This is a genomic window from Streptomyces violens (assembly GCF_000717745.1).
Classification (GTDB): domain Bacteria; phylum Actinomycetota; class Actinomycetes; order Streptomycetales; family Streptomycetaceae; genus Streptomyces; species Streptomyces violens.
Map to the genome: position 1 here is coordinate 226942 of NZ_JOBH01000003.1, position 115343 is coordinate 342284.

Here is a 115343-nt window from a genome sequence, read left to right on the forward strand (position 1 = left end):
AGTGCAGCACCTCGCCCTTCGTGGTCCCGGTGGCCGGGTAGAGCACCTTGTCCAGGCGGGTGACCGTCAGCCGGCGTCCCTCGATCTCGGTGATCGGCATACCCTGAGAGTCGCACGAATCGTGACATAACGGTCGAACGCCAAGGGGCGCACGCATGAGATCCATCTGGAACGGGTCGATCTCCTTCGGCCTGGTCAGCATCCCGGTGAAGATGTACAGCGCGACGGACAGCGCCGCGGCGGTCTCCTTCGTCCAGATTCACGAGAAGGACGGCGGCCGCATCCGCTACCGCAAGGTGTGCGAGCTGGACGGCGAGGAGGTGTCCCAGGACGAGATCGGCAAGGGGTACCAGGCCGCCTCCGACATGATCGTCCCGCTCACCGACGCCGACCTCGCCCAGCTGCCGCTGCCCACCGCCAAGACGCTGACCATCCTCGCGTTCGTCGACGCCTCCGACATCGACCCGCTGCAGATGGACAAGGCGTACTACCTCGGCGCGAACGGCCCGTCCGCCGCCAAGCCGTACGTCCTGCTGCGGGACGCGCTGGTGCACCACCAGAAGGTGGCCATCGGGAAGGTCGCGCTGCGCAACCGCGAGACGCTGGCCATGCTGCGGGTGCACGACGACGCGATCGTGATGCACGCGCTGCTCTGGCCGGACCAGATCCGCTCCCCGGCCGGCCTCGCGCCCAAGGAGAACGTCCAGATCCGGGACAACGAACTTACCCTCGCCGAGACCCTGATGGACTCGCTCGGCGAGCTGGACCAGGGCGAGCTGCACGACGACTACCGGGACGCGGTCGAGGAGCTGGTCACCGCGAAGCTGGAGGGCGGCGAGCCGGCCGTGCCCTCGGAGGGCCCCCGGCGCGGCGGCAAGGTCATCGACCTGATGGCGGCGCTGGAGGACAGCGTCCGGGCGGCGCAGCAGGAGCGCGGCGGGGACGAGGAGGAGGGGGCCGGCGCGTCCGTCACCCGGCTGCGGGGGAAGGCCCCGGCGAAGGCATCGGGGACGGCGGGGAAGAAGGCCGCGGCCGAGAAGGCCGCTCCCGCGAAGAAGGGTGCCGCGAAGAAGACCGCTTCCGCGAAGAAGAGCGACGCGAAGAAGACCGCTCCTGCTGAGAAGGGCGCTTCTGCTGAGAAGGGCGCCGCGAAGAAGACCGCGACGGCGAAGAAGACCCCGGCGAAGAAGACCGCGTCACGCCGGAAGGCCGGCTGAGCGCCGGCTCGTGCCAGTACGGGTGGACACCGAGGTGGTGGGGCGGGGTCCGGGCCCCGATGGTGCGCCGTGCGGCGCGTCGGTCGATGCGCTGCCCATGGCGCTTCACGTACCCGCGAGGACCGCCCGTACGGTCTTGCCGCCGCCGCGGTCCGCGGTGATGTCGAACTGCCGGGACAGCAGTCCCACGATGGCCATGCCCCGGCCGCCGACCGCCTCTTCACTGAGCGGCTGGACGGTGGGGGTGCGCGGGCTGTCGTCGTGCACCTCGATGGTGACGCCGCTCGCCGCGGCACTGAGGCGGAGCCGGCAGCGGCTGTTGCCGTGCCGCACCGCGTTCGTGACCAGCTCGGACACGATGAGTACCGCTTCGTCCACCCGGCCGGACACTCCGTCCGGCATCTCCGGATGGCCGAGGAAGCCGCTGGTCAACCTCCTGGCCCAGCGGGCCGACGCGACCTCCCGCGGCAGCGCGTACTCGACGCGCGCCGCGCGGTTCCTGTTCGCGTGCATGGGTCTCACTCCCTCCCTTGACGGTGGCGGAGGGCGTACGGTCAGCGCGTCGACCCCTCCACCGTGGCCGGTGCGATCCACACGGCCTGCCGACGGGAGCGGTCATTCCCGCTCACCCACGCCCCAACCGTCGAGTACCCGTTTGCCGACCCGCTGTGACGGAGTGAACACCCGCACCTCAGGGGGCGACCGGCGCTCACGGGCGTACGCGCTCCCGGAGCGGGCACCCGGAGGGCCACCGGCGCACGCCCCACGGCGGACGGATCCGGCCGATCATGGCGGCCCCGCGGCGCCGCGCGGCGGTCCCGTGCGGCCCGGTACGGCCCGCTGCCCGTCCCCCGGTGCCACCCACCGGGGCCCGGTTCGTCGGCGCCGGGAACGATGGTTTACTATTCAAAAGAAGTGAGGGACGGCGACGCACCGCCGCTGACCTCGCACTCCGGCGCCCCCGCGGTATCCGCGGCCGCGCCCCCCACACCAGCCCCGGCCGGCTTCCCCCGTCTGGCCGGGGCTTCCCCTTCTTTTCCGGTTTTCCGGACGCGGTGCGCCGAACGGCCTACGCGGCGTCCCCCCAACGCCCTGCGCACCCGACCGGTACCGACCTACGCTGCCCGTATGAGTGCACACTTTGACGTCGTCGTCCTCGGCGCGGGCCCCGGTGGCTACGTCGCCGCGATCCGCGCGGCCCAGCTCGGCCGCAGCGTGGCGATCATCGAGGAGAAGTACTGGGGCGGGGTCTGCCTGAACGTGGGCTGCATCCCGTCCAAGGCCCTGCTGCGCAACGCGGAGCTCGCACACCTCTTCACGCAGGAGGCCAAGACCTTCGGCATCCAGGCGAGCGGTGAGGTGACGTTCGACTACGGCGCGGCCTTCACCCGCAGCCGCAAGGTCGCGGACGGGCGCGTCAAGGGCGTGCACTACCTCATGAAGAAGAACAAGATCACGCAGTACGAGGGCCGCGGCACCTTCACCGACCCGAACACCCTCCAGGTCGCGCTCTCCGACGGCGGCTCGGAGACGGTCACCTTCACGAACTGCATCATCGCCGCGGGCGCCACCACCAAGCTGCTCCCGGGCACCTCCCTGAGCGAGCGGGTGGTGACGTACGAGGAGCAGATCCTCAGCGACGAGCTGCCCCGTTCCATCATCATCGCGGGCGCCGGCGCGATCGGCGTGGAGTTCGCATACGTCCTGCGCAACTACGGCGTGGACGTCACGATCGTGGAGTTCCTGGACCGGCTGGTGCCGCTGGAGGACGCCGAGGTCTCCGCCGAACTGGCCAAGCGGTACAAGCGACTGGGCATCAACCTGCTCACCTCCACCCGCGTCGAGGCCATCGACGACGACGCCAGTGGCAGCGTGAAGGTGCACGTCAGCACGGGCGGGCAGCGGCAGACGCTGGAGGCGGAGAAGGTCCTGCAGGCGATCGGCTTCCAGCCGCGCGTCGAGGGCTACGGCCTGGAGAACACCGGCGTACGGCTCACCGAGCGCGGCGCCATCGACGTCGACGGCCGCTGCCGTACGAGCGTCCCGCACATCTTCGCGATCGGCGATGTCACCGCGAAGCTGATGCTCGCGCACGCCGCCGAGTCCATGGGCATCGTCGCCGCCGAGACGATCGCGGACGCGGAGACCATGGAGCTGGATTACGTGATGATCCCGCGCGCGACGTACTGCCAGCCGCAGATCGCCAGCTTCGGGTGGACCGAGGCGCAGGCCCGTGAGCAGGGCTTCGACGTCCAGGTCGCGAAGTTCCTATTCACCGCGAACGGCAAGGCGCACGGCCTCGGCGACAGCGTCGGCTTCGTGAAGATCCTCAGCGACGGCAGGTACGGAGAACTCCTCGGTGCCCACCTCATCGGCCCCGAAGCCACCGAGCTGCTACCGGAGTTGACGCTGGCTCAGCAGTGGGACCTGACCGTCCACGAGGTGGCCCGCAACGTCCATGCCCACCCGACGCTGGGCGAGGCGGTGAAGGAGGCCGTGCACGGGCTCGCGGGACACATGATCAACATGTGAGAAGCCGGGTCATACCCCCTGGTCGCGGCACTCCGTGCCCCGTCGTGACCGAGCCGAAAACGAGCGGCGGCGCGACGGGGTCCGGCGACACTGAGGCATGTCCAGTGTGTCCCGGGGCAGCCGCCCGCACCGGCTGCCCGACCATCCGCTCAGCGTCCGCCTCGGCCCGCTCGCGAGCACGCTGCGGGACGTGTTCGGCTGCCTCGGGGTCATCGTGGCCGCGGTGCTCGTCTCGCTGCTGTGTGTCCTGCTCTCCCAGACGTTCCCGCAACTGGCGGAGATCTCCCCTTGAGGGGGTGGCGGGCCCGTCCTTCGGTAGCGCGTGGCGCTCTACACCCGTAGATCTCCACACTTCTGACACCCCTTCACACCACAAGGGTCACACCGTGGTGATGCCGGAGTGGCAGCATGCCTGCGGCCGACAGACCGTCGGCAGCCTCGGCCCGCACCCCCCACACTTCCGCGGGCCGGCCCACGCGCATGGGGGAGAGGACACCACTCGTGGACATATCCCGTTCCAGCACCGCTCGGCGCAGAATCGTCACGGCACTCACCGGCACCGCGCTGCTCGGCCTGGCCGTCCAGGTACCGGCCACCGCGGCCCCCGAGCCCGCCCCTCCGCACCGCACCACCGCCACCGCGCAGCACACCACCGCGTACGACGACACGTACTACAAGGATGCGCTCGGCAAGACCGGCCCCGAGCTCAAGTCCGCGCTGCACACGATCATCAGCTCCGGCGTCAGCAAGCTCAGCTACAGCCAGGTCTGGGACGCCCTGAAGGCCACCGACCAGGACCCGAAGAACTCCGCGAACGTCATCCTGCTCTACACCGGCCGCTCGCAGAGCAAGGATGACAACGGCGGCGACCCCGACCAGTGGAACCGCGAGCACGTCTGGGCCAAGTCGCACGGCGACTTCGGCACCTCGACGGGGCCCGGCACCGACATCCACCACCTCCGCCCGACCGATGTCTCGGTCAACAGCACCCGCGGCAACAAGGACTTCGACAACGGCGGCAGCGAGGTCGGCGAGGCGCCCGGCAACTACACCGACGACGACTCCTACGAGCCCCGCGACGCGGTCAAGGGCGATGTGGCCCGCATGATCCTCTACATGGCCGTCCGCTACGACGGGGACGACGGCTTCGCCGACCTGGAGCCCAACGACAAGGTCGACAACGGCTCGGCGCCCGCCATCGGCCGACTCAGCGTCCTGAAGACCTGGAGCGAGCAGGACCCGCCGGACGACTTCGAGAAGAACCGCAACCAGGTCATCTTCGACAAGTACCAGCACAACCGGAACCCGTTCATCGACCACCCGGAGTGGGTCGACGCGATCTGGTAGACCGTCCGCACGGTCAGAGCCCGACACGGGCTCTCAGGGATGGTGGCCGCCTGCCGCGGCCACCATCCGGCCGCCCAGCTTCCGCAGGTACGCGATCAGCTCGGGCGGCTCCTGGACCTCGAACTCCACGTCGAGCAGGGCCAGTCGGAAGGCGAGCCAGTCCAGCGCGTCGCCACCGGTCAGCAGGCGGCAGCGGTCGGCGGACAGCGGCTCCAGCACCCCGCCGCCCGGGGGCACGCGCCGCGCGGCGTCCTCGGCCGAGGTGTGCAGCACGACCACCGCGCGGTGCCGGGCGCGGTGGCCGGTGACCGACTCGGCGACGTAGGAGGCCGCGTCCTCGGTGGGCAGCGCGCGTTCGGCGGACCGCGCCCCGGTGGCCAGCGGCTCGCGCACCCGGTCGGCGCGGAACGTCCGCCAGTCCGCGCGGTCCAGGTCGTACGCGACCAGGTACCAGCGCTGGTCGGCGCTCACCAGTCGGTACGGCTCGGTGTGCCGCCGTCCGGGGGCGCCGTCGCGCGCCGCGTACGTGAAGCGCAGCCGCTCCCGGCGGCGGCACGCGGCGGCCAGTACGCCCAGGACGGCGGGGTCCGTGGTGGGCGCGGTGCCGCCGGCGGTGAGCAGCCCGTAGAGCGGGTCGGTGGCCTCCTGGAGGGCGGCGACGCGGCGGCGCAGCCGGCCGGGCAGTACCTGCTCCAGCTTGGCCAGGGCGCGCACCGAGGTCTCCGCCACGCCGGTCACCGCGCCGCCCGCCGCCGCGTGCAGTCCGATGGCGATGGCCACCGCCTCGTCGTCCTCCAGAAGCAGCGGCGGCATGGCCGTACCGGCGGCGAGCCGGTAGCCCCCGACGGTGCCGATCGTGGCGTCAACCGGGTATCCCAGGTCGCGCAGCCGGCCGACGTCCCGGCGGACGGTCCGCTCGGACACGCCGAGCCGGCCGGCCAGCTCGGGACCGGTGTGCTCGCGCCCGGTCTGCAGCAGGGAGAGCAGTTTCAGCAGCCGGGCCGGGGTGTCGCTCATGCGCGCTCACGCCCTCCAGGGTGGCAGCGAAGCAGGACACGAACTGTCCTGCTTCCTTTCTACCGTGCGAGGCATGGCGACAGACAGCATCCGCATCACCGGGGCCCGCGAGCACAACCTGAAGGACGTGACGCTGGAGACCCCCCGCGGCCGGCTCACCGTCTTCACCGGGGTCTCCGGCTCCGGCAAGTCCTCGGTGGTCTTCGGCACGATCGCCGTGGAGTCGCAGCGGCAGCTCGGCGAGACCTTCGGCTGGTACGTGCGCAACCGCCTGCCGAAACACGAGCGCCCGAAGGCGGACACCATCGAGCGGCTCTCCCCGGCGGTCGTGGTGGACCAGCGTCCGGTCGGCGGCAACGCCCGCTCCACGGTCGGCACGATGACCGACATCCACCCGATGCTGCGGGTGCTGTACTCGCGGTGCGGCACGCCGAGCGCGGGGGAGGCATCCGCGTACTCGTTCAACGATCCGGCGGGGATGTGCCCGGAGTGCGACGGGCTCGGCAAGGTGGTGCGCCTCGACCTCGAACGGGCCCTGGATCGCACGAAGTCGTTGAACGAGGGGGCGATCCGGCTGCCGATGGTCGGTGTGGGCAGCGCCTGGTGGCAGATGTTCGCCGAGACGGGCCTGTTCGACCCGGACAAGCCGCTGGCCGAGTACACCGAAGCGGAGCGCGAGCTGCTGCTGTACGACGACACCGGGCGCAAGGTGCGGCGGGCCCGCGCCCGTAACGACAATTCGTACGAGGGGCTGGTCGTCGGCTTCCAGCGGCAGTACGTCAATCGCGATGTCTCGGGGCTGAGCGAGCGGCTGCGGGACGCCGTGCGCCGCTTCGTGCGCGAGGACGTGTGCCCCGAGTGCGGGGGCGCGCGGCTGGCCGCGGCCGCCCGCAAGACCCAGGTGGCGGGGCTGACCCTCGCCGAGATGACGGCCCTGGAGGCGGACGAGCTGATCGCCGTACTGAAGGGCATCGACGACCCGGTGGGCGGGCCGGTCGCCGCGCGCGCCGTGGCCTCCCTGGAGCGCGTCGTCGGCATCGGCCTCGGCTACCTGAGCCTGGACCGGGAGACCGCCACCCTCTCCGGCGGCGAGGGCCAGCGCCTGAAGACCGTGCGCCACCTCGGCTCCAGCCTGACCGGCATGACGTACATCTTCGACGAGCCGAGCATCGGGCTGCACCCGAGGGACGTCGCGCGGCTCAACACCCTCCTGCTGCGGCTGCGGGACGACGGCAACACGGTCCTGGTGGTCGAGCACGACCCGGACGTCGTCGCCGTCGCCGACCACGTCGTCGACATGGGCCCCGGAGCGGGCACGCACGGCGGCCGGGTGGTGTACGAGGGCACGGTCGAGGGGCTCCGGAAGGCGGACACCCCGACCGGCCGCGCGCTGCGCCGTACGGCCCGCTTCAAGGCCGCGGTCCGGGAGCCCGCAGGACTGCTGCCCCTGGAGGGCGTGACGCTGCACAACCTGAAGAACGTCTCGGTCGCCGTGCCCACGGGGGTGCTGACGGCCGTCACAGGGGTGGCGGGCTCGGGCAAGAGCACGCTGGCCACCGAGGCGCTCCCGACGCGGTACCCGGAGGCGATCGTGGTCGGCCAGGGCGCCATCGGGGCCTCGTCGCGCTCCACCCCGGCCACGTACCTGGGCCTCATGGACCCGCTGCGCAGGCTCTTCGCCCGTACGCACGGCGTCGCGCCCGGCCTGTTCAGCTTCAACTCCTCGGGCGCGTGCGGGACCTGCGGCGGCCGCGGCGAGATCCGTACCGACCTGGCGTTCATGGACCCGGTCACCCGGACCTGCGAGACGTGCCGCGGGCGCCGCTTCCACGAGGACGTACTGGCGCTGACCGTGCGGGGCAGGTCGGTCGCCGACGTGCTGGACATGACGGCCGAGCAGGCCCGGGATTTTCTGGCCGGGGAGCCGGCGATGCGTGCCCCGCTGGCCGCCATGAACGACGTGGGCCTCGGGTATCTGCCGCTCGGCCGGGCGGTGTCCTCGCTCTCGGGCGGCGAGCGGCAGCGCCTCAAGCTCGCCACGCACCTGGACCGCACCGGCGGTCTGTACGTCCTGGACGAGCCGACGACCGGGCTGCACATGGCCGATGTGGACGGGCTGCTGGCGCTGCTGGACCGGCTGGTCGACGCGGGGAACACCGTGCTGGTCATCGAGCACAACATGGACGTCGTCCGGCACGCGGACTGGGTGATCGACCTCGGCCCGGAGGGCGGCAGGCGTGGCGGCGAGGTCCTGTTCAGCGGCGTGCCGCGGGGTCTCCTGGGCCGTCCGGACTCGCCCACGGGGCAGCGTCTGCGGCGCGGGTGACCGTGACGCGGTGATCGCTGTACGGATAACGGGCGGTCAAATTCTCGTTGCTGATCTGTCGGAAACGGTCAGGAAGTGGCACGCTCTCACCGGCCCAACTGCTGCTTCACAACAGGAGGGTCTGGTTCCGCGTGTATGCGCGCGGTCCGTGCTCCGCCTCGTACCACCCGCACCACTCCGTACGACTCGTATGAGCGGGCGGCCGCGACCCATGGCCGTCCACCCCCCTCGACGGGCCGCCACCCCGCGGCCCCGTACCAAGGAGACCGAGTGAGAGGCTCTGCCCCCAGACGTAAGTCCGCCCTCCGCGCCGCTGCCCTGGTCGCTTCGGCGGCCACGGTCGTGCTCGGCCTGCAGAGCGCCCCGGCCGGCGCTCAGAGCGACCGGGAGACCGGCGCCGTCGCCCTGTCGCCGGGCCAGCGTGCCGCGGCCGTACAGGACGCCCAGTCCGGCGCCGCCGGCACCGCCCGCGCCATCGGCCTCGGCGGCAAGGAGAAGCTGGTCGCCCGGGACGTCATCAAGGACGCCGACGGCACGGTGCACACCCGCTACGAGCGGACCTACGACGGCCTGCCGGTCCTCGGCGGCGACCTCGTCGTGCACGAGAAGAAGAACGGCGACCGCAAGGTCACCAAGGCCGTGAAGGCACGAATAGCCGTGCCGACCACCACGGCCGAACTGCCCGCGGCCAGCGCCGAGAAGAGCGCGCTGAAGACCTCGGCGGCAGAGAAGAACACGAAGACCGACGCACCGCAGGCACCGCGCAAGGTGATCTGGGCGGCCACCGGCAAGCCCGTCCTCGCCTACGAGACCGTCGTCAAGGGCGTCCAGAAGGACGGCACCCCCAGCGAACTGCACGTCGTCACCGACGCGGCCACCGGCAAGCAGCTCTTCGCCGACGAGCGCATCGAGACCGGCACCGGCACCGGTGACTACAACGGCACGGTCACCCTCGGTACCACGTCCACCGGCTCCGGCTACGACCTCAAGGACGGCGCCCGCGGCGGCCACCGCACCTACGACCTGAACCAGGGCACCTCCGGCACCGGCACCCTCTTCCACGACGCCGACGACGTCTGGGGCGGCGGCCGCCAGTCCGCCGCCGTCGACGCCCACTACGGCGCCGCCACCACCTGGGACTTCTACAAGAACGTGCTGGGCCGCAGCGGCATCAAGGGCGACGGCGTGGGCGCGTACAGCCGGGTCCACTACGGCAACGCGTACGTCAACGCCTTCTGGTCCGACAGCTGCTTCTGCATGACCTACGGGGACGGCGAGGGCAACGCCAACCCGCTCACCTCCCTGGACGTGGCGGCACACGAAATGAGCCACGGCGTCACCTCCAACACCGCGAACCTGCGCTACAGCGGCGAGTCCGGCGGCCTGAACGAGGCCACCTCCGACATCTTCGGCACCTCCGTCGAGTGGTACGCCAACAACACCAAGGACCCGGGCGACTACCTCATCGGCGAGAAGATCGACATCAACGGTGACGGCACCCCGCTGCGCTACATGGACAAGCCCAGCAAGGACGGCGCCTCGCGCGACTACTGGTCCAAGGACCTGGGCCGGATCGACGTCCACTACTCCTCGGGCCCGGCCAACCACTGGTACTACCTGCTCTCCGAGGGCAGCGGCGCCAAGACCATCAACGGCGTGAACTACAACAGCCCGACCTACGACGGCAAGGCCGTCAGCGGCATCGGCCGCGCCAAGGTCGAGAAGATCTGGTACCGGGCGCTCACCACGTACATGACGTCCACGACCAACTACGCGGCCGCCCGCACCGCCACCCTCTCGGCGACGAGCGACCTCTACGGTGCCTCGAGCGCCGAGTACCAGGCCGTGAACGCCGCCTGGGCCGCGATCAACGTGCGCTGAACCGGAACCCGGTACGGCCGCATTTCGATCACTCGTCCGAGTGACTCCTCCGGTATCCCGCTTTTCGGTCCGCCGGCTGGGTAGTTCCCCGACGCACGCCGGGGGGCGCGGGCATCCGCAAGGGTGCCCGCCTTGCCCGCCCCCCGGCACCGTCGAGAAAGGCCGGGGACCGTGACACAGCCCTTCCAACTGCCGGATTTCTACACGCCGTATCCGGCGCGCCTGAACCCACACGTCGAGGCGGCCCGCACGCACAGCAGGCAATGGGCGCGCGAGATGAACATGCTCGAAGGGTCCGGGATCTGGGAGCAGCGGGACCTCGACGCGCACGATTACGCACTGCTCTGCGCATACACCCACCCCGACTGCTCCGCCGACGACCTCGCCCTGGTCACCGACTGGTACGTCTGGGTCTTCTTCTTCGACGACCACTTCCTGGAGATCTTCAAGCGCTCCGGCGACCGCGAGGGCGGCAAGGCGTACCTCGACCGGCTGCCCGCCTTCATGCCGATGGACCTCGCGGAGGGGATGCCCGAGCCGACCAACCCGGTCGAGGCCGGCCTCGCCGACCTGTGGGCCCGCACGGTCCCCGCGATGTCCCGGGGGTGGCGCGAGCGCTTCTCGGAGAGCACGGTCAACCTGCTCAATGAGTCCCTCTGGGAGCTGTCGAACATCAACGCCCACCGGGTGTCGAACCCAGTGGAGTACATCGAGATGCGCCGCAAGGTCGGCGGCGCGCCCTGGTCGGCCGGGCTGATCGAGTACGCGGCCAGAGCCGAGGTCCCCGACCGGGTCGCGGCCTCCCGGCCGCTCCGGGTGCTGCGCGACGCCTTCTCCGACGCCGTGCATCTGCGCAACGACATCTTCTCCTACCAGCGCGAGGTCGAGGACGAGGGCGAGCTGAGCAACGGCATCCTCGTCCTGGAGCGGTTCCTGGACTGCTCGACCCAGGAGGCCGCCGACGCGGTCAACGACCTGCTGACCTCACGCCTTCAGCAGTTCGAGCACACCACTCTCACCGAACTGGAGCCGCTCTTCGCCGAGTTCGCGCTCGCGCCGGACGAGCAGGCCCGGGTCCTCGCGTACGTCAAGGGCCTGCAGGACTGGCAGTCCGGCGGCCAGGAATGGCACATGGTCTCCAGCCGGTACATGAACGGCGCGGGGGAGGGCACGGCCCCCGAGGCCCCGCGGCGCTTCTTCTCCCTGCCGCTGGGCGCCCTGGGCCTGGCCGCGCTGGACGTCACGCCGACGGCGCCGACCACGGCGCGCGCCGAGGCAGCGCGCGCCCGCACCTTCACACACGTACCGTTCCAGAAGGTCGGCCCCTCCCGGCTGCCGGACTTCAGACAGCCGCTGCCCGGGCAGCTCTGCCCGCACCTGGACACCTCCCGGAAGAACCTCGTCGAGTGGGCACACCGGATGGGCATCCTGGAGGAGCAGCCCGGCATCCCCGGCTCCCAGGTGTGGACCGAGGAGAAGCTCCGCGACTACGATCTGCCGCTCTGCTCGGCGGGCCTGGACCCCGACGCCACCCTGGAGGAGCTCGACCTCAGCTCCGCGTGGCTCGCCTGGGGGACGTACGGCGACGACTACTACCCGGTGGTCTTCGGGCGCCGCGGCGATCTGGCCGGGGCCAAGGCGATGGACGAGCGGCTGGCGGCCTGCATGCCGCTGGACTGCTCCCCGCCCCCGCCGGCCACCCACGCGCTGGAGCGCGGCCTCGCCGACCTGTGGCAGCGCACGGCGGGCCCGATGAGCGCGGAGAACCGCCGCCGCTTCCACGACGCGGTGCGGGTGATGACCAGGAGCTGGCTCTGGGAGCTGGACAACATGGTGCAGAACCGCATCCCCGACCCGGTCGACTACATCGAGATGCGGCGGCACACCTTCGGCTCCGACATGACGATGAGCCTCTCCCGGATCAGCCACGGCAACACCGTGCCCGACGAGATCTACGACAGCGGGCCGTGGCGGGCCCTGGAGAACGCCGTTATCGACTACGCCTGCCTGCTCAACGACGTCTTCTCATACCAGAAGGAGATCGAGTACGAGGGCGAGGTGCACAACGCGATCCTCGTCGTGCAGAATTTCTTCGACGTCGACTACCCAACAGGGCTGCGCATCGTCGACGACCTCATGAACAGCAGGCTCGACCAGTTCGAGCACATCGTGGCGCACGAACTGCCGGTCCTCTACGACGACTTCGGCCTGGACGCCGAGGCCAGGAAGGGGCTGGCCACCTACATCGCCGAGCTGGGCGACTGGATGTCCGGCATCCTCAAGTGGCACCACGAGTGCCGGCGCTACAAGGAGGCGGACCTCGTCCGGCACCACACGCCGGAGCGGCCCGGCGGCTCCGACGCCGCCGGCGGTTGGCGCCCGCCGGTCCCCACCGGCCTCGGCACCTCCGCGTTCCGGGTCCCGCGGCCCGAGCCCGTCGGCTGACGCGCGCGGACGGCCTCGGCTGACGCGCGCGGACGGCCCGCCGGCACCACGCCGGCGGGCCGTCGTGGCTCTCAGGGCAGGATCTTCTCCACTGCCGCCTGCCCCTCGGCGGCCAGTTTGCGGCGTGCCCACTCCAGATTCTTGGGCGTCAGGTCACGCCCGGTGGCCATCACCAGGTCCTCGGGGGTGGCGTCGGCCGACGGACCGCTGTGCAGGCTGCGGTCCGGAGTGGTGAGATCCTCGGGCTCGGGCCGCGATTGCTTGTCCATGCCGCCTCCTCGCGCCTCACGGTGTTTCTCCATCTTTGCCGCAGTTGGGCAGGTGTGCACTCCGAGGCGGATATTGTGACGCTGCGCGCCCATTGCTCACCGTGCGTAACGGTGGAAGGGGGAGGGAGGTGGCGGGGCGGCGCACTCGTTCCGACGGGACGGTGGCGCCGGTATTGCCCGCCCGTGGTGGCGCCGGTCAGCCGCGCAGCAGACGGTCGTGGCGCGCCAGCAGGAAGTGCCTGAACTCCACGACGGGAGAGGGCGCTTGGCGGCCCTTCATCCAGATGAGGGCGATGTCGCGGACTACGCCCGGGCCGTCCGCCTCCAGCTCGACGACGCCGGGCCGCGGCACCGCAGGGGCGGGCAGCAGCGCCACGCCAAGGCCCGCCGCGACCAGCCCGCGCAGGGTCTCCACCTCCTCGCCCTCGAAGGCGATCCGCGGGGTGAACCCGGCCTGGACGCACAGCCGGTCGGTGATCTGCCGCAGGCCGTACCCGGAGGGAAGCGATACGAAGGCGTCGTCGCGGACCTCCGCGAGCCGGGCCCGCTTGCGGCCTGCCAGCGGGTGCCCGGCGGGCACGACGATGCGCAGCCGCTGCCGGTGGACCCGGCGGGCGGTCACATCGCTCTCCTCGGGCGGCGGCGAGATGAGGGTGAGGTCCAGCTCGCCGGTGCGCAGCCGGGACAGCAGCGCCGCGCCGTAGTCCTGCATCAGCTGGAAGCGGATCCGCGGGTATTCCTCGCTGAACTCGCGCAGCAGGTCGGGGACGGTGGACGGGCCGAGGGTGTGCGGGAAGCCGAAGGCGATCCGGCCGCTGTGCGGATCGGCGTCCTCCCGTACGGCCCGGCCGCCGCGCTCCGCGTGCACCAGGGAGCGCTCGGCGTGCGCGAGGAGCGTACGCCCCGACGAGGTGAGCCGGACGCGCCGGCCGTGCCGGGTCAGCAGCTGTACGCCTAGATCCGCCTCCAGGCGGGCGATGGTGCGGCTCAACGTCGGCTGCGGAATGCCGAGTTCGGCGGCGGCGCGAGTGACGTGCTGGGTGCGGGCCACGGCGGCGAACTGGGCCAGCCGCGGGGAGAGCAGCAGGGCGGCCGATTCGCCGGTCAGCTCGACCAGGGGGACGGCTGCCTCGTCGTCCGTGTCCCCCGCCGGATCCGGACCTTCGGACACCCCGTCACCTCCGCTGCCACCTTCGCTGATGCGTTTCTGCATCAGTATCGCTGTTTTTGACCATTGGACGCATAGGTCGCGTGCTTTCTAGCTTCACCGGCATGGCGAATACACGTACGGGGGCCGATGCCCCCACTCCCGTCCCGGCCCCGCTCGACGGCCGTAAGCTCACCCCCGGAACTCGCGCCTACCGCCGCGCCATCACCGCGCTCTTCGCGGCCGGCGTGGCCGTCTTCCTGCTGCTGTACGTCACCCAGGGCCTGCTGCCGGAGATCTCCGACGAGCTGCGGATCACCCCCGCCGAGGCGAGCCTGACGGTGTCGGCGACCACCGCCGCGATCGCGATCGCCCTGCTGCCGTTGAGTGCCCTGTCGGAGAAGTACGGACGTACCCGCGTCATGACGGCCTCGGTCTTCAGCGCGTCCGTGATCGGCCTGGCGCTGCCGTTCGTGACGGACACCGGCGCGTTCGTGGCGCTGCGCGCCCTTCAGGGCGTGGCGCTCGCCGGGCTCCCCGCGACGGCCATGGCCTATCTGGCCGAGGAGGTCTCGCCGAAGGCGGTGTCCTCGGCGATCGGGCTGTATCTGGCGGGCAACAGCATCGGCGGTATGAGCTCGCGCTTCGTGGCGGGCCTGGTCGCCCAGTGGAGCAGCTGGCGGGTCTCGCTCGGGGTGCTCGGAGTGATCGCCCTGCTGTGCGCGGTGGTCTTCCGGCTGACCGTCCCGAAGGCTGCCAACTTTCGTTCGGCTCCGGTCAATCCGGGTGCGGTGGCGCGTACGGTCCGCGGCCATCTGGCCAATCCGCTGCTGCTGCGGCTGTACTTCCTCGGCGCACTGTTCATGGTGGTCTTCGGTGCGGTCTTCACAGTGCTGGGGTACCGGCTCTCGGCGCCGCCGTTCGGCCTGCCCGAGGGCGTGATCGGCGCGTTCTTCCTGATCTATCTCGTCGGGACGGTGACCTCGACGTACATCGGCCGGCTCGCCGAGCGCTTCGGGCGGCGTACGGCCCTGTACGGGGGCATGGTGCTGGCCTCGGCGGGTGTCCTGGTGACGATCGCGGACAGCGTCGTGGCGATCGTCGCGGGTCTGGTCCTGGTCACCGCCGGCTTCTTCACCGGGCATGTGATCGCCTCCAGCTCGGTGAGCAGCAACGCGGCCACCGGGCGTGCCCAGGCGTCCGCGGTGTATCTGACGATCTATTACATCGGCAACAGCATCGGCGGCACGCTTGCCGCCTCGGCGTACCACGGTGCGGGGTGGACGGGCGTGGTCGTGGTGTGCCTGGCGTCGATGGGGTCGGCGGCGCTGATCGCCGTACGCAAGATCTGAACGCATCACGATTCGTGATCGGTGCCAGAGCGGATTGCGTCTTGGACGGGTCCGGGCCCGGTGCTGGACTTGATCCATCACATTCACCCCCGACTTCTGGGAGTACCGCCATGCCTCTCATCCACGTGCAGCAGACCCCCGGCAAGACCGCCGAGCAGAAGGCCGAGCTGGTCCGCGACCTCACCGACGCGTACGTGAAGGCCACCGGCAGCAAGCCGGAGAGCGTGTGGGTGACCGTCCAGGAGATCCCCACCGACAGCTGGTCGATCGGCGGCGACACCCTCGCCGCCCGCGCCGCCAAGCGCTGACCCGGCGGCGGGCCGGCGAGCCGCAGCATGGCTCCCGGCCCGCCCCCCAAGGCCTCCACAGCAGACAGGAGATGAAGAGCCGCCGTGAGCGATGTGCTTGACCCCGACGTCCCCGCGCCCGACGCCGCAGCCGATGCCGCAGGTCCGCTGGACCTGGTGGTGGTGGGCTGCGGAGCGGGCGGTCTGGCCACCGCCGTCAGCTTCGCCGAGAACGCCCCGGGCAGCCGGGTCCTGGTCCTGGAGCGCTCCAGCCGCTACAACCGAGGCGGGAACACCACCTGGACCGGTTCGTTCTTCCGGCTCACCGCCGAGGGCAGGCCCGCGGACGACTTCGAGAGCCGGATGCACGAGCTGAGCGAGGGGCAGTCGGACCCGTCGTACATCGCGGCGCTGTGCGACCAGGCCGAGCCCACCGTGCGCTGGCTCGCCGACCGGCACGGGGTGGAGTTCGAGACCCGTCCCACCTACTTCGTCACCGCACGCGGGCCGCGGCTGATGCCGGCCGGCGGCGGTGCCGCGCTGGTGGACAAGCTCGCCAAGTCGCTGGAGCGGCTCGGCGGTTCGATCGCGTACGGGGTACGGGCCACCGCGCTGAGCACCGACTCCTTCGGCGCCGTCAACGGCGTGCACGTCGAGGAGGGCGGCAAGCCGCGGCATCTCGCTGCCCGCCGGGTCGTCCTGGCCTCCGGCGGCTTCCAGGGCAACCGGAAACTGCTGGAGCGGTACGTCGGGCCCACCGGCGGCGAGCTGCGGCCCATCGCGCCCGGCGGCAAGAACAACAAGGGCGAGGGCATCGAGATGGCTGTGGCGGTGGGGGCTGCCCGCAGCGGGCAGTACGACCGCTTCCACGGCGAACCCGTGGACCCGCGCAGCCACCAGGCCGAGGCGCTGGTCATGGCCTATCCGTACGGGATCCTGGTCAACGCCGACGGGCGGCGATTCCTGGATGAGGGGTCGGACACCCCCGACAACACCTTCGAGGAGGTCGCCTACCGGATCTGGCGGGAGGCGCGGCAGTCCGCGTATCTGATCTGCGACGCGAAGCTCCTGGAGATCGAGGGGCACGAGCGGTCGCTGCTGACCGACAAGGACCCCATCACCGCGCCGAGCATCGACGAGCTGGCCCGCAAACTGGACATCGCGCCCGATGAACTGAACTGGACCGTGGACCGGTTCAACGACGCGTGCCGCCCGACGCCGTACGACCCGACACGGCTGGACGGCAAGCACACCGTCGGTCTGGTGCCGCCGAAGTCCAACTGGGCCAGGGAGCTGGACACCGCCCCGTACATGGCCTGGCCGGTGCACTGCGCCATCACCTTCACCTTCGGTGGGGTGCGCACCGACGCCCGCTCGCGGGTGCTGACCGAGGGCGGCGAGCCCATCGAGGGCCTGTACGCCATCGGGGAGACCGCCGGTCTCTATTACAGCCGCTACCCGGGGGCCACCTCGGTGCTGCGCGCGCTCACGTTCGGCCGGCTGGCCGGGGCGGACATCGCCCGGGTCCCGGCCGCCACCGGGTGAGGACAGCCCTCAACCCGCCTTTGGAACAAGGAAGTTGTCAGTTGTCATGAAGACCGCATCGGCACGCACGCCCTACGCGCTGTTGCTCGCAGTCCTGTGCTCGCTGAACGCCGGCGGCCTGTTCGCCTCCGACATCAATCTGCCGGGTGTGCCGGCCACCGCGCACGCTTTTGGTACCCCGGTCGCGTCCGTGCAGTGGACCTTCAGCGCGTTCATGATCGGCATCGCGGTCTCGCAGGCGGTCTACGGGCCGATCTCGGACGCGTACGGGCGCAAGCGCGTCATCGTCACCGGGCTCGGCCTGTTCGTGCTGGCGTCTCTGGTGTGCGCGGTGGCGCCCACCGTCGAGGTGTTCGGCGCGGGCCGGCTGCTCCAGGCGCTCGGGGCCGGCTCGGGCATGGTGCTCGGCCGGGCCGTGATCAGCGACCTGTACGAGGAGAAGGACGCGGCCCGGATGTTCGCCACGGTCATGCCGATCGTGGGCGTATCGCCGTCCGTCGCCCCGCTCGTCGGCGGCTATCTGACCACGTACGTCTCGTGGCGCGCGCCGTTCGTGGTGACCGCGCTGATCGGTCTCGCGACGCTGGTCGTGATGGTCACCGCGATCCCCGAGAGCCTGCCGCCGGAGCGGCGCAGCAAGCACCTGGGTGCCACCCTCAAGGGCTACCCCAAGCTGCTCACCCGGCCGCTGTTCTGGGCGTACACGATCAACCTGGCGGTGGCGTACGGCGGTTACTTCGGCTATCTGGCCGCGTCCCCGCTGGTCTTCGAGAAGATGGGCCTGGCCACGGAGACCACCAGCTACTGCTACATCACGGTCTCGATCGCGTATGTGGCGGGCAACCTCACCTCGCGGGCCCTGGTCCGCAGGCGGCCGGTCAACCAGCTGCTGTGGGTGGGCCACGGCTTCTTCTTCGTCGGCGCGCTGATGATGCTGGGCCTGGGGCTGAGCGGGGCCGGGGCGCCCTGGGGGCTCCTGGTCCTGGTCTTCATGCCGGTGATGACGTACGGCAACGGATTCCTGCTGCCGCTGTCGATGAGCGCGGGCGTGACGAACTTCCGCTCGACGGCCGGTTCGGCCTCCGGGCTGATGGGTGCGCTCCAGCTGCTGGGCGCCTCGCTGGGGATCTTCCTCTCCAGCCGGCTGCCGGCCGGTGACCTCTTTGCCCTGGGGTGGTTCGTCACCGGTGCCTCGGCGGTGGGCATTGTGGCCTTCGCGCTCTTCTTGTCGCTGGCGGCCCGGCAGTCGGCGGCAGCGGAATCCGCAGCTGTTCCGGAGCCGGTCGCGGAGAACCGTAGCGGCGATTTGCAGACGGCTACCGCAGAGTAAATAAATGTTTGCCCGGCCCGGTGGCAGGGGTCGCCGCGAGGTGTGCAAGGATTGCCGTCGCGGCGATCCCGCGACCGGAATATCGCAAGGTCCACAGAAAGGGGTCGCCCGCAGGAAAAGGGGGATCCTGTGGAGCTGCGTCAGATTCAGTACTTTGTTGCGGTGGCCGAGGAGCTGCATTTCGGCAGAGCGGCCGAGCGGCTGCACATCGGCCAGCCCGCGGTGAGCCAGCAGGTGCGCCGACTGGAGCGCGAACTGCGCACCCAGCTCTTCGACCGCTCCGGCCGCACCGTCACGCTCACCCCGGCCGGTCAGGCCCTGCTGCCCGAGGGCCGCGAGCTCCTCAAGGCGCAGGACGCCTTCGCCGCCAAGGCCCGGCGGCTGGCCGCACAGAGCGCGGCCACCCTGCGGGTGGGCATCAGCTCCGCGCTCGGCGGCCGCCTTGACGACTTCCTCGACGCGGTGCCCGCGGACGCCACCGGGACTCGCTTCGAATTCCAGACCCTCGACGCCCATACCCGGCTCGAAGAGGTGCGGGCCGGGCGCCTGGACGCCGCCTTCGTGCGCGGTCTCGACGCTGCGCCCGGCCTGCGGCTTCTCACTCTCTGGCAGGACCCTCTGGTGGTCGCGCTGCCCTCCGCGCATCCGCTGGCGGAGCGCGGCCGGCTCGACCTCGCGGACCTGGCGGGGCTGCCGCTGCGCATCGCGCCCCGCGACAAGAACCCGGTGCTGTACGACGGCGTTGTCGCCGCCTGCCGCAAGGCGGGTTTCGAAGTGACCGTCGGCCCGCCCTCCACGGGGCTGCAGGACACCCTCGCCGACATCGGCGCGGGCGCGCCGGGCTGGACGCTGATGTACCCGACGGCGGCGGGCGCCGTCTCCTCCCGTCGGATCGCGCTCCTGCCGATCGACGGCGCTCCCCTCACCATCCGGATGTCCCTCGCGCTGCGCGAAAACGCGGATCCGCGGCAGCGGGAATTGCTCATGGCGACCTGCGCGGAGGTGCGCCGGAAGATTGCCAGGGAGGGAACGGGAGATGCCGAAGAATGAAAGGTGAACTTCCCGATCGGCTTGGGCAATTCTTTGCCCGGGCATGGGGATCGCTTCGCATAGATGCGCTAGATTCTGTGGCATCGAACTTCTCGTACCGCCTTGCCGATGTTTTGTGCCGGCTGAACGGGCGTATGTGAACTCGGAAGTTCGTCAACGGGGTGATGCGGGATTTGTTGCATGGGGATCCCGCGGAGATAAAAACGCATCAATACTTATTCGATCCGCCGCCGCGCCATCGCGGCCGGATCTCCGCGTGGAGCGTCACCCCGCCAATTTCGTGCGCCGGCTATGGAGGGGTAATGGTCATCAATCTTGATGTGACGCTGCGTGACGGGGGCTACCGCAACAACTTCGACTTCCCGCTCGACTACGCGCTGCACCACGCCAGAGAGAGCGTCGCGGCCGGCATGGAGTGGGTCGAGATCGGCTACCGCAACGGCTCGTTCACACCCAAGCCCGGCATCGGCCGGACCGGCGTGGGCGCGGACGACTACATACGCGCGGTCGCCGAGGTGGTCTCACCCGAGCGCCTGTGCATGATCCTGCACCCGAAGAACATCACCGAGGACGACCTGCCGCGCATGTACGAAGCGGGCATCCGCCTCGTACGGTTCTGCCTGCCCTCCGGCACGCCCGAACCCGGGCTCGCCCTGCTGTCCAAGGCCGCAGACCTGGGCTTCACCACCACCGTCAACATCACCCGCGTCAGCCAGCTGGACCGGCGCCGGCTGGTCGAACTCGCGGCGATGTCCGGCGACGCCGGCGCCGACGTGGTCTACCTGGCCGACTCCAACGGCAGCATGCTGCCGCACGAGGTGTCCCAACTGGTCACCCTCGTAGGCTCGGTGACGGATGCGGCCATCGGCCTGCACGCCCACAACAACCTCGGTCTCGCCCTGGCCAACGCGATCGCCGCGGTGGACGCGGGCGCCACCTGGATCGACTCCTCCGTGCTCGGCATGGGCAAGGGCCCGGGCAACCTCGTCACCGAGCAGTGGCTGGCCTACCTCGGCCGGCACGGCCGGGGCGACGGGTACGACCTCGGCCGCGTCCTCAGCCTCGCGCACCGCATGGAGGGCGAGTTCGAGGAGGCCCGGCCGTCCCTGCCGCTGCCCGACCTGGTCCTGGGCCACTTCGACCTGTCCGTCGAGGAGCGCGCCAAACTTCCCGTGGACCGGATCGGCGACGCCTTCTCGGCGGCCCGCGAGCTGACCGCGGCGGGCGCACGGTGATCTCGCGTACCCCGCACCCGGAGCCGGCGCGCGACGCCGCGCCGGCTCCGGCCACCGCCGTCCTGGGCGATCCCGCCGCGCCGCGCCATGCGGTCGTGCTCGCCCCCGTCATGGCCCGCTGGGACCAGGGCGCGTTCTTCCGGCAGGCCGCCGAGCCGCTGCTCGCCACCGGGCACCGGGTGACGATCCACGACACCCTGTCCCTGCTGCGCGCCGGCGACGACCTCAAGGCGCTCGCGAACCGCTGGGCCCACCACCTCGAACAGGACGCCGCACCTGACGTGTTGGCAGGAAACGCCCTGGGCGGCGCGATCGTCCAGACCCTGCTCGACCGGGAGTGGACCCACCGCGCCAAGGTCCTGCTGCTCTCCGGCCCCACGGTGGCCGACGAGGAGCTGAACGCCGAGCTGGAGCGGATCGCCGCCGCGGTCGGCGCCGAGGGCCTGGCCGCGGCGCTGCGCCTGCTGGAGGAGGCCGTCCGCGGGCCCGGCGCCGTGCCGCGGCCGGACAGCGGGCCCGAAGAGCCGTGGCCCGGCGATGAGTCGGCCGGACGGCGGCTCGCCACCGGCCTGCGGCTGCTGCGCGACGCCGGCGCGCGGGAGCCCGTCCGGAGCTTCCCCGGACCGCTGCTGCACGTGTACGGCGAACAGTCCCTGCTCGTCCGGCGCAGGCATCTGGCCACCGGGCCGCTGCCCACGCACCGCCTCGCGGGCATCCCCGGAGCCGGGATGCGCCCGCACGCCGACCAGCCCGGTCTCACCAACGAGGCCGTCGCCCGCTTCCTGGGAGCTGAAGAGACATGAACCGCAAGACCGTCGCAGTCCTGCCAGGCGACGGAATCGGGCCGGAGGTCCTCGACGCCGCGCTGCCGGTGATCGAGGCCCTCGGCCTGCCCATCGACCTGGAATTCGGTGCCATCGGCTGGGAGTGCTGGCGCACCGAGGGCACGCCCGTACCCGACCGCACCTGGGACCTGATCGGCCGCAGCGATGCCGTACTGCTCGGCGCCACCACCAGCAAGCCGCGCCGCGAGGCACTGGCCGAGCTGGACCCCGCGCTGCGCGCCGGCGACTCGCGGTACATCTCGCCCATCATCCAGCTCCGCCAGCGCCTGGACCTGTACGCCAACCTCCGCCCCGTGGAGAACTACCTCGGCGGCGGCACGCCGTACCGCTTCTGCGTGGTCCGCGAGAACACCGAGGGGCTGTACGCGGGCCTGGACTGGAACCACGTACCGGACGAGATGTGGCCGCTGGTCGCCGAGCACCCCAACGCCCGGCGCAGCGGCAGGGCCGGCTCGACCGCGAGCATCCGGCTGCAGACCGCGCACGGCCTGGACCGCATCCTGCGGTTCGCCTTCGAGACCGCCCGCGGCCACGGCTACGAGCGGGTCACCCTCGCCGACAAGCCCAACGTCCTGCGGGCCTCCAGCGCGTACGTCCTGGAGCGCCTTGAGGCGATCGGCGCCGACTATCCGGAGATCCCGTACGAGGTCCTGAACGTGGACGCGGTCGCGCTGTGGATGGCGCGCCGCCCGGAGCGCTTCGGCGTGATCGTCGCCGAGAACATGTTCGGCGACATCCTCTCCGACCTCGGCGGCGGCGTGATGGGCGGCCTGGGCCTGTCGCCCAGCGCCAACATCGGCGAGCACGGCAACTACTTCGAGCCGGTGCACGGCAGCGCCCCGGCGATGGCCGGACGGCAGCGCGCCAACCCCACCGCCGCGTTCCTCACCATCGGCCTGATGCTGGAGCACCTCGGCTTCCGGGACGCGGCGGGCAGCATCCAGGACGCCGTACGGCACGTCACCCGCCGCCGCGACCGGGTCACGTACGACCTGGGCGGCTCGGCCACCACCGCCGAGGCCGCCGCGGCGGTCCTCGACGCCTGCCGCGACGTGCCGCACACCCCCACCGCCGCCGTCGTCACCATCGGCGACGAGCTGCTGCGCGGCGACCTGGAGGACTCCAACGCGGGCAACGCCTCCCGGATGCTGGGCGAGCGCGGCATCCCGGTCCGCGTACGCCACACCATCGGCGACGACGAGGCCACCATCGCCGACGCCATCCGGCCCTCGCTCGGCCGCGACGACGTCGTCGTGGTCATGGGCGGACTCGGCCCCACCTCCGACGACGTGACCCGCAGCGCCGTCGCCCGCGCGCTCGGCCGCCCGCTGGTCCACCGCGAGGAGGCCTGGCAGGGGGTGGTGGAACGCCTCACCCGCTTCGGCGTCGCCGTCCACGAGGACAACCGCCGCCAGGCGCTGTTCGCCGAGGGCGCCGAGCTGCTGCCGAACGCCAACGGCACCGCCTGGGGCTGCCGGGCCGACGCCCAGGGCAGCACCGTGATCATGCTGCCCGGCCCGCCGCGGGAATGTCTGCCGATGCTGGCGGACGTGCTGCGCGACGGGCTGCGGCACATTCCCGAGCCGCCCGCGACGACCACCGTCTTCCGCCGCACCCTCGGCATCATCGAGGCGGACGCGGCGGCGCTGGTCGACGAGCTGGTACGGGAGAGCGGGGTGCCGGTGAAGCCCGCATACCGCTGGCACTACCCGTACGTCGACATCCGGCTCGGCTGCCCGCCCGAGGCCGCGGACGAGCTGGCCAAGCGCCTGGACGCGGCGCTGGCCGGATACACCGTCACCGACCAGGACCGCACAGCCGTACAGGAGCTGGCCCTGCTGCTGGACGAGCGGGGGCTCGTGCTGGACCTCGACGACCGGCTGACCGACGGGGCCTTCGCCACCGAGCTGGCCCGCGAACGCGACACCAGCGAGGGCTCGGCCGCGCTGCACGTCGCCCTGTCGGGCGCCTGGGACGGCGGGGACCGTACGACCTACACCGGCACCATCGCCCTGACCTGCACGGTCCGGGACGCGTCCGGCGAGCACACCGCACGGCTGACCGTGCCCAACCGCGGTGCCGAAGTGACCACGTACGTCACCCAGTTCGCCGCCTGGTCCGCCGCCCGCCACCTCACAGGGCGTCACCTCACGGAGGAATCCGCATGACCACCGCCACCGCCACCGCCACCCAGGCCCTGCGCGAGCGGCTGTCCCGCCTGGACACCGCCGCGCTCTCCGACGCCATGGACAGCCTGCGCACCCCGCCGTGCGTGCTGCCCGGCATCCGGCCGCGCACCCCCGGCACCGTCGCCTGCGGACCCGCCTTCACCGTCCGCTACCGGTCCATCGACGACACCTCCACCTTCCACAACGCCGCCAACTACATCGACGACGTACCGACCGGCTCGGTCGTCGTCGTGGACAACGGCGGCAGCCTCGAATGCACCAACTGGGGCTCCCTGCTCACCGCCGTCGCCCTGCACCGTGGCATCTCCGGCACGGTCGTACACGGCTCGGTGCGGGACGTGAAGGAGAGCCGCGCCGCCGGATACCCGCTGTTCAGCGCGGGTGTGACGATGGTCAGCGCCAAAAACCGAGCGGTCCTGGACCGCACCGGCACCGAGGTCGACATCGCCGGTACGCGCGTCGCACCCGGCGACTGGATCGTCGCCGACGACAACGGCGCGCTGCGCATACCGGCCGCCCTGATCGAAGAGGTCGTCCGCCGCGCCGAGGCCGTGGAGCGTACGGAGTCCCGTATCCGCGAGGCCGCGCTCGGCGGCAGCCGGCTGGACGAGGCGCGGGCCCGCTTCGGGTACGCGCGCCCGTGGGAGGACGGGGACGCGCGTGGTTGACGTCACCGGGGCTCGCTTCATCGACGTCCACTACCACGTCGGCCCGGACGCCTACGTGCGTCGCCACACCGCCGCGAGCGCCGGTGCGGTCTACGCCGAGCACGGCGGCTGGGTCGTCCTGAAGAACCACCTCGGCTCGACCGCCGCCCAGGCGTGGGAGGCCCGTCAGCAGGGCCTGCCGGTCTCCGGCTCGATCGTGCTCAACGACCTGGCCGGCGGGTTCGACCCGAGGGCCGTGGAGCAGGCCGTCATCCAGCACGGCGAGGACAGCGGCCTGCGGCTGATCGTCCACCTGCCCACGGTCACCGGGCGCACCCACCGCAGCCGGCTGGCCCGTACGCCCTCCCATCCGCTGCTGGGTGACGGACAGCGCCCGCTGACCGTCACCGACGACAGCCGGAAGCTCCGCCCGGAGGTGCGCGAACTGCTGCGCGCCGCCCGGGACCTGCCCGTCGTCATCTCCACCGGCCACGCGGACGGCCACGAGGTGCGACTGCTGGTCGAGGAGGCCGTACGGCTGGACCTGCGGCTGATGCTCAACCAGCCCGCCAACCCGATGACCGGCCTGACCTGCAAGGACCTGGTCGAGGTAGCCGTGGCCGAGCAGGTCTGGACCGAACAGACCGCACTCACCTACCTCCTCGAATACCAGGACTGGGACGACTTCGCCGATGTCCTCTCCCTCCTCCCGAGGACGGTCTACAGCTCCGACCTCGGCCAGCCGACCCAGATGGACATCGCACCCTGGCTGACGGCCAGTCAGGCGTGGTTCGGCCGGGCCGGGCTGACCCCGGAACGGATCGACGAGGTCACGCGCGCCACGCCGCTGGAGATGCTGAGGCTGTGACCACGCCGTCGGCCCTGCTGCTCTCCCTGCCCCTCGTGCGCACCGCATGCTGGGCGGGGGAGCCAGGTCCTGCGGTATTGCCAGCCGCCCGGTACGGGGCGACCCTGAATCCCGTGCAGCGACGGGTGCAGCGGGGAGGGAGCGACAGCCATGACACGGATGCTTGTCCGGGACAGCCTGGTCATCACCGCCGCCGACGAGAGCCACGCAAACATCCTGGCTGCAGGAGAGATTGAGCTCGTTCAGGAGTCCCGTTGGCCAAAGGTGACCAGGGATTTCCTGGCGGGTGACGCACCGAATACGGGGAACGCGCCGCACACGGCGACATGATGCCCGGCCGGCGAGTAGCTCCCTGACTCGGCTGCGGAGATCGGTGGCTCCGGGGGCGGGAAGGGCGGTGTAGCGGCGCGCATACTCGGGCCAGAGCGTTCCCAGGATGAGCCATGAGGACGACGTCGATGACGAGCCGTGATGAGCGCTCCGGTGCGTAAGTTGATGAACCGCGGGGCGAGGTTGGCGAATCGCACGCAGGTGAGACGACGTTCGCGGCGATGTTGACCGGGAGCGTCGCCTTAAAGGCGGTGACAGGGGCGAACAAGAGGCCGAAGGCCTTGTCGGTCTTGATGGCCAGCTCGCCCCGGTCCCAGATCGCCGCACCGTAGGCATGCTGCGAGTCCGCCGTTACGAGGGCGGACAGCAGAGGGAACAGCGCCATGGTCGCGGGCAGGCAATCCGCATCGACGCCCCCTTCGTCATCCGGCCGAGAGTACGCGGGCTGAGTCCGAATGGGCGGCGGCGCATCAAGCGCACAACCGACAGCACCCCTACGAGTTCCAACTCGTATGTGCATTGGCGCGGCAGGGGTTGATGGGACGCGAAGGTAGTCAGGTGGCCTTACGCTGACTGGTGGCGTTGAGAGGCGATGAATCGACGCGTCGGTGATGCGGCGGTGAACACGGGGTGGGCGATGAGCGGCGGTGCTGGCGCGGTGCAGGGCAGGTACCTGTACGAGCGGCTATCAGACAAGGACTTCCAGCGACTGTGCGGAGCTCTGCTCGCCCGTCAGTACTCGGGGGTTCGTTGCTATCCGGTGGGCCACTCCGACGGTGGCCGCGATATCACCCATGAGAGCGCTGAGGGTCTGGTGGTTTACCAGGTCAAGTGGACCAGCAAGCCCGAGCAGGACCCGGTGGCCTGGCTGAAGGCCGCGATCGCCGGGGAGGCGGACAGCATCCGTCGCCTGGTGGCGAAAGGTGCGAGCGAGTACTGCTTGGTCACGTCGGTGGCGGGTACAGCGGTGCCTGAAAAGGGCATGATGGACCGACTCGACGTCGAACTGCGTGCGTATGAGGAAGTCTTCGGCATACCCATGCGGGTGTGGTGGCGCTCCGACGTGGACGCGCGGGTGGATACCGCACCCGCCGAACTCAAGTGGTCCTACCTCGACATGCTGGCCGGGCACGACTTGGCGCGCTACTTTACCGAGGCATCTGGCGGCGCCGCTGAGGAGAAGGCGTTGCGTTCCCTCGTGCGGAAGGTCGTAGCCGCGCAGTGGGAGGAGGATGCCAAGACCAAGTTCAAGCAGATCGATCTGACCGACCACAATCTTGACGACTTGTTCGTCGACGTGGATGCCGTCCGTCTGGCGCCTTGTGGGACAGGGCCGCGGGACGAGGATCCAGGCCAGGGGCAGCTTGTCGATGAGCGCCCGTTCATCGAGGCACCGTCTCCGCGTCACCTTTTCGACGAGCGTTCTGAGGAACTGGGAGGTGCCGCCGCATATCTGCTCGCCGCACACGTGCCATTTACGCTCGTACGAGGGGCGCCGGGCCAGGGCAAGTCCACGCTCGGCCAGTACGTGTGCCAGCGGCACCGCGACGCGTATGTGCGGGGCGCGGCAGCGCCGGAACATGTCCCCGGGCAACGCCTGCCTCTGCGTGTCGACCTGCGGGACTACTCGGCCTGGCTCGTCGGATATGACCCGTTGGGTCGCGGCGAGCGGGTCCTCCAGCCGAGCCCGCGCACGTGCGGCGGACTCGAGGAGTTCCTCGCATACCTGCTGACCGCGTACAGCGGCGGGCTGCCCGCCGACGCCGCCACGGTGTACAGCCTCCTGGATCGCTTTCCCGTCATCCTCGTCCTCGATGGACTGGACGAGGTCGCGAGCAAGAAAACACGGCAGCGCGTCGTGGAAGAAATCGACGGCTTCGCCGCCCGCCTGCGCACCGCCCGCGATGCGCAGCTGGTCGTCACCACCCGTCCCAACGCCGGCGACCTCGCCGAGCCGTCGCTGCGGCTCTTCGAGGTGATCTCGCTGTCCCGGCTCAGCCGTGAGCTGCAGGACGAGTACTTCGGCAAGTGGGTACATGCGCGCGCCCTCCCGGACCGAGAACGCACCGCCCTCAGGCAGACCTTCCAGCTGCGCTCCACAGAGCCGCACATCGCTCAACTTTCCGACAACCCCATGCAGTTGTCGATCTTGTTGTATCTGATGCGGAAGCGTACGGACTCAGTCCCCAGGGACATGACGGGTCTGTACACCTCCTACCTGGAGATCTTCCTCGACCGGGAGGCCGAGAAGTCGGCGACGGTGGCGAAACACCGGGACGACCTGAAGGAGGTGACCGCCTATTTGGGCTGGCACTTGCAAGCGCGCGCCGAAGCCGACGCCGAGAACGGGCGGATGACCGCCAAGGATCTCCAGAAGGCCATCTGGGGCTACCTGTTCGAAGTGGAGAAGGATCAGTCACTGTTCAAGGAGCTCTTCACCGGAGCCACCGACCGTGTCTGGGCGCTGACGGCGAAGACGCAGGGCACCTTCGAGTTCGACGTGCAACCAATGCGCGAGTACTTCGCGGCCCGCTTCCTGCGCGAGTTCGCCGGTGCCGATCGGCGGAGCTTCGACAGCGGTGAGGTGCTGCGGGAGCTGGTACGGCGCGCCTACTGGCTGAACACCTGCCGGTTCTACGCGGGGTTCGCCAACCCCAACGAACTCGCGGGCATGCTGGAGGACCTGGAGGCGGAGTTTCAGGCGGGTACCGCGCCGGAGCCGGTGCGCGCGGCGGCGTGGACCCTACTCGCCGACGGCGTGTTCAACGGGCGGGTACCGACACGTCGCCGGGCGGCGGGACTCCTCGCCGACGATCTGAGCGTGCGGCTGGTCACTGAATGGCTGCGGAACCGGTCTCTGCCCGAGCTGACCCCGGACCGTGGCGGCAGCGATCTCGCGCAGCGGCTCCTGGAGCGCGTGGCCGAACAACCGGAGTCTCGTGCGACGCCCGAGCGGGTGGGGCTGGCCGCCCGGATCTGCCGGGCCAAGGAGTTCAACGCCTGGTGGCGGCCGAAGATGCTTGACGCGGCCGGAGGTGAACACGAGGCCACATGGCTGTCCATCGCCGCAGCCACGCGCACCCCGTGGCTCGACACCGCCGACCTCGACCGTCTCGCCCTGTCTGACGACCGGGCGGCCGTCGCGGCCTTTGCGGCGGGGGCCAGGCCCGCGCCGCACTCCGCCATGGAGCAGCGGCTGCTCAGGGTCGTACTCGACGGACTTGCGTCCGAAGTCGCCATACCCCCCTGGCAGTCCTACCCGCACACGATTCTGGAGGCTCTGAACCCGCACCGTCTCCTGAGCCTGGCGACCCGGCGGCACGGTCGCGCTCGCTACCCCTGGTTGATCGGCCGGGAGGCCGTGGAGCGATTGACGTCCCGGGACGAGCGGTACGCGGTGCTGATGCGGGACGAACGCGATCCGGACACCACCGCCCCGTGGGGTGATCTGGCACGCGCCGTCAAAGAATTGTTCGGCCCGTGCTGGCTGGCCGCTGAGATCGCCGTCAGCGGAGCGATCGCGGCCAGTTCGGACCGCGTGATCGCGGGTGACCTCACCCCCGGCTCTGAGGGCTTCGGCGACAATCCCGACTACGGGCGTCTCCTGCGGGACATCCATCACAACCGCTCGGAGACTTCTTGGTGGACGGATGTGTTCACGCGGTACGACGACAACCTGTCACGCGCTGTATGGGCCCTGTCTCTCGTAGCATGCGCGGACAGAGACGTCGTCGTCAGCCAGCTCGCCACCTTGGACCGCGCGGTCCGTCAGCTTTCCGGCAGCATGCTGCAGGCCCTGATGACGAGCTCAAGCAGGCTCGGCCGCTTCAACATGCGTCGGCTGCCCCACGTGCTGGCCCACGCGGCGGACCACGAACTTGGCACCGTGACGCTGCTCAGCCACTTCACCATGTTCCACCGGAACGAGCGTCTTCGCCCCCTCAGTGACGCCACGCTCACCGACATGGCGCAGTTCGGCGAAGTGGCGTGGCCCGCGGTACGCGAACTAACGGCCAGGATGGGGGAGCGGCCTTCGCAGGCTCTGATCGATGGACTCATCGCGCACGGACCTACCTCTCGGGGATTTGTGCGCCGCATGGTCCGCTTCGCGGTGAACCAGGAAGTCCGTGAGAGAGTCCTGGCCACCCCCTTCGACTTTCCCCGAGACTGGGTGCTGGCCGCGGCAGAGCAGACCGGCACGGCGGCAGATGGCGGCATCTCCCGCTACCTAGAGCAAGTAGCCCGTGACAATCGCTGGTTCGCTCATTGACCTCGCCAGCACTCCCCCCTCGAGTCCGCGACGCCCCGGTAGAAGGCTGTGTCCGCATGGCACTTTGACCCGCTCCGGGATCGGTGGAGGTTCAGGCCCGCTCTGGTCCGTTTCAGGCCTCAGTCGCCGGCGGGCGGCTAGGGTCTGCGTTGCCATGTCCGATCAGGTGAGGAATTCTCCGTACCATGCCCGGGTGAGAAAGGCTGTGGGCAGGCGCGGCCGGACGTCGTCTGGAGCGGGAAGTCAGCGTCGTGTACGAGGCACGCGATGGCGAGGGGGGCCCAGCGCCACCGGGCTGCAGGGGTCCTTCGATCCACTCCAATAACGGTCATGGTGCGCGAGGGCCTCAGCGCGACGGACTGGTAGTCGATCAGGTCCCAAAGGCGCTCGGTTTGCGCGTCGCTGCCTCGGGGCGGGAGTAGTGCATGTGGCGAGCAGCTCATGGACGATGCCATCCACGGGACGCCTGAGCCAGTAGCTCTGTAGGGTGTCGATCCAGTTGAAAACGTAGTCGTCCTGGGTTCCGGTCCGGCGCAGGTCCTCCAGCGGAACTTGGCTCAGGTCCCTGAGCCGGTCGGGCCCACGGCAGGCGAGAGCGGTCCAGAAGGCATCAAGTCAGGCGCGAGCGCCGGCATATGGTGCCGGTCTGGTGGCGGACAGCGTCACCATGCGTTCGCCGATGTGGCATTCCACGGTGCCACTGTGGGGAAGGTGGCGAACAGCGCTCCGCCGACCCTGCACGGGGTGGCCCACGCCTCCCAAGTCTCCAGTGTTCCCGCGTCGGTGTCGGCTCCACAGCCTGCGTGGGCGTGCACCAAGGCTCTCTCCAAGGCGTCACCGAAGCTGCCCGGATCGTGAGCCACGCGACGCCTGTAGCGTGAAAACAACTCTCCCGACTCCGCGCAACTCAGAGCAGGTCTGAGCCTCCATCGAACCCGGAACGGTTCAGTCACTGGCTTCAGCTGGTGTGCGATGATCGTTTAGCTTGTCATGTACCGGTGATACCCGACGCTCACGCGCGGGGGAGTTCACTGACCTGGGGGAGGTTTCGATGTCGGATTTGAAGAAGGATACGGAGAGCATCCGTACCGGAGCCAAGGCGTTGGGCCGGGTCACGCACCACACTGCCCGCCCGCTGCAGGCGTTCTCGGGGCAGGCCCAGGATCTGTCTGCACTGGGAGCGTTGGGGTCGTTGCTGGGCGCGAAGGACGACATCGCCGAGGGCATGGACACTCTGGCCCGGCTCACCCGCGAGCTGAATGAGGAGTGGGAGGACGAGGCGAAGGCGATGACGGATGTCTCCGACGCCTTTGACCTGTTGGATGCGCTGCTGGAGGGCGAGGGCCGGTAACGGCCGAGCCACGCAGACCGGATCCGATCGCACCATCAGCTACTGACGGGGGAGGTTCCACGTACCCGTGGTCGACCTGAATCCACTGCACCTGATCAACAACGTCAACCACGCCATGGGCGACTCCATGGCGAGCGTGCTGGAGTTCTTGGGCATCACTGATCCGGCAGTGGATCCTGACGGGGTCCGGGAGATCGCCAAGAAGTGGCGGGCGCTGGCCGACGCGTTGGACGATGCCAGTCGAGACGCGGGCACCGCGCTTGAAGACGTTGTCTGGGAAGGTCAGGCCGCCAAGGCGTTCCACAAGCGGGCGACGAGGGCGCGCGGTCAGGCCAAACAGATGGCCGACGCGTTGCGCGATGGCGCAGAGGCGTTGGATCAATTCGCGGACGAGGCCCACGAGATGATCACCGAGATCGGTGTCATCTGCGTGGAGATCGCCGAGATGGAGGCGGCCGGGCTGGCGCTGTCGGTGCTGACCGCGGGGGTATCGGCGGCGGCGACGACGATCGCGGCAGGCGCGCGGGCGGCCCGGATCATCGCGTTGATCGCGCGGATCGAGGAGTCCGGGACTGCGCTGGCCCGGGTGATCCGTGGGGTGATCGAGGTCATCCGGGGCCTGTCGCGGTCGCTGCGGGCGCTGAAGGAGGTCAAGGCGGTCGCCTCTGCGGGACGGATGGCCGGTGAGGGGATGAAGTTCTCCGCCCTCGATGCCGCGCTGCAGGACCCGGAGGCCTTCAAGGACCCGGGCAAGCTGGCGCATGTGCTGGGCGAGGGCGCCGCGCTCGGGGTCGGCTTTGGCGTGCTGGGCAAGGGCTTGGGTAAGGGCCTGAAGGCGCTCAAGCCCAGCACACTGGGCCGACTGGGCAATGCGTTGAAGCTGGATGGCTCCGGGCTGTCGCGGGCGAAGCTGCGCCCGGCGGCGTTGGAGCAGTTGCGGGCGTCGATCCGCTCGACGTTCAAGCGCTGCGAGCTGGACCCCATCGACGTCGCCACCGGCGACATGCTGCTGCATGAGGTCGACGTCTCGCTGCCCGGCACCCTGCCGCTGCTCGTCGAGCGCACGCACCTGTCCTCCTACCGCTATGGCGGCTGGCTCGGCACCACGTGGGCCTCCACGCTGGATCAGCGCCTGCAGGTCGACGACGACGGCGTCACCTACGCCGCCCCCGACGGCGCTCGCCTGGTGTACCCCGCCCTGGAAGTGGACGTCACTGAGCCCGTGCATCCGGTCACCGGCACCGGTCCCACCCTGATCTGGGACGACGCAACCGACGGTGGCATGCGGCTGACCGACGCCGACACCGGCCTTGCCTACGTCTTCCACTCCCCGCGCCCGATCGACGACGAGAGCGGCGTCGACCTGCCGCTACAGGCGATCATCGACCGCAACGGCAACCGCATCACCGTCGACTACGCCGACGACGGCACACCACGGGAGCTGGTTCACTCCGGCGGATACCGCCTGGCATTGGACCGCCACCGGATCCAGCCGCGCATTGCCCGAATACGCCTACTCGACCCGACGGACCCGGACGCACCCGGTACCACCGTCGTCTCCTACGGCTACGACGAGGCCGGTCACCTCACGGAGGTGACCAACTCCTCCGGGCGGCCGCTGCGGTTCACGTACGACGACGTCGGCCGTATCACCTCCTGGACCGATCGCAACGACTCGGCGTATGCCTACACCTACGACGACCGCGGCCGCGTCATCCGCACCGAAGGCAGCGCCGGACACCTGACCGGCACCCTCACCTACCACGACGCCACCCATACCACCGAGGTCACCGACTCCGCCGGCCACGTCCGTCGCTTCGAGCACAACGACGCCTACCGCCTGATCCGCGAGACCGATCCACTGGGCAACGTCACCTGCCAGGAGTGGGACGAAAACCACCGCCTGATCGCGGTCACCGACCCGCTCGGCCACACCACTCGCTATCGGTACGACGACCACGGCCAACCGGTTGGTGTCATACGCCCCGACGGCCACACCATCACGATCACGTACAACGAACTCGGCCTACCCGCCGAGTCGGTCGGTGCGGACGGTGCGAGGTGGCTGCGTGAGTACGACACCGGCGGCAACCTCACGGCCGTCACCGACCCGACCGGCGCCACCACCCACCTCACCTACACGCCCGCCGGCCATCTCAGCACCGTCACCGACGCACTGGGCAACACCACCCGCGTGGAGTGCAACCCGGCAGGTTTGCCGGCGAAGGTCACCGACCCGGTCGGCAACACCACGAGCTACCGCCGCGACGCCTTCGGTCGCCCGACAGTGATCACTGATGCCCTCGGTGCGGAAAGCACCGTCGTCTGGAGCCCAGAAGGCCAGGTGGCCACCCGGACTGCGCCGGACGGCACCAGCGAGTCGTGGACGTATGACGGCGAGGGCAACTGCCTGACCCACACCGACGCCCTCGGTCAGACGACCACCTATGAGTACACCCACTTCGACCTGCTGGCCGCCCGCACCAACCCCGACGGCACCCGCTACACCTTCACCCACGACCACGAGCTGCGCCTGACCCAAGTCACCAACCCCCAGGGCCTGACCTGGGATTACGTCTACGATCCGGCTGGCCGTCTAGCGACGGAGACGGACTTCGACGACCGCACCATCACCTACACACACGACGCCGCCGGCCGCACCACCGCCCGCACCACCCCCCTCGGCGACGTCATCGGCTACACCCACGACGTACTCGGCCGGGTGACGGAGAAGGATGCCGCGGGCGTCGTCACGCGCTTCGCCTATGACCCGGCGGGACGGCTGCTCGAGGCCACCAACCCCGGCCATGAGCTGACGTACACCTATGACCTGGTCGGACGGCTCACGACCGAAACGACGAACGGCCGCACGGTCACGCACACCTACGACTCGTTGGGCCGTCCCGTCGAGCGCACGACACCCACGGGCGCGACGACTGCGTACGCCTACGATGCGGCCGGTAACCGCACCGCGGTCACCACCGGCGGTCACACCCTGACCTCCGCCCACGACGCCGGGGGCCGCGAGCTGCTGCGCACGCTGGACGATGGCACCCTGACGATCGCGCACACCTGGGACCCCACAGGCCGGCTCTCAGAAGTATCTCTGGCAAACCACGGGTCTCAACTGCGCACGCGCGCTTACGAGTACCGCGCTGACGGCTACCTCACCGATCTGCACGACAGCCACACGGGCCCGCGCCGGTACCGGCTCGACCCCACCGGTCGCGTCACGGGCGTGAACGCCCGCGACTGGTCGGAGACCTACGCCTACGACGACGCCGGCAACCAGACCGCCGCCACCTGGCCGGACTCCCACACCGACGCCGAAGCCCAGGGCGAGCGTGACTACACCGGCACCCGCATCAACACCGCCGGCAACATCCGCTACGAACACGACGCCGGTGGCCGCCTGACCCTCCGGCAAAAGCTCCGCCTGTCCCGCAAGCCCGATACCTGGTCCTACGCCTGGAACGCCGAAGATCAACTCACCGAGGTCACCACCCCCGACGGCACCCGCTGGCACTACACCTACGACCCCCTCGGGCGGCGCACGGCAAAGCAGCGCCTCGCCGCCGACGGCACGGTAGCCGAACAGGTGGACTTCACCTGGGACGGCCCAGCTCTTATCGAACAGACCACCACCGCCCCGGCCCAACTCCCGCACTCGGTCACCCTCACCTGGGAGTACGCCGAGCTCCACCCAGTCGCCCAGACGGAACGCCGCCTGGACACGGCCACGCAGGAAGAGATCGACGCCCGCTTCTTCGCGATCGCCACGGACCTGGTGGGCACCCCGACGGAACTGATCGATACCAGCGGCGACATCGCCTGGCACACCCGCACCACCTTGTGGGGCACGACCACATGGTCACGCGACAGCAGGGCGTACACCCCGTTGCGCTCCCCAGGCCAGTACCACGACCCGGAAACCGGTCTCCACTACAACCTCAACCGCCACTACGACCCGGCCATCGGGCGATACGCATCGCCGGATCCCCTCGGCCTGGAAGCCGCCCTCAACCCGGTGGCCTACGTCCACAACCCGCTCTTGTGGGCGGACCCACTCGGCCTGTCGCCGTGTACCGTCACGGTATATCGAAAGCAGAGCGATCATCCGTTGAGCCAGCGCGTGCACATCGGGCCAAACGGAGAGGTCTCGATTACCGGGAAGGGGCATCTGTATCTGAACATGAGCGGAGACATCCGTCATACCCTTACGTTCCGGTCCGAAGAGGGCGGATATCAGGAAATAGTTGCGTTCGACGTCCCCAAGTCCTTTGTCGATGACCTTCGGCGCACCGCCGTCCCGCAAGAGAACCCACCCGGTAGCGGGTTCACCAAGGATGAATGGCGGCAGTTGAAAAAGATCAGTCCCGAGATCTCGGACCCCACTAAGGGAGATGATCTTTACGGGATTCCTAGGAGCATGCTGGACGGCCTGCGCGGGGTAATCATCCCGGGATCCGGTAAGGTAGTCCAAAGCGGCTAGCAAGGAAGTATAAAATGTTCCACGAGGTTCAGGATGTCATCGACGAGCGGCGGAGGCTTTTCTCTCGCCCTGCTTCCGATCAGGTACCTCCCGTGCTCGGTACTTTCACCGTGCAGCTCGACATTGAACCCGTCATTTATGGGACCAGAGTGCGGAGTGTGTTGAATGCTGCCTACCAGATTGCTGCATCGGTAGACTTCGACGAAAGCCCATTGCCGACGCAGGACTTTCCGTCATGGTTCGCGCAGGTGAGCCAACAAGACGCCGTGAGTGTCCCTTCCTTTGCCAAATCCGGCCGAGATCTCTACCTGAGGGAGCATGGAGATTTCGGCTGGGATCTGGAGGATTGGCTGTACCGATTCGAGCCCGAAGAATCCATTCGCGGATGGTCGTGGTGGGACATGACACAAACGCCTGCCGGAGACGTATGCGTGTGGGTGGACACATGGGGGGAATCCTTCATTTCGAGCCAAGATCTCCGTTGGCTGCTGTGTACGGCCGGCGCGCGATCAGTTTCTGAGTACACCCTGATGAAGTCAGGTGGGTGGCTCACCCAGTCCACCGTCCCTGTAGAGCAGGGAGATACGGGTGCAGCGTGAGATCCGGGCACAGTACACGTCAGATTCGATCACTGTATATCAGGCGTATCCACTCGAGATCGCAGCTCCTGCACTCAAGGCTGGGACCTTTGTGCCGCCATTCAAATTTGACAGGATGACCTGGATCAAGCCGTCTTTCCTGTGGATGATGTATCGATGCGGCTGGGCGTCGAAACCCAACCAGGAACGCGTATTGCGCATCACCATCACGCGAGAAGGTTTTGAATGGGCGCTTTCGCGTTCCTGTCTGAGTGGTTTCGACCCCGAAGTGTACTCAGACCGGGAGCGGTGGCGATCGACGCTCAAGGAGTCTCCGGTGCGCATCCAATGGGATCCAGACCGAGACGTCCACCTGGCGCCGCAGCCTCATCGGGCCATTCAAATTGGACTCTCCGGGGAATCGGTAGGGAAATACGTCAACGAGTGGATTACATCGGTCGAAGATGTTACTCCGCTCGCGAAACGGATCCATAAGGCAGTCGCAGGCAATGACGTGGGGCTTGCAACGGAAATGCTCCCGAGCGAGAAGGTGTATCCGTTGAGTGCGCGACTGCGCGCTGTGATCGGCGCATCGAGCACTTGAACCGGGGCGGGGTCTTTGAGTAGCGGCTTGGGCGCCTTTGTCGTGCCGGTTGTCTACCGTGGCAACCAGTGCTTCGCGCCACGTCGTTGGGGCAAAGGCCATGCTTTGGCTGCCCTCGAGCAGCGCGAAAATCTGCTGGTAGGAAGAAAGAAGTAGCTCTGGTCAATCGTCCCCCCAACGTCTTGACGCGCGGCATCATTCGGGACGTCGCATCAGCATTTTCGAGGGCTATCGCGCCAGCAGTCGGATTTGTAAGTGACGGGGTAAACGCCGGGGAAGCCGGCTGTTTTCGCCGCTGTACGGCGGATGGCAGCAGCCAGCCGCCTGGGGCGACTGAAGGAGGGAAGCGTGAGCACCTCCTTCCCATGGCCGCACGCGTCGCGAAGCTTGGCTTCGCCTGATCAACATGCATACGCTCCGGCCCTGCGGCACGTAGTAGCCGCGGGCCGGGGCCGTGCGGGGCCGGGAGTGCACCCGACTGATCAACGAGCCCATCGCCGCCCCAAGGTCCTGCCGCAACAGTAAGAGACGGCGGGGCGACACCACAGCCCGCTCCAACTTCATGTACTCAGACACCCATTGCGATGTAGGCCCAGCGCAGTTCGGACATGCTGTCGAGGGCGGATTCCGAGAAGGCGGCGGCGCTGGCCACAACGGCGGCCCGGGTCCGTCATGAGGAACTGCGCAGCGTCCGCATGCCCTGGCGCGCGCGGATACTCGCGATCAGTTCCCAGGCACCGAGGACCAGGGCAAAACCGATGAGGGGGGCTGTCAGGCTCGGCTCACCGTCACTGGGAGTCTGCAGGAGCCACGGCGGCGCCGAACATGACTGCGCACACTGGCGGTGCCCAGGTAGGCAGGGATGGACGCGCCGAAGCACAGTATGACCGGCGGGGTTGTCCACGGCTGCCACTGGTCTGCTGCTGCGTCCATGTCGGCCGCTGTAGTAGCCAAACGCCAGCGCCCCCGCTACCCGCGAACCGCAGGAGAGCCCCTGCCTCGACCGCAGGCGGACCCGTCACATCGGAAGGGCTGTACCCCAACTGAGTCCGCCGAGTGGCCAACGAGTCCGGCCGCATCGAGTGGATCCCAGTCGATGCGGCCCCGCGGTCGGGCCACCCCGGGCCGGCTCCTCCACGCTCCGTGCAGCCTTGGCCGCTGATCACTACCCGGCGGGCGACCGGTGTACCTCGCCGTCCACCGTCAGGACTGACGCTTCAGGCCCTGCGGTATTGCCAGCCGCCCGGTACGGGGCGACCCTGAATCCCGTGCCGCGACGGGTGCAGCGGGGAGGGAGCGACAGTCATGGCACGGATGCTTGTCCGGGACGGTTGGCCAAAGGTGACCAGGGGTTGCCTCGTGGACGACGCACCGTACACGCCGAGATGATGCCCTGCCGCGGCGGCTGAGGCGCACACTCTGACCTATCGACTACCAGGCCGGGAATGCAGACGGGCGCCCGGCGCAGGGAGGGGCGAAGCATGACCCGCACTCTGATCACCGGTGGCCTGGTCATCACGGCAGCCGATGAGGTCCACGCCGATGTGCTCATCGAGCATGGCCGCATCGCGGCCCTCGCGGCCCCGGGCACGCAGGAGTGGACCGCGGACCGCGTTATCGACGCCGCTCAGAAGTACGTGATCCCCGGGGGCGTCGATGCCCACACCCACATGGAGATGCCCTTCGGCGGTACGTACGCCTCGGACACCTTCGAGACGGGCACGCGTGCGGCGGCCTGGGGCGGCACCACGACGATCATCGATTTCGCGATCCAGAGCAGGGGACACTCGCTGCGCGAGGGCCTGGACGCGTGGTACGCGAAGGCGGACGCCAAGTGCGCCATCGACTACGCCTTCCACATGATCCTCTCCGACGTGAACGAGCATGTACTGAAGGAGATGGATCTTCTGGTCGCAGAAGGATTGACCTCCTTCAAATTGTTCACGGCCTACCCGGGAGTGTTCTACAGCGACGACGGGCAGATTCTGCGTGCCATGCAGCGGGCCGCCGGGAATGGCGGGCTGGTGATGATGCATGCGGAGAACGGCATTGCCATCGATGTGCTCGTCGAGCAGGCGCTGGCCGAGGGGAGGACCGATCCGCGGTACCACGGCGAGGTGCGGCGTGCGTTGCTGGAGGCCGAGGCCACTCACCGTACGATCCAGCTCGCCAGGGTCGCCGGGGCGCCGCTCTACGTCGTCCATGTGTCCGCCGAGGAAGCCGTCGCGGAACTGACGCAGGCCCGCGACAAAGGACTGCCCGTATTCGGCGAGACCTGTCCGCAATATCTCTTCCTCTCCACCGACAATCTCGCCGAGTCCGATTTCGAGGGCGCGAAATACGTCTGCAGCACGCCGCTGCGGCCGCGGGAACACCAAGCCGCGCTCTGGCGCGGCCTGCGCACCAATGACCTGCAAGTCGTCTCCACCGACCACTGCCCCTTCTGTTTCCGCGGGCAGAAAGAGCTCGGCCGCGGCGACTTCTCGAAGATCCCCAACGGCATGCCCGGCGTCGAGAACCGCATGGACCTGCTCCACCAGGCCGTACTGGACGGCCATATCAGCCGCCGCCGCTGGATCGAGATCGCCTGTGCCGCGCCGGCCCGGATGTTCGGGCTGTATCCGAAGAAGGGCACGATCACGCCCGGCGCCGACGCCGACATCGTCATTTACGACCCGCACGCCGAGCAGGTCATGTCGGCCGAAACCCACCACATGAACGTGGACTACTCCGCGTACGAGGGGCGGCGGGTGACCGGTCGGGTGGAGACTGTTCTCTCCCGCGGTGAACTGGTCATCGACCGCCGGGAGTTCACCGGCCGGGCGGGCCACGGGCAGTACGTGCCGCGGGCCACCTCCCAGTACCTCTCCTGAACTTCGCGCGGGCCCGGGCGCACCGACCCGCACCCGGGACGTCAGTCATCACCGGTTCTGCATCAGGGAGTTGAGCGATGGACTTTGGAGTCGTCCTGCAGGCCGACCCGCCCGGCTCGGCCGTGGTCGGGCTCATGCGCCGCGCCGAACGGCAGGGCTTCCGCTACGGCTGGACCTTCGACTCCGCCGTTCTCTGGCAGGAGCCCTTCGTCATCCACGGCCGCATCCTCGAACACACCGAGCGGCTGATCGTGGGCCCCATGGTCACCAACCCCGGCACCCGCACCTGGGAGGTCACCGCCTCCACCTTCGCCACCCTGAACGAGATGTACGGCAACCGCACGGTCTGCGGCATCGGCCGCGGCGACTCGGCGATGCGGGTCGCCGGCCGCCGCCCGAACACCCTCGCCCGCCTCGGCCAGGCCATCCCCGTCATCCGCGACCTCGCCGAGGGCCGCGAGGCGATCGTGGACGGCAAGCCGCTGCGGCTGCCATGGGTCCGCGACGGGAAGCTGCCCGTCTGGATGGCCGCGTACGGACCCAAGGCGCTGGCCATGGCCGGCCGGCTCGCAGACGGCTTCATCCTCCAGCTCGCCGACCCCTTCCTGACCGAGTGGATGATCAGGGCGGTACGGGACGCGGCCACGGAGGCCGGCCGCGATCCGGACGCGCTGACCATCTGCGTGGCGGCGCCCGCGTACATCGGTGACGACCTGGCGCACGCCCGCGAGCAGTGCCGGTGGTTCGGCGGCATGGTCGGCAACCATGTCGCGGACCTGGTGACCCGGTACGGCGAGCACTCCGGCATGGTCCCCGAGGAGCTGACCGCGTACATCAAGACGCGTGAGAAGTACGACTACGCGCATCACGGCCGCGCCGACAACCCCGACACCGCCTTCGTCCCCGATGAGATCGTCGACCGCTTCTGCCTTCTCGGCCCGCCCGCGGCCCACCTCGAGAAGCTCCGCGCCCTGCGCGACCTGGGCGTCGACCAGTTCGCCCTGTATGCCATGCACGACGCGAAGGAATCGACGATCGACGCGTACGGCGAGCGCATCATCCCGACGCTGGCGGGGGAGTGAACACGCCCACGGTGCCCGCGGACAGCCGGGGTGACGGGCGGCCGGGCCCCGGCGGCCGGGTCGAGCTGCCACCGGACGCGATACCCGCCGACGGCCGCTTCGCCAACGCCGACCTGCTGCCCGTGCCCGCCGCCGACCGCCACTGGACCACCTACAACTTTGCCGCGCTGTGGGTCGGCATGGCCCACAACATCCCTTCCTGGACGCTGGCCTCCGGCCTGGTCGCGCTGGGCATGGACTGGCGACAGGCCGTCCTCACCATCGCCCTCGCCAATGTCATCGTGCTGCTGCCGATGCTGCTCACGGGGCATGCGGGACCCAAGTACGGCATCCCGTTCCCGGTTCTGGCCCGCGCGTCCTTCGGACTGCGCGGGGCGAACCTCCCCGCCCTCGTACGGGCCGCCGTCGCCTGCTGCTGGTTCGGCATTCAAACCTGGATCGGCGGCCAGGGCATCTACATCCTGCTCGGCAAGATCTTCGGCGGCGGCTGGGAGAAGGCCGCGCCCGTCGCCGGGTACCCCTGGACCCTCTGGCTCTGCTTCGCGGTCTTCTGGGCGCTCGAACTGGCCATCATCGCGCGCGGCATGGAGACCCTGCGCCGCTTCGAGAACTGGGCGGCGCCCTTCGTCCTGGTCGGCGCCGTGGCCCTGCTCGCCTGGATCGCGGCGAAGGCGGGCGGCCTCGGCCCCCTCCTGGACCAGCCGGGCACCCTGGGCTGGGGCACGGACTTCTGGCCGGTCTTCTTCCCGTCCCTCATGGGCATGATCGGCTTCTGGGCGACGCTGTCCCTCAACATCCCCGACTTCACACGCTTCGGGGCCGGGCAGCGGGCCCAGGTCTGGGGGCAGACGCTCGGACTGCCCACCACCATGACGGCCTTCGCGCTGCTCTCCGTACTGGTGACCTCCGGCTCCCAGGCGGTGTACGGCGTGCCGATCTGGGACCCGGTGGCCCTCGCCGGCAAGGCCGACAACGTCTTCGGTCTGCTCTTCGCGCTGGTCACGGTCCTCGTCGCGACGATCAGCGTCAACATCGCGGCCAACGTGGTCTCCCCGGCGTACGACCTGGCCAACCTCGCCCCGCGCTTCCTCACCTTCCGCAGCGGCGCGCTGATCACCGGAGTGATCGGCGTCCTCGTCCTGCCGTGGAAGCTCACCGCCACGCCCGAGCTGTACATCTTCACCTGGCTCGGGGTGGTCGGCGGCCTCCTCGGCACCGTCGCCGGCATCCTCATCGCGGATTACTGGATCATCCGCCGCACCGTCCTCGACCTCGCCGACCTCTACCGTCCGGGCGGCCGCTACTGGTACACGGCCGGCTGGAACTGGCGGGCCGTCCTCGCCTTCGCCGTGGGCGGCCTCCTCGCGGTCGGCGGCTCCTACTCGGCCCCGGGGAAGGGCCCGTTCCCCGCCGACGGACTGCTCCCCTTCCTCCGCCCTCTCGCGGACTACGGCTGGGCAGTGGGCCTCGGCGCGTCACTGCTGCTGTACACGGCGCTGATGGCCCACCGCCGCGGAGACCCCTCGGACACGCACTAGGAACTACGGAGCGCTGCTCGGAATCACGCAGTTCTTTGGCTGTTCCTGGCCGGTGGGCCAGCCCAGGCCGACGAACTTGAGCTGGCCCAGGCCCTGTTGGCCCGGGTCGAGCTGGACCACCGCGGCGGGCTTGTCGTACGCGTTGCCGCCGCTGGTCAGGCAGATCAGGCCGCTCGTGCCCCGCACGCGGTGCCGGGACTGGAGCAGCGACCACTGCCTGCCGACATCCTCCCGGCTGGGGACCGCCTCGGCGCCGCCCTTCTGCGCCTGGTGCAGCGCCTTGCCGATGGTGATGAGGCCGTCGTACACCAGCATCGTCCGGGAGTCCTGCAGATTCGGGTCGGAGCCGAGCCGCACGCCCTCGCCGCGCGTGCTCTCGATCCGCTTCTTCAGGGTGTCCAGGGCCGCCAGGGGCTCGGTGAGGTACTGGGGGAGCTCCGCCTCGGTGGGCTTGCGCTTGTGGTCCGCCTCCCACTTCCGGTTCCAGTCGGCCAGCTCGGTGCGCCAGGCGTCCGGGTGCGCGGGCGCCGCGTACTGCACCGTCACCTTCGGCTTGCCGTCGGCGCCGCGCAGCTGTGCCCAGTTCTGCTCCGTCATGTCCTGCCGCAGCGACGCGGCGTCGGAGCCGCTGACGATGGTGTAGTGCCGGTTCTTGCACTCCACCTGGGCGAGCTTGAGCGCGAAGATCCGCAAGTGCAGCGTGCGGCCCGCGAAGTACACGGTGTCGGCGCCGGAATCGCAGATGTTGTTGGCCGTCTGCGCGAACTGGTTGCCGGTCGAGCCCGCCTCGTCGATGGCCGGGGACTCGAAGGGCATCGCGGCCGGGCCGGCCGGGCCTTTCTCCTTTATCCCGCTGAATGCTTTCGCCAGCGACTCGCTGTAGCTGTCCTTGCGCTGGTCGTAGACCAGTACGGTCCGGCGGTTCTCCCGGCCCCGTTCGCCGTTGAAGTTGGCCAGTGCCTGGGCCGCGTCGTGGTTGGTGGGGAGGATCCGGGCCAGGCCCGGGAACCGCAGCTTCGCCGTCCCGTCCGTCCGGTCCTCGTTCGCGATCCGGTCGCCGCTGATCCGCGAGGCGAGCACAGGGATCTTGTGCTTCGTCAGCCGTTTGACGGCCTTCTCGGTGGTACCGAGGCTGAGGTTGAAGCCCGTGACGGCGCGCAGCCGGTCCTCGGGCGAGTCGGCCATCCGCAGCAGGGTGTCCACCACCTTCTCCTGCTGCTTGTAGTCCCGCCCGGGGTTGGCCAGCACCAGCCGGACCTTCGGCGGCTCGCCCTCGCCGTCGTTGGCCTGCCGCTGTCCCAGGTACGCGCCCTGGAGGTCGCTGCGCATCTGCCGGCGCAGCGCCGGCCGGTCCGACTGGAGCGGTAGCATCACCGCCACCGTGACGTGCGGCTCGCCGTGGATCTTCTTGTTCTGGGCCGCGATGGCCCGGGCCACGTCGCGGATCTCCGGCGTGCCGAAGTCGTAGCCCTCGCCGTTGACGCCGATGCACTCGTCGCCGACCCGCTCGATTCCCTCGGTACAGGTGTCCAGCTCGTGGGTGATGAGCACCGCGAGCCACACGCCCCCGGCCAGCGCGCCCACGCCCAGCAGCGCGTAGAGGATCTTCTTCCAGATGGGCATCCCCGTTATCTCCTTCGCCCGAGCTGCTCGGTGCAGGTGCAGCGCAGCAGCGGTTGCTCGTTCGCCGCCAGGCCGCTCCAGTAGGTCGCCGTCCTGCTGAGCTGTCCCGCGCCGTCGAACTCCATGATCGAGAGGAGTTCCAGCAGCTTGGCCAGCGTGCGGGCCGTCTCTTTTCCGGTCGGCCTGGTCCGCTCCTCGCACAGCCACACTGCGTGCAGCAGCTGGTCGACGGTGCGCCGCAGCGCCGGTCCGTCCGCCGCCACCAGGCCCTGGGCACGCTCCCGCCGGGCGTCCGCACTGCCCGGATACGGTGCCTGGGCGATCTCCAGAAGCTCCGCGCACCACTCCTCGGGGCGCCCGGGCAGCGTGGCGGCCAGATGGCGGGCCACGTCGTCCGCACCGCCGGAGACGAGATGGTGGTTCATCCGGTGCGCCGTGACCGACCGGAACGCGCCGCCGCGCGTCTCCTCGCCCGCCGCCGCGCGCAACGCGTAGTGGTCCCGCAGCAGGTGATGATCGGCGTACCAGGCGGCGGCGTCGGGCCGCAGCCCGTACAGCCGGTGCACCAGCATCTGGCGCAGCCCGAAGTCCCCGATGAAATGCCGCTCACAGCTCGGCCACCCGGTGTCGGTGAGCAGCTGCGATACGTGATGCACCGTCAGGTGATGTACCCGGCCCGCCTGATGGTGCCGAAGCAGGACGTCCGCGCACTCCTCGTCGTGTGCCACCGACAGATGCGTGAGCAGGTCCAGCCACTGGTCGCGGTGCTCGCTCGGCAGCGCGACCGGCAACTGGTCCAGGATCAGCTCCTGGAGCAGTACTTCCGTCACCGGCCGCTCGGTGGTGCCGTCGCCGGGGAGCAGCAGCGGGGCTGCGAGGAGGTCCCGGTCGTTGGCGTCCTCGGGCATCCGGAAGGCCGCGGCAGCGGCGGCGAGCCGGATCACCGTGTGCGGGCGTCCGCCGCTCAGCCGTGCCACGGCGGCGTCGATGCGGCGGCGGTTCGCGCCGCCCTCCGGCTCCGCGCGCGTCTGCCGGCGCTCGGTCTCCTGGCGCAGTTGGTCCCCGGTGAGGAACGGCATCCGCAGCAGCAGTACGCCGTCGGCCAGCGGCGCCCGGTCAGGGCCTGCGTCCGTGCGCCGGGACCACGCGGGCGGACCGCCGTTGGCGGGCCGGAACTCCGCCGGCGGCACCACCTCCTCCGGCGGCAGGCCCCCGTGCAGGAAGGCGCCGCCGTCCGCCCGGAGCGCGGTGCCCACGATCACCACTCGGTCGCGCTGCCCGCCCCGGCGGTCGGTGAGCACGGCGCGCAGCAGCCGCTCGCCCAGCGGTGACACCGCGTGATCCAGCAGCAGCGCCGGGCGGCCGACCCTGCTCAGCTTGCCGAACACCGAGGCGTACGCCGCCTCCAGGTCCTCGCGCAGCGCCCGGAAGAGGAACCCTTCGGCCAGCTCCCGTGCCTCGCCCCCGGCCTGGAAGTCGGCGGCGAGATTGCTGAGCCCGTGCTTGGGCTGGCCGGCGGCACCGGGATACGCACCGTAGATGCGCTCCAGTTCCACCCTGCCCCGCGGCGCCAGGCGCTCGAAGAGGGCGTCCAGCAGCGCGTTGCTCACCGCCGCCGAGTACGGGTCGAGCCCCTGCCCGGACAGGGTCGTCAGCAGATTCCGGATGCTCCCGCGGATCACACCCCGCCAGAAGTCGCCACCGCCCAGGCCACGGAGACGCCCCCTCTGGGGCAGCTCCTCGTACCGTTCCACCTCCGTCGCGACCGCCTCGGGGGTGCCCTCGGCGGCGCCGGTCGCGATCACCGCGAGGCCCGCGAAGAGCCGGGGGAACGCGAAGGATCCGCCCGTGCCCTGCCAGGTGCACAGCCGCCGGGCGACCTCGGCCAGGGCCTCGGTCGCGTCCGAGCGGGCGCCCGGCTCCGGCTCCGCCCGGTCCGCGTACACCGGCGAGCCGCTGTCGAGGTAGATCACCGGCACCTTGGTGGCGAACCGGTCCCGCACCGCGCGCAGCAGCCGCCCCTTGCCCATGCCGGGGCCGCCGGTGAGAAGTACTACCGGAAGGTCGGGGCCGTACAGCAGCTCGCGCCCGCCGCCCGACGGCGACCGCCCGAACAGGCGCGCGAAGAAGCCCTCCTCGCTGAGCAGCTTCTCGAACCCCAGATCGTCACGCACTGACTCCTCCCCCATGGAGTGCTCTCCCGCCCGGGAACGGGACACCGGCGCCCCGTGGCCGGTGTGTCGGGGAGAGGCTAGTGGAACGCGTGGAACGCGCACCCATTCTTCGGGGTAATGAGGTCCGTGGGGAAGGGACCGGAGTGGGTTGCTTTACCGGGGAGTTGACCGGGGATTGGCCGGGGAGCTGGCCGGGCTCAGTGCTCCTGCGAGGCGGTTACGGCACCCGGGCCGTCCACTCCGGGTCGCTGAACTTGGTCGTCACCAGCTCGCGGGCCCGCGCGAACTCCTCGTCCGTGACCGTGCCGTCGGTGCCGCCGTAGCGGGCGCGGAAGGAGGCGATCATGCGGGTGATGACCTCGGAGCGGGGGAGGCCGGTCTGCCGGCGGAGCGGGTCGACGCGCTTCTTGGCGCTGGTGGTGCCCTTGTCGGAGAGCTTCTCCTTGCCGATGCGGAGCACCTCGACCATCTTGTCGGCGTCGATGTCGTAGGACATCGTCACGTGGTGCAGGACGGCGCCGGAGCCCGCCACCATGCGCTTCTGGGCCGCGCCGGCGATCTTGCCGGCGTCCGTCGCGATGTCGTTGAGCGGCTTGTACCAGGCGTTGATGCCCATGTCGCCGAGCGCCCCGAGCACCCAGTCGTCGAGGTAGGCGTAGCTCTCGGCGAAGGTGAGGCCGTGAACCAGGGATTCGGGGACGCAGAGCGAGTACGTGATCGTGTTGCCGGGCTCGACGTACATCGCACCGCCGCCGCTGATCCGGCGGACGACCGTGATGCCGTGCTTTTCGGCGCCCGCCGGGTCCACCTCGTTGCGCAGCGACTGGAAGCTGCCGATGATCACGGCGGGGCGGTCCCATTCCCAGATCCGGAGCGTCGGCGGCCGCCGGCCCTCGGCGACCTCGGTGGTCAGCACCTCGTCCAGCGCCATGTGCAGCGCGGGCGCCTGCGGCGGCTCGTGGATGATCTGCCAGTCGTAGTCGGTCCAGTCGGTGGCCTGGGCGACGGCCCGGCGGACCGCGACGCCGACCGACTCCGCGGTGAAGCCGATCATGGCGACGCCCTCGGGCAGCGCGGCCTCGATGCGGTCGGCCAGGCCCCGGGTGCCGGTGTCGGCGGGGGCGCCCTCCAGGGCCGCGTTGATCTCCAGTAGCGCGTCGTCCGGCTCCAGGAAGAAGTCCCCGGCGACGCGGACATGGCGCAGCACGCCGTCCGCGACCTCCAGATCGACGACGACCAGCTTGCCGCCGGGCACCTTGTACTCACCGTGATGCCTGCTCTGCACGGCGCTCACCCTCCACGTCTCCGCGGCCGTCCGACCGGCCGGCCGCCCGGACAACCGTAACGCCGTCACCGGCATTCCCCGTCAAAGGGGGGCAAGCCCGTCGGTGGTCACGGGTGCAAAGCGGCCAGCAGCCGGGGCAGCGCCTCGCCGATCGGGTCGCGGACGATCTCGTCGGCGAGCGCGTCGTACGGGGTCGGCTCGGCATTGACGATGACCAGGCGGGCGCCGTGCTCGGCGGCCAGCCCCGCGAGCGAGGCGGCGGGCTGCACGGACAGGCTCGTGCCGACCGCGACGAAGACATCGCAACTCTTCGCCACCGTGATCGCCGCGCCCAGCACCTCCGGATCCAGGCTCTCGCCGAACATCACGGTCGCCGACTTCATGATCCCGCCGCAGTCGAGGCACGCGGGGTCCGGGTCGCCCGCGGTCACCCGGGCCAGCGCGTCGGCCATCGGCGTCCGGGCGCGGCATTCCGTACAGACCGCGGTACGGGCGGTGCCGTGCAGCTCCAGGACCTTGCCGCCGGGCATGCCGGCGAGCTGGTGCAGCCCGTCGACGTTCTGGGTGATCACGCGGACGGGGACACCGGAGCGTTCGAGGCGGGTGACGGCCTCGTGCGCGGCGTTCGGCCGCGCGCGGAGCGCCGGACCGTCCCGCCGCATCAGCCAGGACCGGCGCCGGATCTCCGGATCGCTCATGTAGTACGCGTACGTGACGAGCTTCTCGGCGTCCGGGTCGCGGCGCCACACCCCGTTCGGCCCGCGATAGTCGGGGATGCCGGAGTCGGTGGAGATCCCGGCACCGCTGAGGATCGCGACCAGGGGGCTGTTCATGCCGCCAGGGTACGCAGAGCCCGGTTGCCGGGCGCGGTTATTTAGATGTAACCAGAAACTTACCCAAGATCGGGGACGGCCTCTTGCCGGTCGTCTGTATGCGAAATACGGTCTGCTGCATTCGTTCCTGGTGATCGTTCGCGATGCGTTCTCGTTCTTGATGATCGTTCGGGAGGTAGGGCACTTGCGCCGAACAGCGGCTGTTCCCTTGGCAGTTGGGCTGGTGATCGGCGCCGCGGGGTGCGGGTCGCTCACCTCCGCCGCCACCGAGGTGGGCGGGGTCCGGATGACCGACCAGCGCCCCGTCCGGGACGGCGGCACGCTCACCGTCGCCCTCAAGTCCGACCCCGACAAGCTCGATCCGACCCTCGCGCAGACCCTCGTCGGCCGCACCGTCTTCGCCGGCATGTGCGAGAAGCTGTACGACACCGACCGTGCGGGCAAGGTCGTGCCGCAGCTCGCGGCGGCCCTGCCGAAGACCTCCGACGGCGGCCGGACCGTGACCGTCCCGGTCCGCCGCGGCGTGACGTTCAGCGACGGCACCCGCCTCGACGCGGCCGCCGTCGCCCGCTCCCTGGAACGTCACCGCACCCTCCCCGGCTCCGCACGCGCCACCGAACTCGGCCCGCTGGTCAAGGCCGAGGCCGCCGGACCGTACACCGTCCGCATCCGCCTCAAGGAGCCGTACGTCCCGCTCACCGGCGTGCTCGCCGACCGCGCGGGCATGGTCATGTCCCCGCGGGCGCTCGCGAAGTACGGCAAGAACTTCACCAACCACCCGTCCTGCGTCGGCCCGTTCAAGTATGTCGAGCGCGTCGCGGGCGACCGCATCGTGCTCGCGAAGGACCCCCGGTACTACGACGCGGACAAGGTCCACCTGGACCGCGTCGTGTACAAGACCATCACCGACGGCAGCGTCCGGCTGGCGAATCTGCGCTCCGGTGACGTACAGGTCGGCGACCAGATGGGCCCGGTGGAGGTGCGGAGCTCGCTCACCGAGCCGCAGCTCCAGCTCTTCAACTCGCCCTCGCTCGGCTACCAGGGCCTCGGCTTCAACATCGGCAACGTCCACGGGACGGGGGAGAAGCCCGGGAAGCTGCGCACGGTGCTCGCCCGCGAGCCGCGCGTCCGCGCAGCCTTCGCACTCGCCCTGGACCGCAAGCTGATCAACAAGGTCGTCTTCCAGGGCATGTACGAACCGGCCTGCGGCCCCGTCTCGCCGGAGTCGGCCATCGCGCCGGGGGCCGCCGGCTGCCCGGAGCGCGACCTGCCGCGCGCGAAGAAGCTGCTCAAGGAGGCGGGCGTCAAGCTCCCGGTTCCCATCGAACTGAAGGTCTCCACCTCGCCCGAGGACAGCCGCCTCGGCCAGGTGATCCAGGCGATGGCGCGCGAGGCCGGCTTCGACGTACGGCTGCGGCCCATGGAGTACGCGACGCTCCTGGAGGAGACCGACGCCGGGCAGTTCGACGCGTACGTCAGCGGCTGGTCCGGGCGGCTCGACCCGGACGGCAACATCGCCTCCTTCGTCGGCACCGCCGGCGCCATGAACACCTACGGCATCTCGGACCCGGTCATCGACCGGCTGATCGCCGAGGGCCGCACCACCGCCGACCGGGCCGGCCGAGCCCGCGTATACACACAACTCGCCGACCGTATACGCGACCAGCACGCACTGATCTACCTCTACCGGCAGAAGAACTACGTCGTGGCGCGGAAGGACGTGGCGGGCGTGCGGGTCTACGGCGACGGTCTGGTGCGCGTCAAGGATGCGGGGTTCGCCCGATGAACCGCTTCATGAATGCGGAGTGTGCCCGATGAGCAGATACCTCCTCACCCGGCTCCGGCAATCGGTCATCACGCTCTTCCTCGTCAGCGTCGTCGTCTTCGCCGGCATCCGCGCGCTGCCCGGCGACCCGGCCCTCGCGCTGGCCGGCGAGGAGCGCAGCCCCGAGGCGCTGGCCGCGATCCGCGAGGCGTACGGGCTCAACGACAACATCGTGGTGCAGTACGGACGGTTCGTCGGCCACGCCCTCACCGGCGACCTCGGCACCTCGGCCCGCACCGGCCTGCCCGTCCTGGACTCGATCCTCAGCGCCCTCCCCGTCACGCTCGAACTGGCCGCGCTCTCCCTCCTCCTGGCGGTTGTCCTCGGCATCGGGACGGGCGTCCTGGCGGCCGTGCGGCGCGGCAGGGCGACCGAGTGGCTGGCCAACGCCGTCGCCCTGCTGGGGCTGTCCGTCCCCACCTTCTGGCTCGGCATCGTCCTGGTCCTCGCCTTCGCGATCGCCGTACCGGTCTTCGCGGCGTCCGGTTACGTGCCCTTCGGAACGGATCCGGTCGACAATATGCGGCGCATGGTGCTGCCGGCCGTCGTCCTCGGCTCCGGACTCGCGGCCGTCGTGATGCGGCAGACCCGCGGCGCGATGCTCGACAGCCTCTCCGCCGACTACGTCCGCACCGCCCGCGCCAAGGGCCTCTCGCGCCGCCAGATCATCGGCGGGCACGCGCTGCGCAACAGCCTGGTGACCGTGGTGACCGTCCTCGGCCTCCAGCTCGGCCACCTCATCTCCGGCGCCGTCGTCACCGAGCAGATCTTCGTCCTGCCCGGCTTCGGCAAGCTCACCATCGACGCGGTCTTCACCCGCGACTACACGATGCTCCAGGGCGTGGTGCTGTGCACCTCCGCCGCCTACATCCTCGTCAACCTCGCGGTCGATGTGCTCTATTCGGTCATCGACCCGCGCATCCGGCTCGGAGGCGCCCGATGACGGCCACACCGGACACCGTCGACGTGGCGGCCGTTTCCGCAGCGCCCGCCGCCGCTCCGCGCCCCGGCACCCTGCGCACCCGGCTGCGCGCCCTGCGCAGGAACCGGCTCGCCCTCACCGGCGCCGTGATCGCCGCCGTCTTCGTACTGGCGGCGCTCTGCGCCCCACTGCTCACGCCGTACGACCCGGCAGGGCCGGACTTCGACGCCGCGCTCGCGCCGCCCTCCTGGGCGCACTGGCTCGGCACCGACGACCTCGGCCGCGACCAGCTCTCCCGGGTGATCTACGGCGCCCGCGCGTCCATGCAGGTGGGCCTGCTCGCCGTGGTACTGGCCTTCCTCATCGGCGTACCGCTGGGCCTGGCCGCCGGGTATTACGGCAAGTACGCCGACTCCGCGGTCTCCCGGCTCACCGACACGCTGCTCGCCTTCCCCTTCCTAGTCCTCGCGGTGGGACTGGCGGCCGTCCTCGGCCCGTCGCTGCTCAACGCCACGCTCGCGATCGGGATTTCGCAGGTACCGGCCGTCATCCGCATCACACGCGCCGAGACGCTGCGCCTCAAACACCTCGACTACGTGGGCGCCGCGATCGTCAACGGCGGCGGCGACGGCACCGTACTCGCGCGGCACATCCTCCCGAACGCCACCTCCGCGCTGATCGTCCAGGCCACCGTAGGCATCCCCGCCGCGATCATCGGCGAGGCGCTGCTCAGCTTCCTCGGCCTCGGCGTCCAGCCCCCGGCCCCCTCGCTCGGCGTGATGCTCGCCGGCGCCCAGCCCTTCCTCGGCCCCGCGCCCTGGATGGCGGTCTTCCCCGGCCTCGCCATCGTCGCCGCGACGCTGGCCTTCAACCTGCTCGGCGACGGACTGCGCGACGTCCTCGACCCCCGCGGAGGCACCCGATGAGCACCGCGCCCCATGCTTCTGACGCGCCCGGCGCGCCCGGCGCCCCCGTACTGAGCGTCCGCGACCTGTCCGTCTCCTTCCGCTCCGACACCCGTACCGTGCACGCCGTCGACTCCCTCTCGTACGACGTGGCGCCCGGCGAAGTCCTGGCCATCGTCGGCGAGTCGGGGTGCGGCAAGTCCGTCACCTCCATGGCCGTCATGGGCCTGCTGCCGCCGACCGCGACCGTCACCGGGTCCGTCCGGCTCGGCGGCCGCGAGCTGGCCGGGGCGGCCGAGAAGGAGCTGGAGAAGGTCCGCGGCAAGGACCTCGCGATGATCTTCCAGGAGCCGATGACCTCGCTGAACCCGGTCCTCACCGTCGGCCGCCAGATCGGCGAGGTACTCCGCCGCCACCAGGGCCTGACCCGCAAGGAGGCCCGGGAGAAGGCCGTCGAACTGCTCGCGCTCGTCGGCATCCCCGCGCCGGAGCGCCGCGTGGCGGAGTACCCGCACCAGCTCAGCGGCGGTATGCGGCAGCGCGTCATGATCGCCATCGCGGTGGCCTGCGACCCGGCCGTCCTCATCGCCGACGAGCCCACCACCGCACTGGACGTCACCGTCCAGGCCGGCATCCTCGAAGTCCTCCAGTCGCTGCGCGAACGGCTGGGTACCGCCCTCGTCCTCATCACCCACGACCTGGGCGTGGTCGCCGACGCGGCGGACCGGGTGCTGGTGATGTACGCGGGCCGGGCCGTCGAACAGGCCCCGGTCGACGAGCTGTTCGCCGCGCCCCGGCACCCGTACACGCGCGGTCTGCTGGGCGCCGTACTGCGGCCCGGCCAGGAAGGGAAGCGCCGGCTGCCGGAGATCCCCGGGCTGGTACCGAGCCTGACCGCCCAGCCGGACGCCTGCACCTTCGCCGACCGCTGCACGCACGCGGACGAACGGTGCGGGGCGGAACGGCCGCCGCTTATACCGGAGTCCGGCCACCGGGTGGCGTGCTGGCACCCGGTCACCGAGCCCGCAGCCACGCCCTCCGCCGGGCATGAGGAGGCCGCCCGATGAGCGCCGTACGAGAGATCCCGACCCCGCGCGAGACCAGTGACGACGCCGTCCCCGTACTGGAAGTGCGCGATCTGGAGCGGTACTTCACCACCTCCGGCGGCGTCGTACGGGCCGTGGACGGCGTCAGCCTTACCATCGGGCGCGGCGAAGTGCTCGGTCTGGTGGGGGAGTCGGGCAGCGGCAAGTCCACGGTCGGGCGCTGCGTGGTCCGCCTCGACGAGCCGACCGGCGGCCGCATCGCGCTCAAGGGCACCGACATCACCCACCTCTCGCGCCGCGCCCTGCGCCCGCTCCGTACCGACATGCACCTGGTCTTCCAGGACCCGTCCTCCTCGCTGGACCCGCGCATGACGACCGGTCAGATCGTCGCCGAGCCGCTGCGGCTGCACCGCCTGGTACCAAAGTCCGGCCTCCGGGCCCGTGTCGAGGAACTGCTCGGCCAGGTCGGGCTGCGCCCCGAACACGCCGACCGGCACCCGCACGAGCTCTCGGGCGGCCAGCGTCAGCGCATCTCCCTCGCCCGCGCGCTCTCCGTGGCCCCGGACCTGCTGATCGCCGACGAGCCGACCTCCGCGCTGGACGTCTCCGTCCAGGCGTCCGTCCTCAACCTCCTCGCCGACCTGCAGCGGGACCGCGGCTTCGGCTGCCTGTTCATCACCCACGACCTGGCGGCGGTGGAGTTCCTGGCGGACCGGATCGCCGTGATGTACCTGGGCCGCATCGTCGAGGAGGCCCCGACGGCGCAGCTCTTCGCCGCCCCCCTGCACCCGTACACCCAGGCCCTCCTCTCCGCGGCCCCCGTTCCGGACCCCACCACCCAACGCGCCCGCGAACGCATCGTCCTCCACGGAGACCTCCCGAGCCCGCTGTCCCCGCCCCCGGGCTGCCACTTCCACACGCGCTGCCCGGTGGCGGTGGACCGCTGCCGTACGGATGTACCGGAGCTGCGGGAGCTGCCGGGGGGCCGCAGGGTTTCATGCCACTTGGTGGACTCCGGCCGTCCGCTCGACGGACGAAGCCCAGCAAATTCAAGCCCGTCCGGCGTTTGAGGACGAGCCCGAAGGGCGATCCCCGGCGCGCCACAACGCACCCGCACCAAGTCACCGACAGGAGCAACCTTGTTCACCACCCGCCCCACCCTCCAAGGCACCTTCGGAATGGCCTCATCCACCCACTGGCTGGCATCCCAGTCCGCCATGGCGATCCTGGAGGGCGGCGGCAACGCCTACGACGCCGCGGTCACCGCCGGCTTCGTGCTGCACGTCGTCGAACCGCACCTGAACGGCCCGGCCGGCGAGGTCCCGATCATCCTCGCCCCGGCCGGCGGCCCCGTACGGGTGCTGTGCGGCCAGGGCCCCGCCCCGGCCGGCGCGACCGTCGCGCACTACACCTCGCTCGGCCTCGACCTCGTCCCCGGTACGGGCCCGCTCGCGGCCGCCGTACCGGGCGCGTTCGACGCCTGGATGGTGCTGCTCCGGGACCACGGTACGAAGACGCTCGCCGAGGTCCTCTCGTACGCCATCGGGTACGCACGCAACGGCCACCCGGCCGTCGAACGCGTCGGCGAGACCGTGGAGACCGTCCGCGAGCTCTTCGAGAACGAGTGGCCGACCTCGGCCGAGATCTACCTGCCCGGCGGCCGCTCCGTGACCCCCGGCGGACTCCTCCGGAACCAGCCGCTCGCCGACACCTGGGAGCGGCTGGTCCGCGAGGCCGAGGCGGCGGGCCCCGGCCGCGAGGCGCAGATCGACGCGGCCCGCCGCATCTGGCGCGAGGGCTTCATCGGCGAGGCGATGGCCGCCTTCGCCGCGCGCCCCGCCATGGACACCTCCGGCGAGCGGCACGCCGGCACGCTCACGGGCGACGACCTCGCCGCCTTCCGGGCCACGTACGAGGAGCCCGTCACGTACGACTGGAACGGCTGGACCGTCGCCAAGGCGGGCGCCTGGTCACAGGGCCCCGCCCTCCTCCAGCAGCTCGCGCTGCTCCCCGAAGAGCTGCCCGCCTACGGAAGCGGTGAGTACGTCCACACCCTCATCGAGGGCACCAAGCTCGCGATGGCCGACCGCGAGGCGTGGTACGGCGACGCGGAGGGCGCCGATGCCGTACCCGTGGCGGCCCTGCTGTCCCCCGAGTACAACGCCGAGCGCAGGGCACTGATCACCGGCACCGCCTCGTACGAGCTGCGCCCCGGCCGCCCCGGGGGCCGCGCCCCGCGGCTCAGTAAGCACGCCACCGCGGTGGCCGCCGGCGAGCCCGGCTTCGACGCGCTGGGCGTCTCCGGCGCAGGCGAGCCGACCGTCGCGACCGGCACCGGCACCGGCACCGGCACCGGCGGCGCGGGCAAGGCCGCCATCGCCCCCGAGGTGGACCGCAGCGGAGCCACCCGCGGCGACACCTGCCACATCGACATCGTCGACCGCTGGGGCAACATGGTCTCGGCCACGCCCTCCGGGGGCTGGCTCCAGTCCAACCCGGTGATCCCGGGCCTCGGCTTCCCGCTCGGCACCCGGCTGCAGATGGCCTGGCTGGAGGAGGGACTGCCCAATTCCCTCACCCCGGGCCGCCGCCCGCGCACGACCCTCACCCCGTCCCTTGCGCTGCGCGACGGGGTGCCGGTGATGGCCTTCGGTACGCCGGGCGGGGACCAGCAGGACCAGTGGCAGCTGCACTTCTTCCTGGCCGTGGCGGTGCGCGAGCCCGTACGCGGCGGCTTCGACCTCCAGGGCGCGATCGACGCGCCCAACTGGCACACCGACTCCTTCCCCGGCTCCTTCTTCCCGCGCGCCATGCGCCCGGGGAGCGTGACCGTGGAGTCCCGTATCGGTGCGGAGGTCGTCGCGGAGCTGCGGGAGCGCGGCCACGATGTCACCGTCGGTGACGCCTGGTCCGAGGGCCGCCTGTGCGCGGTCGCGCGCGACCCGGAGACGGGCGTGCTCTCCGCCGCCGCGAACCCCCGGGGAATGCAGGGATACGCCGTGGGCCGCTGACTCCCCGGTACTGACCGAACACCAAAGGTCACCACTGTCCGCGTGCACCTGGGGTTCATCTGGACGCCAGGTGCCGTGTCAGTGGTCCGTGCTTCCATGGAGACATGATCGAAGCAATTCCTGCGATTCCTGCAAACAACGACGACAGGACGGACAGGGCGGACATGACGGGGCCGACCGGGACGGCGGAGGCCGTGCTCGCGGCCGTCGACCTGGACGCTGTCGAGAAGGCCGTCCGCGAGGCCGCGGCGGCCGAGATCCTGCCGCGCTTCCGGCAGCTCGCCGCCCACGAGGTGGTGGAGAAGAACGGCCCGCACGACCTGGTCACCATCGCCGACCAGCGCGCCGAGGAGTTCCTCACGGCAGCCCTTACCGCTCTCCTGCCCGGCTCGGCCGTGGTGGGCGAGGAGGCGGTGCACGCCGACCCGGCGGTGCTGGACGCGCTGGAGGGTGACGTGCCCGTGTGGATCGTGGACCCGGTCGACGGCACACGGCAGTTCGTGCACGGCGACCCCGGTTTCGCGACCCTGGTCGCGCTCGCCCACCGCGGCGAGCTGCTGGCCTCCTGGACGTACGCCCCGGCGCTGGAGGAGATGGCCGTCGCGGTGCGCGGCGGCGGCGCCCTGCTGAACGGCCGCCGGCTCCGCTCCGGCGCGCCGCACGAGGGCAAGACCCTCGAAGTCGCCATGTCGCACCACGACTTCACCACCGTCGCCGAGAAGCGCGCGCTCTCCGGCCTGGTCTGCGAGGGCATCGCGCCCCGCCCCTGCGGCTCGGCGGGCCTGGAGTACCTGGCGGTCGCCCGCGGCACGCTGGAGGCCACGGCGTTCACATGGGAGAACGCCTGGGACCACGCGGCGGGCCTGCTGCTTGTCCAAGAGGCGGGCGGCGTGAGCATGACCCTCTCCGGCGCCCCGTTCCGGATATCCGGGGGCAACGCGCTGCCGTTCACCGCGGCGCGGGACGCGGCCACCGCCCGGCGTATCCTCGACGTGCTGGCAGGTGACACCGGCTCAGTCGCAGGTGACACCGGCTCGGCCGCCGACTGATCCTCGACGCGGAGGATCGTTACGAGGGGAGTGGCGCAGGTGCCGACGATGCTCGATGCCGTGGTGATCGGAGCCGGACCGAACGGCCTGACGGCCGCGGTCGAACTGGCCCGCCGGGGCATGTCCGTCGAGGTCTTCGAAGCCCGCGACACGATCGGCGGCGGCGCGCGTACGGAGGAGCTGACGCTCCCCGGCTTCCGGCACGACCCCTGCTCGGCCGTGCACCCCACCGGGATCGGCTCGCCCGCCTTCCGCGACCTCCCTCTGGGGCGGTACGGCCTGGAGTGGCTCCACCCCGAACTCCCCATGGCGCACCCCTTCCCGGACGGCAGCGCCGCCGTGCTCTCCCGCTCCGTGGGCGAGACCGCGCGGTCCTTCGGCGTCCGCGACGCCGGACCGTACCGCCGCCTGGTCGACCCCTTCCGCGGCAAGTGGGACACGCTCGCGCGCGACATGATGCGCGGCGTCTTCGAAGGGTTCCCGCGCGACCCGGTGACCCTCGCCCGCTTCGGCCTGGCCGGCATCCCGCCCGTGGCCGTGCTGAACCGCCGCTTCCGCGACGAGAAGGCGCGCGCCGTCTTCGCCGGCTGCGCGGCACACGTCATCCACCCGCTCACCGGCATCGCCACCGGCGCCATCGCCCTGACCTTCATGCTGGCGGCGCACGCGTACGGCTGGCCCATCGCCCGCGGCGGCTCGCAGTCCATCTCCGACGCCCTCGCCGGGTACCTCCGTGACCAGGGCGGCGTGATCCACACGGACTACGAGGTCAAGCGCCTGGACGACCTGCCGCCCGCCCGCGCGTACATCTTCGACACCTCGCCGACGGCGCTGGCCCGCATCGCGGGGCTCGGCAACGCCTTCGCCTCGTACCGCTACGGCCCCTCCGCCTTCAAGATCGACTACGCGCTGTCCGGACCCGTCCCGTGGACCTCCGAGGAGGCCCGCCGCGCCGGCACGGTCCACGTCGGCCCCACCGAGGGCGACATCGGCCGCGCGCTGCGCGACGTCCATGAGGGCCGCGCCCCCGAGCGCCCGTTCCTCATCACCTCCCAGCCCAGCCTGATCGACCCCACCCGCGCCCCCGAGGGCAAGCACACCTTCTGGGCGTACGGCCACGCCCCCAACGGCTGGACGGGCGACCTCACCGACGCCATCGAGCGCCAGCTGGAACGCTTCGCCCCCGGCTTCCGCGACCTCGTACTGGCCCGCGCGACCGCGGGCCCGCCGGAACTGGCCGCACGCAACGCCAACTACGTAGGCGGCGACATCGGCGTCGGCGCCTTCTCCGGCCTCCAGACCCTCCTCCGCCCCAAGCCCCGCCGCATCCCGTACACCACCTCCCACCCCGCCGTCTTCCTCTGCTCCTCAGCGACCCCGCCAGGCGGCGGCGTCCACGGCATGTGCGGCCACAACGCGGCCAAGGCGGCTTGGCGACGGATCAGGGAGACGCGGGGCTGAGCGCCTGCGTACCGAGGTCCGCCCCACAGCCTGCGGCGGGCGCGGAGGCTGCGCCATGATGCCCGTATGAGTACGGGCAAGGACAGTACGGGCGAGGACATGCACAACGAGGGCGCGCGGCTGACGCTCGTCCTTGGGGACATCACCGAGCAGGACGTGGACGCGGTCGTGAACGCCGCCAACTCCTCGCTGCTGGGCGGCGGGGGCGTGGACGGGGCGATCCACCGGCGGGGTGGGGCGCGGATTCTGGAGGAGTGCCGGGTTTTGCGGGCGTCCCGGTACGGGCGTGGGCTGCCCACCGGGGAGGCTGTGGCCACCACGGCGGGTGAGCTGCCGGCCCGTTGGGTGGTGCACACGGTGGGGCCGGTGTACTCCCGCGAGGAGGACCGTTCCGCCCTGCTCGCCTCCTGCTACCGGGAGTCGTTGGGGGTGGCGGTGGGGCTGGGGGCCCGTACGGTCGCCTTCCCGGCGATCTCGACGGGGGTATACGGCTGGCCGCTGGACGACGGGGCGCGGATCGCCGTGCGGACGGTGCGCGAAGCGCTCGCCGGCGGGACCGGTCCGTTGGACGAGGTGCGCTTCGTCGTGTTCGACGAGCGGGGCCGGGAAGCCTTCGCGGCGGCGCTGGAGGGGTAGGCCCGGGTCGGCCGGACCTCCCACGTCCATGTCGGATTCTCGCCAGCCACCGGGCGCTGCCTGCGGAATCCTTGAGGTATGCACACCGACACCGAGCGGTGCGTACGCGCCGTGCAGTCCAAGGACGCCCGTTTCGACGGGTGGTTCTTCACCGCCGTCACCACGACGAAGATCTACTGCCGGCCCAGCTGCCCGGTGGTCCCTCCCAAGCCCGCGCACATGCGCTTCTATCCCAGCGCCGCCGCCGCGCAGCAGGCCGGGTTCCGGGCCTGCAAGCGGTGCCGTCCCGATGCCAGTCCCGGCTCCCCGCAGTGGAACGAGCGGGCCGACGCGGTCGCGCGGGCCATGCGGCTGATCGGTGACGGGGTGGTGGACCGGGACGGGGTGCCGGGGCTGGCCGCGCGCCTCGGGTACAGCCCGCGGCAGGTGGAGCGCCAGCTCCTGGCCGAGCTGGGCGCCGGGCCGCTCGCCCTCGCGCGGGCCCAGCGCGCCCAGACCGCGCGGCTGCTCATCGAGACCAGCACGCTGCCGATGGCGGAGATCGCGTTCGCCGCCGGGTTCGCTTCGATCCGTACGTTCAACGACACCGTGCGGGAGGTCTTCGCGCTGTCGCCGAGCGAGCTGCGGCAGCGGGTACGGCCCGCGCGCCCGGCCGCCGCGCCGGGCCCGCAGCCCGGGGCGCCGGACTCCCCGGCGCTCACCACCCTCGCCCTCCGCCTCCCCTTCCGTAAGCCGCTGTGCCCCGACAACCTCTTCGGGCACCTCGCCGCCACCGCCGTCCCCGGCGTGGAGGAGTGGCGGGACGGCGCGTACCGCCGCACCCTGCGTCTCCCGTACGGCCACGGCATCGTGGCGCTCACCCCGCGCCCCGAACACATCGACTGCCGGCTCTCCCTGACCGACCTGCGCGACCTGTCCGGGGCCATCGCCCGCTGCCGCCGGATGCTCGACCTGGACGCCGACCCCGAGGCGGTCGACGCGCTGCTGGCGGACGATCCGGTACTGGCGCCGCTGATCGCCAAGGCGCCGGGGCGGCGGGTGCCGCGCACCGTGGACGCGGACGAGTTCGCCGTACGGGCGGTGATCGGACAGCAGGTGTCGACGGCGGCGGCACGTACGCACGCGGGGCGGCTGGCCGCCGCGTACGGGGAGCGGATCGAGGACCCCGAGGGCGGCCTCACCCACCTCTTCCCGAGCGCGGCCGCGCTGGCGGAGCTGGACCCGGAGACCCTCGCGATGCCGCGCACCCGGCGCGCCACGCTCACCGGCCTGATCGCCGCGCTGGCCGACGGGGAGCTGCAACTCGGGCCCGGCAGCGACCGCGAGGAGGCCCGCGCCCGCCTCGCCGCGCTGCCCGGCTTCGGGCCCTGGACGGTCGAGTGCATCGCGATGCGGGCGCTCGGCGACCCCGACGCGTTCACCGCCACCGACCTCGGCGTGCGCCGCGCGGCGCAGGGCCTGGGACTGCCCGGCACACCGGCCGCGCTGCTCGCCCGGGCCGCCGCCTGGCGCCCCTGGCGCGCGTACGCGGTCCAGTACCTCTGGGCCACCGACGACCACCCGATCAACCACCTCCCCACCGACTGAGGGAAGCGCCATGTCTGCTGTCAGCACCACGTCTGTTCGTACGTACACCGTTATGACCGAGACGCCGGTCGGGGCGCTCACGCTCGTCGCCCGCGACGGCGCGCTCACCGGCCTGTACATGACCGACCAGCGGCACCGGCCGCCGCAGGAGAGCTTCGGGCACCCGGAGGAGCCGGCGGCCGAGCCGTTCGCCGGCGCGATCCGGCAGCTCCGGGCGTACTTCGCCGGGGAGCTGACCGCCTTCGATCTGCCGCTCCGCCTCGACGGGACGCCGTTCCAGCGGCGCGTGTGGGCGGCGCTGTGCGAGATCCCGTACGGCGGGACGCTCTCGTACGGGGAGCTGGCCGGCCGGCTCGGCAAGCCGTCGGCCGCCCGCGCCGTGGGGCTGGCCAACGGCAAGAACCCGATCGGGATCATCGTGCCCTGCCACCGTGTCGTCGGCGCGGGCGGCGGCCTGACCGGCTACGGCGGCGGCCTGGACCGCAAGCGTCACCTGCTCGACTTCGAGCGGGAGGTGGCGGCGGCCGCGTGACGGCGGCTCCGGGCTAGCGTCGCGGCGGTACGCCGTCCTCCAGCTCGGCCGGCCCGCGGCCGTCCGCCAGTGCGTCCAGCGCGGCGCCCAGCCGCAGCCGCATCGGCCCGTCCACATAACCGCCCAGCTCCGCCGGGTCCACCAGGCGCCAGGAGAGCAGCTCTTCCTGTTGGAGGGTGATCGCGGCGAGTTGCGCCTCGTCCAGTACTCCGCCGTCGAAGAGGTACGACACCAGGGGCGGGCGCTGCTCACCGCGTACCCAGTCGACCGCCAGCAGCGCGCCCGGCTCGATGTCCAGCCCGATCTCCTCGGCGGTCTCCCGGCGGGCCGCCTGCCGCGGCGACTCGCCCTGATCGGACTCCACCGTCCCGCCGGGCAGGAGCCAGGTGTCCTTGTAGTTGGGCTCGACGAGCAGGACGCGCCCGGCGGCGTCGCGGAAAATGGTTCCGGCGCCCGCGAGCACCCGGGGCAGGCTGGCGATGTACGCGGCGTAATCCAAGGTCACTCCGCGAGCCTAACGCCTTCCCGGCAGGCGCTGTTGGCACCATGGGTCCCACCCGTACCGACGGACGGAGCACCACGATGAGACGCCCGGCGTACGCGGCATTCGGCCTGGCGGCGGCGTTCGCCGTGACGGGCGGCGCCGCACCCCACGTCGTCACCGGCCCGAACACCGGGTCGCTGGTGCGCACCGGTGACGTGGACCTGCTGGAGGACGTGCTGGAGCACATCAGCACCACGTCGGACGGCCGGACCGCCCATCAGACGTATCACCAGACGGAACCGGCGAGTTGAGCGTCCGCCCGGGTGGCTGATGCCGTCACTCGGTCGGCGCTCCGGTCGCCAGCCGGCAGGTGCGTTCCGCCAGTTCGCTGATCCGTACGCCGTCGAAGCCGAAGACGGCGGTACGCAGGCGGTCGTGCAGCGGCTCCGTCCACTGGGGCGGGATCGCCGCCGCGCCGCACAGCACGCCCGCCACCGAGCCGGCCGTCGCGCCGTTGGAGTCGGTGTCCAGGCCGCCGCGTACGGTCAGCGCGATCGTGGAGGTGAAGTCGCCCTCGCCGTAGAGCAGTCCGGCGGTGAGCACGGCGGCGTTCGGGACCACATGGATCCAGTGCAGATGGCCGGCCTCGCGCTCCATCTCGGCGAGCGTGTCCGCCCAGGCGACGCCCGATTCGTACAGCGCCACGGTGTGCCGGACCGTACGCGCCAGCCTGCTGCCCGCGGGGATACGGGCCAGCGCCGCCTCCACTGCCTCGCGCGGCCCGCTCGCCTCGAAGGCGGCCGCGATCAGCGCGGCCGCCCACATCGCGCCGTACACGCCGTTGCCGGTGTGCGAGAGGACCGCGTCCCGGCGGGCCAGCGCGGCCGCCCGGCGGGGGCGGCCGGGGGAGACCCAGCCGTACACGTCCGCCCTGATCAGCGCGCCGATCCACTCCTGGTACGGATTGTCGGTGGTGGCGGCGAGCGGGGGCCGGATGCCGGTGGCGAGGTTGCGGTACGCGGCGCGCTCGGCGGTGAAGGTCTGCAGGTACGGCAGCCGGTGCAGCCAGAGCGTGCCGAGCTGTTCGGTGGTGAAGTCCGTGCCGTGGGTCTCCAGCAGGTCCAGTACCAGCACGGAGTAGTCGATGTCGTCGTCGCGGCAGCTCCCGTCGACCCGGCCGCGTGCGCAGCTCCGCCACTCCGGCCGCAGCTGTTCGGCGTCCTCGGCGGTCGGCGGCGGGGGGAGGTAGTCGGTGAGCGGCAGCGCGCCCGTCCGGCGCAGGTACTGGTCGATGCGCTCGCGGGTCCACAGGTCGCCGTGCTCGACGGGCTTGCCCAGCATGTTCCCGGCGATCCGGCCGAGCCAGCCGCCGTGGATTCGGTCGGCGAGGCCGGGTGGCCGGGCAGCGTCGGCGGGCGTACTGCTGTGCGGCGGCGTCATGGGTACAGGTGTACCGAAGTCCGCCGGGGTGCGCGTGGGCCCGAACGCGCCGAACCGGGACGCGGCGTGCGGACGCGGGGTACCGTACGACCACAGTGAAGTGGAAAAGGAAATCCGCTTCGTGGAAAACGTGATCGGCGTCTCTGTTCTCCCTGCCCGCCGCCGGATAGGGTCACAGCGGCGCGACTGCAGTTCGACGGCAAGGGGAGTCAGGGTGGCGGACGTGGACGCAGCAACGACAGGGGCACCGGCAGCACACGTGCTGATCGCCGCGGACAAGTTCAAGGGCTCGCTGACGGCCGTCCAGGTCGCCGAGCACGTCACGGCCGGGCTGCGGCGCGCGGTACCGGACCTCTCCGTGGCGGCCGTCCCGGTCGCGGACGGCGGGGACGGCACGGTCGCGGCGGCGCTGGCCGCCGGTTTCGCCCGGCACGAGGCGCGGGTCACCGGACCCCTCGGGGAGCCCGTCAAGGCCACGTTCGCGCTGAGCGCCGACGGTACGGCCGTGGTGGAGATGGCCGAGGCGTCGGGCCTGCAGCACCTCCCGGACGGCGTCTTCGCGCCGCTGACGGCCACCACGTACGGCACCGGGGAGCTGCTGCTCGCCGCGCTGGACGCGGGCGCCCGCTCCATCGTCTTCGGCGTCGGCGGCAGCGCCACGAACGACGGCGGCGCGGGGATGCTCGCGGCGCTGGGCGCGCGCTTCCTGGACCGTACGGGGGAGCCGGTCGCGCCCGGTGGTGGGCCGCTCGCCGGTCTTGCCACCGCCGACCTCAGCGGCCTCGACCCGCGGCTGGCCACTACGGAGATCGTGCTCGCCAGCGACGTCGACAATCCGCTGACCGGCCCGAAGGGCGCGCCCGCGGTCTACGGCCCGCAGAAGGGGGCGACCGAGGCGGACGTCGCCACGCTGGACGCGGCGCTGGCGCACTACGCGAAGGTGCTGGAGACGGCGGTGGGGCCGAAGGCCGCCGAGTACGCGGTGGCGCCGGGCGCGGGGGCGGCGGGCGGCATCGGGTACGGGGCGCTGGTCGGGCTGGGTGCGACATTCCGCCCCGGCATCGACGTCATGCTCGACGTGCTCGGGTTCGGGCCTGCGCTGGAGCGGGCCACGTTTGTGATCACGGGCGAGGGGTCGCTGGATGAGCAGACGCTGCACGGGAAGGCCCCGGCGGGGGTCGCGGCGGCGGCCCGCGCCCGCGGCCTGACCGTCGTCGCGGTCTGCGGTCGTCTGCTCCTGCCGCCGTCGGCGCTCCTCCAGGCGGGGATCGAGCGGGCGTACCCGCTCACTGCCCTGGAGCCGGACCCGGCCCGCTGCATGGCCGAGGCGGGCCCGCTCCTGGAACAGGCGGCGGAGTCCCTCGCGCGGGACTTCCTGGCGTAGCCCCCGTAAGGGGCGCGGGGAACTGCGCGAGCAACCGCAGCGGCGCCGCAGTGGGCCGCGGGCGGGACCGGCCCCGCGAGGCCGGTGGCCCCCTGCGGGAGCGAGTGGGCTGGGCGCGCAGTTCCCCGCGCCCCTGGGCGCCGCTCCGCGGCGGCCCCCCGCAACGCCGGAGGCCCGGTACGAACCCAAGGTTCGTACCGGGCCTCCGGCGTGTGTCGGTCACTACGGCAGCTGCGCTGCCCTGGCCTCGCGCCGATTGTCCCGGAACGTATTCACCCGCCGAGCCGTGGCGAAGAGCGGAATCATCGCGCCCGTCACGACCTGCAGCGCGCAGCCCGTCTGCAGCAGCAGCTGGCCGGCCGGTGCGTCCAGTGCCCACGCTGCCAGCATGGCCATGCTCGCCACGATCCAGGAGAGCATCGCGACCGCGAGGCGACCCCGCGGCTTCGGGTACTCCACCCGGCTCACCATCAGCCACGCCACGCCGATGATGGCGAGGAGCGTCGGCAGGAACGGCAGCTCCAGCAGCACGATCGCTACGACGGTCAGCGCCCCGAAGGGACTCGGCATGCCCTGGAACATGCCGTTCGGCACCGTCACGCACGAGAAGCGGGCGAGGCGGAGGATGACCGCCAGCAGCACCACCACCGCCGCGACCACCGAGACCCGCTGGTTCGCGTCCTGGGCGACCATGCCCCAGGTCACCACGAAGTACGCGGGCGCCAGGCCGAAGCTGATCAGGTCGGAGAGGTTGTCGAGCTCGGCCCCCATCGCCGAGGCCCGCAGTTTGCGCGCGACCAGGCCGTCGAACAGGTCGAAGACCGACGCGAGCAGCATGAGGATGACCGCCATGGCGGCGCTGTGCCGCGCCATGCCGCCGTCCTCGGTGCCCGTCAGGTGCGGGATCAGGACGCCGGTGGTGGTGAAGTACACCGCCATGAAGCCGCAGATCGCGTTGCCGAGCGTGAGCGTGTCCGCTATCGACAGCCGCGTCGACAGCGGCATGTCGTCGTCCTCCTCCTCGGCCGCCCAGCCCGCCTGGGTATCGGGATCAATCACGGTCAAGACGAGTCACCCCCGCTGTGGTGGCCTGGCCGACCTCGACCGCGGCCTCGACGCCCTCGGGCAGGTACACATCGACGCGCGAGCCGAAGCGGATCAGACCGATACGCTCGCCCTGCTCGACCTTCGTGCCCTCCGGTACGTACGGAACGATGCGGCGGGCCACCGCACCGGCGATCTGCACCATCTCGACGTCACCGATCTCGGTGTCGAAGTGCCAGACGACCCGCTCGTTGTTCTCGCTCTCCTTGTTGAACGCCGGAACGAAGCCGCCGGGGATGTGGTCGACGGACGTGACCGTGCCGGCCAGCGGCGCGCGGTTCACGTGGACGTTCAGCGGGCTCATGAAGATCGCGACGCGGGTGCGCCCGTCCTTCCACGGCATGATGCTCTGCACCACGCCGTCGGCCGGGGAAATGACGCGGCCCTGAGCGATGTCGCGCTCGGGGTCGCGGAAGAACCACAGCATGCCCGCCGCCAGAGCGGTGGTGGGCACGGCGACGGCGGCCCAGCGTCCCGAGCGCCGGGAGCGGGCCAGGCTGACCGCTGCCATTGCGACGGTCGGCAGGAGCCACGGCGACGCTCCGCGCGCGAGGCGGACGCGACCGCGATGTGCAGAGGATTGGCTGTGGGGCATGGATGACCTTCGTAGCGGAGGATGCCGCGTAGGGATGGGGGACGGCGGCTTTCCGGGGATGCTATCGGTTGCGAGCGGCAACTGGCCAAGAGCCAACGCCAATCCGTGCCCGAAGTCCGGTGACGGGGTGTGATCTTCTTCTCGAAGAAAACACCCCGAAACGGACATTCACCCCTGGATGCGGTACTCCTCGAGTAGCCGGCGCCCGATGATCATTTTCTGGATCTCAGCGGTACCTTCACCGATGAGCAACATGGGCGCCTCGCGGTACAGGCGTTCGATTTCATATTCCTTGGAGAAGCCGTAGCCGCCGTGGATGCGGAAGGCGTCCTCCACGACCTCCTTGCAGTACTCGGAGGCGAGGTACTTCGCCATGCCCGCTTCCAGGTCATTGCGCTGACCGGAGTCCTTCTTGCGGGCGGCATTGACCATCATCGCATGGGCCGCCTCGACCTTTGTCGCCATTTCGGCCAATTTGAACTGGATGGCCTGATGCTGTGCGATCGGCTTGCCGAAGGTGTGGCGCTGCTGCGCGTAGTCCACGCCCAGCTCAAAGGCACGCTGCGCGACGCCGCAGCCACGTGCCGCGACGTTCACCCGGCCGACCTCGACGCCGTCCATCATGTGATAGAAACCACGTCCGGTCTCGCCGCCGAGCACGCGATTCGCCGGGATCCGGAGGTCCTGCATGATGAGCTCGGTCGTGTCGACGCCCTTGTAGCCCATCTTCTCGATCTTGCCCGGAATGGTGAGTCCGGGGCGGACCTCGCCGAAGCCGGGCTCCTTCTCCACGAGGAAGGTCGTCATCGACTTGTGCGGGGCCGTGCCCTCGGGGTGGCCCTCGTCCGTCTTGCAGAGGACCGCGACCAGCGTGGACGAACCGCCGTTCGTCAGCCACATCTTCTGGCCGTTGAGGACGTATTCGTCGCCGTCCTTGACGCCCTTGGAGGAAATGGCGGACACGTCGGAGCCAAGGGCCGGCTCCGACATCGAGAAGGCGCCCCGTATCTCACCGGCCGCCATCTTCGGCAGGAAGTAGTCCTTCTGCTCCTGCGTGCCGTGCTGCTTGAGCATGTACGCCACGATGAAGTGGGTGTTGATGATGCCGGACACCGACATCCAGCCGCGGGCGATCTCCTCGACCGTCAGGGCGTAGGTCAGGAGGGATTCGCCGAGGCCGCCGTACTCCTCCGGGATCATCAGGCCGAAGACGCCCAGTTCCTTGAGGCCCTCGACGATCTGTGCCGGGTACTCGTCCTTGTGCTCCAGCTCGGTGGCGACCGGAAGGATCTCCTTGTCCACGAAATCGCGGACGGTGGAGAGGATTTCCCGCTGGATGTCCGTCAGGCCCTCGGTCTGTGCGAGACGCGCCATGGCTACTTCTCCTTCACCGCAGGGGTACGGAGCTCCGGGCGGCCGGGCTGCTCGCCGCCGCGCTCCTTGATGTACGTGGCCGTCGGCACCATCACCTTGCGCCGGAAGACGCAGACGAGCGTGCCGTCCTGCTTGTAGCCCTTGGTCTCGACGTACACGATGCCGCGGTCGTTCTTCGACTTCGACGGCGTCTTGTCCAGCACGGTCGTCTCGCCGTAGATCGTGTCGCCGTGGAAGGTCGGCGCCACGTGCTTCAGCGACTCGATTTCGAGATTCGCGATCGCCTTGCCGGAGACGTCCGGCACGGACATGCCCAGCAGCAGCGAGTAGATGTAATTCCCGACCACCACGTTCTTACCGAAGTCGGTCGTCCGCTCCGCGTAATTGCTGTCCATGTGGAGCGGGTGGTGGTTCATGGTGAGCAGACAGAAGAGGTGGTCGTCGTACTCGGTGACCGTCTTGCCGGGCCAGTGCTTGTACACGTCGCCGACGGTGAACTCTTCGTAGGTGCGGCCGAACTGCATCGCGCTTACGCCTCCGGGGCCTCGAACTTGGACGTACGGGTCATGCCGGCGGCCCGGCCCTTGCCGGCGATGACCAGCGCCATCTTGCGGCTGGCCTCGTCGATCATCTCGTCGCCGAGCATCGCGGAGCCCTTCTTGCCGCCCTCCTCGGAGGTGCAGTAGTCGTACGCGTCGAGGATCAGCTCGGCGTGGTCGTAGTCCTCCTGCGAGGGCGAGAAGACCTCGTTGGCGGCCTCGACCTGGCCGGGGTGGAGCACCCACTTGCCGTCGAAGCCCAGCGCGGCGGCGCGGCCCGCGACCTCGCGGAAGCCGTCGACGTTCTTGATCTGGAGGTAAGGACCGTCGATCGCCTGGAGGTCGTTGGCGCGGGCCGCCATCAGGATCTTCATCAGGATGTAGTGGTAGGCGTCGGCGCCGTAGCCGGGCGGCTGCTCGCCAACGACCAGGGACTTCATGTTGATGGACGCCATGAAGTCGGCCGGGCCGAAGATGATCGTCTCGGTGCGCTGCGACGCCTGCGCGATCTCGTTGACGTTGTTGAGGCCCTGCGCGTTCTCGATCTGCGCCTCGATGCCGATCCGTCCGACCTCGAAGCCCATCGTCTTCTCGATCTGGGTCAGGAGCAGGTCCAGCGCGACGACCTGCTGGGCGTCCTGCACCTTGGGCAGCATGATGCAGTCCAGGTTCGGGCCCGCGCCCTCGACGACCGTGATGACGTCCCGGTACGTCCAGTGGGTGGTCCAGTCGTTGACCCGCACCACGCGCGTCTTGCCGGTCCAGTCGCCCTCGTTGAGCGCCTTCACGATGTTGTGCCGCGCGTCCGGCTTGGCGAGCGGCGCGCAGGCGTCCTCCAGGTCCAGGAAGACCTGGTCGGCGGCGAGGCCCTGGGCCTTCTCCAGGAAGCGGGGGTTGGAGCCCGGGACCGCGAGGCAGGAGCGGCGGGGGCGAAGCCGGTTGACGGGGGTGCTCATGCGGGGACCTCCAGGGGATCGAGCTTGTTCGCGGTACGGATCTCGTCGACGATACGGCCGATGATCTCCGTGATACCGAAGTCCTTCGGGGTGAAAACGGCGGCGACACCGGCCTCGCGCAGCGCTGCCGCGTCCGCCGAGGGGATGATGCCGCCGACGATGACGGGGATGTCGTCCACGCCGGTGCGGCGCAGCCGGGCCAGTACGTCCGGCACCAGCTCGGCGTGCGAGCCGGAGAGGATCGACAGGCCGACGCAGTGCACGTCCTCGGCGACGGCCGCCGAGACGATCTGCTCGGGGGTCAGCCGGATGCCCTGGTAGACCACTTCGAAGCCCGCGTCACGGGCCCGTACGGCGATCTGCTCGGCCCCGTTGCTGTGCCCGTCCAGGCCCGGCTTGCCCACCAGGAGGCGCAGCTTGCCACTGCCGAGCTCCTCGGCCGTACGGGCGACCTTCTCGCGGACGGCCGCGAGCGGGGTGCCCTGCTCGGCCGCGACGGCCAGCGGGGCGCTGGAGACGCCCGTAGGCGCCCGGAACTCGCCGAAGACGTCCCGGAGGGCCCAGGCCCACTCCCCGGTCGTCACACCGGCCCTGGCGCACTCCAGAGTGGCCGCGAAGAGGTTGGTGTCCCCGGCCGCCGCCTTCTTCAGCGCGGAGAGGGCCTCCTGCGCCCGGTGCTCGTCCCGCGAGTCCCGCCACTCGTGCAGCGCCTGCACGACCCGCGCCTCGTTCTCCGGGTCCACCGTCATGATGGCGGTGTCCAGGTCGGCGGTGAGCGGGTTGGGCTCGGTCGACTCGTAGCAGTTGACGCCGACGATCTTCTCCTCGCCGGCCTCGATCCGGCCGCGCCGCTCCGCGTGCGAGGCGACCAGCTGGGACTTGAGGTACCCGGACTCGACGGCGGCCATCGCGCCGCCCATCTCCTGGATCCGGTCGATCTCGGCCAGGGACTCCTCGACCAGCGCGTCCACCTTCGCCTCGATCACATGCGAGCCGGCGAAGATGTCCTCGTACTCCAGCAGGTCCGACTCGTGCGCGAGGACCTGCTGGATACGGAGCGACCACTGCTGGTCCCAGGGGCGGGGCAGGCCCAGCGCCTCGTTCCAGGCGGGCAGCTGCACGGCGCGGGCGCGGGCGTCCTTGGAGAGCGTGACGGCCAGCATCTCGAGGACGATGCGCTGGACGTTGTTCTCGGGCTGCGCCTCGGTGAGGCCAAGGGAGTTGACCTGGACGCCGTACCGGAAGCGGCGCTGCTTGGGGTTCTCGATGCCGTACCGCTCGCGCGTGATCTTGTCCCAGATGCGGCCGAAGGCGCGCATCTTGCACATCTCCTCGACGAAGCGGACGCCCGCGTTCACGAAGAAGGAGATCCGCGCGACGACATCGCCGAACTTCTCCGCCGGCACCTGCCCGGAGTCCCGTACGGCGTCCAGCACCGCGACGGCGGTGGACATCGCGTACGCGATCTCCTGCACCGGCGTGGCCCCGGCCTCCTGCAGGTGGTAGCTGCAGATGTTGATCGGGTTCCACTTGGGGATGTGCGCGACCGTGTAGGTGATCATGTCGGTGGTCAGCCGCAGCGAAGGCCCGGGCGGGAACACGTGCGTGCCCCGCGACAGGTACTCCTTCACGATGTCGTTCTGCGTGGTCCCGGACAGCTTGGAGATGTCCGCGCCCTGCTCCTCGGCGACCACCTCGTACAGCGCCAGCAGCCACATCGCGGTGGCGTTGATGGTCATCGAGGTGTTCATCTGCTCCAGCGGGATGTCCTGGAACAGCCGGCGCATGTCACCGAGGTGGGAGACCGGGACCCCGACCCGCCCGACCTCGCCGCGGGCGAGCACGTGGTCGGGGTCGTAACCGGTCTGCGTCGGGAGGTCGAACGCGACCGACAGGCCGGTCTGGCCCTTGGCGAGGTTACGCCGGTACAGCTCGTTGGACGCCTCGGCGGTGGAGTGTCCCGCGTATGTCCGCATCAGCCACGGACGATCCTTCTGACGCTCAGTCATGTGCAGTCGTCTCCCGGACGGTTATTCGTCTCAGACGTTGCGGAAGCGGTTGATCGCGTCGATGTGCTGCGCGCGCTTCTCGTGGTCGCGGACGCCCATGCCCTCCTCGGGGGCCAGCGCGAGGACGCCGACCTTGCCCTGGTGGAGGTTGCGGTGCACGTCGTACGCGGCCTGGCCGGTCTCCTCCAGGGAGTACGTCTTCGACAGCGTCGGGTGGATCTTGCCCTTGGCGATCAGGCGGTTGGCCTCCCACGCCTCGCGGTAGTTGGCGAAGTGCGAGCCGATGATGCGCTTCAGCGACATCCACAGGTAGCGGTTGTCGTACTCGTGCATGTAGCCCGAGGTCGAGGCGCAGGTGGTGATGGTGCCGCCCTTGCGGGTGACGTACACGGAGGCGCCGAAGGTCTCGCGGCCGGGGTGCTCGAAGACGATGTCGATGTCCTCGCCGCCGGTCAGCTCGCGGATGCGCTTGCCGAAGCGCTTCCACTCCTTCAGGTCCTGGGTGCTCTCGTCCTTCCAGAACTTGTAGCCCTCGGCCTTGCGGTCGATGATCGCCTCGGCGCCCATCTTCCGGCAGATCTCCGCCTTGTCCTCGCTGGAGACGACGCAGATCGGGTTGGCGCCGCCGGCCAGCGCGAACTGGGTGGCGTAGGAGCCCAGGCCGCCGGACGCGCCCCAGATGAGGACGTTGTCGCCCTGCTTCATGCCGGCGCCGTTGCGGGAGACGAGCTGGCGGTACGCGGTGGAGTTCACCAGGCCCGGGGCCGCCGCCTCCTCCCAGGTCAGGTGGTCCGGCTTCGGCATCAGCTGGTTGGACTTCACGAGCGCGATCTCGGCGAGGCCGCCGAAGTTGGTCTCGAAGCCCCAGATGCGCTGCTCGGGGTCGAGCATCGTGTCGTTGTGGCCGTCGGAGGACTCCAGCTCGACCGAGAGGCAGTGCGCGACGACCTCGTCGCCGGGGTGCCAGGAGTTCACGCCCGGGCCGGTACGGAGCACGACGCCGGCCAGGTCGGAGCCGATGACGTGGTACGGCAGGTCGTGGCGCTTGCTGAGCGGCGACATCCTGCCGTACCGCTCGAGGAAGGCGAAGGTCGACACCGGCTCGAAGATCGAGGTCCAGACGGAGTTGTAGTTGACCGAGGACGCCATGACGGCAACCAGGGCCTCGCCCGGGCCCAGCTCCGGCACCGGCACCTCTTCGAGGTGCAGCGACTTGCGCGGGTCCTTGTCCCGGCTGGGGAGGCCGGCGAACATCTCGGCCTCGTCCTTGTGCACGGTGATCGCGCGGTACGACTCGGGGATGGACAGGTTCGCGAAGTCTTCGCGGTTGCTGTCGGGCGCGGTGATCGCGTCAAGAATGTGGTTCACGGTTTGCCTCCGGCGAAGCACGCTGAGGGAACGGCTTTGAGGGAACGTCGGGGGTGGTGCGAAGGCGGTGCCGTCGGTTCGGCTGATGGTGCTCGGCAGGCGCGGGTGTGCGCGGGAGGTTGCCTGTGACGCAGGCATCCGGGCGCGCGGACCAGTGGTTCGCGGGGACAACCGGTACGCCGAAGATCGGGTGTACCGGCCGCCCGGACAACATCAACGTATGACACCGCGTGCCAGTCGACAAGGCACTCGGTGCCAACAATTTCTCTCAGATGTCATCCATGCGGCACGCATGAGCAACAAAAACCACCGCAAAAGCGGACGATCCGCCGCCGCTGGGCGTGGCACGTGACGTTTGTTACTCGTGGGTCGCATAGCGAAGCGCCGCCACACCCAAGGGCGTGACGGCGCTCTTCGCGGCTCGTGATCAGTTGTTGTGCTCGCGCAGCGCCTTCTGGATCGTGCGCATGACCTCGCTGAGCGGGGCGTCCGTACGGGCCACCGTCACCAGTACCTCGCCCTCCCGGGCCGCCGTCGCGGCGGGCGGCGGCCCCGCGGGCGTACGCCCTGCCCCGATGCCCGTGCCGAACGTCTCGCGGACGATCGCGAAGGCGTGGTCGAGCTGCGTCTCCACGTCCCCCTGCGCGCCCGCCCGCAGCCAGCGCCGCAGTACGTGGTTGTGCGCGGTGACCACCGCGGACGCGGCGACCTCCGCGAGCAGCGGGTCGTCGTTGCCCTCGCGGTGCGCGCCCTCGTCGAAGTGGCCCAGGAGGTAGCGCGTGAAGAGCCGTTCGTACCGCGCCACCGAGGCGATCTCCGCCTCGCGCAGCGTGGGTACTTCGCGGGTCAGGCGGTAGCGGGCCACGGCCACGGCCGGCGAGGCCGCGTACATCCGCATGACCTCTTTGATGCCGCGGCACACCGTGTCCAGCGGGTTCTCGTGTGCGGGCGCCGCGTCCAGCACGGCCTCGGCCCGTACGAGGGTGTCGTCGTGGTCGGGGAAGATCGCCTCTTCCTTGGAGCGGAAGTGGCGGAAGAACGTCCGCCGGGCGACCCCCGCCGCCGCGGCGATCTCATCGACGGTCGTCGCTTCGTAGCCCTTGGTCGCGAACAGCTCCATCGCCGCCGCCGCCAATTCGCGGCGCATCTTGAGCCGCTGGGCGGCCGCGCGGCGCGAGCCGGGCGTCGTGGTGTCGGGACCGTCTGAAGGCTGCGTACGAGCGGGCTGGGACATGTGGGGACGGTACTTCATAATCCCTCGGCCTGCGCCATTCGCCCGGGGGACGGGCGGCCGGGAGGCCGCGGGAGAGCCGCCTCCCGGCTCCAGCAGCCCGCCCCAGCCGCCCCCGGCGTCAGCGCTTGGCGTACTCACGGAAGCCGCGGCCGGTCTTGCGGCCGAGGCAGCCCGCGGCCACGAGGTGTTCCAGCAGCGACGCCGGGGCCAGGCCCGGATCGCGGAACTCCGCGTGCAGCACCTTCTCGATGGCCAGCGAGACGTCCAGGCCCACCACGTCGAGCAGTTCGAACGGGCCCATCGGGTAGCCGCCGCCCAGCTTCATCGCGGCGTCGATGTCGTCCGGGGAGGCGTAGTGCTCCTGGACCATCTTGATCGCGTTGTTCAGGTACGGGAAGAGCAACGCGTTCACGATGAAGCCCGCCCGGTCGCCGCAGTCCACCGGGTGCTTGCGGACCTTGGCGCACACCGCGCGCACCGTCGCGTGGGCATCGTCGGCCGTCAGGACCGTCCGCACGACCTCGACCAGCTTCATGGCCGGCGCCGGGTTGAAGAAGTGCATCCCGATGACGTCCTGGGGCCGCGAAGTGGCCCGCGCGCAGGCCACGACCGGCAGCGAGGAGGTCGTGGTGGCCAGCACCGCGCCCGGCTTGCAGATCTTGTCCAGCGTCCCGAAGAGCTGCTGCTTGATCTCCAGGTCCTCGGCCACCGCCTCGACGGCCAGATCCACCTCGGCGAACGCGTCCAGCGAGCCCGCCGGGGTGATCGCGGCGAGCGCCGCGTCCCGGGCCTCCTCGGTCATCCGGCCCTTGGCGACCGACCGGCCCAGCGACTTCTCGATCCGGGCCTTGGCCTTCTCCGCCTTCTCCTGGCTGCGCGCGGCGAGCATGACCTCGTAACCGGCCTTCGCGAAGACCTCGGCGATGCCGCTGGCCATCGTCCCGGAACCGGCCACGCCGACGCTGCGGACCGTACGGGCCCCGGACTGCTCCCCGGCCGCGGCCGGAGTGTCCGCGTCGGCCACGACGGTCGCCGAGCCCGGCGCCTCGTACGTGTAGAAGCCGCGGCCCGCCTTGCGGCCCGTCAGCCCCGCTTCGGAGAGCTGGCCGAGGATCGGCGCGGGCGCGTGCAGCCGGTCGTGCGACGCGGCGTACATCGCCTCCAGGACCGTACGGGCGGTGTCGATGCCGATGAGGTCCAGCAGGGCGAGCGGCCCCATGGGCAGCCCGCAGCCCAGGCGCATCGCCGCGTCGATGTCCTCACGGGTCGCGTACTTCGACTCGTACATCGCGGCGGCCTGGTTCAGGTACCCGAAGAGCAGGCCGTCGGCGACGAAGCCGGGGCGGTCGCCCACCGCGATCGGGTCCTTGCCCAGCTCACGGGCGAGCTCGGTGACGGCGGCCACGGCCGTGGGCGCGGTCAGCACGGAGGAGGCGACCTCGACCAGCTTCATGGCCGGTGCGGGGTTGAAGAAGTGCAGGCCGAGCACGCGCTCCGGGTACTGCGAATCGGCGGCCAGCCGGGTCACCGAGAGGGAGTTGGTACCGGTGGCCAGCACGGCGTCCGGGCGGACGATGCCGTCCAGGGCGTTGATGATCTGCCGCTTGAGCTCGTAGTCCTCCGGCACCACCTCGATCACCAGATCCGCCTCCGCGGCGGCCTGCAGATCGGAGAAGGTACGGAACCGGGCCAGCAGATCGGCCCGCTCGCGCTCGGTGATCCGCTCGCGCTGCACGGCACGGGCGGTGGACGCTTCCAGGGCGGTGACCGAGCGGCGGACCGCGGTGTCGTCGATGTCGATGCCGATGACCTCGCGGCCGGCGCGGGCGAGCACCTCGGCGATGCCGGTACCCATCGTGCCCAGGCCGACGACGGCGACGGTGGCGATACCGGAGGCGGCGGTGGCGGGGGACAGGGGCGAATCTGGGGTGGACGAGAGGCCCATCGCGAGACTCCTGAGGGTGTTCCCCTGCGGGCAGGGGAGAAGTGACGACTGAGGGTGAGCGCACACGTGGTCGCCGCGATCGATGCGGTCGACGCCATCGAGGGATGCGGTCGAGGAGTGTGTACGGAAGGAGCTGCGCGGCGGGCCCTGTCCCGGGACCACGGCCGGTCACTCCGCTGATGTCGTGCTGTGCGGTGCCGAACCGACTTCACTCATGGCGGCTGCGTCACCAGGCCGCCGGAGCAGGGGTGCTGCTCGTACCGGCAGATTAACTCGCGGGTAATGGCAAGCGCCAGGGGGAAAGGGGGGAATTAATCTGTGGCGCGGGCCACGCCGAGGCGGCGGGGGAGGAGCATCGCAAATGGAAGACCAATTCCATGAGTTGACCGACCGGGTACGGGGCGAGCTGCGGTCACCGGCCGATCTCGTCACCTACGAACGCCTGCTGGGCCTCGCCCGCAAGAACACCCCGGCGGGCAGAGAAGAGCTGGCCAGAATGCTCACGGCGGTCGAGCGCCCGCTGTGGACCCGCGAGATCGCCGCCTTCTCCCTCGGCTGCGCCGGCGACCGCCGCGCCTTCGAGACGCTCGTCCTCCTCCTGAACTACCGCGACCCGGTCCGCTGCGCCACGGCCGCGCACGCGCTGGCCCGTCTCGGCGACCCCCGCACCGCCCGCGCCGCCGCGGCCCTCGCCACCAACCCCCTCCGCACGGCCTACGCGCTCCACCCCGTACGCCTCCTCGTGGACCTCCGCGCCCCCGAGTCCGTCCCCGCCCTGATCTCCACCCTCGAACGCCTCCTCACCCCCCACACCCCCTACTGGCGCGTCGCCCTCGCCTGTGTGGAGGGCCTCGGCGCCCTGGGCGACCGCCGCGCCGTACCGGCCCTCACCGCAGCCCTGGACCACCCCCGCCTGGCGGCCGCGGCGGCGGCCTCGCTGGCGAGGCTCGACACGGGGACCGGCTGAGCTACAGGAGAGTGAGCTGGGTCGGCACCTCGGGGGCGGCAGGGGTGCGCTGGGGTGGGATGCGGCGGTGGGTGGTGGCGTGCGTGGGGCCTATGCCGTATTCGGTGGCCAGATCGTGGACCTGGCGGGTGATGCGTCGCTGGTACCACTTGGGGGCGTAGGCGCCGCCTGCATAGAGGCGCTCGTATCGCGGCACCAGGTGCGGGTGGTGCTCCGTCAGCCAGGTCATGAACCACTCGCGGGCGCCGGGCCGGAGGTGCAGCACCAGTGGCGTCACGGAGGACGCGCCGGCTGCCGCGATGGCCCGTACGGTGGCGCGCAGTTGGTCGGGGTGGTCGCCCAGGAAGGGGATGACCGGGGCCATCAGGACGCCACAGCCGATGCCGTGCTCGGTCAGGGTGCGGACCGTGTCCAGGCGGCGCTCCGGGGACGGCGTACCGGGCTCGACCGTGCGCCACAGCTCGCGGTCCAGGAAGCCGACGGACATCGAGATGCCGACATCGGTGACCTCGGCGGCCGCGCGCAGCAGGTCCAGGTCGCGGAGGATCAGCGTGCCCTTGGTGAGGATGGAGAAGGGGTTCGCGTGGTCGCGGAGGGCCTCGATGATGCCGGGCATCAGCCGGTACCGGCCCTCCGCCCGCTGGTAGCAGTCGACGTTCGTGCCCATGGCGATGTGATCGCCGCGCCAGCGTCTGCCGGACAGCTCGCGTCTCAGCAGGTCCGGCGCGTTGACCTTCACCACGATCTGGCTGTCGAAGCCGAGGCCGGTGTCCAGGTCGAGATAGCTGTGGGTGCGCCTGGCGAAGCAGTACACGCAGGCGTGAGTGCACCCACGGTACGGATTCACCGTCCATTCGAACGGCATACGGGAGGCGCCCGGGACCCGGTTCACGATCGAACGGGCGCGTACTTCGTGGAAGGTCACCCCGCGGAACTCAGGCGTGTCGATGGTCCGGCTGACCACGTCCGTACCGAAGAGCGCCGCCGTACGGGCAGGGCCCGACGGGTCCGCCGTGTGCTCGCTCAGATTGTTCCAGCGCATCGCGCCTCCTCCTGGGTGGTGCCGGCCCCCCGCTCGAGATAATAGAACAGGTGTTCCCAATGTTGCTGTCAACCCGGATTTGGGCGCGCCGCGCCGGAGTGGTTGGCTGTGCTGCGCACAGCGCACGACCAGCGAGCGAGCACCGGAGGGCAGCACACATGGGCCAGGTCGAAGCCACCACGCAGCGGGAGATCGCGGCGAAGCCGGAGGACGTCTTCGACGCGCTCGCGGACTACTCCGGTACGCGTCCGAAGCTGCTGCCCGAGCACTTCAGCGAGTACGAGGTCCGCGAGGGCGGCGACGGCAAGGGCACCCTGGTGCACTGGAAGCTCCAGGCGACCAGCAAGCGCGTCCGCGACTGCCTGCTGGACGTCGACGAGCCGGCCGAGGGGCAGCTCGTCGAGAAGGACCGCAACTCCTCGATGGTGACCACCTGGACCGTCACCCCGGCGGGCGAGAACCGCGCCCGGGTCACCGTCACCACGACCTGGCAGGGCGCGGGCGGCGTCGGCGGCTTTTTCGAGCGGACCTTCGCGCCCAAGGGCCTCGGCCGGATCTACGACGCGATCCTCACCAACCTCGCGGCGCACACGGAGAAGTGAGTCTCTGGAACGAGGCGAAGTGAGCCCCTGAAAGAGGCTTGAGGGCTCACCGGATCGGGTGGTTTCCCGTCGTGCCCGCATGACGCGGGCCGCCCGTGGTCCGGAGGTTAAAGCCCTGATGAGGGCCCGATAGGGCGCTCCCGCACGGCCGTTGACGGGTGCTCCCGCCCCGAACGCGCCGTTTCGTCACGCTTGATCGCAGTTGTCGCCCGATGCGAGAACAGGGCGCGGCACAGGCGTGACGAGGGGAGCAGCACGTGGGCGGGATCATCCTGGCGGAGCCGGACGAGAGGTCCGGACCGCCGGCGACCGGAGCGGTGACGGCCGTACTGGACACCGGCGGACCACCCGAGTCCGGCCCCGCCCAGGAGCGGCCCGGACCCCGCCGCTTCCGCCCCGTACTGTTCCTCGGCCTGCTGCCCGCGCTGCTGCTCGCGGCGCTCGGCCAGACGATCGTCGTCACCCCGCTCCCGGAGATCGCCGCCGAACTGCGCGCCCCGGGCCGGATGTCCTGGCCGGTGACGTCGTACCTCCTCGCCGCCGTCCTCGGCCTGCCGCTCCTCGGCAGGCTGGGCGACCACCTGGGCCGCAAGCCGGCCCTCCTCCTCGCGCTCCTGGTCTTCGTGGCCGGGGCGGCCTCGGCCGGACAGGCGCACACGATGGGTGAACTGACCGCCTTCCGCGCGGCCCAGGGCTTCGGCGCCGGCGGAGTCATGGCCGGCGTACAGGCCGTCCTCGCGGCACTCGTACCGGCGCGTGCGCGCGGCCGCGCCCTCGGGCTGGCCGCCGCCGTCCTCGGACTCGCCGCCGCCGCGGGCCCGGTGCTCGGCGGCCTCCTCGCCGATCACGCCTCCTGGCGCTGGTGCTTCACGCTCGACGTCCCCGTGGGGCTGGCCGTCCTCCTCGTGCTGGCCGTCGCGCTGCGGCTGCCCCGGACGGCCCGCCGCCCCCGGCCGGACGTCCTCGGCGTCCTGCTGCTCGCCGTCCTCGCCACCTGCCTTGCCCTGCTGGTCAGTTGGGCCGGTACGGAGTACGCCTGGGACTCGCGCGTCGTCCTCGGGCTCGGCTGCGGCGCGCTCGGCAGCGCCCTGCTCTTCGCGGCCGTCGAACACTTCGCCGCCGAACCGATCCTGCCGCCCGGCCTCCTCCGCGGCCCGGCCTTCCGCGTCACCGGTGCGGTCGGCGCCGTCCTCGGCCTCGCGCTCCACGGGGCCGCGGGCCACCTCCCGGCTTTCCCGCACGCCGCCTCCGCCACCGATACCGGGCTGCTCATGCTGCCCCTGACGGGCGGCGCCGCCCTCGCCGCCGCCGTCGCGGCCCGCCTCATCGGCCGTACCGGACACCACCGGATCTTCGCCGTACTGGGCTGCGCGCTGGCCGCCGAGGGCATGTGGCTCCTGTCCCACCTGCGCGCCGACACAGGGCGCGCCACGTACGGCCTCTGGACCGGCATCCTCGGCCTCGGGCTCGGCTTCGTCCTGCCGGTCCTCGTGCACGCCGTACGGCGCGCCGCCCGGCGCACCGGCCGCGCCACCGCCCCCGGCGCGTACATCCGGCAGCTCGGCGGCAGCGCCGCCGTGGCCGTCCTCGCCGCCCTCCTGGCCGAGCGGGCGGCCCGCCGCCGCACCGTGCCCGGCCCGCTGCACGACGGCCCCGTCGCCGCATACGTACAGGACGTGCCCGGCACCTTCCCCTACCTCGTGCCCGTGCTCCTTCTCGGGCTCCTGCTCGCCTTCTTCCTCAAGGAGAACCCCCTGGTGACCCACGCCCCCCACTCCCTGCACGGCCCGCACAGCACACTCGGCGAGGGCGGCGCGGAGACCGTCGCGACCGTCCCCGCCGCCCGCACCGCGCCCGCCGCGGCGCCGTACACCCCGGCCGGCGTGCCCGTCTGCGGCACCGTGCAGCACCACGACGGGTCCGTCGTCCCGCGCGCCGCGCTCACCCTCATCGACGTCTCCGGCCGGCAGATCGGACGCGGCGCGACCGGCGAGGACGGGCGGTACGCGCTGAGCACCCCGGGCGCCGGCGCCTACGTACTGATCGCCTCGGCCGGCGGCCACCAGCCGCAGGCCGTCAGCGTCACGGTCGGGGACCGGCCGGTCGACCTGGACGTGGTCCTGGGCGGCGCGGGACGGCTCGCGGGCACGGTCACCACGGCCGACGGCACGCCCGTACGCGACGCCATGGTGACGCTGACGGACGTGCGCGGCGAGGTCGTGGCGACGACCCGCAGCGGGCGCGAGGGCGGATACGTGATCGGCGAGCTGGTGGCGGGGGAGTACACGCTCGCCTCCAGCGCCCCCGCCTTCCGTCCCGCCGCGCTCCCGGTGACCGTCCAGGCGTCCCGCGAGACCCGGCAGGACGTCGAACTGGCGGGCGGCGCGGTGCTGCGCGGCACCGTACGGGCCGGTGGCGGGCGCCCCGTCGAGGACGCCCGGGTCACGCTCCTGGACGCGGGCGGCAACGTCGTGGACACCGCGACCACCGGGCCCGACGGCCTGTTCCGGTTCGTGGACCTGGCGGCCGGTGAGTACACCGTCATCGCCGCGGGCTATCCGCCGGTCGCCACGGTCCTCCAGGTCGCGGGCGGCGGCCGCACGGAGCGCGATCTCCAACTGGGGCACGAGGACTGACCCTTGAGCTCCCGAGGGCGCGGCCGGATGCGCTCGCGGACGCGCGTGCTCCCCGAGTGCACGCGCATCCGCGGCGCGCACGAGGCGGAAATATGCACCCTCCTGCGTCCGCGACCACCGCGCGGCGCTCCTTTCCGCTACGGTCCCGTGCCCAGAGCCTGTGTCATAGCCCTGGCCGGATCAGCGCGCGTCGTCTGGTGCGTGCTATCGCCAGGCGCCGGGGCGTCCTCGTAGCGGAGCTACGTGGGCGGTTCGGCAACGCCGCGAGAGTGCGTGCCAGGCGGCGGGCGCCCGGCCGGGGCTATGACACAGGCTCTAAGGGCGACCGTCGTCCATGGGGCCACAGGGAGGTGTGCGGAGTGCTGAGTAAGCACGTTCGTCCGGGAATAACGCGAGGCAGCACGGCCTGCGCACCGGGTGCCGCACTTCGGGGAATGCGCCCCGTCCGGCAGCGTGTGGCCGTACCGTGGTAGCGGGACGCAGATCATGCGTACGCGTACGAAGGAGCAACCGCCCATGGAGCGTGGCCCGTCGCACGGCGACGACATGGTGAGCGCGGCACCAGGAGTGCCCGCGCCGCGGGACCCTGAGCCGGGCCGGATCCCGCTGGCCGTCGTCGTGGTCGACGCCCGTGGTCTGGTCTCCCACTGGAGCCGGGGCGCACGCCGGCTCTTCGGGCCCTCGCGCGAGGAAGCGGTCGGCGCCCCCGCCGTGGACCTGATGCCCGTCTCGGGCGCGCTCGGCTCCGACGAATGGCAGAGCACCGACGGCGCCGTCGGCGCCGAGGACCCGCACGGCCCCGACCTGGAGTCCGCGCTCGGCGGCGAGACGTCGTTCCCGCGGGCCGGGCGGGCCCGGACGGCGGACCCGGAGCGCGGCCGCGTAGACATACTGTGGTGGGCGTATCCCCTGGTCGGACCGGGTGAGGAGCGGCTGCTGGTGCTGGCGGCCGACGCCGGGCAGCTGCACGGCGAGAGCGAGGACGGGGGCGAGCGGGACCGCGAGCGATTCGCGCCAGGTTTCGCGCTGCACACGGACTTCCCCGGCTCCCACGACCTCGCCCGGCGGCTGCCCGAGATCCTGCCGAGCATGAGCCCGCAGGAGAGCGCCCGCATCGTCTCCCAGGTCCTCGAACTGGGCTATCCCGTACTGGAGATCAGCCAGCAGGAGCGCTTCCCGGTCACGCCGGACTGGGGCGTGCCGCGGCGCGTCGAACGGCGGGCGCGGCTGCTGCGTACGGCCCAGGAGGCCGCCGACCCGCAGACCGCGGCGGCGGCCGCCGCCGAGCTGGAGTCGGACCTCGAATACGCCGCGGTCCGCGAGCGCCTGGAGTTCCTGAACGAGGTCAGCGGCCGCATCGGCTCCTCCCTCGACCTGGCCCGCACGATCCAGGAGGTCAGCGAGGCGGTCGTACCGCGCTTCACCGATGTCGCGGGCACATACCTGCGCGAGCAGGTCATCGCCGGTGAGGGCTTCCCCGACGGCCCGCCGGACACCACGACGATGTGGCACCGCGTCGCGGTGGAGCACAATGACGAGCCGGGCCGCTGGGACGACGTGGTGCCGGTCGGCGAGTCCATGCCGTTCCCCGCCCACACGCCGTTCTTCCAGTGCATGACCACGGGCGAGCCGGTGCTCATCCCGCGCATCAGCGAGGAGATGGGCCACCGCATCGCCTCGCAGTTCGAGAAGCGCGACATCAGCCCGCTGATCAGCCTCCGCTCCATGCTGGTCGTCCCCCTGAAGGCGCGGAACGTCGTACTGGGCTTCATGATCCTGCTGCGCCACCCGGAGCGTACGGAATTCAACGACATGGACCGGGTCACGGGCGCCGAACTGGCAGCGCGTGCGGGCCTCGTGCTCGACAACGCCCGTATGTACACGTACCAGGAGAACGTCGCGGAGACGCTGCAGGACAGCATGCTCCCGCACATCGAGCCCCGGATGGCGGGCTGCGACACGGCCACTCGCTATCTGCCCGGCACCCGCCTCGGCCGGGTCGGCGGCGACTGGTTCGACACGATCAAGCTGCCCGGTTCCCGTACGGCACTGGTGGTCGGCGACGTCATGGGCCACGGTCTGAACTCCGCTGCGATGATGGGCCAGTTGCGGACGGCCGTGCAGACGATGGCCGCCATCGACATGCAGCCCGAACAGCTGCTGCGCAGCCTGGACGACCTCGCCCAGCGCCTCGGCGACAACTACCTCGCGACGTGTCTGTACGTCATCTACGACCCGATCGAGTCCCGGCTGACCCTCGCCAACGCCGGGCACATCCCGCCGGTGATCGTGCGCGCCGCCGACGGCCGCAGCGAGCTGCTCGACCTGCCGACGGGCGCGCCGATCGGCGTCGGCGGCGTGCCGTTCGACGCGGTGACCGTGCCCGTCGCGCCCGGTGACCGGCTGGTGCTGTGCACGGACGGGCTGGTCGAGGTGCGCGGCGAGGACATCGGCGTCGGGCTCGCGGCGCTCGCCGAGTCCGCTGCGCACCCGGCCGCCTCCATGGACGAAGCCTGCGACACGATCATCCGCGCGCTCGCCACGACGCTGAACAAGGGACGCGGCGGCCGCAAGGACGACGTGGCGCTGCTGATGGCCCGGCTGAACGGCATCGAGCGCGCGGACGTCGCGGAGTGGCGGCTGCCCATCGAGGCCCGCGAGGTCTCCCGGGCCCGGCTGCTGGTGCGCGCCCAACTCTCCCGGTGGGGCCTGGAGTCGGCGGCGGACACGGCGGAGCTGCTGGTCAGCGAGATCGTCACCAACGCCGTACGGCACGCCCACACCGAGCACCTCGTGCTGCGCCTGGTGCGCACGGACGCGCTGCTGTGCGAGGTGTCGGACGACGACCACAGCCTGCCGCAGCTGCTGAGCGTGGAGGACGAGGACGAGTTCGGGCGCGGCCTGCGGGTGGTGAGCCGGCTGGCCCGTGAGTGGGGTACGAGCCGGACGTCCACGGGCAAGACGGTGTGGTTCGAACAGTCGCTGCCGCGGACGCGACGGGGACCCCGGTAGCCGCTGCGGCGCGCATCCCGTTGGCGCGCGCAACACGTTCGAACATCAGGTGACAGAGCGCCATCGCTCCTGAAAGAACCGTTACCACTCTTGCGCCTGGCCGAGCCTCGGCAGTAGCAATTGGCCATGAGCGCAACGAGCCACAATCCGACAGCGTGGGAAGGCTTCTGGCGCGATGCGCCGGCGGGCGAGGGCGAGGTCTTCTGGGATGCCGCACCGGCACTGGCGGTCGCCCGCCATCTCCCGCTCTTCGCCGAGCACTTCGACCCGGCCCTGCCGGTGATCGACCTGGGCTGCGGGAACGGTACGCAGACCCGCTTCCTGGCTGAACACTTCCCCCGCGCGATCGGTATTGACGTATCGGCGTCCGCGATTGACCGGGCTCGTCGCGAGGACCCGGACGGGGTGGCCGAATTCCGCCAGGTGGATGCGGCGGACGCGGACCGGATACGGGCGCTGCACGACGACGTCGGTGATGCCAATGTCTACGTGCGCGGCGTACTGCACCAATGCGCCCCCGAGGAACGGCCGCGCATCATCGAGAACATCGCCCATCTCCTCGGCAAGCGCGGCCGGCTCTTCCTCGTCGAACTCTCCGAGGACGCCAAGGGCGTCCTGATGTCCTTGGCGCAGCGCCCCGAGGGCCCGCCGGCCAAGGTGCGCGCGATCTTCTCCCACGGCATCGCGCCCGCCGAGATGGCCGACGACCTCATACCGGATCTGCTGGCCGGCCACGGCCTGGAGTCGACCGGCTCCGGCCGCCTCCCGCTGATCACCACCGAGCTCCGCCCCGACGGGACCCCGGTCGAGATCCCCACCAACTGGCTGGTGGCGAGACCTCGCGCGGCGTGAGGCGAGCGGGCCACGGGGGCTGTGCCCCGCGCACGGCACGCACTACTTTTGGGCACAGCTTCTTACGGTTGGGCAGCTTCTTACGGTGGGCCGGTGGTACGGGCCGGTGGTCCTACTGGAGACGACGAGGTTCGGGACGCCCATGTCATCAGTGCGAAGTGACCTCCGGCAGCGCAGAGCCGCGCTGGAGAGCGAATGGTCCCGCTGGGTTCCGGAGCTGCGCGCGGCCCGGCGGGCGCCGGCCGGGAAGGCGCCGCTGCGCCCCGAGGTGACCGACTCCTGGGTCCGCTCGCTGCACACCGTGGACCCCGGCGTCGGCAGCGCCCCGGTGACCGACGGCGGCGAGGTACGCCCCCGCTGGGCCGACTCGCCGCTGCGCCGCCCGGTCAGCGATCTCGCGGACGAGCTGAACAGCATCGCGGACGACGCCGGCTTCGTCGCCGGGGTCACCGACGAGTCCGGCACCCTGCTGTGGACCTGCGGCGGCCGCGTCATGCGACGCCGTGCCGAGCAGGTCAACTTCGCGCCGGGCGGCCGCTGGGATGAGTCCGCCATGGGCACCAACGCCCTCTCCCTCGCACTGCGCACCGGCCGCCCCAGCGCCGTCTTCTCCGCCGAACACCTGGTCGCCGCGCTGCACGGCTGGGCCTGCTACTGCGCCCCGATCCACGCCCCCGACGGCCGCATCCTCGGCGTACTGGACCTCTCCACCACCTGGGACCGCTCGCATCCGCTGGCGATGTCGACCGTACGCAGTCTGGTGTCCACGATCGAGACGCGGCTGCGGGCGGACCTCGGCACGGGTCTCGGCGCCCGGCAGCGCAACGGGACGACGGCCGGCCGCGGTACGGGAGCGACCGGCGCGGCCGGCGTGCGGCTGACCTGCCTCGGCGCCGGGCAGGCCGTGCGCGCCGGCGCACGGCTGCGGCTGCGCCCCCGCCAGCTGGAGATCCTCACGCTGCTGGCGCTGGAGCCGGCGGGGTATCCGCCGGAGCGGCTGCGGGACGCGCTGTACGGCGAACGCCCGGTGACCGCCTCCACCTTCAAGGCGGAGGTCTCCCACCTGCGGCGCGCGCTCGGCGACGGGGTCGCCACCCGCACGTACGCGCTGACCACCCCGGTCGACTGCGACGCCGTGGAGGTGCTGCGGGCACTGGCGGCGGGCGATACGGAGGGCGCGCTCAACCGGTACAGCGGCCCGCTGCTGCCGCAGTCCGAGGCCCCGGGCATCCGCGCCTGGCGGGAGCACCTGGAGGTCGCGGTCCGCGAGGCCGTCCTGACCAGCCCGGTACCGGAACACGCACTCACCTACGGGGCGCGCGCCCCGCACGACGCCGAGATCCACCAGCATGCGCTGCGCGTCCTGCCCCCGCACGACCCCCGCCGCGCCCTCGCGGCCGGCCGCCTGAGCACCGCACTCCGCGACTGACGACGGACGACTGACGACGACGCGAGGTGACGCCAACCTTTCGCCAACCTCACCGAGTGAAGGTATGCCGCACCCGCACTCATCCGTACTCCCCGAGGAGCGCCGACAATGGTGTATGCGCAGCCCGGCACAGAAGGCAGCATCGTCAGCTTCAAGCAGCGCTACGACAACTTCATCGGCGGCGACTGGGTCGCCCCGGTGAACGGCCAGTACTTCGACAACCCCTCACCGGTGGACGGCCGGACGTTCACCCAGGTCGCGCGGTCCACCGCGGGCGACATCGACCTCGCGCTGGACGCCGCGCACGCGGCGGCCCCGAAGTGGAGCCGCACCTCCACGACGGAGCGCGCCAACATCCTGAACAAGATCGCAGACCGGATCGAGGAGCATCTCGAGACGCTCGCGGTCGCCGAGACCTGGGAGAACGGCAAGCCGGTCCGCGAGACCCTGGCCGCCGACCTGCCGCTGGCCGTCGACCACTTCCGCTACTTCGCGGGCGCCGTGCGTGGCCAGGAAGGCTCCATCTCGGAGATCGACGCCGACACCGTCGCGTACCACTTCCACGAGCCGCTCGGCGTGGTCGGCCAGATCATCCCGTGGAACTTCCCGTTGCTGATGGCCACTTGGAAGCTGGCCCCGGCGCTGGCCGCGGGCAACTGCGTGGTCATCAAGCCTGCCGAGCAGACCCCGGCCAGCCTGCTGGTGATGATGGAGCTGATCGCCGACCTGCTGCCGCCGGGCGTGGTCAACGTCGTCAACGGCTTCGGCGTGGAGGCCGGCAAGCCCCTCGCCTCCAGCCCGCGGATCGCCAAGGTCGCGTTCACCGGCGAGACCACGACCGGCCGCCTGATCATGCAGTACGCCAGCGAGAACATCATCCCGGTCACGCTGGAGCTGGGCGGCAAGAGCCCCAACATCTTCCTGCCCGACGTCATGGCCGCCGACGACGACTTCCTGGACAAGGCCGTCGAGGGCTTCGTGATGTTCGCGCTGAACCAGGGCGAGGTCTGCACCTGTCCGTCCCGCGCGCTGATCCCCTCCTCGATCTACGACGAGTTCATGGCCCGCTGCGTGGAGCGCACGAAGGCGATCGTCAGCGGCAGCCCGCTGGATCCGGCGACCATGATCGGCGCGCAGGCCAGCAACGACCAGTTCGAGAAGATCCTCTCCTATATCGACATCGGCAAGAAGGAGGGCGCCGAGCTGGTCACCGGCGGCTCCTCGCGCACCGTCCCGGGACTGGAGGGCGGCTACTACATCGAGCCGACGATCTTCCGCGGCACCAATGACATGCGGATCTTCCAGGAGGAGATCTTCGGCCCGGTCGTCTCGGTGACCACGTACGACTCGGTCGACGAGGCCCTGAAGATCGCCAACGACACGCTGTACGGTCTGGGCGCCGGCGTGTGGTCGCGGGACGGCAACACCGCCTACCGCCTGGGCCGCGAGATCAAGGCCGGCCGGGTGTGGACCAACTGCTATCACGCATATCCCGCCCACGCTGCATTCGGCGGGTACAAGAACTCCGGCATCGGCCGGGAGAACCACAAGATGATGCTGGACCACTACCAGCAGACCAAGAACCTGCTGGTCAGCTACTCGGCGAAGAAGCTCGGGTTCTTCTGATGGGCGGCCTCACCAGGCGCGTCGACCTGACGCCGGCCGCCGAGGAGCTGGTGGCCCGGCTGACGGAAACCCACGGTCCGGTGATGTTCCACCAGTCCGGCGGCTGCTGCGACGGCAGCGCCCCGATGTGCTACCCGCGCGGGGAGTTCAAGGTCGGCGCCGCCGACGTCCTCCTGGGCCACGTCTTCCACGACGACGTGCCCTTCTGGATGAGCGCGGACCAGTACACCTACTGGCGGCACACCCACCTCACCGTCGATGTGGTGCCGGGCAGGGGCAGCGGCTTCTCGCTGGAGGCCCCCGAGGGGGTCCGCTTCCTCATCCGCTCCCGGCTGCTCACCGACGAGGAGCTGGCGGACATCGAGGCCGAGCCGCCGCTCCCCACGGGAGCCGACACGTCCGGCTGAGAGCCCGCCTTCGTATGCGGCCGCGCGGCCTTCGGGCTGCGCGGCCGCATCGTCACAGTGGCTGCGTCGTCATAGGGGGGCGTACACGTCGTCATGCGGGCAGCGGGCGCTCGTACACGACGTGCTTCATCACGAGCGTGGAGCTGAGCCGCTGCACGCCCGGGAGCGTCGCCAGCTTCTCGTCGTAGAGCCGCTGGAAGGCCGGCAGGTCCGCGCTGACGATGCGCAGCAGGTAGTCGGGGTCGCCGAAGAGGCGCTGCGCCTGCAGCACCTGAGGGATGTCCGCGACGGCCTCCTCGAAGGCGGAGACGGTGCTGCGGTCCTCCTGGCGCATGGTCACGAAGACGAGCGCCTCGAACTTCAGCCCGACCGCCTCGGCGTCCACGACCGCGCGGTACCCGCGGATCGCGCCGCTGCGCTCCAGCTCCCGCAGCCGGCGGTGGCACGGCGAGAGGCTGAGCCCCACCCGGCCCGCCAGCTCCGTGAGGGTCAGCCGCCCGTCCTCCTGCAGCTCCGAAAGGATCTTCCGGTCCATGTCGTCCATGGGGAGAATCCTTCCACACAGAGCCCGCTGAGCAGCAATATACGGAAACACTTTCCGGCTCATCGCAACTATTCTTCTCAGGGAAAGCCGCAGGACAGCAAAGAACTGAGAGAACCGCTCCATGGCCGCCAGCTCCATAGCCGCCTTCTGGGCCGTGTCCGCCCTCCTCGTCCTCGTGCCGGGCGCGGACTGGGCGTACGCGATCACCGCCGGCCTGCGCGACCGGTCCGTCCTCCCGGCCGTCGGCGGCCTGCTGCTCGGCTATGTGGGACTCACCCTGGTGGTCGTCGCCGGCCTGGCAGCCGTGGTCGCGAGCAACCCGGCGGTGCTCACGGCCCTGACAGTGCTCGGCGCGCTGTACCTGATGTGGCTCGGCGTCATGACCCTGGTCCGGCCCGCGGCACCCGCGTCGGCCGACCCGTCCGACGTTCCGGCCGGTGCGGCCCCGGGGGCCAGGCTCCTCAAGGGCGCCGGCATCAGCGGCCTCAACCCCAAGGCGTTGCTGCTCTTCGTGGCGCTGCTCCCGCAGTTCGCCGCCGCCCACGACAGCGGCAACGGCTGGCCCCTGGCGGCCCAGATCGCCGTACTGGGCCTGGTGCACATGGCCAACTGCGGAGCGGTCTACACGGGCGTCGGCGTGCTGGCCCGTACCGTGCTGCGCGCCCGGCCGGTCGTCGCCCGCGCCGTCACCCGCGTCTCGGGCGCCGCCATGCTGGTGATCGGCGGGCTGCTCCTGGTGGAGCGCCTGGCCCCGTAGCCGGGGTGTCGTCGTGAGGCGGCGCGGCGGTCGTGGCCGGACGGGTGATCAGCTGCCGTCGTCAGGCCGTGAACCGCCGCACGTACCGCTTCTGCCACGGCGTCTCGACCGCCCGGCGGTCATAGTTCCGGCGTACGAACTCCACCGCGCGCTCCCGCGGTACGCCGTCCAGTACGGCGAGGCACGCCAGCGCCGTCCCCGTGCGCCCCCGGCCGCCGTCGCACGCGATCTCGACCCGCTCGGCGCCGGCCCGCTCCCACGCCTCGCCGAGCGCCGCCCGGAGCTGCCGCCCGTCGCTGGGCAGCCAGAAGTCCCGCCAGCGCAGCCACCGCGCCTCCCAGGGCACCTCGGGCGGCTCCTTGCCGAGCAGATACACGGCGTACGACGGCACCGGCCCGGCCGGCATCGGCCGCCGCAGTCCACGCCCCCGCACCAGCCGCCCGGACGGCAGCCTCAGGACCCCCGTACCGCCCTCGTTCCACGTCTCGTTCACCCACTCACCGTACTGGCGCGAGTCGTCCCGAAGGCAGTGCTCACCGCCCTCGCCGCACGGCTCCGGGGACCGCCATCGGTCTGGACCTCCGGAGTTATCCACAGGCATGGTCGGAGCCTGCGCGGTCGCGTAACGTGCGGCACATGAAGATCCTCATTTCCGCGGACATGGAAGGCGCCACCGGCGTGACCTGGCCTGCGGATGTGCTGCCGGGGACGAGTCAGTGGGAGCGCTGCCGTCACATGTTCACCTCCGACGTCAATGCGGCGATCGCCGGATTCTTCGACGGCGGTGCCGATGACGTGCTCGTGAACGAAGCGCATTGGACGATGCGCAATCTGCTGCTGGAGCAGCTGGACGAGCGGGCGCAGATGCTGACCGGGCGGCACAAGTCGCTGAGCATGGTCGAAGGCGTGCAGCACGGCGATGTGGACGGCATAGCCTTCGTCGGCTATCACACGGGCGCGGGTACGGAAGGTGTGCTGGCGCACACCTACCTCGCCAATTCGATCACGGGCGTGTGGGTCGACGGGACGCCGGCGAGCGAGGGCTATCTGAACGCGCTCGTGGTCGCGGAGTACGGCGTGCCCGTCGTGCTCGTGACGGGCGACGACCGCACGTGCGAGGACGCCAAGGGGTACGCGCCCGGGGCGCGGGGCATCGCAGTGAAGGACTACGTGTCGCGGTACGCGGCGGTGTGCCGCCCGCCCGCGCGCACGGCCGCCGACATCCGGGCCGCGGCCCGGGAAGCCGCGGCGCTGGCGCGGCGGCACGAGCCCATACGGCGCGGTCCGTTCACCGTGGAAGTGGAGTTCGACGCCGAGCACTTGGTGGGCGCCGCGACCTGCGTGCCGGGCGTGGAGCGCAGCGGCACCCGCCGCGTCCGCTACGAAAGCCCGAACATGTACGAAGGTATCCGCTGCTTCAAGGCGGTCACCACCCTCGTCTCGTCCCATGTGGAGGAGCAGTATGGCTGAGCAGATGATCGATGTGGAGGACGCGATCGCGGGCGAAAGACCCGCGCCTGGCATCCGCCAGGACAGCGCGGTGGATGCCCAGGCGCTGGACGAGGTGGTCCGCTTCACCTCCGAGCTGATCCGGATCGACACGACGAACCGGGGGAACGGCGACTGCCTGGAGCGGCCGGCCGCCGAGTACGTCGCGGAACGGCTGGCGGAGGCGAGTATCGAGCCGACCCTCCTGGAGCGCAGCCCGGGCCGGACGAATGTCGTCGCCCGTATCGAGGGCAGCGACCCGGGCGCCGACGCGCTGCTGGTGCACGGCCATCTGGACGTGGTGCCCGCCGCGCCGCACGACTGGAGCGTGCACCCGTTCTCCGGCGAGATCCGGGACGGCGTGGTCTGGGGCCGCGGCGCGATCGACATGAAGAACATGGACGCGATGGTGCTGGCCGCCGTGCGGGCCTGGGCGCGGGCCGGCGTCCGGCCTCGGCGGGACATCGTGCTGGCCTTCACCGCGGACGAGGAGGCCAGCGCCGAGGACGGCTCCGGCTTCCTCGCCGACGAGCACCCGGGCCTCTTCGAGGGGTGCACGGAAGGCGTCAGCGAGTCGGGCGCCTTCACCTTCCACGCCGGGGACGGCATGCAGCTGTACCCCATCGCGGCGGGGGAGCGGGGCACGGCCTGGCTGAAGCTGACGGCGACGGGCACGGCGGGCCACGGCTCGAAGGTGAACGGCGCGAATGCGGTCAGCCGGCTCGCCGCCGCCATCGCCCGTATCGGCGCGCACGAATGGCCGGTGCGGCTGACCCCCACCGTCCGCGCCGCGCTGTGCGAGCTGGCCACGCTGCACGGCGTCGAGGCCCGGCTGGACGCCGCCGACCCGCACGACCTCGCGCGCGACGTCGACGCGCTGCTCGCCGCGCTCGGCCCGGCCGCCGACCTGGTCGCGCCGACGGTACGCAACAGCGCCAACCCGACGATGCTGGACGCCGGTTACAAGGTCAATGTGATCCCGGGGAGCGCCACCGCCTTCGTGGACGGACGGGTGCTGCCCGGCGGCGAGGAGGAGTTCCGCACCACCCTCGACCGGCTCACGGGACCCCATGTGGAGTGGGAGTTCCACCACGGCGAGGTGGCGCTGCAGGCCCCGGTGGACGGGCCGACGTACGCCGCGATGCGGGCCTCGATCGAGCGCTTCGACCCACAGGCCAGGGTCGTGCCGTACTGCATGTCGGGAGGCACGGACGCCAAGCAGTTCTCCAGACTGGGCATCAAGGGATACGGCTTCTCGCCGCTCAAGCTGCCCGAGGGCTTCGACTACCAGGCGCTCTTCCACGGCGTCGACGAGCGGGTGCCGGTGGAGGCACTGCACTTCGGCGTGCGGGTACTGGACGACTTCCTGGTGCACAGCACGGGGTGACAGCGTCGGCCCGGCGCCGCTGAACTGGACCGAACGGACCGATCGGACTGAGAGGAACACCACCATGGTGACCACGGCGCCCTATGGAGCCTGGCCGTCGCCCATTGACGCCCGGCTGGTCGCCGCCCACGACGGCCGCCCGGAGTACCTCGGCGTGGTGGGCGACGAGGTGTGGTGGACCGAGCCGCGTCCCGAGGAGGGCGGCCGCCGGGCGCTCGTCCGGCGCACGCCGGAGGGCGCGGAGCAGTCGGTGCTGCCCCCGCCGTGGAACGTCCGCAGCCGGGTCATCGAGTACGGCGGCCAGCCCTGGGCCGGTGCGCTGGACGCGGACGGCGCGCCCCTCGTCGTCTTCGTTCACTTCGCCGACCAGCGGCTGTACGCGTACGCGCCGGACGGGGACGGCGAGCCGCGCCCGCTCACCCCGGTCTCCGCCGTCGGCGGCGGCCTGCGCTGGGTGGATCCGGTCGTGCTGCCCGGCCGCGGCGAAGTCTGGTGCGTGCTGGAGGAGTTCACGGGCGAGGGACCCACAGACGTGCGCCGGGTGATCGCGGCCGTGCCCCTGGACGGCTCGGCCGCCGAAGACCGGGACTCCATAAGGGAGTTGAGCGACGACCGGCACCGCTTCGTCACCGGGCCGCGGCTCTCCCCGGACGGCGGCCGGGCCGCCTGGATCGCCTGGGACCACCCCCGTATGCCTTGGGACGGCACGGTCGTCATGGTCGCGGAGGTGACCGGGGACGGCGCGTTCACCGGCGCCCGCGCCCTGGTCGGTGGCGCCGAGGAGTCCGTCGCGCAGATCGAGTGGGCGGCGGACGGCTCGTTGCTGTACGTCTCGGACGCCGACGGCTGGTGGGAGCTGCGGAGCGCCGACCCGGACCCGGCGGCCGCGGGAGCGGAGGGCGCCACGGCGACCAGGCGCCTCTATCCGGCCCGGCAGGAGGAGTTCGGCGGGCCGCTGTGGAAGGTCGGGCTGCGCTGGTTCCTACCGCTGGAGGGCGGCACCATCGCCACGCTCCACGGCCACGGCACGAACCGTCTCGGCATACTGGATCCGGTCACCGGCGAGCTGGTCGACGCGGCCGGGCCGTGGACGGAGTGGGCCCCCTCGCTCGCCGTGCACGGCACGCGCGTCATCGGCATCGCCGCCAGCCCGCGCAGCGCGTACGAGATCGTCGAGCTGGACACGCTGACCGGCCGCTCACGGGTGATCGCCGCCCGGCACGTCGACGCGCTCGACCCGGCGTATTACCCCGAGCCGCAGATCCGCACCTTCACCGGCCCGGACGGCCGGGACATCCACACCCACGTCTACCCACCGCACAGCCCCACCCACGCCCCGCCGGACGGCGAGCCCGCCCCCTTCGTGGTGTGGGCGCACGGCGGCCCCACCGGCCACGCCCCGCTCGTTCTCGACCTGGAGATCGCCTACTTCACCTCGCGCGGCTTCGGCGTCGCGGAGGTCAACTACGGCGGCTCGACGGGGTACGGCAGGGAGTACCGCGAGCGGCTGCGCGAGCAGTGGGGCGTGGTGGACGTCGAGGACTGCGCCGCGGTCGCCCGGGCGCTGGCCGACGAGGGCACCGCCGACCGCTCCCGGCTCGCCATCCGGGGCGGCAGCGCGGGCGGCTGGACCACCGCTGCCTCGCTGACCGGCACGGACCTCTACGCCTGCGGCACGATCAGCTATCCGGTCCTGGACCTGACGGCCTGGGCCGGCGGCGAGACCCACGACTTCGAGTCGCAGTACCTGGAGTCGCTGGTCGGCCCGCTCGCGGAGGTCCCCGACCGGTACCGAGACCGCTCGCCGCTGCATCGGGCGGACCGGATCTCCGTGCCGTTCCTGCTGCTCCAGGGCCTGGACGATGTGATCTGCCCGCCCGCGCAGGCCGAGCGGTTCCTCGCCGAGGTCGCCCGCTGTGGCATCCCGCACGCGTATCTCGCCTTCGAGGGCGAGGGCCACGGCTTCCGCCGCGAGGACACCATCGTCCGCGCCCTCGAGGCCGAACTGTCCCTGTACGCGCAGACATTCGGCATGACGCGTACGGACGTGCCGACGCTGGAACTGGGCAAGTGACCGTGCGGCAGGGCATCCGGCCGCCCCGGCTGCGGCCCGGCGACCGGGTGGCCGTCGTCGCGCCCAGCGGCCCGGTCGCCCCCGAGCGGCTGGACGCCGGCCTGGACATCCTGCGCGGCTGGGACCTCGACCCGGTACTGGCGCCTCATGTCCGCGCGGGGCACGAGGAGTTGACGTATCTCGCCGCGCCCGACGAGCGCCGGGCCCGTGATCTCCAGGACGCCTGGTGCGACCCGGCGGTGGCGGCGGTGTTCGCGGCGCGCGGCGGGTACGGCGCGCAGCGCATGGTCGACCTGCTGGACTGGGAAGCGATACGCGCGGCGTCGCCCAAGCCGCTGATCGGCTTCAGCGATGTGACGGTGCTGCACGAGGCGTTCGCGCTGCGGGCCGGGGTGGCGACGCTGCACGGCCCCGCGGTGGCCGGCGAGATCTTCCTCAAGGACGAGCCCACCCGCGACCACCTGCGGCGCACGCTCTTCACTCCCGAGGACCCGGCCGTACTGACCCTGGCGCCCGGCACGGCGCGGACGCTGCTGCCGGGCCGGGCGCACGGCGTCACCTTCGGCGGCTGCCTGGCGCTGCTGGCGAGCGAGGCGGGCACGCCGGACGCGCGCCCGGACGCGGCCGGCGGCCTGTTGCTGCTGGAGGACGTGGGCGAGGCGCCGTACGCCATCGACCGCGCGCTGACCCAACTGCTGCGCTCCGGCATGCTGACCGGCGCGACCGGCGTCCTGCTCGGTTCCTGGGCACGCTGCGGCCCGTACGAGCGGGTGCGTGCAGTACTGACGGACCGGCTCGGCGGCCTCGGGGTGCCCGTCGTCGAGGAATTCGGCTTCGGGCACGGCGACTCGGCACTGACGGTCCCCCTGGGCGTACCGGCCACACTCGACGCGGACGCGCGCACGCTGACTTTCGACGTACCGCCACTGACCTGACGCACCGACCCCGGTCTCCGGCGCCGACGACAAGCTGCCCGGTGCGGGCCGTCACCCGGGCTTGGCGGCGATGACGGAGTCGAGCATCGTGCGGGACGCGTGCAATTCACCGATGGCGCGGCTGATCCGCTCCCTTTCCTGCTCCAGCCGGGCGACCAGATCCGGGCAGGTGGGGAGTAGCCGGCCGTCGTCCGTACGGATGCAGGGCAGCACCTCCGCGATCAGCGAGGTCGTCAGCCCCGCCGCCAGCAGGCAGCGGATGCGGTGCACCGTTTCCACGTCCGACTCGTCGTAGACCCGGTATCCGCTCGGCAGCCGCTGCGGTGCCAGCAGCCCCTGCTGTTCGTAGTAGCGCAGCAGCCGCTCGTGCACTCCCGTGCGCCGGACCATCTCCTTCATCCGCACGTGGTTCGCCTCCTGGTTCGTCTTCCGGCGCCGCGACTTGACTCTGACACTGATGTCAGAGTTTAGCGTCGTCGGCATGAACGCTGAGCACTCGGAGCACCCACTTCCCACCCCTCACCTCGACGTCGTCGTCCAGGGCAGCGGTCCCGCGCTGCTGCTCGCGCACGGTGCGGGCGGCGGCATCGTCGGCAACTTCGGCCTGGTCCTGGACGATCTCGCCCGCGACCACACGCTCATCGGCCCGCACTACCCGGGCGCGGGTGGTTCGCCCGCCGCTGCCGAGCCCCTGGACCTGGATGTACTCGCCGACCAACTCGTCGCCTCCGCGGTCGCGGCAGGGGAGGAGTCGTTCGCCGTGCTCGGGGAGTCGCTCGGGAGCGCCGTGGCCGTCCGGGTCGCCACCCGGCATCCCGCACGGGTCAGGGCGCTCGTCCTCACCGCCGGTTTCCCGGTCGCGGACCCGGTCCTGGCGCTGGCCGCCCGGCTCATCAAGTCGCTTGCGGATATGAGCTATTGGGAAGAAGTGGCCCGGCTCGCCTGCGTGTCGTGCCTGTCGCGGACGGACCTGGCGGAGCTGGCGCCGTCCGACCTCGACGCGCTGGTGGCGCAGACCCTGGCCGGGATGCCGCCGGGGATGGTGGACCACTTCGACCTGGTGTCCCGGGTGGACGTACGGGCCGACCTGGCAAAGGTGTCCGCGCCCACGCTGGTGGTGGCCCCGATGGGCGACAGGCTGGTCCTCCCCGACAGCTCGCACCGCCTGGCGGCCGGCATCGCGGGCGCCGAGCTGATCGAACTGCCCGGTGCGGCCCACATACTGAATCCGGTCGACCGTATGACGTGGCTGCGCCACGTCCGCGCCTTTCTCAGCAGCCTGCCGGCCTCCACCAACTCATCAACTCCCGTGTGACCAGCGGTAACTGACTCCCGGGTAATAACTTTCGTCACCTCCGTTGACATGTCCGAAATGCATGCCCGACCATGAGCGCGCCGTACTGACTGGTAGGTATGGCGTGTCTCTGTGGAGGTCAGCGTGTACCCAGCAGTGTCCCGCCCCGTTCTGCGCACGTCCCTCGCCCTGTTGGCCGCTGTCACCATGGCCGCCCCGCTCGCGCTCGCCGCCCCTGCCGCGGCCGCCGACCCGTACGACGTCACCGCCGTGAAGCTGACCGTGCGGGCCGGCGACCGCGACTGCACGGTGGACGCCGATCTCTACCGCCCGGCCGGTGTCGACGCCGCGCACCCCGCGCCCGCCGTCCTGACCACCAACGGCTTCGGCGGCAGCAAGGCGGACGGCTCGACCGCCGCCACCGCCCGCGCCTTCGCCGAGCGCGGCTATGTTGCGCTCTCCTATTCCGGCCTCGGCTTCGGCAAGTCCGGCTGCCCGATCTCGCTCGACGATCCGCGGATCGACGGCCAGGCGGCCAGTCAGCTCATCGACTTCCTCGCCGGTACGCGCACGGCGGACGACGGCACCCGCGTCGACTACGTGACGAAGGACGGCGGGAGCGGGAAGACCGCAGGGGCCGGGAAGGCCGCAGGGACCGGGAAGGCCGAGGGGACCGGGGCGAACGGTGCCGACCCACGCGTCGGCATGATCGGCGGCTCGTACGGCGGCGCGATCCAGATGGCCACGGCCTCCGTCGATCACCGCGTGGACGCCCTCGTCCCCCTGATTACCTGGAACGACCTGGCGTACTCCCTGGACCCCAACAACGCCGACCAGCCGGCGGGCAGCGTCAGCAACGATGTCCCCGGTGTGTACAAGTACCAGTGGACCAACGGGTTCTTCCTCCTCGGCGAGGCGCAGGGGCTGCTCAACCCGAGCCTGGATCCGTCCCGGCTCGGTGGTGCCGGCTGTCTGCACTTCGTCGCCAAGGCGTGCGAGACCAAGCGCTGGCTGGATTCGGGCCGGTATACCGACGACAGTAAGCAGTCGATCCTCGACTACGCGCGCAGCGTCAGCCCCGTTTCGTACCTGAAGTCCGTCAAGGCGCCGACCCTGCTGGTCCAGGGCCAGGCGGACACCCTGTTCAACCTCAACGAGGCGGCGGCCACGTACCGGACACTCACCGCGCAGGGCACCGAGGCAAAGATGATCTGGCAGTCCTGGGGCCACAGCGGCGGCATGACCGACCCGGCCTCCGGCGAACTGAACCTTGCCGAGGGGAACTTGGAGACCAGTTACGTCGGGCAGCGCATCCTGGCCTGGTTCGACCGCTACCTCCAGCACAAGAAGGGCACCGACACCGGGCCCGCGTTCGCCTACTACCGGGACTGGATGCCGGCCGGGCAGACGTACGGCACGTCGGCCACGTTCCCCGCGAGCGGCGACGCCTGGAAGCTGTACCTCTCCGGCGACGGCAAGCTCGTCAACAACCGGTCGAAAGTGGCGCGCGGCAGCCGCGAGTACCGCAACGGGCTGCTGCCCACCAGCCACTCGGAGAGCTCGCTGGCCGGGCTCATCGGGCTGAAGGACCCTGAGCCGTACGACCTCAAGGGGACCTACCTGGGCTGGACGTCCGAGCCGGTCGAGGGCGCGCCCGTCGATGTGGTGGGTGCCCCGAAGGCGACCCTGAAGGTCGTCTCGCCGCGCACGGAGAAGGTGCAGAACTCCGGTGACGCGGCCGACAAGCTGGTGCTCTTCGCCAAGCTGTACGACATCGCGCCCGACGGCTCCAAGACGCTCGTGCACCGGCTCGTGGCGCCCGCGCGGGTGCCGGACGTGACCCGCCCGTTCACCGTCGAGCTGCCGGCCATCGTGCACCGCTACCAGCCCGGCCACCGCCTGCAGTTCGTCATCGCGGCAAGCGACACGGCGTACTACGGCAACCGCGGCATCAAGCCGGTAACGGTGACCAGCGCGCCCGAAGACACGGGCACGCTCGAACTGCCGCTGGCAGGGCGGTAGTTGCCCCGTCCGGCCCGCCGGCCAGCGGGCCGGACGGGGGCCACCTGCCGGGCGGTGTTACTCATCGGGCGCGCGTCCGCCCGGCCGTGGCAACGGAAAGCCGGTCGACCCAACAGGGGGTGCCGTACTGTGTCGGGGCATGGACGCGGACCGTTGGTTGGCAGACACCCGGAGCTCCTACGACACGGTCGCGGCCGATTACGCCGACCAGGTACCCGAGGTGTTGGCCGGGCAGCCGTACCTTCGAGCGGCGTTGGCGTTGTTCGCCGACTTGGTGCGCGGCACGGGCGGCGGGCCGGTGGCGGACGTGGGTTGCGGACCCGGACACGTCACCGCTCACCTGCGTGAGCTGGGTGTGGACGTGTTCGGTATCGACCTTTCACCCGTGATGATCGACGTGGCTCGGCGGGACCACCCCGGTCTGCGGTTCGAGGTGGGCTCGATGACGGACCTCGAACTCGCCGACGCTTCGGCCGCCGGTCTGCTCGCCTTCTGGTCGTTGATTCATGTCCCCGACGACGCCGTTCCTACGGTCTTCGGCCACTTCCACCGGGTGTTGCGTCCCGGCGGGCCACTCCTGCTCGGTTTTCACGTCGGCGATGAGACGAGGCTGAAGACGCAGGGGTATGGCGGTCACCCGATGCACGTCCACGTCCACCACCGCCGGCCTGACCAACTGGCGGCCCGGCTGCGCGATTCCGGGTTCACCGTAGAGGCACAGATGCTGCTCGACCTCGACGAGAGAGTTCCAGGGGCGGTCCTCTTCGCGCGCCGTCAGTCCTGACCTGCTCTCGTCAGTGATGCGGTTACGGCCGGGCCCGTTGGTCTTGTGTCACTTCGGGTCGGGTTCTCAGTCCTCCGCGACCGTGATCGCCTGTACCGGGCAGGCGCGGGCGGCCTCGCGTGCGAGGGGGTCGGCGGGGGCGTCCTCGGCGTGCGGGAGCAGTGCGCTGAAGCCGTCGTCGTCCTGCGTGAAGGTCTTGGGCGCGGTGAGGGCGCACTGCCCCGATCCGATGCAGCGCTCCGTGTCGATGCTGATGTGCTGGGTGGTCGGCATGGTCGGTCCCTGAGTCCGTGGGTGGCTTGTGGGGGAGGGGCCGGCCCGGCGCGGTGTGGTGCTGCCGTGTCGGGGACGGGGCCGGCTCCGGTGGTGCGGTGAGCGGTAGTGCGTGTTGATCCGTACTGCGCGATGGGCGGTACTGCAGTGTCAACTGCTACCAGGCGACGGGGAGTTCCACCATGCCCTGGATGGTGTCGCCGGGCTTGAACGGGATCTCCTCGGCGGGTGCCGCGAGGCGCAGGCCGCGGAACCGGTCGAAGAGCGTGTGCAGCGCGATCTCCAGCTCGGCGCGGGCCAGGTTCTGACCCAGGCACTGGTGGATGCCGAACCCGAAGGCGACGTGGTGCCGCGCGGAGCGGTCCCAGTCCAGCTCGTCCGGCGACTCGTACGCCGTCTCGTCACGGTTGACGAGCGAGGTGGAGAACACCACGCCGTCGCCCTTCTCGATGGTCACGCCGCCGATCTCGATGTCCGCGGTCGCCACCCGCAGCATCCCGTCCGCGATGGAGAGGTACCGCAGCAGCTCCTCGACCGCGGCGGGCATCAGCGAGGGATCCGCGCGCAGCGCCGCCAGCTTCTCCGGCTGCTGCAACAGCGTGAACACGCCCAGCGAGATCATGTTGGCGGTCGTCTCGTGCCCGGCGATCAGCAGGATCATCGCCATGCCGACCAGCTCGTCGTGCGCCAGGTCGCCGGTGCGCAGCCGGTCGGCGATCAGCTCGTCCAGCAGCCCGTCGCCCGGCTCGGCCTCCTTCCGCGTGATCAGTTCGCCGAAGTACTCCTCCAGGTCCTCCAGGGCCTTCCGGGAGTCGTCCGCGGTCGGGCCGCGCAGCAGACGGCGCGACGCGTCCTCGAAGAACTCGTGGTCGGCGTACGGGACGCCGAGCAGCTCGCAGATGACCATGGACGGCACCGGCAGGGCGAACGCCGAGACCAGCTCGGCCGGCTGCCCGGCGGCCACCATGTCATCCAGTAGCCGGTCGACAATCTGCTGGATACGCGGGCGCAGCGCCGTCATCCGCTTCAGGCCGAAGCTGGGGATCAGCATCCGCCGCTGGACGTTGTGCTCGGGGTCGTCCACCCCGAGGAGCATGGCGCGGCTCTTGCGGTCCTCGTCGCGCAGCCCCGCGAACCGGGCGGTGGGAATCGGGAAGTCGGGGTTCAGCCGGTCGGACGACAGGCGCTGGTCGGTGAGCAGGGCGCGTGCTTCGGCGTGCCCTGTCACAACCCACACCTCCCGACCGTCGTAGAGGTGGACGCGGGCGAGCGCCCCCTGGTCGCGCAGGGGCGCGTAGGCGGTGGGCGGGTGGTAGGGACAGGCGCGGTCCTGCGGAAACGCGACGGTTTCCGTGACCGCTTCGGATATGGCTTCCGACACGGCGTACCTCCGGTGCGCTAACTCGGGTGTGCCGCTTCTCATTTCATGCCATCTCAGGAGAAACCACTACGCAGTGTTCGGCCAAGTAGTCGGTTACTGACACGAGTTGGTCGTCGTGTCTGCTACGAGGCGGCTGAACTGGGCGTACTGGAGCGGGACGAGGGGGCGGGGCGTTCGCCGGGCGGTTGAGTGGAGGCCGCCGCTCCTCAGTGGCGCCGACCGGGCGGCCCCGGAGTGGCCGAGAAGTGCCGGGGGTGGCGAGTGGTTCGCGCCGATCCGGTACCGCATACCGTCCCCCGCGCACAGCTCGGCGGCGGTGCTCTTCTCGTGGGTGGCACTCAGTGCCACACTGGCGGGATGGATGACGACGCGGGGTACCGAGGTGACGCGGCGGCCCTCGTCTGGGCCGCGCTCGGCGGTCCGGCCGGGCTGACCGGACGGGTGCGGTACGGCGGTGCGCGCGGGCTGCTGCCCGCGCGGCTGCCGGTCATGGACCTGGCCAGGACGGCCGTCGCGGTCTGCGCGCTGGCCGGCGCGGAGCTCGCCGCGGCCCGTACCGGCGGCCCCGTACCCGCCGTGACCGTCGACGACGGCGCCGTGGCCACCGCCTTCCTCAGCGAGCGCCATCTGCGCATCGACGGCCGCGCGCCCACCGCCTTCGCGCCGCTCTCCGGTTTCTGGCAGACCGCCGACGGTCGACTGCGTACGCACGCCAATTACCCGCACCACCGCGACCGCCTGCTCGCCGCACTCGGTCTGCCCGGTGACGCCGGGCCCGAGGCGCTCGCGGCCGAGCTCGCGGGGCGGAGCGCCGGGGAGGTCGAGGAGACGGTGTACGCGGCGGGCGGTCTGGCCGTCGCGGTACGGGACGCGAAGGAGTGGGCCGCCCATCCGCAGGGTGCCGCCGTGGCCCGCCGCCCGCTGCTCACCCTCGCGCCGCTCGGCGCCGCCACGCCGCCGGTCCGGCCGCCGGGCCTGGCCGGCGACCCGCTGCTGCCCGCCGCCGGGCTGCGCGTACTGGACCTCACGCGGGTGCTCGCCGGGCCGGTCGCCACCCGTACGCTCGCGCTGCTCGGCGCCGACGTGCTGCGCATCGACGCGCCCGGCCTGCCCGAGAGCCGGGACACGCACGGCGACACCGGCTTCGGAAAACGTTCCGCCGTACTGGATCTCGGCGCGCGGGCCGGACGGGCGTCCTTCGAGGAGCTGCTGGCCCTCGCCGACGTGGTCGTCACCGGCTACCGGCCGGGCGCCCTGGACCGCTTCGGGCTGGCCCCGGAAGCGCTGGCCGAGCGCCGCCCCGGCATCGTCGTCGCGCGGCTGTCCGCCTGGGGCGACTACGGCCCGTGGGGCGCCCGCCGCGGTTTCGACAGCCTCGTCCAGGCCGCCACCGGCATCGCCGTGACCGAGGCGGCGGCCGACGGCACCCCCGGTGTGCTGCCCGCCCAGGCGCTGGATCACGCCACCGGCTACCTGCTGGCCGCCGCCGTACTGCGGGCGCTCACCGAGCGGTCCCGTACGGGCGGTTCCCGGCTCGCGACGCTCGCCCTCACACAGACCGCCGCGCTGCTCACCGAGGTGCTGCCGTGGCGGGCGCCCGACGCCGCCGGCGCCGCCGACGCCTTCGACCCGGAGGTCCGGCTCGCCGACGCCGACAGCCCCCTGGGCCGCCTGCGGCACGCCCTGCCGCCGGTCTCCTTCGCCGACGGGCCGGCCAACTGGTCGCGCCCGCCCAGCAATTGGGGGAGCGACGCGCCGGAGTGGTGGTGAGAGCCGGGCTTCCGGCCCGGCCGGCGCGACGCAATGGAGTGGCTCCGCAGACACGCCCCCCGCACGCACAGCAGCCCACCCCGCACACCTGACCGATATCATCCGACGATGGCCGACGATCGACACCTCGCGCCCGCGTCCGTCGCCGCGGGGGAGCCCGACCCGTACCTCGCCCGCGGTCACCGCGTGGGCATCCGGCCCTTCCGGCCGGCGGACCGCGCGGAGTTCATCGCGCGGACGCAGGAGAGCGTGGAGCTGCACCGGCCCTGGCTCTTCCCGCCCGCCGACGAGGCGTCCTACGACGCGTACTACGACCGGCTGCAGGACCCCTCGCGCGCGGGATTCCTGATCTGCGACCTCCAGGACGGCGGCCGGATCGCGGGCTACCTCACGATCAACAACATCGTGCACGGCGCCTTCCGCTGCGGCGCGGCCGGCTACGGCGCCTTCGCGCACGCCGCGGGCCGCGGACTGATGAGCGAGGGCCTCCAGCTGATCCTGCGGTACGCCTTCGGCCCGCTCGGCCTGCACCGCATCGAGGTCAACGTTCAGCCGGAGAACACCGCCTCGATCGCGCTCGCCCGCCGCAACGGCTTCCGCAAGGAGGGCTACTCGCCCGACTTCCTCTTCATCGACGGGGCCTGGCGGGACCACGAGCGCTGGGCCATCACCAGCGAGATGATGCCCCCGGAAGGCCCGTGATCCCCGCATCGCCGGCCCGCCCCCTCAGCGCCGCTTCCGGTTGACCTTCATCGTGTCCATGTCCGTGGCCGAGGAGCGCAGGTCGCGGTAGCCGTACCCGGCGGCGCGCAGCGCGTGCTCGGCCTTCTCCTCGGCGAGCGCGGCCGCCATCTCCTCGCCGTCCGCCGCGTCCGAGACGACGACGTACCGATACGCGAAGGACGTCATCGAGGGGTCGCACGCGAGTGATCCCTCGGGCGTGAACTGCAGCTGCGCCAGGCCCTGTTCGTCGGCCTCGGCCCGCAGCCGCGCCCGGGCCTCCTCGGTCAGCCCGTCCCACTTGCCGCGCACGATCACGCGGTAGGTGTGCTCGGTGGCCATCTCGTCCGTCCTCGCCTTCGCCGCGCCGCGCGTCTGCGGCACACGGTCCATGTCATGCAGTCCGCGGTCCGCAGCCCACAGTCCGCGGTATACGGTCCGCGCCATGCGGTGTGCGTCATACGGTGTACGGGGCCAGCATCCATCATCCACCGGCGCCGTGTCGCGCGAATTCTTTTTGCGCAACCCTGACCGGAGGACGCCCTGTTCAGCAGGGCCGGGAGAGGGTTCCATGGTCACCAGACGGCCGCCGTGACCGGGGCGGCCCGGTCCGACTGCGAGGCGCTGTGGCCACGAGTGTGCGACGCACCACCCTCTCCCTGCCCGCGGCGGCCGTCGGCCCCGACAACCCGCTGCCCGCGCTGGCCGGCCCCCGTGACGTGCACCGCATCACCGTCCCCGAGGACGCGGGCGTGCCCGCCGACATGGCCCGGCAGCTCGCCTACCGGCCACTGGAATCGCTGCTGCCCGTACGTCGCAGGGACGGTTACGGCCGCGACCGCACCCGCACGGACCTCGACGCGCTCGTGATCGAGAACGACCGGCTGCGCGCCACCGTCCTGCCGGGCCTCGGCGGCCGCGTCCATTCGCTGCACCACAAGCCCACCGGACGCGAACTCCTCTACCGCAACCCCGTGTTCCAGCCCGCCGACTTTGCCCTCAACGGCGCGTGGTTCTCCGGCGGCATCGAATGGAACATCGGCGCGACCGGGCACACCACGCTCTCCTGTGCCCCCGTGCACGCCGCGCGCGTGCCCGCGCCGGACGGCGGGGAGATGCTGCGCCTGTGGGAGTGGGAGCTGCTGCGCGATCTGCCCTTTCAGGTCGACCTCTGGCTCCCGGACGGATCCGATTTTCTGTACGTGGGCGTTCGCATACAGAATCCCCACCACCACACCGCGCCCGTCTACTGGTGGTCCAACATCGCCGTCCCCGAGGACGCGCGCACCCGCGTCCTCGCCCCCGCCGACGAGGCGTGGCACTTCGGGTACGAGCGCACGCTGCGCCGCGTCCCGGTCCCCGAGTCCGGTGGCACCGACCGCACGTACCCGCTGCGCAGCGAGTACCCCGCCGACTACTTCTACGAGATCGCGCCCGGCAACCGCCCCTGGATCGCCTCCCTCGACGCCGCGGGCCACGGTCTCGTGCACACCTCCACCGACACCCTGCGCGGCCGCAAGCTCTTCCTGTGGGGCGCCGGCCGGGCCGGGCGGCACTGGCAGGAGTGGCTGACCGAGCCGGGCACCCCCGGGTACGCCGAGATCCAGGCCGGGCTCGCCCGCACCCAGCTGGAGCACGTGCCCCTCGAAGGCGGGGCGGAGTTCGCGTGGCTGGAGGCGTACGGGCCGCTGGCCACCGACCCGGAAACGGTGCACGGGACGGACTGGAGCGCGGCCCGTGGTGAGGTCGCGAACCGGCTCGAAGCGACGCTGCCGCGCGCCGACGTGGCCACCGCGTACGCCACTTGGCGGCCGTACGCCGACCTCGAACCGAAGGAGCGGCTCGCCACCGGCTCCGGCTGGGGCGCGCTGGAGGTGGCCCGCGCCGGGTACGACCTGCCGGGCACGCCGTTCACCGAGGACACTCTGAGCGAGGAACAGCGGCCCTGGCTGGAGCTCCTGCGGACCGGCGACCTCCCGGACGCACACTCGGACGCGCGCCCGGCCGGGCCCGGCGTACCGGGTGCCTCGCTGGTCGCCCCGCCCTGGCGCGACCTCCTGGAGTCCGCGCGCCCGAGCCCGTCGTCCGACTACCACCTGGGCGTCGCCCAGTGGCACGCGGGCGACCGCGCCCAGGCCGTCCGGAGCTGGGAACGCGCGCTCTCCCGTGGCCGGAGCTGCTGGCCGCTGTACTGCCTGGCGGTCGCGGAGGCCGCGGCGGGCGAGACGGCCCGGGCGGCGCAGCGGTACGCCGAAGCGGTCGCGTGCGCGGGGGAAACAGAGGAGGAGGTGCAGCGCACCGTACTGCCCGCACTCGCCCGCGAGGCGGTCCCGGCGCTGATCGCGGCCGACCGCGCCGACGACGCGGCCGCCGTCCTCGACCGGCTGCGCCCCTCGGACCGCGCACGCGGCCGCTTCCGCCTGCTGGCGGCGCAGGTCCTGCTCGCGCAGGGCGACGCGCCCGGCGCCCGCGCGGTCTTCGACGAGGGCTTCGAGGTCGCGGACCTCCGCGAGGGCGACGAGACCCTCAGCGACACCTGGTACGCGATCGCCGAACGGCTCGTCGCCGGCGACGGCCCGGTCACGGACGAGGTACGCGCCCGGGCCCGCGCCGCTCATCCGCTCCCGGAGCGGTACGAGTACCGGATGCGCCCGGCCTGACTCCACGGCTCCCGGGCAGGGAGTCATCCAAGGGAGTCACCCATACGAGCGACGAACGGAATGATCAGGCGAGGACGTTCGTTCACTGCGACATGAAGGCAATCACCGCGAACAGCTACGGCGACCCCGACGTCCTCGAACTCACCGACCAGCCCGCCCCGAAGGTGGCGCCCGACTCCGTCCTGATCCGGGTGAAGGCGGCCGGCGTCAATCCGGTCGACTGGAAGATCCTGGCCGGCTATCTCGACCCGATCATGCATGTGCACTTCCCGCTGATCCCCGGGTGGGACGTGTCCGGTGTCGTCGAGGAGGTCGGCATGGACGCGACGGAGTACGCCGTCGGGGACGAGGTGTTCGGATACGTGCGCAAGGACGAGGTCCAGCACGGCACCTTCGCCGAGCTGGTCGCGGCGCCGGTGCGCACCCTTGCGCGCAAGCCGGCGGCGCTGGACTGGCAGCAGGCGGCGGGCGTGCCGCTGGCCGGGCTCACGGCGTACCAGGCGCTGAAGCGGCTGGCCGTGGGCAGCGGTGACACTGTGCTGGTGCACGCGGCGGCGGGCGGTGTCGGCGCGTTCGCCGTGCAGATCGCGGTGGCCTGGGGCGCCCGCGTCATCGGCACGGCGAGCGAGCACAACCACGACTTCCTGCGCTCGCTGGGCGCCGAGCCGGTGACCTACGGGGAGGGCCTCGCCGACCGGGTGCGCGCGCTGGCCCCCGAGGGCGTGGACGCGGCGGCGGACTTCGTCGGCGGCGACGCGGTCGACGTCTCCCAGCAGGTGCTCAAGGACCCGAAGCGGGTGGCGTCGGTCGTCGACAACGAGGTCGTCGGGAAGGGCGGCCACCTCGTGTGGGTGCGACCCGACAGCGCCGACCTCACCGCGCTCGCCGACCTCGCCGAGGCCGGCAAGCTCACCGTCAACATCGACACGGCGCTGCCCCTGGAGCAGGCCGCGGAGGCGTTCCGCCGCAGCCAGTCCGGCCGCGCCCGCGGCAAGATCGTCCTCGACGTGTCCCGGTAAAACTGGACGTGTCCCGGTAAGAGCCGAAACCCCGTCAGGTGATCGCCACCCGGTCCACGTACTCGAAGATCGAGCCGTCCGGGTGGCGGGCCACCATGTTGCGGCCGGCGGGGCCGGCGAGCGGGCCCGCGATGACCTGTCCGCCGACCGCCTTCAGGTCGTCCACCGCCTGGTCCACGTTCGACACCGCGATCGTCGCGGCGATCTTGCGGAGTACGGACAGCTCCGCTTCGGGGCCGCTCATCAGGAAGAAGCAGCCGACCGCGGCGACGGACACGCCGCCGCGCTGGAAGCGCTGCGCCTGCGCGCCCGTCAGCCGTTCGTACACGGGAATCGCGGTGTCCAGGTCGTCGACGCACACCCGCAGGGAGGTACCGAGAATGTCCATGCGGAGGAGCCTAGTTGGCGTGGCCGTACAACGCGATCATCCCAGAACTCCTCCAGACGGTCCTCACACGCGGCACAGGATTTCGCCGTGCACCATCGCGAACCAGCCGTCCTCGCGGCGGCCCCACTCGCGCCAGGCGTCGCTGATCCGCCGCAGCTCGGCCGGGGTGGCATGGCCGCCTTCCGTCGCCCGCTCGGCGTACGTGGAAGCCAGCGTGCGGTCCGCCCACAGGCCGCTCCACCAGGCGCGTTCCTCGTCGGTGGCATAGCACCATCCGCTCACCGAAGACGTCACCGCGTCCGGCGCGAACCCGGCCGACAGCGCCCAGGACCGCAGTCGGCGCCCGCCGTCCGGCGCGCCCCCGTTGGCCACCGCGACCCGCATGTACAGGTCCAGCCAGGCGTCCATGCCGTCGACGTCCGGGAACCACGTCATCGTGCCGTAGTCCGCGTCCCGCACCGCCACGATCCCGCCCGGCTTGGTGACCCGGCGCATCTCGCGCAGCGCCTGGACGGGATCGCCGACGTGCTGCAGCACCTGGTGGGCGTGGACGACGCAGAAGGTGTCGTCCGGGTAGTCCAGTGCGTGGACATCGCCGACCGCGAAGTGGACGTTGGTCAGTCCGCGGTCGTCCGCCACGGCCCGGGCCTGCTCCAGGACGCCCGGCGCGTGCTCCAGACCGGTCACCGAGCCGTCCGGCACCAGCGCCGCCAGGTCGGCGGTGATCGTGCCGGGGCCGCAGCCGATGTCCAGGATCTTCATGTGCGGCTTGAGCGAATCCAGCAGGTAGGCCGCGGAGTTGGCGGCTGTGCGCCAGGTGTGCGAGCGCAGTACGGACTCGTGGTGACCGTGGGTGTAGACGGCGGACTCCTGCGACATGGCTGCTCCTTCGCATGCTCGATGCGGTCACGGCGCGACACCCGCGCCGTGATCACACCGTACGCCGCCATCTCGAACTATGAGAGTCCCGTCTCAGAATATAAACACTGTGTGTGCGGCTCACTCCGGCAGCAGCCGATAGACAACCAACGCCTCGTTCTCCTTATCAACCACCAACTCCTCGCCCGCCGGAGTCACTTCGCCGTCGTACGCAAGATCCGTACCGGCCGCCAGCCCCCCGATCCGCAAGGTCCGCAGCCGCGCCTCGCTCAAGACGGGCGTATGCCGCAGCGCCCCCGTCAGTGCCGCGGTGAGCAGCCGCGTGCGGGCCAGCCGGCCGCCGTGCACCATCCGTACGTCCAGCACGCCGTCCGCCAGGTCGTGCCGCCGGACCGGGGCCGAACCGAGGCCCCGGTACGCGCAGTTGCCCACGAACAGCGTCCACAGCTCGCGCCGCCGGCCGTTGATCTCCACGGTCACCGGCTCGGCGGTGCGCAGCACCTGCCACGCGGCCAGCACCCCGGCCGGCCAGGCGCCGATCTTCCCGGCCCACTCCTCCCTGATGCGCACCAGATCGGGGTAGGCCCCGATCGAGAAGGTGTTGAGGAAGTAGGTCGGCTCCTGCCGCGGCCCGGTGCGGAACCGCGCGAGGTCCACCGCGACCGCCTCGCCGGTCTGCACCGCCCGCGCCGCCTCGGCCACGGTCTCCACGCCCAGGTCGTACGCGAAGTGGTTGTGGGTGCCGCCGGGCAGCACCGCGAGCGGTACGCCGTGCCGCACCGCGACCGCGGCCGCCGCATTGATCGTGCCGTCGCCGCCCAGCACGCCGAGCGCCCCGCCGCGCTCGGCGGCCCGCTCGGCCGCGGCCTGCAGCGCCTTGTCCAGCGGCACCGCGCCCTGGTGGCCGCACTCGGTCACCTCGGCCAGCGGCAGTACGTCATGGATGACCTGGGTCTGGTCGCTGTGCGCGCCGGTGCGCTGGCCCGAGCCCTGGTTCGTGACGACACACAGCCCGTCGCCGTCCGGCAGTGCGGGCGCGTCGGCGCGCGGCCGGGCGGGCGGCGCCATCTGCGCGCGGGTCGGCGCGAAGCCGCGTACCGCGAAGGCCGCGCCCGCGCCGAGCGCGGCGCCCGCCAGTACATCGCCCGGATAGTGGACACCGGTGTAGATGCGGGAGAAGGCTACCGAGGCGGCGACCGGCGCCAGCGCCAGCCCCCACCACTTGTTCTCGAAAGCCACGCCGGTCGCGAACGCCACGGCGGAGGCGGCGTGCCCCGAGGGGAAGGAGGTCGTGAAGGGCTGCCGGGAGAGCTGCCGTATCACCGGTACCGCGTCCAGGATCGGCCGGTCCCGGCGTACCGAGCGCTTGCCCAGGGTGTTCACCGTCAGGGACGCCACCGCCAGCGAGGCGACGCCGCGCAGCGCGGCCCGGCGTGCGGGCCGCCCGCCCAGCGCCGCCGCGCCCGCCGCCGCGCCCAGCCACAGCAGCCCGTGGTCGGCGGCGCGGCTCAGTTTGGGCAGCACGCGCTCGGCGCCGGGCCAGTGCCGGGTCGCGACCCCGTTGAACGTCCTGCGGTCCCACGTGCTCAGTACAGTGCGCATGAGCCACATGTACCCCAGCGGGACCACCGCAGACGGTAACGGGCCGGCAGACGGTAACGGACCGTCTTCCGGACGGATCACCACCGACCCGGCGATCCGTCCGGCGCGGCCCGGCTGATGTCCGCCAGGGCCGATTCGGGGTCCTGGTCCCGCGCCAGGTCACCGATGCTGACCATGCCCACCGGAGCGCCGTTCTGGACCACCGGCAGCCGCCGCACCGCGTTCCGGCGCAGCAGCGTCACCGCGGCCGACACCGGCTCCTCCGGACCGACCGTGACCGGTTCCGGGGTGCACACCGAATGGCACTGCACGCTGAACGGGTCCACTCCGTCCGCCACGGCGCGCAGCACGATATCCCGGTCGGTCACCACGCCCACCAGCTTGCCGTCCTCCGCCACCAGGACGTCTCCGATGTCGTGCGCGCGCATGAGCTGAGCCGCCTCCACCAGCGAAGCGTCTGGGTGTACGGCGGTGACGGCCGGCGTCATGACTTCCCGTACCAACTGTGCCATTGCCTGATCGCCTTCTTCCTTCTCCTGCTCTCACGGCCGGCCTCCTGCAGGGGGAGTGCTGGCAGCAGTACCCAAGACGCCCCCGGCCATGCCCGCCGCGTGCTTCGATGGGCCGATGATCAGACCTCGCGACGCGCAGGACCTGCCCGCGTGCGTACGCCTGCTGCGCGCGGTGCACCTGCACAGCGGCTATCCGTACGTCTGGCCTGCCGATCCGGCGGGCTGGCTGACTCCGGAGGGGCTGACCGGCGCGTGGATCGCCGAGGACGCGGACGGCCGCGTCGCGGGCCACGCCGCGCTGTGCGGGGGAGAGGTGAACCGGCTCTACGTTGCCCCCGAGGCGCGCGGCCGGGGCCTGGGCGGCCGGCTGCTGCGTCGCGTGACCAACGAGGCTGCGGCCGGTGGGCTGCGGCCCGTACTGGCCGTCAACGCCACGGACGCCGCCGCGATCGCCCTGTACGAACGCCGGGGCTGGCGGCTCGTGCGCACCGAACGGCAGGACTGGGGTGGGCCGGAGCCGGTCACCGTACGGCACTACGAAGCACCGCCGACCGGGCGGCGGACGGCGGGCTGAAAACCGACTCCGCCCGGTGGTGGGGCGCCCCGCGGGCGGAATCCGTACGAAGTACGTGGTGTACGGCGCGCGCGGGCGGTTACCTGGGCGCCGGGCACGGCCGGTCGGCGGCCCGTCCGGTCCGGGCGTGGGACCGCGCGTCCCGAACTGACTTGAGGGGGGAGGGGTTTACGCAGGGGGCGGCCGGGCACGCGACTAACCGTGCTTCGGACCGGAGGCACGCCCGTGGAAGACGTATGACGCCTCGCGGGCGCGCCTGTCTGGCCGCGCTTCCACGGGATCTGACGGACTCTGAGTCGACGGATCAGGGAGCCCAGACCATGCCCATGACACCCCAGGCCGAAGAACAGCACACCGCGATAGAACGCACCCCCGAGCAGCGCGCCGCGCGCCGGCGGCCCGACCAGGCGCCGAGCCGGCCGCCCGGCAAACCCGTACGCCGCAGCAAGCCGCGCAGGGTCACGGCGAGCAAGGCCCCGCCGGGCGGCAGCCGGGCGCGGGCCCGCCACTCCCACCACGACGCCCCCGACACCGCCGCTGACTTCGAGCGGCTGTCCACCCTCCCCGAAGGCCCCGAACGCGACGAGCTGCGGCGCCGCGTCGTCTGCGCCTGGCTGCCCATGTCCGAGCGGCTCGCGCTGCGCTTCCGCAACCGTGGCGAGTCCGCCGAGGACCTCCAGCAGGTCGCGGCGCTCGGCCTGGTGAAGGCCGTGGACCGCTACGACCCCGAGCGCGGCTGCGCGTTCGAGAGCTTCGCCGTGCCCACCATCGTGGGCGAGGTCAAGCGGCACTTCCGTGACCACATGTGGGGACTGCACGTACCGCGCCGGGTGCAGGAGCTGCGCAACCGCGTCCGCGCCGCGCGCCAGGAACTGACCCGCAGCGTGGACGACCGCGGGCCCACCCCCGAGGAGATCGCCGAGCACACCGGCATGTCCCTGGAAGAGGTACTGCTCGGCAGCCAGGCGCTGGAGAGCTTCACCACGCTGTCCCTGGACGCCGAACTGCCCGGCGCCGACGACGGCTACTCGCTCGCCGACACGCTCGGCGCCCCCGAGGCCGGCTTCGACCTCGTCCTGGACCGCGAGGCGGTCAAGCCCAAGCTGCGCAATCTGCCGGAGCGCGAGCGGGAGATCCTCTACATGCGGTTCTTCTGCGACATGACCCAGAGCCGGATCGCCGACCGGCTCGGCATCTCCCAGATGCATGTCTCGCGGATCATCAGCCGGACCTGCCGCCGCCTCGCCGACCAGGTCGGCGGCCGTCAGGAGGAGTGCGCCGCCACCTGACGCCCGGACCCGGCGCCCGTACCGCTCTCACCTGCTCTCGCGGCAGGGCGCCGTTCTCAGGACCGGGTGTCGCGCAGCGCCAGCGCCAGGTGCCGCGACACCCGGTCCACGACTCCGGCCTCCGGGAGGCTGAACGCCTGGCGGGCCCCCGTACGGAACAGCGTGAGCACACCCCGTACGGGGCCGCCCGCTTCCCGCAGTGGCACGCACAGCAGGGAGGTGACCGAGGCGCGTACCAGCAGTGGTGCCCCCTGTGCGTCGTGGCCGAAGTCCGCCACGTCTTCGGGCCGTACCTGGAGGGCGGAGCTGCCGGTGCGGGCCCCGTCCTCGGCGAGCGGACACTGGGCCGGGTCCTGCCCGGCGAGCGCCGCGGTGAGGTCCTCGCTGTCGTCCGGGCCGAGGACCAGGGTGCGGCGCAGGGCACCGGCCCCGTCCGCCGCTTCCCCCTCCGCCGGCGTCGTCTCGTCGAGTACCACCCAGTCGGCGAACCGGCCGCTCAGCTCCCGCAGGGCCCGCTCCACCGCGGCGGGGGGCCCGCCCGCCTTCACCGCCGTGCCCGCCGGCTGCCCGGAGAGCAGCGCGGTGGTCGTGTCGTCGAGGAGATCCATCAGCTCGGCGCCCTGCTTCACTTCCGCGAGGTGCGCGCGCTGCTCCCCGTGGTCCCCCTGCTGTTCATCCCCCAGCCATATCCCGTTAATTGATGGTATTTCGTGCGAAGGGAACGCACCGCCCCCGGTGTGGAAAACCGTGAGAACGGCCGTGCCCGGCTCCCCCGGCGGACGCAGCGCCGTCATCGTCGCGCGCAGCGGCTCGCCGGGCCCGTCGGGCGTGCGGAGCAGCCGGACGACCATGCTGCGGTCGCCTTCGTTACGGGCCACGGCGGCGACCTGCGACCGGAAGGCCGCGCGGATCTCCGGGGCCAGCGAGCCGGTGAGCGGGCGCCCTGTCGCGTACCCCGCGCGCATGCCGAAAAGGATCGTCCCGGCGAAGTTCAGCCGCCGCACGACCGTGTCCGGATCCAGCAGCGCGACCACGCAGGGCGTCCGCTGGAACAGCGCCCGCAGCAGCTGCTGCTCCTCCGTCCCCGCCCGCGAGCCGTTGTTGCGGCCGGCCGCCGCCAGCCCTTCGTACCGCGGCAGCAGTACGTCGACGACGTGCTGCAGCTCGAAAAGGGCAGCGTCCAGCATCGGCTGCTGCTCCTGCGACGGCAGCGCCCGCGCGCTCCGCAACTCCTCCACCCGCTTGCGGAAATCGGTGAGATCCCCGCCCGCTGACTGCTCTACCCCGGCCATGCCCACACCGTATCCGGACCGACAGGTACCGGCCCCGCCCGGAACCCATACACGTCCGGAAGAGCCCCATCACGTCCGGAATGGAGGGAGATCGCGGGCGCGGAACGGGAGGCGCGGGCAGGGCGCGGAGACGCGGGTGCGGGCCGGGACGGACGTACTCGCCGGGGCGGCCGGGGCGCCGGTGCCGGGCCCCGGAAACCGGCTCCCGAACGACGGGATACCGGCGTTTTCCGCGCCCGCGCGCCGGGCATCCGACTCCCTACGGGCCGGGCCTCCGACATATGCGACCGGCCGCGGCGGGACCACTGCTGAGCTGCACCGCCGCACCGCCGGCCCGGAGCACCGACCGAGGACCGACAAGGACCGAGGGACTGACAGCAATGGCGACCCACACCCTCTGCCCGGTGGATGAATCCGGCGACGCGCGGGGTTCGTCCGCCCGGAGCCTGGTGAACCTCGCGGACGTAGCCGCGCGGTGCACCCCGGACAGCTGCGGCGCCACCGCGACCGTGACCACCGGCGAAGCGGCCGCCGACCCGCCCGCCGCCGTCACCCATCCCGACCTGACCTCGCTGGTCAGCGTCCAGTGGGAGTCCGGCGAAGGGCCCATCCAGGCCGCCCTGGCCTCCGGACGCCCCGTCACCTCCGACGACCTGCTGCACGACGACCGGTGGCCCGCGTACCGCACCGAGGCGCTGGAGGCGGGCGTACGCTCCAGTACGACGCTGCCGTACCTGCGCGACGGACTGGCGGTCACCGTCACCGTCTACAGCTTCCGCCCCGGACTCACCGCGGACCCCGGCGACTGCGCGGCCGCCGCGCTCGGCGACCTCGCCGCCACCGGCCTGGCCCGCGACCGGAACTACCGCCGGGCGCTGGCGGAGGTCGGCCGGCTGGACGCCGCGCTCCGCTCCCGCCCGATCGTCGACCAGGCGTGCGGAATCATGATGTACGTGCTGCGCTGCGACGCCGACGAGGCGTTCGGCATGCTGCGCCGGCTCTCCCAGCACACCAACCGCAAGCTCCACGACCTCGCCGCCGCCGTCGTCGAGACCCGCGGCCGCGGCCTGGAGCGGGAGCTGCGCTGCCTGCGCGAGGAGAACGGCGGCCGCGGACGGGAGGCCCGCGGCGCGGAGCGGTGACGTGTCGTCCCGCGCC

The 115343-nt window shown here is 71.2% G+C and carries 93 protein-coding genes and 2 pseudogenes (1 of these 95 running past the window's edge); 61 read left to right on the plus strand and 34 right to left on the minus strand.

Features of this window, described 5'->3' with window-relative positions:
- On the minus strand, positions 1-100 hold the start of the coding sequence (ligD, locus tag IF04_RS0107600; protein WP_030252746.1) for a non-homologous end-joining DNA ligase. It extends 794 nt beyond the left edge of the window; only the first 100 of its 894 coding nucleotides appear in the window; its start codon is at positions 98-100; its stop codon lies off the left edge, out of view.
- Between the two features lie 55 nt (positions 101-155).
- On the opposite strand from ligD, the gene ku reads away from it, so the two are divergent.
- Positions 156-1217 (plus strand): non-homologous end joining protein Ku, encoded by a 1062-nt coding sequence (gene ku, locus IF04_RS0107605; RefSeq protein WP_030252747.1) that lies wholly within the window; start codon positions 156-158, stop codon positions 1215-1217.
- A gap of 105 nt (positions 1218-1322) precedes the next feature.
- On the opposite strand, the gene IF04_RS0107610 is transcribed toward ku, so the two are convergent.
- Positions 1323-1730, minus strand: coding sequence for an ATP-binding protein (locus tag IF04_RS0107610; RefSeq protein WP_030252748.1), 408 nt, complete (start codon positions 1728-1730; stop codon positions 1323-1325).
- A 615-nt stretch (positions 1731-2345) separates the two neighbouring features.
- Here IF04_RS0107610 and lpdA point away from each other — a divergent pair.
- The 3 genes from lpdA to IF04_RS0107625 all read left to right on the plus strand — a co-directional run bounded on the left by lpdA (position 2346) and on the right by IF04_RS0107625 (position 5096).
- Positions 2346-3749, plus strand: a complete 1404-nt coding sequence (gene lpdA / locus IF04_RS0107615) for a dihydrolipoyl dehydrogenase (RefSeq protein ID WP_030252750.1) — start codon at positions 2346-2348, stop codon at positions 3747-3749.
- A 97-nt stretch (positions 3750-3846) separates the two neighbouring features.
- Positions 3847-4041 carry a hypothetical protein gene (locus tag IF04_RS0107620; protein ID WP_030252751.1) on the plus strand — a complete coding sequence of 65 codons (195 nt, stop codon included), beginning with the start codon at positions 3847-3849 and terminating at the stop codon, positions 4039-4041.
- Positions 4042-4229: 188 nt separating this feature from the next.
- Positions 4230-5096 carry an endonuclease I family protein gene (locus IF04_RS0107625; protein ID WP_078599953.1) on the plus strand — a complete coding sequence of 289 codons (867 nt, stop codon included), beginning with the start codon at positions 4230-4232 and terminating at the stop codon, positions 5094-5096.
- Positions 5097-5129: 33 nt separating this feature from the next.
- Here IF04_RS0107625 and IF04_RS0107630 read toward each other — a convergent pair whose 3' ends face one another.
- A complete protein-coding gene (locus tag IF04_RS0107630; RefSeq protein ID WP_030252753.1) occupies positions 5130-6113 on the minus strand; it encodes a helix-turn-helix transcriptional regulator in 984 nt (327 codons plus the stop codon).
- A gap of 73 nt (positions 6114-6186) precedes the next feature.
- On the opposite strand from IF04_RS0107630, the gene IF04_RS0107635 reads away from it, so the two are divergent.
- The 3 genes from IF04_RS0107635 (at position 6187) to IF04_RS0107645 (ending at position 12765) form a co-directional block, all read left to right on the plus strand.
- Positions 6187-8439 (plus strand): ATP-binding cassette domain-containing protein, encoded by a 2253-nt coding sequence (locus IF04_RS0107635; RefSeq protein WP_030252756.1) that lies wholly within the window; start codon positions 6187-6189, stop codon positions 8437-8439.
- A gap of 270 nt (positions 8440-8709) precedes the next feature.
- Positions 8710-10320 (plus strand): M4 family metallopeptidase, encoded by a 1611-nt coding sequence (locus tag IF04_RS0107640; protein WP_030252758.1) that lies wholly within the window; start codon positions 8710-8712, stop codon positions 10318-10320.
- A 171-nt stretch (positions 10321-10491) separates the two neighbouring features.
- Positions 10492-12765: a terpene synthase family protein gene (locus IF04_RS0107645; protein WP_030252760.1), complete on the plus strand. Its 2274-nt coding sequence runs from the start codon at positions 10492-10494 to the stop codon at positions 12763-12765.
- A gap of 71 nt (positions 12766-12836) precedes the next feature.
- Here IF04_RS0107645 and IF04_RS0107650 read toward each other — a convergent pair whose 3' ends face one another.
- Together IF04_RS0107650 and IF04_RS0107655 are read right to left on the minus strand one after the other, a co-directional pair.
- Positions 12837-13034, minus strand: a complete 198-nt coding sequence (locus IF04_RS0107650; protein WP_030252762.1) for a hypothetical protein — start codon at positions 13032-13034, stop codon at positions 12837-12839.
- A 196-nt stretch (positions 13035-13230) separates the two neighbouring features.
- Positions 13231-14118, minus strand: coding sequence for a LysR family transcriptional regulator (locus IF04_RS0107655; RefSeq protein WP_030252764.1), 888 nt, complete (start codon positions 14116-14118; stop codon positions 13231-13233).
- 188 nt (positions 14119-14306) lie between these two features.
- Here IF04_RS0107655 and IF04_RS0107660 point away from each other — a divergent pair, with 188 nt between their 5' ends.
- The 10 genes from IF04_RS0107660 to IF04_RS0107705 all read left to right on the plus strand — a co-directional run bounded on the left by IF04_RS0107660 (position 14307) and on the right by IF04_RS0107705 (position 25529).
- Complete coding sequence (locus IF04_RS0107660; protein ID WP_030252766.1) at positions 14307-15533, plus strand: MFS transporter; 1227 nt, start codon at positions 14307-14309, stop codon at positions 15531-15533.
- 110 nt (positions 15534-15643) lie between these two features.
- Positions 15644-15841 (plus strand): tautomerase family protein, encoded by a 198-nt coding sequence (locus tag IF04_RS0107665; protein ID WP_030252768.1) that lies wholly within the window; start codon positions 15644-15646, stop codon positions 15839-15841.
- Positions 15842-15925: 84 nt separating this feature from the next.
- On the plus strand, positions 15926-17365 hold the full coding sequence (locus IF04_RS0107670) for an FAD-binding protein (protein WP_051830834.1): 1440 nt from the start codon (positions 15926-15928) through the stop codon (positions 17363-17365).
- Between the two features lie 46 nt (positions 17366-17411).
- Positions 17412-18695, plus strand: a complete 1284-nt coding sequence (locus IF04_RS0107675) for a multidrug effflux MFS transporter (protein WP_078599957.1) — start codon at positions 17412-17414, stop codon at positions 18693-18695.
- Between the two features lie 129 nt (positions 18696-18824).
- A complete protein-coding gene (locus tag IF04_RS0107680) occupies positions 18825-19745 on the plus strand; it encodes a LysR family transcriptional regulator (protein WP_051830836.1) in 921 nt (306 codons plus the stop codon).
- Between the two features lie 302 nt (positions 19746-20047).
- Positions 20048-20980 (plus strand): beta/alpha barrel domain-containing protein, encoded by a 933-nt coding sequence (locus IF04_RS0107685; RefSeq protein ID WP_037958618.1) that lies wholly within the window; start codon positions 20048-20050, stop codon positions 20978-20980.
- A complete protein-coding gene (locus IF04_RS0107690; RefSeq protein ID WP_051830839.1) occupies positions 20977-21783 on the plus strand; it encodes an alpha/beta fold hydrolase in 807 nt (268 codons plus the stop codon). The genes IF04_RS0107685 and IF04_RS0107690 overlap by 4 nt, the downstream gene beginning before the upstream one ends.
- Positions 21780-23993: an isocitrate/isopropylmalate family dehydrogenase gene (locus IF04_RS35565; RefSeq protein ID WP_037958620.1), complete on the plus strand. Its 2214-nt coding sequence runs from the start codon at positions 21780-21782 to the stop codon at positions 23991-23993. The genes IF04_RS0107690 and IF04_RS35565 overlap by 4 nt, the downstream gene beginning before the upstream one ends.
- Entirely contained in the window at positions 23990-24682 is a 693-nt protein-coding gene (locus tag IF04_RS0107700) for an RraA family protein (protein ID WP_030252783.1), read from the plus strand. The genes IF04_RS35565 and IF04_RS0107700 overlap by 4 nt, the downstream gene beginning before the upstream one ends.
- Positions 24675-25529 carry a DUF6282 family protein gene (locus tag IF04_RS0107705; protein ID WP_030252785.1) on the plus strand — a complete coding sequence of 285 codons (855 nt, stop codon included), beginning with the start codon at positions 24675-24677 and terminating at the stop codon, positions 25527-25529. The genes IF04_RS0107700 and IF04_RS0107705 overlap by 8 nt, the downstream gene beginning before the upstream one ends.
- A gap of 467 nt (positions 25530-25996) precedes the next feature.
- On the opposite strand, the pseudogene IF04_RS37165 reads toward IF04_RS0107705, so the two are convergent.
- Positions 25997-26256 (minus strand): annotated as a pseudogene (locus IF04_RS37165) (cytosine permease); the annotation flags it as partial.
- A gap of 195 nt (positions 26257-26451) precedes the next feature.
- Between IF04_RS37165 and IF04_RS0107715 the strand changes: the two are divergent.
- Complete coding sequence (locus IF04_RS0107715; RefSeq protein WP_157847611.1) at positions 26452-30129, plus strand: NACHT domain-containing protein; 3678 nt, start codon at positions 26452-26454, stop codon at positions 30127-30129.
- Between the two features lie 243 nt (positions 30130-30372).
- Here the strand turns inward: IF04_RS0107715 and IF04_RS40335 are convergent.
- Positions 30373-30732 (minus strand): annotated as a pseudogene (locus IF04_RS40335) (Imm49 family immunity protein); the annotation flags it as partial.
- A gap of 448 nt (positions 30733-31180) precedes the next feature.
- Here IF04_RS40335 and IF04_RS0107720 point away from each other — a divergent pair.
- From IF04_RS0107720 to IF04_RS0107745, 7 genes are all read left to right on the plus strand, one after another.
- Positions 31181-31480 carry a hypothetical protein gene (locus IF04_RS0107720; RefSeq protein WP_037958624.1) on the plus strand — a complete coding sequence of 100 codons (300 nt, stop codon included), beginning with the start codon at positions 31181-31183 and terminating at the stop codon, positions 31478-31480.
- Between the two features lie 67 nt (positions 31481-31547).
- Positions 31548-35972, plus strand: coding sequence for a DUF6531 domain-containing protein (locus IF04_RS40090; RefSeq protein ID WP_030252795.1), 4425 nt, complete (start codon positions 31548-31550; stop codon positions 35970-35972).
- 14 nt (positions 35973-35986) lie between these two features.
- On the plus strand, positions 35987-36571 hold the full coding sequence (locus IF04_RS38610; RefSeq protein WP_157847612.1) for a hypothetical protein: 585 nt from the start codon (positions 35987-35989) through the stop codon (positions 36569-36571).
- A complete protein-coding gene (locus tag IF04_RS37175; RefSeq protein ID WP_106975558.1) occupies positions 36561-37154 on the plus strand; it encodes a DUF4291 domain-containing protein in 594 nt (197 codons plus the stop codon). The genes IF04_RS38610 and IF04_RS37175 overlap by 11 nt, the downstream gene beginning before the upstream one ends.
- A gap of 1481 nt (positions 37155-38635) precedes the next feature.
- On the plus strand, positions 38636-40027 hold the full coding sequence (gene hydA, locus IF04_RS0107735; protein WP_030252798.1) for a dihydropyrimidinase: 1392 nt from the start codon (positions 38636-38638) through the stop codon (positions 40025-40027).
- Between the two features lie 77 nt (positions 40028-40104).
- A complete protein-coding gene (locus tag IF04_RS0107740) occupies positions 40105-41109 on the plus strand; it encodes a TIGR03842 family LLM class F420-dependent oxidoreductase (RefSeq protein ID WP_030252800.1) in 1005 nt (334 codons plus the stop codon).
- Positions 41106-42647, plus strand: a complete 1542-nt coding sequence (locus IF04_RS0107745) for an NCS1 family nucleobase:cation symporter-1 (RefSeq protein ID WP_051830841.1) — start codon at positions 41106-41108, stop codon at positions 42645-42647. The genes IF04_RS0107740 and IF04_RS0107745 overlap by 4 nt, the downstream gene beginning before the upstream one ends.
- Before the next feature lie 3 nt (positions 42648-42650).
- Here IF04_RS0107745 and IF04_RS0107750 read toward each other — a convergent pair whose 3' ends face one another.
- From IF04_RS0107750 to IF04_RS0107765, 4 genes are all read right to left on the minus strand, one after another.
- Positions 42651-44270, minus strand: coding sequence for an ABC transporter substrate-binding protein (locus IF04_RS0107750; protein ID WP_037958627.1), 1620 nt, complete (start codon positions 44268-44270; stop codon positions 42651-42653).
- A 5-nt stretch (positions 44271-44275) separates the two neighbouring features.
- Positions 44276-46444: a hypothetical protein gene (locus tag IF04_RS0107755; RefSeq protein WP_030252807.1), complete on the minus strand. Its 2169-nt coding sequence runs from the start codon at positions 46442-46444 to the stop codon at positions 44276-44278.
- 217 nt (positions 46445-46661) lie between these two features.
- Positions 46662-47729, minus strand: coding sequence for a lipoate-protein ligase LplAB (gene lplAB, locus IF04_RS0107760; RefSeq protein ID WP_030252809.1), 1068 nt, complete (start codon positions 47727-47729; stop codon positions 46662-46664).
- A gap of 107 nt (positions 47730-47836) precedes the next feature.
- Entirely contained in the window at positions 47837-48562 is a 726-nt protein-coding gene (locus IF04_RS0107765; protein ID WP_030252811.1) for an SIR2 family NAD-dependent protein deacylase, read from the minus strand.
- A 208-nt stretch (positions 48563-48770) separates the two neighbouring features.
- On the opposite strand from IF04_RS0107765, the gene IF04_RS0107770 reads away from it, so the two are divergent.
- The 11 genes from IF04_RS0107770 to IF04_RS0107825 all read left to right on the plus strand — a co-directional run bounded on the left by IF04_RS0107770 (position 48771) and on the right by IF04_RS0107825 (position 61536).
- The gene (locus tag IF04_RS0107770; protein ID WP_030252813.1) at positions 48771-50348 is read left to right on the plus strand and encodes an ABC transporter substrate-binding protein; all 1578 of its coding nucleotides are present in this window, start codon (positions 48771-48773) and stop codon (positions 50346-50348) included.
- A gap of 28 nt (positions 50349-50376) precedes the next feature.
- Positions 50377-51330 (plus strand): ABC transporter permease, encoded by a 954-nt coding sequence (locus IF04_RS0107775; RefSeq protein WP_030252816.1) that lies wholly within the window; start codon positions 50377-50379, stop codon positions 51328-51330.
- Positions 51327-52235 (plus strand): ABC transporter permease, encoded by a 909-nt coding sequence (locus IF04_RS0107780; RefSeq protein WP_030252818.1) that lies wholly within the window; start codon positions 51327-51329, stop codon positions 52233-52235. The genes IF04_RS0107775 and IF04_RS0107780 overlap by 4 nt, the downstream gene beginning before the upstream one ends.
- Positions 52232-53281 (plus strand): ABC transporter ATP-binding protein, encoded by a 1050-nt coding sequence (locus tag IF04_RS0107785; protein WP_051830843.1) that lies wholly within the window; start codon positions 52232-52234, stop codon positions 53279-53281. The genes IF04_RS0107780 and IF04_RS0107785 overlap by 4 nt, the downstream gene beginning before the upstream one ends.
- Positions 53278-54330, plus strand: coding sequence for an ABC transporter ATP-binding protein (locus tag IF04_RS0107795; protein ID WP_030252822.1), 1053 nt, complete (start codon positions 53278-53280; stop codon positions 54328-54330). Before IF04_RS0107785 ends, IF04_RS0107795 begins: the two co-directional genes overlap by 4 nt.
- A gap of 69 nt (positions 54331-54399) precedes the next feature.
- Positions 54400-56271, plus strand: coding sequence for a gamma-glutamyltransferase family protein (locus IF04_RS0107800; protein ID WP_030252824.1), 1872 nt, complete (start codon positions 54400-54402; stop codon positions 56269-56271).
- Positions 56272-56435: 164 nt separating this feature from the next.
- Positions 56436-57320: an inositol monophosphatase family protein gene (locus IF04_RS0107805; RefSeq protein WP_051830845.1), complete on the plus strand. Its 885-nt coding sequence runs from the start codon at positions 56436-56438 to the stop codon at positions 57318-57320.
- 48 nt (positions 57321-57368) lie between these two features.
- Positions 57369-58781 (plus strand): phytoene desaturase family protein, encoded by a 1413-nt coding sequence (locus IF04_RS0107810; RefSeq protein WP_030252828.1) that lies wholly within the window; start codon positions 57369-57371, stop codon positions 58779-58781.
- Positions 58782-58847: 66 nt separating this feature from the next.
- Positions 58848-59417 (plus strand): O-acetyl-ADP-ribose deacetylase, encoded by a 570-nt coding sequence (locus tag IF04_RS0107815; RefSeq protein WP_245654315.1) that lies wholly within the window; start codon positions 58848-58850, stop codon positions 59415-59417.
- 78 nt (positions 59418-59495) lie between these two features.
- A complete protein-coding gene (locus IF04_RS0107820; protein ID WP_030252832.1) occupies positions 59496-61004 on the plus strand; it encodes a DNA-3-methyladenine glycosylase 2 in 1509 nt (502 codons plus the stop codon).
- A gap of 10 nt (positions 61005-61014) precedes the next feature.
- The gene (locus IF04_RS0107825) at positions 61015-61536 is read left to right on the plus strand and encodes a methylated-DNA--[protein]-cysteine S-methyltransferase (RefSeq protein ID WP_030252835.1); all 522 of its coding nucleotides are present in this window, start codon (positions 61015-61017) and stop codon (positions 61534-61536) included.
- 13 nt (positions 61537-61549) lie between these two features.
- On the opposite strand, the gene IF04_RS0107830 is transcribed toward IF04_RS0107825, so the two are convergent.
- Positions 61550-62041, minus strand: a complete 492-nt coding sequence (locus tag IF04_RS0107830) for an NUDIX domain-containing protein (protein ID WP_030252838.1) — start codon at positions 62039-62041, stop codon at positions 61550-61552.
- A gap of 77 nt (positions 62042-62118) precedes the next feature.
- Here IF04_RS0107830 and IF04_RS0107835 point away from each other — a divergent pair, with 77 nt between their 5' ends.
- Positions 62119-62331, plus strand: a complete 213-nt coding sequence (locus IF04_RS0107835; protein ID WP_030252839.1) for a hypothetical protein — start codon at positions 62119-62121, stop codon at positions 62329-62331.
- Between the two features lie 25 nt (positions 62332-62356).
- Here IF04_RS0107835 and IF04_RS0107840 read toward each other — a convergent pair whose 3' ends face one another.
- Positions 62357-63460 carry an ADP-ribosylglycohydrolase family protein gene (locus tag IF04_RS0107840; protein WP_030252840.1) on the minus strand — a complete coding sequence of 368 codons (1104 nt, stop codon included), beginning with the start codon at positions 63458-63460 and terminating at the stop codon, positions 62357-62359.
- A gap of 259 nt (positions 63461-63719) precedes the next feature.
- Here IF04_RS0107840 and IF04_RS0107845 point away from each other — a divergent pair, with 259 nt between their 5' ends.
- Positions 63720-64844: a glycerate kinase gene (locus IF04_RS0107845; RefSeq protein ID WP_030252841.1), complete on the plus strand. Its 1125-nt coding sequence runs from the start codon at positions 63720-63722 to the stop codon at positions 64842-64844.
- 222 nt (positions 64845-65066) lie between these two features.
- On the opposite strand, the gene pssA is transcribed toward IF04_RS0107845, so the two are convergent.
- From pssA to IF04_RS0107890, 9 genes are all read right to left on the minus strand, one after another.
- The gene (gene pssA, locus IF04_RS0107850) at positions 65067-65909 is read right to left on the minus strand and encodes a CDP-diacylglycerol--serine O-phosphatidyltransferase (protein ID WP_030252842.1); all 843 of its coding nucleotides are present in this window, start codon (positions 65907-65909) and stop codon (positions 65067-65069) included.
- On the minus strand, positions 65896-66543 hold the full coding sequence (locus IF04_RS0107855) for a phosphatidylserine decarboxylase (RefSeq protein ID WP_030252844.1): 648 nt from the start codon (positions 66541-66543) through the stop codon (positions 65896-65898). Before IF04_RS0107855 ends, pssA begins: the two co-directional genes overlap by 14 nt.
- A gap of 168 nt (positions 66544-66711) precedes the next feature.
- Complete coding sequence (locus IF04_RS0107860) at positions 66712-67917, minus strand: acyl-CoA dehydrogenase family protein (RefSeq protein WP_030252846.1); 1206 nt, start codon at positions 67915-67917, stop codon at positions 66712-66714.
- Positions 67918-67919: 2 nt separating this feature from the next.
- Positions 67920-68441: a MaoC family dehydratase gene (locus IF04_RS0107865; RefSeq protein ID WP_030252848.1), complete on the minus strand. Its 522-nt coding sequence runs from the start codon at positions 68439-68441 to the stop codon at positions 67920-67922.
- A gap of 5 nt (positions 68442-68446) precedes the next feature.
- On the minus strand, positions 68447-69412 hold the full coding sequence (locus IF04_RS0107870; RefSeq protein ID WP_030252850.1) for an HpcH/HpaI aldolase/citrate lyase family protein: 966 nt from the start codon (positions 69410-69412) through the stop codon (positions 68447-68449).
- Positions 69409-71421 (minus strand): protein meaA, encoded by a 2013-nt coding sequence (locus IF04_RS0107875; protein ID WP_030252852.1) that lies wholly within the window; start codon positions 71419-71421, stop codon positions 69409-69411. The genes IF04_RS0107870 and IF04_RS0107875 overlap by 4 nt, the downstream gene beginning before the upstream one ends.
- A 30-nt stretch (positions 71422-71451) precedes the next feature.
- Entirely contained in the window at positions 71452-72789 is a 1338-nt protein-coding gene (ccrA, locus tag IF04_RS0107880; RefSeq protein ID WP_030252855.1) for a crotonyl-CoA carboxylase/reductase, read from the minus strand.
- Positions 72790-73216: 427 nt separating this feature from the next.
- A complete protein-coding gene (locus IF04_RS0107885; protein WP_030252857.1) occupies positions 73217-74023 on the minus strand; it encodes a TetR family transcriptional regulator in 807 nt (268 codons plus the stop codon).
- Between the two features lie 118 nt (positions 74024-74141).
- Positions 74142-75968 carry a 3-hydroxyacyl-CoA dehydrogenase family protein gene (locus IF04_RS0107890; protein ID WP_078599969.1) on the minus strand — a complete coding sequence of 609 codons (1827 nt, stop codon included), beginning with the start codon at positions 75966-75968 and terminating at the stop codon, positions 74142-74144.
- A 361-nt stretch (positions 75969-76329) separates the two neighbouring features.
- Between IF04_RS0107890 and IF04_RS0107895 the strand changes: the two genes are divergently transcribed.
- Positions 76330-76935 (plus strand): HEAT repeat domain-containing protein, encoded by a 606-nt coding sequence (locus IF04_RS0107895; protein WP_030252862.1) that lies wholly within the window; start codon positions 76330-76332, stop codon positions 76933-76935.
- A gap of 1 nt (position 76936) precedes the next feature.
- On the opposite strand, the gene IF04_RS0107900 is transcribed toward IF04_RS0107895, so the two are convergent.
- Complete coding sequence (locus IF04_RS0107900; protein ID WP_030252864.1) at positions 76937-77977, minus strand: Rv2578c family radical SAM protein; 1041 nt, start codon at positions 77975-77977, stop codon at positions 76937-76939.
- 158 nt (positions 77978-78135) lie between these two features.
- On the opposite strand from IF04_RS0107900, the gene IF04_RS0107905 reads away from it, so the two are divergent.
- The 7 genes from IF04_RS0107905 (at position 78136) to IF04_RS0107935 (ending at position 88541) form a co-directional block, all read left to right on the plus strand.
- Complete coding sequence (locus IF04_RS0107905) at positions 78136-78579, plus strand: SRPBCC family protein (RefSeq protein WP_030252867.1); 444 nt, start codon at positions 78136-78138, stop codon at positions 78577-78579.
- Between the two features lie 257 nt (positions 78580-78836).
- The gene (locus IF04_RS0107910) at positions 78837-81215 is read left to right on the plus strand and encodes an MFS transporter (RefSeq protein WP_030252869.1); all 2379 of its coding nucleotides are present in this window, start codon (positions 78837-78839) and stop codon (positions 81213-81215) included.
- 516 nt (positions 81216-81731) lie between these two features.
- Complete coding sequence (locus IF04_RS0107915; protein ID WP_030252871.1) at positions 81732-84227, plus strand: ATP-binding SpoIIE family protein phosphatase; 2496 nt, start codon at positions 81732-81734, stop codon at positions 84225-84227.
- A gap of 126 nt (positions 84228-84353) precedes the next feature.
- Complete coding sequence (locus IF04_RS0107920; protein ID WP_030252873.1) at positions 84354-85079, plus strand: class I SAM-dependent methyltransferase; 726 nt, start codon at positions 84354-84356, stop codon at positions 85077-85079.
- A 142-nt stretch (positions 85080-85221) separates the two neighbouring features.
- Positions 85222-86508 (plus strand): helix-turn-helix domain-containing protein, encoded by a 1287-nt coding sequence (locus IF04_RS0107925; RefSeq protein ID WP_030252875.1) that lies wholly within the window; start codon positions 85222-85224, stop codon positions 86506-86508.
- A 108-nt stretch (positions 86509-86616) separates the two neighbouring features.
- Positions 86617-88134, plus strand: coding sequence for an aldehyde dehydrogenase (gene adh / locus IF04_RS0107930; protein ID WP_030252878.1), 1518 nt, complete (start codon positions 86617-86619; stop codon positions 88132-88134).
- Entirely contained in the window at positions 88134-88541 is a 408-nt protein-coding gene (locus tag IF04_RS0107935; RefSeq protein WP_030252880.1) for a DUF779 domain-containing protein, read from the plus strand. Before adh ends, IF04_RS0107935 begins: the two co-directional genes overlap by 1 nt.
- Before the next feature lie 91 nt (positions 88542-88632).
- Here the strand turns inward: IF04_RS0107935 and IF04_RS0107940 are convergent, their stop codons facing one another.
- Complete coding sequence (locus tag IF04_RS0107940; RefSeq protein ID WP_030252882.1) at positions 88633-89085, minus strand: Lrp/AsnC family transcriptional regulator; 453 nt, start codon at positions 89083-89085, stop codon at positions 88633-88635.
- A gap of 121 nt (positions 89086-89206) precedes the next feature.
- On the opposite strand from IF04_RS0107940, the gene IF04_RS0107945 reads away from it, so the two are divergent.
- Positions 89207-89842 carry a LysE family translocator gene (locus IF04_RS0107945; RefSeq protein WP_030252884.1) on the plus strand — a complete coding sequence of 212 codons (636 nt, stop codon included), beginning with the start codon at positions 89207-89209 and terminating at the stop codon, positions 89840-89842.
- Between the two features lie 61 nt (positions 89843-89903).
- On the opposite strand, the gene IF04_RS0107950 is transcribed toward IF04_RS0107945, so the two are convergent.
- Positions 89904-90335: a protein-tyrosine phosphatase family protein gene (locus IF04_RS0107950; RefSeq protein WP_030252886.1), complete on the minus strand. Its 432-nt coding sequence runs from the start codon at positions 90333-90335 to the stop codon at positions 89904-89906.
- Positions 90336-90478: 143 nt separating this feature from the next.
- Here IF04_RS0107950 and IF04_RS0107955 point away from each other — a divergent pair, with 143 nt between their 5' ends.
- The 4 genes from IF04_RS0107955 (at position 90479) to IF04_RS0107970 (ending at position 95726) form a co-directional block, all read left to right on the plus strand.
- Complete coding sequence (locus IF04_RS0107955) at positions 90479-91312, plus strand: M55 family metallopeptidase (RefSeq protein WP_030252888.1); 834 nt, start codon at positions 90479-90481, stop codon at positions 91310-91312.
- Between the two features lie 4 nt (positions 91313-91316).
- The gene (locus IF04_RS0107960) at positions 91317-92717 is read left to right on the plus strand and encodes a M20/M25/M40 family metallo-hydrolase (protein WP_030252890.1); all 1401 of its coding nucleotides are present in this window, start codon (positions 91317-91319) and stop codon (positions 92715-92717) included.
- A gap of 64 nt (positions 92718-92781) precedes the next feature.
- Positions 92782-94791 carry a S9 family peptidase gene (locus tag IF04_RS0107965; protein ID WP_030252893.1) on the plus strand — a complete coding sequence of 670 codons (2010 nt, stop codon included), beginning with the start codon at positions 92782-92784 and terminating at the stop codon, positions 94789-94791.
- Between the two features lie 2 nt (positions 94792-94793).
- On the plus strand, positions 94794-95726 hold the full coding sequence (locus IF04_RS0107970; RefSeq protein WP_425428372.1) for a S66 peptidase family protein: 933 nt from the start codon (positions 94794-94796) through the stop codon (positions 95724-95726).
- Positions 95727-95777: 51 nt separating this feature from the next.
- On the opposite strand, the gene IF04_RS0107975 is transcribed toward IF04_RS0107970, so the two are convergent.
- Positions 95778-96131, minus strand: a complete 354-nt coding sequence (locus tag IF04_RS0107975; RefSeq protein WP_030252897.1) for a MerR family transcriptional regulator — start codon at positions 96129-96131, stop codon at positions 95778-95780.
- Positions 96132-96207: 76 nt separating this feature from the next.
- Here IF04_RS0107975 and IF04_RS0107980 point away from each other — a divergent pair, with 76 nt between their 5' ends.
- From IF04_RS0107980 to IF04_RS0107990, 3 genes are all read left to right on the plus strand, one after another.
- Complete coding sequence (locus IF04_RS0107980) at positions 96208-97041, plus strand: alpha/beta fold hydrolase (RefSeq protein WP_030252898.1); 834 nt, start codon at positions 96208-96210, stop codon at positions 97039-97041.
- Positions 97042-97227: 186 nt separating this feature from the next.
- Complete coding sequence (locus tag IF04_RS0107985) at positions 97228-99042, plus strand: CocE/NonD family hydrolase (protein ID WP_106975568.1); 1815 nt, start codon at positions 97228-97230, stop codon at positions 99040-99042.
- A gap of 139 nt (positions 99043-99181) precedes the next feature.
- Positions 99182-99826 carry a class I SAM-dependent DNA methyltransferase gene (locus tag IF04_RS0107990; RefSeq protein WP_030252900.1) on the plus strand — a complete coding sequence of 215 codons (645 nt, stop codon included), beginning with the start codon at positions 99182-99184 and terminating at the stop codon, positions 99824-99826.
- A gap of 66 nt (positions 99827-99892) precedes the next feature.
- Here IF04_RS0107990 and IF04_RS0107995 read toward each other — a convergent pair whose 3' ends face one another.
- Together IF04_RS0107995 and IF04_RS0108000 are read right to left on the minus strand one after the other, a co-directional pair.
- A complete protein-coding gene (locus IF04_RS0107995; RefSeq protein ID WP_030252901.1) occupies positions 99893-100099 on the minus strand; it encodes a ferredoxin in 207 nt (68 codons plus the stop codon).
- Between the two features lie 157 nt (positions 100100-100256).
- Positions 100257-101522, minus strand: a complete 1266-nt coding sequence (locus IF04_RS0108000; RefSeq protein WP_078599973.1) for a cytochrome P450 — start codon at positions 101520-101522, stop codon at positions 100257-100259.
- Positions 101523-101837: 315 nt separating this feature from the next.
- Here IF04_RS0108000 and IF04_RS0108005 point away from each other — a divergent pair, with 315 nt between their 5' ends.
- Together IF04_RS0108005 and IF04_RS0108010 are read left to right on the plus strand one after the other, a co-directional pair.
- The gene (locus tag IF04_RS0108005; RefSeq protein WP_030252903.1) at positions 101838-103250 is read left to right on the plus strand and encodes a CoA transferase; all 1413 of its coding nucleotides are present in this window, start codon (positions 101838-101840) and stop codon (positions 103248-103250) included.
- Positions 103251-103358: 108 nt separating this feature from the next.
- Positions 103359-103952, plus strand: coding sequence for a GNAT family N-acetyltransferase (locus IF04_RS0108010; protein ID WP_051830847.1), 594 nt, complete (start codon positions 103359-103361; stop codon positions 103950-103952).
- Positions 103953-103976: 24 nt separating this feature from the next.
- Here the strand turns inward: IF04_RS0108010 and IF04_RS0108015 are convergent, their stop codons facing one another.
- Positions 103977-104312 (minus strand): DUF6204 family protein, encoded by a 336-nt coding sequence (locus tag IF04_RS0108015; protein WP_030252905.1) that lies wholly within the window; start codon positions 104310-104312, stop codon positions 103977-103979.
- Between the two features lie 284 nt (positions 104313-104596).
- On the opposite strand from IF04_RS0108015, the gene IF04_RS0108020 reads away from it, so the two are divergent.
- A complete protein-coding gene (locus tag IF04_RS0108020) occupies positions 104597-106630 on the plus strand; it encodes a DUF5107 domain-containing protein (protein WP_030252906.1) in 2034 nt (677 codons plus the stop codon).
- A gap of 92 nt (positions 106631-106722) precedes the next feature.
- Positions 106723-107649, plus strand: a complete 927-nt coding sequence (locus IF04_RS0108025) for an NADP-dependent oxidoreductase (RefSeq protein ID WP_030252907.1) — start codon at positions 106723-106725, stop codon at positions 107647-107649.
- 34 nt (positions 107650-107683) lie between these two features.
- Here the strand turns inward: IF04_RS0108025 and IF04_RS0108030 are convergent, their stop codons facing one another.
- The 4 genes from IF04_RS0108030 to IF04_RS0108045 all read right to left on the minus strand — a co-directional run bounded on the left by IF04_RS0108030 (position 107684) and on the right by IF04_RS0108045 (position 111030).
- Entirely contained in the window at positions 107684-108037 is a 354-nt protein-coding gene (locus tag IF04_RS0108030) for a VOC family protein (RefSeq protein WP_030252908.1), read from the minus strand.
- A gap of 63 nt (positions 108038-108100) precedes the next feature.
- Complete coding sequence (locus tag IF04_RS0108035) at positions 108101-108916, minus strand: class I SAM-dependent methyltransferase (protein ID WP_030252909.1); 816 nt, start codon at positions 108914-108916, stop codon at positions 108101-108103.
- Positions 108917-109036: 120 nt separating this feature from the next.
- Entirely contained in the window at positions 109037-110518 is a 1482-nt protein-coding gene (locus IF04_RS0108040; protein WP_030252911.1) for a bifunctional phosphatase PAP2/diacylglycerol kinase family protein, read from the minus strand.
- Positions 110519-110595: 77 nt separating this feature from the next.
- Positions 110596-111030: a CBS domain-containing protein gene (locus IF04_RS0108045; RefSeq protein ID WP_030252913.1), complete on the minus strand. Its 435-nt coding sequence runs from the start codon at positions 111028-111030 to the stop codon at positions 110596-110598.
- A 115-nt stretch (positions 111031-111145) separates the two neighbouring features.
- Between IF04_RS0108045 and IF04_RS0108050 the strand changes: the two genes are divergently transcribed.
- Positions 111146-111604, plus strand: coding sequence for a GNAT family N-acetyltransferase (locus IF04_RS0108050; protein ID WP_051830913.1), 459 nt, complete (start codon positions 111146-111148; stop codon positions 111602-111604).
- 326 nt (positions 111605-111930) lie between these two features.
- Positions 111931-112893: a SigB/SigF/SigG family RNA polymerase sigma factor gene (locus IF04_RS0108055; RefSeq protein WP_078599975.1), complete on the plus strand. Its 963-nt coding sequence runs from the start codon at positions 111931-111933 to the stop codon at positions 112891-112893.
- A 56-nt stretch (positions 112894-112949) separates the two neighbouring features.
- Here IF04_RS0108055 and IF04_RS0108060 read toward each other — a convergent pair whose 3' ends face one another.
- Positions 112950-114185 carry a PAS domain-containing protein gene (locus IF04_RS0108060; protein WP_030252919.1) on the minus strand — a complete coding sequence of 412 codons (1236 nt, stop codon included), beginning with the start codon at positions 114183-114185 and terminating at the stop codon, positions 112950-112952.
- Between the two features lie 380 nt (positions 114186-114565).
- Between IF04_RS0108060 and IF04_RS0108065 the strand changes: the two genes are divergently transcribed.
- Positions 114566-115327, plus strand: coding sequence for an ANTAR domain-containing response regulator (locus tag IF04_RS0108065; RefSeq protein ID WP_051830850.1), 762 nt, complete (start codon positions 114566-114568; stop codon positions 115325-115327).
- Positions 115328-115343: the final 16 nt, after the last annotated feature.

Excerpts from the sequence above, each read along its gene's own strand:
- ku (WP_030252747.1), top strand. The coding sequence starts at position 156 with ATGAGATCCATCTGGAACGGGTCGATCTCCTTCGGCCTGGTCAGCATC.
- IF04_RS0107610 (WP_030252748.1), bottom strand. The coding sequence starts at position 1,730 with ATGCACGCGAACAGGAACCGCGCGGCGCGCGTCGAGTACGCGCTGCCG.
- lpdA (WP_030252750.1), top strand. The coding sequence starts at position 2,346 with ATGAGTGCACACTTTGACGTCGTCGTCCTCGGCGCGGGCCCCGGTGGC.
- IF04_RS0107620 (WP_030252751.1), top strand. The coding sequence starts at position 3,847 with ATGTCCAGTGTGTCCCGGGGCAGCCGCCCGCACCGGCTGCCCGACCAT.
- IF04_RS0107625 (WP_078599953.1), top strand. The coding sequence starts at position 4,230 with ATGGGGGAGAGGACACCACTCGTGGACATATCCCGTTCCAGCACCGCT.
- IF04_RS0107630 (WP_030252753.1), bottom strand. The coding sequence starts at position 6,113 with ATGAGCGACACCCCGGCCCGGCTGCTGAAACTGCTCTCCCTGCTGCAG.
- IF04_RS0107635 (WP_030252756.1), top strand. The coding sequence starts at position 6,187 with ATGGCGACAGACAGCATCCGCATCACCGGGGCCCGCGAGCACAACCTG.
- IF04_RS0107650 (WP_030252762.1), bottom strand. The coding sequence starts at position 13,034 with ATGGACAAGCAATCGCGGCCCGAGCCCGAGGATCTCACCACTCCGGAC.
- IF04_RS0107660 (WP_030252766.1), top strand. The coding sequence starts at position 14,307 with ATGGCGAATACACGTACGGGGGCCGATGCCCCCACTCCCGTCCCGGCC.
- IF04_RS0107665 (WP_030252768.1), top strand. The coding sequence starts at position 15,644 with ATGCCTCTCATCCACGTGCAGCAGACCCCCGGCAAGACCGCCGAGCAG.
- IF04_RS0107675 (WP_078599957.1), top strand. The coding sequence starts at position 17,412 with ATGAAGACCGCATCGGCACGCACGCCCTACGCGCTGTTGCTCGCAGTC.
- IF04_RS0107685 (WP_037958618.1), top strand. The coding sequence starts at position 20,048 with ATGGTCATCAATCTTGATGTGACGCTGCGTGACGGGGGCTACCGCAAC.
- IF04_RS35565 (WP_037958620.1), top strand. The coding sequence starts at position 21,780 with ATGAACCGCAAGACCGTCGCAGTCCTGCCAGGCGACGGAATCGGGCCG.
- IF04_RS0107700 (WP_030252783.1), top strand. The coding sequence starts at position 23,990 with ATGACCACCGCCACCGCCACCGCCACCCAGGCCCTGCGCGAGCGGCTG.
- IF04_RS0107715 (WP_157847611.1), top strand. The coding sequence starts at position 26,452 with ATGAATCGACGCGTCGGTGATGCGGCGGTGAACACGGGGTGGGCGATG.
- IF04_RS0107720 (WP_037958624.1), top strand. The coding sequence starts at position 31,181 with ATGTCGGATTTGAAGAAGGATACGGAGAGCATCCGTACCGGAGCCAAG.
- IF04_RS38610 (WP_157847612.1), top strand. The coding sequence starts at position 35,987 with ATGTTCCACGAGGTTCAGGATGTCATCGACGAGCGGCGGAGGCTTTTC.
- hydA (WP_030252798.1), top strand. The coding sequence starts at position 38,636 with ATGACCCGCACTCTGATCACCGGTGGCCTGGTCATCACGGCAGCCGAT.
- IF04_RS0107740 (WP_030252800.1), top strand. The coding sequence starts at position 40,105 with ATGGACTTTGGAGTCGTCCTGCAGGCCGACCCGCCCGGCTCGGCCGTG.
- IF04_RS0107750 (WP_037958627.1), bottom strand. The coding sequence starts at position 44,270 with ATGCCCATCTGGAAGAAGATCCTCTACGCGCTGCTGGGCGTGGGCGCG.
- IF04_RS0107765 (WP_030252811.1), bottom strand. The coding sequence starts at position 48,562 with ATGAACAGCCCCCTGGTCGCGATCCTCAGCGGTGCCGGGATCTCCACC.
- IF04_RS0107775 (WP_030252816.1), top strand. The coding sequence starts at position 50,377 with ATGAGCAGATACCTCCTCACCCGGCTCCGGCAATCGGTCATCACGCTC.
- IF04_RS0107780 (WP_030252818.1), top strand. The coding sequence starts at position 51,327 with ATGACGGCCACACCGGACACCGTCGACGTGGCGGCCGTTTCCGCAGCG.
- IF04_RS0107785 (WP_051830843.1), top strand. The coding sequence starts at position 52,232 with ATGAGCACCGCGCCCCATGCTTCTGACGCGCCCGGCGCGCCCGGCGCC.
- IF04_RS0107795 (WP_030252822.1), top strand. The coding sequence starts at position 53,278 with ATGAGCGCCGTACGAGAGATCCCGACCCCGCGCGAGACCAGTGACGAC.
- IF04_RS0107805 (WP_051830845.1), top strand. The coding sequence starts at position 56,436 with ATGACGGGGCCGACCGGGACGGCGGAGGCCGTGCTCGCGGCCGTCGAC.
- IF04_RS0107810 (WP_030252828.1), top strand. The coding sequence starts at position 57,369 with ATGCTCGATGCCGTGGTGATCGGAGCCGGACCGAACGGCCTGACGGCC.
- IF04_RS0107815 (WP_245654315.1), top strand. The coding sequence starts at position 58,848 with ATGAGTACGGGCAAGGACAGTACGGGCGAGGACATGCACAACGAGGGC.
- IF04_RS0107820 (WP_030252832.1), top strand. The coding sequence starts at position 59,496 with ATGCACACCGACACCGAGCGGTGCGTACGCGCCGTGCAGTCCAAGGAC.
- IF04_RS0107825 (WP_030252835.1), top strand. The coding sequence starts at position 61,015 with ATGTCTGCTGTCAGCACCACGTCTGTTCGTACGTACACCGTTATGACC.
- IF04_RS0107835 (WP_030252839.1), top strand. The coding sequence starts at position 62,119 with ATGAGACGCCCGGCGTACGCGGCATTCGGCCTGGCGGCGGCGTTCGCC.
- IF04_RS0107840 (WP_030252840.1), bottom strand. The coding sequence starts at position 63,460 with ATGACGCCGCCGCACAGCAGTACGCCCGCCGACGCTGCCCGGCCACCC.
- IF04_RS0107855 (WP_030252844.1), bottom strand. The coding sequence starts at position 66,543 with ATGCCCCACAGCCAATCCTCTGCACATCGCGGTCGCGTCCGCCTCGCG.
- IF04_RS0107860 (WP_030252846.1), bottom strand. The coding sequence starts at position 67,917 with ATGGCGCGTCTCGCACAGACCGAGGGCCTGACGGACATCCAGCGGGAA.
- IF04_RS0107865 (WP_030252848.1), bottom strand. The coding sequence starts at position 68,441 with ATGCAGTTCGGCCGCACCTACGAAGAGTTCACCGTCGGCGACGTGTAC.
- IF04_RS0107870 (WP_030252850.1), bottom strand. The coding sequence starts at position 69,412 with ATGAGCACCCCCGTCAACCGGCTTCGCCCCCGCCGCTCCTGCCTCGCG.
- IF04_RS0107875 (WP_030252852.1), bottom strand. The coding sequence starts at position 71,421 with ATGACTGAGCGTCAGAAGGATCGTCCGTGGCTGATGCGGACATACGCG.
- IF04_RS0107885 (WP_030252857.1), bottom strand. The coding sequence starts at position 74,023 with ATGTCCCAGCCCGCTCGTACGCAGCCTTCAGACGGTCCCGACACCACG.
- IF04_RS0107890 (WP_078599969.1), bottom strand. The coding sequence starts at position 75,968 with ATGGGCCTCTCGTCCACCCCAGATTCGCCCCTGTCCCCCGCCACCGCC.
- IF04_RS0107895 (WP_030252862.1), top strand. The coding sequence starts at position 76,330 with ATGGAAGACCAATTCCATGAGTTGACCGACCGGGTACGGGGCGAGCTG.
- IF04_RS0107900 (WP_030252864.1), bottom strand. The coding sequence starts at position 77,977 with ATGCGCTGGAACAATCTGAGCGAGCACACGGCGGACCCGTCGGGCCCT.
- IF04_RS0107905 (WP_030252867.1), top strand. The coding sequence starts at position 78,136 with ATGGGCCAGGTCGAAGCCACCACGCAGCGGGAGATCGCGGCGAAGCCG.
- IF04_RS0107915 (WP_030252871.1), top strand. The coding sequence starts at position 81,732 with ATGGAGCGTGGCCCGTCGCACGGCGACGACATGGTGAGCGCGGCACCA.
- IF04_RS0107920 (WP_030252873.1), top strand. The coding sequence starts at position 84,354 with ATGAGCGCAACGAGCCACAATCCGACAGCGTGGGAAGGCTTCTGGCGC.
- IF04_RS0107925 (WP_030252875.1), top strand. The coding sequence starts at position 85,222 with ATGTCATCAGTGCGAAGTGACCTCCGGCAGCGCAGAGCCGCGCTGGAG.
- adh (WP_030252878.1), top strand. The coding sequence starts at position 86,617 with ATGGTGTATGCGCAGCCCGGCACAGAAGGCAGCATCGTCAGCTTCAAG.
- IF04_RS0107935 (WP_030252880.1), top strand. The coding sequence starts at position 88,134 with ATGGGCGGCCTCACCAGGCGCGTCGACCTGACGCCGGCCGCCGAGGAG.
- IF04_RS0107940 (WP_030252882.1), bottom strand. The coding sequence starts at position 89,085 with ATGGACGACATGGACCGGAAGATCCTTTCGGAGCTGCAGGAGGACGGG.
- IF04_RS0107945 (WP_030252884.1), top strand. The coding sequence starts at position 89,207 with ATGGCCGCCAGCTCCATAGCCGCCTTCTGGGCCGTGTCCGCCCTCCTC.
- IF04_RS0107955 (WP_030252888.1), top strand. The coding sequence starts at position 90,479 with ATGAAGATCCTCATTTCCGCGGACATGGAAGGCGCCACCGGCGTGACC.
- IF04_RS0107960 (WP_030252890.1), top strand. The coding sequence starts at position 91,317 with ATGATCGATGTGGAGGACGCGATCGCGGGCGAAAGACCCGCGCCTGGC.
- IF04_RS0107965 (WP_030252893.1), top strand. The coding sequence starts at position 92,782 with ATGGTGACCACGGCGCCCTATGGAGCCTGGCCGTCGCCCATTGACGCC.
- IF04_RS0107980 (WP_030252898.1), top strand. The coding sequence starts at position 96,208 with ATGAACGCTGAGCACTCGGAGCACCCACTTCCCACCCCTCACCTCGAC.
- IF04_RS0107985 (WP_106975568.1), top strand. The coding sequence starts at position 97,228 with ATGGCCGCCCCGCTCGCGCTCGCCGCCCCTGCCGCGGCCGCCGACCCG.
- IF04_RS0107990 (WP_030252900.1), top strand. The coding sequence starts at position 99,182 with ATGGACGCGGACCGTTGGTTGGCAGACACCCGGAGCTCCTACGACACG.
- IF04_RS0107995 (WP_030252901.1), bottom strand. The coding sequence starts at position 100,099 with ATGCCGACCACCCAGCACATCAGCATCGACACGGAGCGCTGCATCGGA.
- IF04_RS0108000 (WP_078599973.1), bottom strand. The coding sequence starts at position 101,522 with ATGAGAAGCGGCACACCCGAGTTAGCGCACCGGAGGTACGCCGTGTCG.
- IF04_RS0108005 (WP_030252903.1), top strand. The coding sequence starts at position 101,838 with ATGGATGACGACGCGGGGTACCGAGGTGACGCGGCGGCCCTCGTCTGG.
- IF04_RS0108010 (WP_051830847.1), top strand. The coding sequence starts at position 103,359 with ATGGCCGACGATCGACACCTCGCGCCCGCGTCCGTCGCCGCGGGGGAG.
- IF04_RS0108015 (WP_030252905.1), bottom strand. The coding sequence starts at position 104,312 with ATGGCCACCGAGCACACCTACCGCGTGATCGTGCGCGGCAAGTGGGAC.
- IF04_RS0108025 (WP_030252907.1), top strand. The coding sequence starts at position 106,723 with ATGAAGGCAATCACCGCGAACAGCTACGGCGACCCCGACGTCCTCGAA.
- IF04_RS0108030 (WP_030252908.1), bottom strand. The coding sequence starts at position 108,037 with ATGGACATTCTCGGTACCTCCCTGCGGGTGTGCGTCGACGACCTGGAC.
- IF04_RS0108035 (WP_030252909.1), bottom strand. The coding sequence starts at position 108,916 with ATGTCGCAGGAGTCCGCCGTCTACACCCACGGTCACCACGAGTCCGTA.
- IF04_RS0108040 (WP_030252911.1), bottom strand. The coding sequence starts at position 110,518 with ATGCGCACTGTACTGAGCACGTGGGACCGCAGGACGTTCAACGGGGTC.
- IF04_RS0108045 (WP_030252913.1), bottom strand. The coding sequence starts at position 111,030 with ATGGCACAGTTGGTACGGGAAGTCATGACGCCGGCCGTCACCGCCGTA.
- IF04_RS0108050 (WP_051830913.1), top strand. The coding sequence starts at position 111,146 with ATGATCAGACCTCGCGACGCGCAGGACCTGCCCGCGTGCGTACGCCTG.
- IF04_RS0108055 (WP_078599975.1), top strand. The coding sequence starts at position 111,931 with ATGACACCCCAGGCCGAAGAACAGCACACCGCGATAGAACGCACCCCC.
- IF04_RS0108060 (WP_030252919.1), bottom strand. The coding sequence starts at position 114,185 with ATGGCCGGGGTAGAGCAGTCAGCGGGCGGGGATCTCACCGATTTCCGC.
- IF04_RS0108065 (WP_051830850.1), top strand. The coding sequence starts at position 114,566 with ATGGCGACCCACACCCTCTGCCCGGTGGATGAATCCGGCGACGCGCGG.